At 60.6% G+C, this 113934-nt stretch carries 103 protein-coding genes and 1 tRNA gene (1 of these 104 cut by a window edge); 71 read left to right on the top strand and 33 right to left on the bottom strand.

Annotated elements, in window-relative coordinates:
• Positions 1–8 precede the first annotated feature (8 nt).
• The 6 genes from NAT49_RS07050 to NAT49_RS07025 all read left to right on the top strand — a co-directional run bounded on the left by NAT49_RS07050 (position 9) and on the right by NAT49_RS07025 (position 7913).
• Positions 9–1481, top strand: coding sequence for a mannitol dehydrogenase family protein (locus NAT49_RS07050; RefSeq protein ID WP_251592604.1), 1473 nt, complete (start codon positions 9–11; stop codon positions 1479–1481).
• 14 nt (positions 1482–1495) lie between these two features.
• Positions 1496–2986 (top strand): xylulokinase, encoded by a 1491-nt coding sequence (gene xylB / locus NAT49_RS07045; RefSeq protein WP_251592603.1) that lies wholly within the window; start codon positions 1496–1498, stop codon positions 2984–2986.
• 105 nt (positions 2987–3091) lie between these two features.
• Positions 3092–4387 carry a solute carrier family 23 protein gene (locus tag NAT49_RS07040; RefSeq protein ID WP_251592599.1) on the top strand — a complete coding sequence of 432 codons (1296 nt, stop codon included), beginning with the start codon at positions 3092–3094 and terminating at the stop codon, positions 4385–4387.
• A 66-nt stretch (positions 4388–4453) separates the two neighbouring features.
• Positions 4454–5152, top strand: a complete 699-nt coding sequence (locus tag NAT49_RS07035; protein ID WP_251592597.1) for a gamma-glutamylcyclotransferase — start codon at positions 4454–4456, stop codon at positions 5150–5152.
• A gap of 156 nt (positions 5153–5308) precedes the next feature.
• A complete protein-coding gene (locus NAT49_RS07030) occupies positions 5309–6775 on the top strand; it encodes an NAD-dependent succinate-semialdehyde dehydrogenase (protein WP_251592589.1) in 1467 nt (488 codons plus the stop codon).
• Positions 6776–6971: 196 nt separating this feature from the next.
• Positions 6972–7913, top strand: coding sequence for an alpha/beta hydrolase (locus NAT49_RS07025; RefSeq protein WP_251592587.1), 942 nt, complete (start codon positions 6972–6974; stop codon positions 7911–7913).
• Between the two features lie 14 nt (positions 7914–7927).
• Here NAT49_RS07025 and NAT49_RS07020 read toward each other — a convergent pair whose 3' ends face one another.
• On the bottom strand, positions 7928–8347 hold the full coding sequence (locus NAT49_RS07020; RefSeq protein WP_251592585.1) for a nuclear transport factor 2 family protein: 420 nt from the start codon (positions 8345–8347) through the stop codon (positions 7928–7930).
• A 71-nt stretch (positions 8348–8418) separates the two neighbouring features.
• Here NAT49_RS07020 and NAT49_RS07015 point away from each other — a divergent pair, with 71 nt between their 5' ends.
• Both NAT49_RS07015 and NAT49_RS07010 read left to right on the top strand, forming a co-directional pair.
• Positions 8419–10680 (top strand): molybdopterin-dependent oxidoreductase, encoded by a 2262-nt coding sequence (locus NAT49_RS07015; protein WP_251592583.1) that lies wholly within the window; start codon positions 8419–8421, stop codon positions 10678–10680.
• 67 nt (positions 10681–10747) lie between these two features.
• Positions 10748–12211, top strand: coding sequence for an alanine/glycine:cation symporter family protein (locus NAT49_RS07010; protein ID WP_251592576.1), 1464 nt, complete (start codon positions 10748–10750; stop codon positions 12209–12211).
• Between the two features lie 72 nt (positions 12212–12283).
• Here NAT49_RS07010 and NAT49_RS07005 read toward each other — a convergent pair whose 3' ends face one another.
• Positions 12284–13006 carry a DUF2076 domain-containing protein gene (locus NAT49_RS07005; RefSeq protein WP_251592574.1) on the bottom strand — a complete coding sequence of 241 codons (723 nt, stop codon included), beginning with the start codon at positions 13004–13006 and terminating at the stop codon, positions 12284–12286.
• Between the two features lie 103 nt (positions 13007–13109).
• Positions 13110–13769: an HAD family hydrolase gene (locus tag NAT49_RS07000; RefSeq protein ID WP_251592572.1), complete on the bottom strand. Its 660-nt coding sequence runs from the start codon at positions 13767–13769 to the stop codon at positions 13110–13112.
• A 292-nt stretch (positions 13770–14061) separates the two neighbouring features.
• On the opposite strand from NAT49_RS07000, the gene msrP reads away from it, so the two are divergent.
• Positions 14062–15075 carry a protein-methionine-sulfoxide reductase catalytic subunit MsrP gene (msrP, locus tag NAT49_RS06995; protein ID WP_251592568.1) on the top strand — a complete coding sequence of 338 codons (1014 nt, stop codon included), beginning with the start codon at positions 14062–14064 and terminating at the stop codon, positions 15073–15075.
• Positions 15075–15698: a protein-methionine-sulfoxide reductase heme-binding subunit MsrQ gene (gene msrQ, locus NAT49_RS06990; protein WP_251592566.1), complete on the top strand. Its 624-nt coding sequence runs from the start codon at positions 15075–15077 to the stop codon at positions 15696–15698. The genes msrP and msrQ overlap by 1 nt, the downstream gene beginning before the upstream one ends.
• A 6-nt stretch (positions 15699–15704) precedes the next feature.
• On the opposite strand, the gene dinB is transcribed toward msrQ, so the two are convergent.
• The 7 genes from dinB to NAT49_RS06955 form a co-directional block, all read right to left on the bottom strand.
• Positions 15705–16745, bottom strand: a complete 1041-nt coding sequence (dinB, locus tag NAT49_RS06985) for a DNA polymerase IV (protein WP_309619113.1) — start codon at positions 16743–16745, stop codon at positions 15705–15707.
• A 3-nt stretch (positions 16746–16748) separates the two neighbouring features.
• Complete coding sequence (locus tag NAT49_RS06980) at positions 16749–16919, bottom strand: DUF1289 domain-containing protein (protein ID WP_251592564.1); 171 nt, start codon at positions 16917–16919, stop codon at positions 16749–16751.
• Positions 16920–16923: 4 nt separating this feature from the next.
• Complete coding sequence (locus NAT49_RS06975) at positions 16924–18039, bottom strand: pyridoxal phosphate-dependent aminotransferase (RefSeq protein ID WP_251592562.1); 1116 nt, start codon at positions 18037–18039, stop codon at positions 16924–16926.
• Positions 18040–18099: 60 nt separating this feature from the next.
• The gene (locus NAT49_RS06970) at positions 18100–18600 is read right to left on the bottom strand and encodes a hypothetical protein (RefSeq protein ID WP_251592554.1); all 501 of its coding nucleotides are present in this window, start codon (positions 18598–18600) and stop codon (positions 18100–18102) included.
• Positions 18597–19565 (bottom strand): alpha/beta hydrolase, encoded by a 969-nt coding sequence (locus NAT49_RS06965; protein ID WP_251592552.1) that lies wholly within the window; start codon positions 19563–19565, stop codon positions 18597–18599. Before NAT49_RS06965 ends, NAT49_RS06970 begins: the two co-directional genes overlap by 4 nt.
• Before the next feature lie 146 nt (positions 19566–19711).
• On the bottom strand, positions 19712–20218 hold the full coding sequence (locus tag NAT49_RS06960; RefSeq protein WP_251592551.1) for a DUF421 domain-containing protein: 507 nt from the start codon (positions 20216–20218) through the stop codon (positions 19712–19714).
• 88 nt (positions 20219–20306) lie between these two features.
• On the bottom strand, positions 20307–20693 hold the full coding sequence (locus tag NAT49_RS06955) for a DUF423 domain-containing protein (RefSeq protein ID WP_251592548.1): 387 nt from the start codon (positions 20691–20693) through the stop codon (positions 20307–20309).
• Between the two features lie 110 nt (positions 20694–20803).
• Here NAT49_RS06955 and NAT49_RS06950 point away from each other — a divergent pair, with 110 nt between their 5' ends.
• From NAT49_RS06950 to NAT49_RS06930, 5 genes are all read left to right on the top strand, one after another.
• Positions 20804–22261, top strand: a complete 1458-nt coding sequence (locus tag NAT49_RS06950; protein WP_251592547.1) for an alanine/glycine:cation symporter family protein — start codon at positions 20804–20806, stop codon at positions 22259–22261.
• Positions 22262–22366: 105 nt separating this feature from the next.
• Positions 22367–22567, top strand: a complete 201-nt coding sequence (gene thiS / locus NAT49_RS06945) for a sulfur carrier protein ThiS (RefSeq protein WP_251592545.1) — start codon at positions 22367–22369, stop codon at positions 22565–22567.
• Positions 22568–22615: 48 nt separating this feature from the next.
• Positions 22616–23416 carry a thiazole synthase gene (locus tag NAT49_RS06940; protein ID WP_285836056.1) on the top strand — a complete coding sequence of 267 codons (801 nt, stop codon included), beginning with the start codon at positions 22616–22618 and terminating at the stop codon, positions 23414–23416.
• A gap of 41 nt (positions 23417–23457) precedes the next feature.
• Positions 23458–24180, top strand: a complete 723-nt coding sequence (gene trmB, locus NAT49_RS06935; RefSeq protein ID WP_251592537.1) for a tRNA (guanosine(46)-N7)-methyltransferase TrmB — start codon at positions 23458–23460, stop codon at positions 24178–24180.
• A gap of 380 nt (positions 24181–24560) precedes the next feature.
• The gene (locus NAT49_RS06930; RefSeq protein ID WP_251592534.1) at positions 24561–25853 is read left to right on the top strand and encodes an Nramp family divalent metal transporter; all 1293 of its coding nucleotides are present in this window, start codon (positions 24561–24563) and stop codon (positions 25851–25853) included.
• A 128-nt stretch (positions 25854–25981) separates the two neighbouring features.
• Here NAT49_RS06930 and NAT49_RS06925 read toward each other — a convergent pair whose 3' ends face one another.
• A complete protein-coding gene (locus NAT49_RS06925) occupies positions 25982–26305 on the bottom strand; it encodes a hypothetical protein (RefSeq protein ID WP_251592533.1) in 324 nt (107 codons plus the stop codon).
• A 117-nt stretch (positions 26306–26422) separates the two neighbouring features.
• Here NAT49_RS06925 and NAT49_RS06920 point away from each other — a divergent pair, with 117 nt between their 5' ends.
• Positions 26423–26809, top strand: a complete 387-nt coding sequence (locus NAT49_RS06920; protein ID WP_251592532.1) for a hypothetical protein — start codon at positions 26423–26425, stop codon at positions 26807–26809.
• 18 nt (positions 26810–26827) lie between these two features.
• Here the strand turns inward: NAT49_RS06920 and NAT49_RS06915 are convergent, their stop codons facing one another.
• Positions 26828–27112, bottom strand: a complete 285-nt coding sequence (locus NAT49_RS06915; RefSeq protein WP_251592530.1) for a hypothetical protein — start codon at positions 27110–27112, stop codon at positions 26828–26830.
• Positions 27113–27384: 272 nt separating this feature from the next.
• Between NAT49_RS06915 and NAT49_RS06910 the strand changes: the two genes are divergently transcribed.
• On the top strand, positions 27385–29028 hold the full coding sequence (locus NAT49_RS06910) for a VRR-NUC domain-containing protein (protein WP_251592528.1): 1644 nt from the start codon (positions 27385–27387) through the stop codon (positions 29026–29028).
• A complete protein-coding gene (locus tag NAT49_RS06905) occupies positions 29025–31331 on the top strand; it encodes an ATP-dependent DNA helicase (RefSeq protein WP_251592527.1) in 2307 nt (768 codons plus the stop codon). Before NAT49_RS06910 ends, NAT49_RS06905 begins: the two co-directional genes overlap by 4 nt.
• A gap of 87 nt (positions 31332–31418) precedes the next feature.
• Here NAT49_RS06905 and NAT49_RS06900 read toward each other — a convergent pair whose 3' ends face one another.
• The 3 genes from NAT49_RS06900 to NAT49_RS06890 form a co-directional block, all read right to left on the bottom strand.
• A complete protein-coding gene (locus tag NAT49_RS06900; RefSeq protein ID WP_251592525.1) occupies positions 31419–33419 on the bottom strand; it encodes a methyl-accepting chemotaxis protein in 2001 nt (666 codons plus the stop codon).
• Positions 33420–33535: 116 nt separating this feature from the next.
• Positions 33536–34585 (bottom strand): nitrate- and nitrite sensing domain-containing protein, encoded by a 1050-nt coding sequence (locus NAT49_RS06895; RefSeq protein WP_251592523.1) that lies wholly within the window; start codon positions 34583–34585, stop codon positions 33536–33538.
• A gap of 84 nt (positions 34586–34669) precedes the next feature.
• Positions 34670–35476, bottom strand: a complete 807-nt coding sequence (locus NAT49_RS06890) for a DUF1206 domain-containing protein (RefSeq protein WP_251592521.1) — start codon at positions 35474–35476, stop codon at positions 34670–34672.
• 146 nt (positions 35477–35622) lie between these two features.
• Between NAT49_RS06890 and NAT49_RS06885 the strand changes: the two genes are divergently transcribed.
• Positions 35623–36807, top strand: coding sequence for an MFS transporter (locus NAT49_RS06885; RefSeq protein ID WP_251592519.1), 1185 nt, complete (start codon positions 35623–35625; stop codon positions 36805–36807).
• Between the two features lie 115 nt (positions 36808–36922).
• Here NAT49_RS06885 and NAT49_RS06880 read toward each other — a convergent pair whose 3' ends face one another.
• Entirely contained in the window at positions 36923–39151 is a 2229-nt protein-coding gene (locus tag NAT49_RS06880; RefSeq protein WP_251592516.1) for a FepA family TonB-dependent siderophore receptor, read from the bottom strand.
• Positions 39152–39400: 249 nt separating this feature from the next.
• Entirely contained in the window at positions 39401–41053 is a 1653-nt protein-coding gene (locus NAT49_RS06875; RefSeq protein ID WP_251592514.1) for a dihydroxyacetone kinase subunit DhaK, read from the bottom strand.
• Positions 41054–41253: 200 nt separating this feature from the next.
• On the opposite strand from NAT49_RS06875, the gene NAT49_RS06870 reads away from it, so the two are divergent.
• The 20 genes from NAT49_RS06870 to NAT49_RS06775 all read left to right on the top strand — a co-directional run bounded on the left by NAT49_RS06870 (position 41254) and on the right by NAT49_RS06775 (position 64951).
• On the top strand, positions 41254–42594 hold the full coding sequence (locus NAT49_RS06870) for a glucarate dehydratase family protein (RefSeq protein ID WP_251592512.1): 1341 nt from the start codon (positions 41254–41256) through the stop codon (positions 42592–42594).
• A 60-nt stretch (positions 42595–42654) separates the two neighbouring features.
• Positions 42655–43596, top strand: a complete 942-nt coding sequence (locus NAT49_RS06865) for a tripartite tricarboxylate transporter substrate binding protein (protein WP_251592510.1) — start codon at positions 42655–42657, stop codon at positions 43594–43596.
• A gap of 91 nt (positions 43597–43687) precedes the next feature.
• Positions 43688–44185: a tripartite tricarboxylate transporter TctB family protein gene (locus NAT49_RS06860; protein WP_251592508.1), complete on the top strand. Its 498-nt coding sequence runs from the start codon at positions 43688–43690 to the stop codon at positions 44183–44185.
• A gap of 34 nt (positions 44186–44219) precedes the next feature.
• Positions 44220–45710, top strand: a complete 1491-nt coding sequence (locus NAT49_RS06855) for a tripartite tricarboxylate transporter permease (RefSeq protein ID WP_251592507.1) — start codon at positions 44220–44222, stop codon at positions 45708–45710.
• A gap of 452 nt (positions 45711–46162) precedes the next feature.
• A complete protein-coding gene (locus tag NAT49_RS06850) occupies positions 46163–47827 on the top strand; it encodes a BCCT family transporter (protein WP_251592505.1) in 1665 nt (554 codons plus the stop codon).
• A gap of 279 nt (positions 47828–48106) precedes the next feature.
• Entirely contained in the window at positions 48107–49027 is a 921-nt protein-coding gene (gene kdgD, locus NAT49_RS06845; protein WP_251592503.1) for a 5-dehydro-4-deoxyglucarate dehydratase, read from the top strand.
• 59 nt (positions 49028–49086) lie between these two features.
• The gene (locus NAT49_RS06840; RefSeq protein ID WP_251592501.1) at positions 49087–50139 is read left to right on the top strand and encodes a type 2 periplasmic-binding domain-containing protein; all 1053 of its coding nucleotides are present in this window, start codon (positions 49087–49089) and stop codon (positions 50137–50139) included.
• A gap of 80 nt (positions 50140–50219) precedes the next feature.
• Positions 50220–50663, top strand: coding sequence for a tripartite tricarboxylate transporter TctB family protein (locus tag NAT49_RS06835; protein ID WP_251592499.1), 444 nt, complete (start codon positions 50220–50222; stop codon positions 50661–50663).
• A 12-nt stretch (positions 50664–50675) separates the two neighbouring features.
• Positions 50676–52184: a tripartite tricarboxylate transporter permease gene (locus NAT49_RS06830; protein WP_251592498.1), complete on the top strand. Its 1509-nt coding sequence runs from the start codon at positions 50676–50678 to the stop codon at positions 52182–52184.
• A complete protein-coding gene (gene garD, locus NAT49_RS06825) occupies positions 52181–53749 on the top strand; it encodes a galactarate dehydratase (protein ID WP_251592497.1) in 1569 nt (522 codons plus the stop codon). Before NAT49_RS06830 ends, garD begins: the two co-directional genes overlap by 4 nt.
• A gap of 93 nt (positions 53750–53842) precedes the next feature.
• Complete coding sequence (locus NAT49_RS06820) at positions 53843–54922, top strand: SMP-30/gluconolactonase/LRE family protein (protein WP_251592496.1); 1080 nt, start codon at positions 53843–53845, stop codon at positions 54920–54922.
• A gap of 120 nt (positions 54923–55042) precedes the next feature.
• Positions 55043–55954 (top strand): 5-dehydro-4-deoxyglucarate dehydratase, encoded by a 912-nt coding sequence (gene kdgD / locus NAT49_RS06815; RefSeq protein ID WP_251592495.1) that lies wholly within the window; start codon positions 55043–55045, stop codon positions 55952–55954.
• Positions 55955–55977: 23 nt separating this feature from the next.
• Positions 55978–57309, top strand: a complete 1332-nt coding sequence (locus tag NAT49_RS06810; RefSeq protein WP_251592494.1) for an enolase C-terminal domain-like protein — start codon at positions 55978–55980, stop codon at positions 57307–57309.
• A gap of 67 nt (positions 57310–57376) precedes the next feature.
• Positions 57377–58954, top strand: a complete 1578-nt coding sequence (locus NAT49_RS06805; protein ID WP_251592493.1) for an aldehyde dehydrogenase (NADP(+)) — start codon at positions 57377–57379, stop codon at positions 58952–58954.
• Between the two features lie 216 nt (positions 58955–59170).
• Positions 59171–60142 carry a Bug family tripartite tricarboxylate transporter substrate binding protein gene (locus NAT49_RS06800; protein ID WP_251593557.1) on the top strand — a complete coding sequence of 324 codons (972 nt, stop codon included), beginning with the start codon at positions 59171–59173 and terminating at the stop codon, positions 60140–60142.
• A gap of 10 nt (positions 60143–60152) precedes the next feature.
• Positions 60153–60629, top strand: a complete 477-nt coding sequence (locus NAT49_RS06795; RefSeq protein WP_251592492.1) for a tripartite tricarboxylate transporter TctB family protein — start codon at positions 60153–60155, stop codon at positions 60627–60629.
• 18 nt (positions 60630–60647) lie between these two features.
• Positions 60648–62129 carry a tripartite tricarboxylate transporter permease gene (locus NAT49_RS06790; RefSeq protein ID WP_251592491.1) on the top strand — a complete coding sequence of 494 codons (1482 nt, stop codon included), beginning with the start codon at positions 60648–60650 and terminating at the stop codon, positions 62127–62129.
• Positions 62130–62218: 89 nt separating this feature from the next.
• The gene (locus NAT49_RS06785; protein ID WP_251592489.1) at positions 62219–63178 is read left to right on the top strand and encodes a 2-hydroxyacid dehydrogenase; all 960 of its coding nucleotides are present in this window, start codon (positions 62219–62221) and stop codon (positions 63176–63178) included.
• A 139-nt stretch (positions 63179–63317) separates the two neighbouring features.
• Entirely contained in the window at positions 63318–64058 is a 741-nt protein-coding gene (locus tag NAT49_RS06780) for a FadR/GntR family transcriptional regulator (RefSeq protein WP_251592487.1), read from the top strand.
• An 11-nt stretch (positions 64059–64069) separates the two neighbouring features.
• Positions 64070–64951, top strand: a complete 882-nt coding sequence (locus tag NAT49_RS06775) for an oxygenase MpaB family protein (RefSeq protein WP_251592485.1) — start codon at positions 64070–64072, stop codon at positions 64949–64951.
• A 99-nt stretch (positions 64952–65050) separates the two neighbouring features.
• Here the strand turns inward: NAT49_RS06775 and NAT49_RS06770 are convergent, their stop codons facing one another.
• A complete protein-coding gene (locus tag NAT49_RS06770; protein WP_251592478.1) occupies positions 65051–66478 on the bottom strand; it encodes a sugar porter family MFS transporter in 1428 nt (475 codons plus the stop codon).
• A gap of 220 nt (positions 66479–66698) precedes the next feature.
• Positions 66699–67376 carry a DUF4396 domain-containing protein gene (locus NAT49_RS06765; RefSeq protein ID WP_251592476.1) on the bottom strand — a complete coding sequence of 226 codons (678 nt, stop codon included), beginning with the start codon at positions 67374–67376 and terminating at the stop codon, positions 66699–66701.
• 207 nt (positions 67377–67583) lie between these two features.
• Here NAT49_RS06765 and NAT49_RS06760 point away from each other — a divergent pair, with 207 nt between their 5' ends.
• Positions 67584–68273, top strand: a complete 690-nt coding sequence (locus NAT49_RS06760) for a type 1 glutamine amidotransferase domain-containing protein (protein WP_251592474.1) — start codon at positions 67584–67586, stop codon at positions 68271–68273.
• Positions 68274–68369: 96 nt separating this feature from the next.
• Positions 68370–68446: transfer RNA gene (locus NAT49_RS06755), tRNA-Arg, on the top strand.
• A 191-nt stretch (positions 68447–68637) separates the two neighbouring features.
• On the opposite strand, the gene NAT49_RS06750 is transcribed toward NAT49_RS06755, so the two are convergent.
• Positions 68638–69177, bottom strand: a complete 540-nt coding sequence (locus tag NAT49_RS06750) for a DUF3237 family protein (protein WP_251592472.1) — start codon at positions 69175–69177, stop codon at positions 68638–68640.
• A 203-nt stretch (positions 69178–69380) separates the two neighbouring features.
• On the opposite strand from NAT49_RS06750, the gene NAT49_RS06745 reads away from it, so the two are divergent.
• From NAT49_RS06745 to NAT49_RS06735, 3 genes are all read left to right on the top strand, one after another.
• The gene (locus NAT49_RS06745; protein ID WP_251592471.1) at positions 69381–69812 is read left to right on the top strand and encodes a carboxymuconolactone decarboxylase family protein; all 432 of its coding nucleotides are present in this window, start codon (positions 69381–69383) and stop codon (positions 69810–69812) included.
• A 436-nt stretch (positions 69813–70248) separates the two neighbouring features.
• Entirely contained in the window at positions 70249–71433 is a 1185-nt protein-coding gene (locus tag NAT49_RS06740; RefSeq protein WP_251592469.1) for an SIR2 family protein, read from the top strand.
• Positions 71430–73367, top strand: a complete 1938-nt coding sequence (locus NAT49_RS06735) for an ATP-binding protein (protein WP_251592467.1) — start codon at positions 71430–71432, stop codon at positions 73365–73367. The genes NAT49_RS06740 and NAT49_RS06735 overlap by 4 nt, the downstream gene beginning before the upstream one ends.
• Positions 73368–73631: 264 nt before the next feature.
• Here the strand turns inward: NAT49_RS06735 and NAT49_RS06730 are convergent, their stop codons facing one another.
• The 5 genes from NAT49_RS06730 to NAT49_RS06710 all read right to left on the bottom strand — a co-directional run bounded on the left by NAT49_RS06730 (position 73632) and on the right by NAT49_RS06710 (position 78724).
• Entirely contained in the window at positions 73632–74786 is a 1155-nt protein-coding gene (locus NAT49_RS06730; RefSeq protein ID WP_251592459.1) for a GGDEF domain-containing protein, read from the bottom strand.
• 205 nt (positions 74787–74991) lie between these two features.
• Entirely contained in the window at positions 74992–76515 is a 1524-nt protein-coding gene (locus tag NAT49_RS06725; RefSeq protein WP_251592457.1) for a mechanosensitive ion channel family protein, read from the bottom strand.
• Between the two features lie 153 nt (positions 76516–76668).
• Positions 76669–77127 carry a lysozyme inhibitor LprI family protein gene (locus NAT49_RS06720; RefSeq protein WP_251592455.1) on the bottom strand — a complete coding sequence of 153 codons (459 nt, stop codon included), beginning with the start codon at positions 77125–77127 and terminating at the stop codon, positions 76669–76671.
• Positions 77128–77282: 155 nt separating this feature from the next.
• The gene (locus tag NAT49_RS06715) at positions 77283–78095 is read right to left on the bottom strand and encodes an AraC family transcriptional regulator (protein ID WP_251592452.1); all 813 of its coding nucleotides are present in this window, start codon (positions 78093–78095) and stop codon (positions 77283–77285) included.
• A gap of 2 nt (positions 78096–78097) precedes the next feature.
• Positions 78098–78724: a LysE family translocator gene (locus tag NAT49_RS06710; protein WP_251592450.1), complete on the bottom strand. Its 627-nt coding sequence runs from the start codon at positions 78722–78724 to the stop codon at positions 78098–78100.
• A gap of 401 nt (positions 78725–79125) precedes the next feature.
• Here NAT49_RS06710 and NAT49_RS06705 point away from each other — a divergent pair, with 401 nt between their 5' ends.
• A complete protein-coding gene (locus tag NAT49_RS06705) occupies positions 79126–79698 on the top strand; it encodes a manganese efflux pump MntP (protein WP_251592441.1) in 573 nt (190 codons plus the stop codon).
• Between the two features lie 368 nt (positions 79699–80066).
• A complete protein-coding gene (locus NAT49_RS06700; protein WP_251592433.1) occupies positions 80067–80312 on the top strand; it encodes a hypothetical protein in 246 nt (81 codons plus the stop codon).
• 96 nt (positions 80313–80408) lie between these two features.
• Here NAT49_RS06700 and NAT49_RS06695 read toward each other — a convergent pair whose 3' ends face one another.
• A complete protein-coding gene (locus NAT49_RS06695) occupies positions 80409–82181 on the bottom strand; it encodes a PilZ domain-containing protein (protein WP_251592431.1) in 1773 nt (590 codons plus the stop codon).
• 155 nt (positions 82182–82336) lie between these two features.
• Between NAT49_RS06695 and NAT49_RS06690 the strand changes: the two genes are divergently transcribed.
• From NAT49_RS06690 to NAT49_RS06655, 8 genes are all read left to right on the top strand, one after another.
• Positions 82337–82765 (top strand): ArsR/SmtB family transcription factor, encoded by a 429-nt coding sequence (locus tag NAT49_RS06690; RefSeq protein ID WP_251592429.1) that lies wholly within the window; start codon positions 82337–82339, stop codon positions 82763–82765.
• Positions 82766–82768: 3 nt separating this feature from the next.
• Positions 82769–83179, top strand: coding sequence for an arsenate reductase (glutaredoxin) (gene arsC / locus NAT49_RS06685; protein ID WP_251592427.1), 411 nt, complete (start codon positions 82769–82771; stop codon positions 83177–83179).
• Positions 83176–83895: an arsenical resistance protein ArsH gene (arsH, locus tag NAT49_RS06680; RefSeq protein WP_251592419.1), complete on the top strand. Its 720-nt coding sequence runs from the start codon at positions 83176–83178 to the stop codon at positions 83893–83895. The genes arsC and arsH overlap by 4 nt, the downstream gene beginning before the upstream one ends.
• A gap of 79 nt (positions 83896–83974) precedes the next feature.
• Entirely contained in the window at positions 83975–85279 is a 1305-nt protein-coding gene (locus NAT49_RS06675; RefSeq protein ID WP_251592410.1) for an arsenic transporter, read from the top strand.
• Between the two features lie 90 nt (positions 85280–85369).
• The gene (locus NAT49_RS06670) at positions 85370–86035 is read left to right on the top strand and encodes a glutathione S-transferase (protein WP_251592408.1); all 666 of its coding nucleotides are present in this window, start codon (positions 85370–85372) and stop codon (positions 86033–86035) included.
• Between the two features lie 147 nt (positions 86036–86182).
• Positions 86183–86605 (top strand): GlcG/HbpS family heme-binding protein, encoded by a 423-nt coding sequence (locus NAT49_RS06665; protein ID WP_251592407.1) that lies wholly within the window; start codon positions 86183–86185, stop codon positions 86603–86605.
• A gap of 71 nt (positions 86606–86676) precedes the next feature.
• Positions 86677–87480, top strand: a complete 804-nt coding sequence (locus NAT49_RS06660; RefSeq protein ID WP_251592405.1) for a YrhK family protein — start codon at positions 86677–86679, stop codon at positions 87478–87480.
• Between the two features lie 137 nt (positions 87481–87617).
• Entirely contained in the window at positions 87618–87821 is a 204-nt protein-coding gene (locus NAT49_RS06655) for a hypothetical protein (protein ID WP_251592403.1), read from the top strand.
• Positions 87822–87900: 79 nt separating this feature from the next.
• On the opposite strand, the gene NAT49_RS06650 is transcribed toward NAT49_RS06655, so the two are convergent.
• Entirely contained in the window at positions 87901–88749 is an 849-nt protein-coding gene (locus NAT49_RS06650; RefSeq protein WP_309619114.1) for a mechanosensitive ion channel family protein, read from the bottom strand.
• Positions 88750–89018: 269 nt separating this feature from the next.
• Between NAT49_RS06650 and NAT49_RS06645 the strand changes: the two genes are divergently transcribed.
• The 4 genes from NAT49_RS06645 to NAT49_RS06630 all read left to right on the top strand — a co-directional run bounded on the left by NAT49_RS06645 (position 89019) and on the right by NAT49_RS06630 (position 93489).
• Positions 89019–89846, top strand: a complete 828-nt coding sequence (locus NAT49_RS06645) for an inositol monophosphatase family protein (RefSeq protein ID WP_251592401.1) — start codon at positions 89019–89021, stop codon at positions 89844–89846.
• 194 nt (positions 89847–90040) lie between these two features.
• On the top strand, positions 90041–90634 hold the full coding sequence (locus NAT49_RS06640; protein ID WP_251592399.1) for a Yip1 family protein: 594 nt from the start codon (positions 90041–90043) through the stop codon (positions 90632–90634).
• Positions 90635–91110: 476 nt separating this feature from the next.
• Complete coding sequence (locus NAT49_RS06635; RefSeq protein ID WP_251592398.1) at positions 91111–92610, top strand: SulP family inorganic anion transporter; 1500 nt, start codon at positions 91111–91113, stop codon at positions 92608–92610.
• A gap of 18 nt (positions 92611–92628) precedes the next feature.
• Entirely contained in the window at positions 92629–93489 is an 861-nt protein-coding gene (locus NAT49_RS06630) for a universal stress protein (protein WP_251592396.1), read from the top strand.
• Positions 93490–93551: 62 nt separating this feature from the next.
• On the opposite strand, the gene NAT49_RS06625 is transcribed toward NAT49_RS06630, so the two are convergent.
• Positions 93552–94529: an acrylyl-CoA reductase family protein gene (locus NAT49_RS06625; RefSeq protein ID WP_251592393.1), complete on the bottom strand. Its 978-nt coding sequence runs from the start codon at positions 94527–94529 to the stop codon at positions 93552–93554.
• Between the two features lie 133 nt (positions 94530–94662).
• Between NAT49_RS06625 and NAT49_RS06620 the strand changes: the two genes are divergently transcribed.
• The 4 genes from NAT49_RS06620 to glnE all read left to right on the top strand — a co-directional run bounded on the left by NAT49_RS06620 (position 94663) and on the right by glnE (position 99259).
• Positions 94663–95046, top strand: coding sequence for a diacylglycerol kinase (locus NAT49_RS06620; protein WP_309619115.1), 384 nt, complete (start codon positions 94663–94665; stop codon positions 95044–95046).
• Between the two features lie 160 nt (positions 95047–95206).
• Positions 95207–95707, top strand: coding sequence for a thiol peroxidase (tpx, locus tag NAT49_RS06615; protein ID WP_251592385.1), 501 nt, complete (start codon positions 95207–95209; stop codon positions 95705–95707).
• Positions 95708–95791: 84 nt separating this feature from the next.
• Positions 95792–96223, top strand: coding sequence for an OsmC family protein (locus tag NAT49_RS06610; protein ID WP_251592383.1), 432 nt, complete (start codon positions 95792–95794; stop codon positions 96221–96223).
• Positions 96224–96343: 120 nt separating this feature from the next.
• The gene (glnE, locus tag NAT49_RS06605) at positions 96344–99259 is read left to right on the top strand and encodes a bifunctional [glutamate--ammonia ligase]-adenylyl-L-tyrosine phosphorylase/[glutamate--ammonia-ligase] adenylyltransferase (protein WP_251592381.1); all 2916 of its coding nucleotides are present in this window, start codon (positions 96344–96346) and stop codon (positions 99257–99259) included.
• A gap of 55 nt (positions 99260–99314) precedes the next feature.
• On the opposite strand, the gene trhO is transcribed toward glnE, so the two are convergent.
• Positions 99315–100253: an oxygen-dependent tRNA uridine(34) hydroxylase TrhO gene (trhO, locus tag NAT49_RS06600; protein ID WP_251592379.1), complete on the bottom strand. Its 939-nt coding sequence runs from the start codon at positions 100251–100253 to the stop codon at positions 99315–99317.
• A gap of 220 nt (positions 100254–100473) precedes the next feature.
• On the opposite strand from trhO, the gene NAT49_RS06595 reads away from it, so the two are divergent.
• The 4 genes from NAT49_RS06595 (at position 100474) to NAT49_RS06580 (ending at position 103656) form a co-directional block, all read left to right on the top strand.
• Complete coding sequence (locus tag NAT49_RS06595) at positions 100474–100623, top strand: hypothetical protein (RefSeq protein WP_251592377.1); 150 nt, start codon at positions 100474–100476, stop codon at positions 100621–100623.
• A gap of 170 nt (positions 100624–100793) precedes the next feature.
• The gene (gene dgcN / locus NAT49_RS06590) at positions 100794–101792 is read left to right on the top strand and encodes an N-acetyltransferase DgcN (protein ID WP_251592375.1); all 999 of its coding nucleotides are present in this window, start codon (positions 100794–100796) and stop codon (positions 101790–101792) included.
• Positions 101789–102778: an N-acetyl-D-Glu racemase DgcA gene (dgcA, locus tag NAT49_RS06585; RefSeq protein WP_251592373.1), complete on the top strand. Its 990-nt coding sequence runs from the start codon at positions 101789–101791 to the stop codon at positions 102776–102778. Before dgcN ends, dgcA begins: the two co-directional genes overlap by 4 nt.
• Positions 102779–102798: 20 nt before the next feature.
• A complete protein-coding gene (locus NAT49_RS06580; protein WP_251592371.1) occupies positions 102799–103656 on the top strand; it encodes a D-amino-acid transaminase in 858 nt (285 codons plus the stop codon).
• A gap of 95 nt (positions 103657–103751) precedes the next feature.
• Here NAT49_RS06580 and NAT49_RS06575 read toward each other — a convergent pair whose 3' ends face one another.
• Entirely contained in the window at positions 103752–104255 is a 504-nt protein-coding gene (locus tag NAT49_RS06575) for a hypothetical protein (protein ID WP_251592361.1), read from the bottom strand.
• Positions 104256–104548: 293 nt separating this feature from the next.
• Here NAT49_RS06575 and NAT49_RS06570 point away from each other — a divergent pair, with 293 nt between their 5' ends.
• The 3 genes from NAT49_RS06570 to NAT49_RS06560 all read left to right on the top strand — a co-directional run bounded on the left by NAT49_RS06570 (position 104549) and on the right by NAT49_RS06560 (position 108314).
• A complete protein-coding gene (locus tag NAT49_RS06570; protein ID WP_251592359.1) occupies positions 104549–105592 on the top strand; it encodes a TAXI family TRAP transporter solute-binding subunit in 1044 nt (347 codons plus the stop codon).
• Between the two features lie 70 nt (positions 105593–105662).
• The gene (locus NAT49_RS06565) at positions 105663–106118 is read left to right on the top strand and encodes a DUF1850 domain-containing protein (RefSeq protein WP_251592357.1); all 456 of its coding nucleotides are present in this window, start codon (positions 105663–105665) and stop codon (positions 106116–106118) included.
• Positions 106119–106130: 12 nt separating this feature from the next.
• Positions 106131–108314: a TRAP transporter permease gene (locus NAT49_RS06560; protein WP_251592355.1), complete on the top strand. Its 2184-nt coding sequence runs from the start codon at positions 106131–106133 to the stop codon at positions 108312–108314.
• On the opposite strand, the gene NAT49_RS06555 is transcribed toward NAT49_RS06560, so the two are convergent.
• The 3 genes from NAT49_RS06555 to NAT49_RS06540 form a co-directional block, all read right to left on the bottom strand.
• Complete coding sequence (locus tag NAT49_RS06555) at positions 108289–110100, bottom strand: EAL domain-containing protein (RefSeq protein ID WP_285836055.1); 1812 nt, start codon at positions 110098–110100, stop codon at positions 108289–108291. The genes NAT49_RS06560 and NAT49_RS06555 overlap by 26 nt on opposite strands.
• A gap of 205 nt (positions 110101–110305) precedes the next feature.
• Entirely contained in the window at positions 110306–111298 is a 993-nt protein-coding gene (locus NAT49_RS06545; protein ID WP_251592354.1) for an LLM class flavin-dependent oxidoreductase, read from the bottom strand.
• A 93-nt stretch (positions 111299–111391) separates the two neighbouring features.
• Positions 111392–111715: a hypothetical protein gene (locus NAT49_RS06540; RefSeq protein ID WP_251592352.1), complete on the bottom strand. Its 324-nt coding sequence runs from the start codon at positions 111713–111715 to the stop codon at positions 111392–111394.
• A gap of 111 nt (positions 111716–111826) precedes the next feature.
• On the opposite strand from NAT49_RS06540, the gene NAT49_RS06535 reads away from it, so the two are divergent.
• Together NAT49_RS06535 and tal are read left to right on the top strand one after the other, a co-directional pair.
• Positions 111827–112663, top strand: a complete 837-nt coding sequence (locus NAT49_RS06535; RefSeq protein WP_251592350.1) for an ion transporter — start codon at positions 111827–111829, stop codon at positions 112661–112663.
• Between the two features lie 361 nt (positions 112664–113024).
• On the top strand, positions 113025–113934 hold the 5' portion of the coding sequence (gene tal / locus NAT49_RS06530) for a transaldolase (RefSeq protein ID WP_251592349.1). It continues 41 nt past the right edge of the window; only the first 910 of its 951 coding nucleotides appear in the window; the start codon lies at positions 113025–113027; its stop codon lies off the right edge, out of view.

Raw genomic sequence — 113934 nt, 5'->3', positions numbered from 1 at the left:
GTACGATCATGTTCACTCTTTCCAACGCGCGCCTTGAGACACTCGAAGGCGTTGCTCGCCCAAGCTACGACCGCAGTCAGGTGTCGGTCGGCATCATGCACTTCGGGGTCGGCGGCTTTCACCGCGCCCACCAGGCCATGTACCTGGATCAACTGATGAACGAGGGGCGCGCGCTTGACTGGGGCATCTGTGGCGTTGGCGTCATGCCGGGCGATACCCGCATGAAAGAGGCGCTCGACGCTCAGGATGGCCTGTATACGCTGGTGGTCAAACACGCCGATGGAGGCTATGACGCCCGGGTAATCGGCTCGATCGTCGATTACATGTACGCACCGAGCGATCCCGAAGCGGTGATCGAACGCATGGCAAGCGAGGCCATTCGTATCGTGTCGCTGACAGTGACCGAAGGCGGCTACAACCTGCATCACGTGACCGGCGAGTTCAATACGGCTGCCCCGGACATACAGCACGACCTCGAGCCCGGCGCCACGCCCAAGACCACCTTTGGCCTGGTGTGCGAGGCGTTGAGGCGGCGCCTGGAACGGGGGCTTGCGCCCTTTACCGTGATGTCGTGTGACAACATCCAGGGCAACGGCGATGTGGCGCGCACGATGTTCACGGCGTTTGCCGAGCTCAAGGCGCCGGAGGTAGCACGCTGGATGAACGAGACCGTGTGCTTTCCCAACTCGATGGTCGATCGCATCACACCGGTTACTACCGATGAGGATCGTCAGGCGCTCGAACAGCGCTTTGGCATCACTGATCGCTGGCCGGTGGTGTGCGAGCCGTTCACGCAATGGGTGCTCGAGGACCACTTCAATCAAGGGCGCCCGCCGTTCGACGCCGTCGGCGTGCAGGTCGTCGATGACGTCATGCCGTACGAGCTGATGAAGCTGCGGCTTTTGAACGCAAGCCATCAGGCACTGACCTACTTCGGCTATCTGGCCGGCTACCGCTACGCTCACGAGGTCTGCCAAGACCCGCTCTTCGTCGAGTTCCTGCTCGATTACATGAACGAGGAAGCCACGCCGACGCTGTCGCCGGTGCCGGGGGTGGATCTCGAGGCCTACAAGCACACGCTGATCGAGCGTTTCGCCAATCCCGAAATTCGCGACACCCTGGCGCGGCTCTGCGCCGAGAGTTCGGATCGAATCCCCAAGTGGCTGTTGCCGGTCGTGCGCGAACAGCTCGAGTGTGATGGCGACATCGCGCGCTCGGCGGCAGTTGTTGCGAGCTGGGCCCGCTACGCCGAAGGCGTCGATGAAGCCGGCGCGCCGATCGATATCGTCGATCGGCTGAAAGACGACCTGATGGCCAGCGCCGCGAAAAACCGGGACGACGCGCTGTCGTTTCTCAGAAATCGCGACGTGTTCGGCGATCTGATCGATGAGCCGCGCTTTGTCGAGGCCTACCTCTGGGCGCTCGAGCGTCTGCATACCGACGGTGCACGGGCGACGCTCGACGCACTCCAGAAACGCTAGGCCGGGGAGGCAGCATGTATCTTGGCGTGGATTGCGGCACACAAAGCACCAAAGTCGTGGTGTTCGACTCAGGCGCCGGGCGCGTGATCGGTGAGGGCCGAGGTGCCCACCGCTTGATCAGCGAGGCGGGCGGTCGTCGCGAGCAGGACCCGGCCTGGTGGGTCGAGGCGTTCGAGCATGCGCTTGCCCAAGCGCTCTCAAACGCCAACATCGACGGCCGGGCGATTCGTGCCATGGGCGTCTCGGGCCAGCAGCACGGCATGGTCGCGCTCGATAAGGCGGGCGTGCCGGTCTATCCCGCCAAGCTCTGGAACGATACCGAGGCCTACCGGGAATGCGAGGCGCTGATCGAGCAGTTGGGCGGGGAGCAGGGGTGTCTCGACCGGCTGGGCATCATCCCCCAGCCGGGCTACACCGCGCCGAAGCTTGCCTGGCTCAGGGCGCACCACCCCGACGCCTATCGGCGCATCGACTGTGTGCTGCTGCCCCACGATTATCTTAATTTCTACCTGACCGGCGAGCGCACCGCCGAATTCGGTGACGCCTCGGGCACCGGCTACTTCGACACCCGAACGCGTGAGTGGGCAACGGACGTGTTCGAGCGCCTCGCCCCGGAGCTTGATGCTGGCCACGTGCTGCCGCGGCTGATTGAGGCGTGCTCGCCGGTGGGTCGTCTGCGTCCGGACCTTGCTGCGCGGCTCGGGCTCGAGCCGTCGGTGCTGGTTTCAAGCGGAGGCGGCGACAACATGATGGGCGCCATCGGCACGGGCAACATCACCCCCGGCGCGCTCACCATGAGCCTTGGTACCTCCGGCACTGTCTATGGCTGCTCGGACGCCCCCGTGATTACCGACAACGGTCTGGCGGCCAACTTCTGTTCGAGCCACGGCAACTGGCTGCCGCTGATCTGCACCATGAACGTGACCTCGGCCACCGAGCAGGTGCGCGCGCTTCTTGGGTGCTCGCTCGAGGACTTCGGCGCGGCGCTCGAGCGCAGCCCGATCGGCGCGCAGGGCGTACAGGTGCTGCCGTTTTTCAACGGCGAGCGCGTGCCGCGCCTGCCGGACGCCACCGCGAGTTTTCTTGGGCTCTCATCAAACAACACCACCGGTGACAACCTGTGCCGGGCGGTGATGGAAGGCGCGACCTTTGGGCTTCGCTACGGGCTTGACCTGCTCTCGGCGCAGGGGCTTGAGCCCAGCGGGATTCGACTCGTCGGCGGCGGCGCGAAAAGCCCGCAGTGGCGCCAGATGGTGGCCGACGTCATGAACGCGCCGGTGATCTGCCCACGCATCGGTGAAGCGGCCGCGTTCGGTGCGGCCCTTCAGGCGCAGTGGTGTCATCTGAACGACCAGGGGGAGCCTGTGGCGCTTTCAGACCTGTGCGCGAAGGCGGTGTCGCTTGATGAGGCGGCCTCGGCGGCGCCTGTGCGTGAGCGGGTCGAGGCCTATGAGGTGGCCTATCGCCGTTATCTGGCAACACTCCGGGCGCAGGGAATGATCTAGGCTCACTGGCGCGGCGCGTCTTTCGAAACGCGATGGTTGAGGTATCATGACGCCGCCTCGGCGCTCGTCGGCGGCCTTCCTGTTACCTTCATTCGGAGTTCTACCATGCCAGGGTCCTGGTTCCCTCACTGGACGAAAGTCGGCGCCTCGGAGACAACACTCGTCGCGCCGGATGAGCGTCTATCTGCCCCGCAAACACTGATCATGGGGCTTCAGCACACCGTGGCCATGTTCGGCTCGACGGTGCTTGCGCCGCTTCTGATGGGCTTCGACCCGAATCTGGCCGTGTTCATGTCCGGCATTGGAACGCTCTTGTTCTTCGTGCTGGTGGGTGGGCGTGTGCCGAGCTATCTCGGCTCGAGCTTCGCGTTTATTGGTGTGGTGATGGCCGCCACCGGCTATGGCGGTGAGGGGCTCAATCCGAACCTGGCGGTGGCGCTTGGAGGCATCGTTGCCTGTGGCGCGCTCTACGCTTTGATCGGGGCACTGGTGATGGCGACCGGTACCGGCTGGATCGAGCGGCTGATGCCGCCGGCGGTCACCGGTGCCGTGGTCATGATGATCGGGCTTAATCTGGCACCCGTGGCGGTCAAGAGTGTGGCTGGTTCACCGTTTGAAAGCTGGATGGCGCTGGCCACGGTACTGTGCATCGGCGGGTCGGCGGTGCTTACCCGTGGCGTGTTGCAGCGCACTCTGATCCTGGTCGGGCTGGTGGCGGCGTATCTGGTCTATCTGGTCGTTGCCAACGTAATTGGGCTGGGTAAACCGATTGATTTCAGTGCGGTGAGTGAGGCGCCCTGGTGGGGCATACCGCAGTTCACCGCGCCGGTGTTCGAGTGGCGGGCAATCGGGCTGATCGCCCCGGTTGCGGTCATTCTGGTGGCGGAAAACCTTGGGCACATCAAGGCCGTCGGTGCCATGACCGGGCGCAACCTGACGCCCTATACCGGCCGCGCCTTTGTCGGCGATGGCCTTGCGACCATGCTGTCCGGAAGCGTGGGCGGTACCGGTGTGACCACTTACGCCGAGAACATCGGTGTCATGGCCGTCACCCGGGTCTATTCGACGCTGATCTTCGTGGCAGCGGCGCTGATCGCGATCGTCATGGGCTTTTCGCCCAAGTTCGGCGCACTGATTCATACCATTCCAGGCCCGGTGATGGGCGGGGCATCGATCGTGGTGTTCGGGCTTATTGCGGTCGCGGGTGCGCGCATCTGGGTGCAGCATCAGGTCGATCTGAGCGACAACGCCAATCTGATCACGATTGCCGCGATCCTGGTGCTGGGGGCGGGCAACTTCTCACTGCATCTGGGCCAGTTCACCCTCGATGGCATCGGCACCGCCACCTTCGGCGGCATCGCGTTGCACGCGCTTTTGCGCCGTCAGCAACTCAAGACCTGACCCGGCTCAGTTGTTCGGACCGTGCGTTTGGGGCCACACTGAAAGAACGCACTGTCCGGAGGGCTCATGATCCGTTCTGAACGCAACGCCATTCCATCGCTTTCCATTACCCGGGACGTGCTCGAGCGAGACCAGCTCCGAGCACATTTCGCGCGCCACCACCCAGAGATCGAGACGTTGGACGATACCGCGCTCACCGCCTCGATTCGCACGCTGCTTGATCATAAGCCCGTTGATACTGACACCGACGGCGTATTCCTGTTTGCCTATGGCTCGTTGATCTGGAACCCGTGCGTTGCGGTCGGCGAGCGCCGGGCGGTGCGCCTTCATGACTATCACCGGGCCTTTTGCCTGCGTTTTGAGCACGGCCGCGGCTCGCTTGAGGCGCCTGGGTTGATGCTTGGTCTGGTCGACGGCGGTCACTGCCAGGGCATGGCGCTTGAAATTCCGGGCGATCAACTCGAGCACGAGCTTTTACTGGTCTGGCGCCGGGAAATGCTGACCGGGGCCTATGTGCCACGCTGGGTGCGTCTTGAGAGCGAGGCTGGGCTGTTTTCGGCCATCGCCTTTATCGCCAACTCAGACGATGACAGTTTCGTGGGCGAGCTCACCGATGAGGAAACCATCAAGATGCTGGCTCGTGGGGCGGGAACGCTTGGCACCTGCCGTGACTATCTGAGCAATACGGTCACCGACCTTCGTGCCCTCGGCATTCACGATGCTCAGCTCGAGGTGTTCGCGCACGCCCTCGGTGTGACGCCGTGAGCGGGCCTCAAGCGACTGACCGGTACCTCCGAAAAAATGCATAACATTCCTGCCCGTTTCGGAAAAAGTGTGTGGCAACGCGCCCGCGAACGGGAAAAGTCGCGTCCATCGATGCACTAGGGTGAGTGATATACGTCATTTATCCGGAGGTGTTGCATGGAATTGAATGATCCGCGCTTGTTTCGTGAACTGGCCTACATCGATGGGCAGTGGATGGCAGGCGATCAGGGCCGCGATCTGGCCGTGGACGATCCGGCCACTGGCGAAATCCTTGGGCATGTCGCGCTGCTTGAGCGCGAGCAGGTCAGCCACGCCGTGACTGCAGCCGAGCGCGCCTTTCCGGCGTGGCGGGCGCTCGGTGTCAACCGACGCGCCGAAATCTTGAGCGCGTGGTGTCGCCTGCTGCATGAGCACAAACGCGATCTGGCCAACATCATGACGCTCGAGCAGGGCAAACCTCTGAGCGACGCCCGGGGGGAGGTCGAGTACGGCGCGAGCTTTCTGCACTGGTTCGCCGAAGAGGGCAAGCGCGCCTACGGCGCCACGATTCCAAGCCATCTCGAGGACTCGATGCTCGGCACGATCAAGGAGCCGGTCGGCATTTCGGCCATGTTCACTCCGTGGAACTTTCCGTTGGCCATGATCACGCGCAAGGCCGGCGCGGCGCTCGCAGCCGGCTGCCCGGTAGTGGTCAAGCCGGCCGGCGAGACGCCGTTTTCCGCACTGGCGCTTGCAGAACTTGCCGAGCGGGCTGGAGTGCCTGGAGGCGTATTCAATGTCGTGATGGGCGAGCCGGAAGTGGTTTCCGAGGTGCTTTGCACCGATGCGCGGGTACGCTCGGTGTCGTTTACCGGCTCGACCCGGGTCGGCAAGTTGCTGCTTGAGCAAAGCGCGTCGAGCGTCAAGCGGGTGGCGCTCGAGCTTGGTGGCAACGCGCCGTTCATTGTCGGCCCGGACATGGACCCTGACGAGGCTGCCGCCGCCGCACTTGCCGCCAAGTTTCAGACCGCAGGCCAGGACTGTCTGGCCGCCAATCGAATCTTTGTACATTCAAGCCTTTATGAGCGGTTCATCGAGTGTTTTGCGGCCCGCATGAAGAAACTGAACGTGGGCAACGGTGTGATGGATGTCGACATCGGGCCATTGATTCATGCGCGTGCGGTCGATACCGCCAGGGCGCTGGTCGACGATGGCGTGGCCAAGGGGGCCCGGTTGATCGCGGGAGATCAGTCGATGGCGCCTGGCACCAATTTCTTCATGCCGACGCTTCTTGCCGACATCACGACCGACATGCGGGTCTTTCGCGAGGAAACGTTCTCGCCAGTGGCAGCGGTGTGCGCCTTCGATGACGACGATGAGGTGATTTCGCGTGCCAATGACACTGAATACGGGCTTGCCGCCTACGTTTATACCCACGACATTCGCCGCATCTATAAATACCTGCGCGGACTCGAGTACGGCATGGTCAGCGTCAATACGCTCAAGATGACCGGCGCGCCGGTGCCGTTCGGGGGCGTCAAACAGTCGGGGCTCGGGCGTGAAGGTGGGCACCTGGGGCTCGATGAGTATCTGGACACCAAGTACTTCTGCATGGGGGGCGTGCCAAGTGTGTCTGGAAGTTGAGTGGCAAGGCGGGACGCGGGCGGGCAGAGCGCGTCGTGCCGGTCCCTCTTGTTTATGCGTATTTTCTTAATTTTACTTAGCATTGTTACGGCCGTGATACCAAACCCCTGTGGTGTTTTTTTCCTCTCGAACTAGGGTGTTATAAATAAACGCTAAATGGGCTTGATCAACGAGCCCGATAAACCGAGGGGAATGTATGGGGCTTGATTCGCAATCTCGTCATGTGCTCGAACAGGACGCTCGGCTGGCACCGAAAGAGCCCAGTCTTCTGCCGGCCGATCTGCGGGCTCAAACGCGGGAACGATCCAAACGTTACGGCCTGGCGCCCGAAAAGGTGGGCCGGGTGGAAGAGTATGCGATTGCAGGCGAGGGTGGTGATATTGCGGTGCGCGCCTATCAGCCCGCCGAGACGCCGCCCGAGACCGGCTACCCCACGCTGATCTATTTTCACGGCGGTGGGTTTGTGGTGGGCGATCTTGATACGCATGACGGTCTTTGCCGCTTTTTGTGTCATCACGCGGAGGTTCAGGTAATTGCGGTGGATTATCGGTTGGCGCCGGAGGCAATCTTCCCGGCGGCGCACGATGACGCGCTGGCCGTGCTCGACGCCATCACGATGGCGCCGGTCGATCATCAGGTGGATCTGTCGCGATTGATCGTCGGGGGCGACAGCGCCGGGGGCAATATCGCCGTGACGCTCGCCCATCGAAGCATCGGTCGCGATGATGTGATGCTTGCCGGCCAACTGCTTCTGTACCCATGGTTGAAGCTCAGCCCGGCGCCGGATTCGCCCTCCAAGCGCCACTTCGGTGAGCGCAACGGTCTGGATCTCGCCTCGCTCAACCAGTTTGCCCTGATGTACGACCCGCGGCTCAACTGGGAGAACCCCAAGGCGTCGCCGTTTTTCCTGAGCGATCTGTGGGGGCTGCCGCCATCGTTTGTGGCCTCCATCGAGCACGATCCGCTCTGCGATGAAGCCGAAGTGTTTGCCATGCGGCTTGCCCAGCAGGGCATTGGTGTTACCTGGCGGCGTTATCTTGGCACGATCCACAGCTGTGCGGTCATGGCCGGCGCCATCGATCAGGGGCGGTATATGCTCGAAGACGCCGTTCAATGGCTTCGGGGCGCGTGCCACTAAGCCCCGTGAGCCGATCAGATCGGCTCGTCGGTCCAGTGGGGCGCCGCACTCTGGTGCTGGTGCCACCACTGCCGGTACGCCATGCATTCGCCTGCATCGTTGAACTGCGCCAGGAGCACGCCGTCCATATCGATGTGGGTCTCGTTGGGGTGCAATAGCAGGCTTGCCCGCCAGCGTGCATAGCCAAGTGCGTGCAGATCATTGCGCTCGAAGGTGATCGCCTGGGCATTGAACTGGGCCGAGGACGCCCGGCTCCAGACGGTATCCAGCCAGTAGCTCGTGACGTCTTCCCGCCCGATGAGCGGCGGGTCGAACGGTGTCAGATAGCAGTGAACATCCTCGCTGAATAGCGCCGCAAGCCCTGGCGAGTCCCCGTTGATCCAGTGGGTGGTGAAGGCGTCTAGCCAGGCCTGAAACTCAGTCATTGACGTCATCCGTGTCTTCCTCCTGCCCTGTAGTGTTGTAATGCGCCATGTCCTTGATCAAGCCTAGCACGCCCCTCGTCATGACCCACATGGGCACCCTTGCCGACATCGACCGCGGTCCAGAGCCTTACCCGTCTGATTCCAATCCCAATCCGCTCCCCGAGGCGATGCTCGCGCTTCAGGCGCATGGCGCTCGAGTGAGCTCGCCGATGGTGCGGGTCGGCTGGCGCGAAGGGGATCGCGGCGCTCGGCGCGGTGAGGACCGGTTCGAGCCGGTCAGCTGGGCGGCGGCGACGCGTCTGGTGCACGATGAGTTGACGCGGGTGTCAACGACGCACGGCAACGAGGCGATCTACGCAGGCAGTTACGGCTGGGGCAGCGCCGGGCGGTTTCATCACGCCCAGAGCCAGCTCAAGCGGCTTTTGAATCTGTACGGGGGCTTTACCGGCTCGAAACACACCTACAGCTACGGTGCCGGCGCCGTCATCGTGCCGCACGTACTGGGTCAGGAGTATGGCGGCACCAACGCCTGCGCCCCGGCGTGGGCGCACATCGAGCGTCACACGGATCTGATGGTGGCGTTCGGCGGCTTTCGCGCGGGCAACACCCGCTGCGACGCCGGCGGCGTACTGAGCCATGAGGCCAGAGATGCCCTGGCGCGGGCCTGCCGGCGCGGCATGACCTTGATCGTAATCTCGCCGGACGCTGCTGACGCGCCCGACTTTCCAAACGTTCACCATGTCCCGATTCGCCCGACCACCGATGCGGCGCTGTTGCTCGCACTGTGCACGTGGCTGATTGACCATGGCCGGGCTGATCGTGCGTTCGTGGACCGATTCTGTGTCGGAGGTGACGCGCTCGCCCGGTATCTTGAAGGCCGCGATGACGGTGTCCCCAAGACCGCAGCGTGGGCCGAGGCCATTACCGGCGTGCCCAGGGCGCGGATCGAGTGGCTGGCCGAGCGGCTTGCCCGTGCCACGCGCCCGCTGGTTGCGCTGTCCTGGTCGCTTCAGCGCACCCGCTTCGCCGAGCAGCCCTATTGGGCGGCCATCGCGCTGGCCTCGCACCTGGGGGCGATCGGCGTGCCCGGCGGTGGCGTGGCCTTCGGGCTGGGCTCGGTCAATTCGGTCGGTCTGGGCGGCCCGGCGATGGCCGCGCCGGGCGTACCGCAGGGCCATAACCCGGTCACGAAGGCGATACCGGTGGCCGCCCTTGGCGAGATGCTTGCCCGCCCCGGCGAGGCGCTTGTGTTCAACGGCGAGACGCAGCCCCTGCCCGAGATCAAGCTGGTCTACTGGGCGGGCGGCAATCCGTTTCACCATCATCAGGATCTGAACCGCCTTCATAGGCTCTGGCAGCGCCCGGAGACCGTGATCGTGCATGAGCCGGTCTGGAGCGCGACGGCAACGCGCGCCGACATCGTGCTGCCGGTTACGCTGCCTTCTGAGCGCGCCGACATCGCAGGCTCATCGTTCGATCGCCATCTGGTCTATTCGAGCGCGCTGCATGAACCCCGCGGGCAGGCGCGTACCGACCACGCCATCTGTACTGCCATCGCCGCGCACGGCGGCAAGGCAGCGGCCTTCACGGACGGCTTGACGGTCGAGGCCTGGCTCGAGCGGCTTTACGGCGGTTATCGGGCCCGCCACCCGGAGCTTCCCTCGTTCGAGACGTTCAAGGCACACGGCGCGGTGTCGCTGACAGCCGCCGAGCCCGAGCGTCTCACGGTGCCGCTCAAGGCGTTCATCGACGCGCCCGAGCGTGCGCCGCTCTCGACGCCGTCGGGCCGAATCGAACTATTCAGTCAGGCGATCGAGGGCTTTGGCTGCATCGACTGCGGCCCGCACCCGCGCTGGCAGGCGCCGGAGGAGTGGCTTGGTGGCGCGCTCGCCCGCCGCTTTCCACTGCATTTGCTGTCACCGCAGCCGCATCATCGGCTGCACAGTCAGGGGGATCCGGTCGGCGAGAGCGCGGCGCACAAGATCGAGGGGCGTGAGGCCGTGACCCTTTCATGTCATGATGCCGATGCGCGGGGCCTGCGCCCTGGCCAGACCGTCAAGCTCTTCAATGATCGCGGCGCGTGCCTGGCCGGGCTCTCGGTATCAGACACGCTCATGGCCGGGGTGGCCGTGCTTCCGACCGGGGCGTGGCTTGAATACGCCCCGGGCCTTTTTGCATCGAACGGTTCGCCGCTCGAGTGCGCCGGCAACCCCAACGTTCTGACCGCGGACCGCCCGAGCTCGACGCTCTCCTGGGGTTGTGGCGCCAACAGTTGCCTGATTGAGGTGGTCGCTGCCACCGCAAACGAGGGCGCTGCGCGCCCGGCGCGCCATATCGACTAGGCTGAATGAGGTTCGACCCACCGCGCAGGCGGTATCACAACAATAAGACAATGTAAGGAGCAGGTTCATGGAGTGGCTCTTTGACCTCGAGCGGGGCTTCAACGCACTGGCCGACCCGATCAGCAATTTCATCTGGTCATTCATTCTGGTGTATCTGCTGCTGGGCGTGGGGGTGCTGTTCACGCTCATGACCCGCGGCATGCAGTTTCGGCTTTTAACCCACATGGCGCGCGTGACCTTTACCCGACAAGGCAGCGGTGAGGGGGTGAGCGCGTTTCAGGCGTTTTCCACCTCGCTTGCCGGCCGTGTTGGTACCGGCAATCTGGCCGGCGTGGCGCTGGCGCTTTGGGTCGGTGGGCCCGGGGCAATTTTCTGGATGTGGGTGACGGCGCTCGTGGGGCTTGTCACGGCGTTCGTCGAATCGACGCTCGGTCAGGTGTACAAGTCCCGTCACCAGGACGGCGCCTTTCGCGGGGGCCCTGCCTACTACATCGAACGCGGGCTGGGGCAGCGCTGGCTTGGGTGTGTGTTTGCGGTCTTTTTGATCATCGCCTTTGGCCTTGCGTTTTGCGGGGCGCAGTCCAACACCATCGCTCGGGCGCTGGACAGCGCGTTTTCGATTCCCGACTGGGTGACCGGGCTTGTGCTGGTCGCCTTGACCGCACTGATCATTTACGGCGGCGTACGCTCGGTTGCGCGGGCGGCGGAGAAAATCGTGCCGTTGATGGCGGTGGCGTACCTGCTGGTGGCGCTTTATATCCTGGCCGTCAACGTCACCGAGGTGCCCGCGATGCTTGCGTTGATCGTCAAGAGCGCCTTTGGCTTCGGGCCGGCGGTTGGCGGCGCGGCGGGGTTTGCGATCAAGACCGCGATGGAAAATGGCGTCAAGCGCGGGCTTTTCTCCAACGAGGCCGGCATGGGCTCGGCCCCGAACGCGGCCGCAACCGCCTCGGTCAAGCACCCGGCGGCGCAGGGGTTGGTGCAGTCGTTTGGCGTGGTGTGCGATACCCTGATCATCTGCACGTGCACGGCGGTGGTGATCTTGCTGTCCGGGGTGTACCAGACGTTGATGGCAGGCTCGCCCGGGGCCGATATTCAGGGCATTCAGCTGACTCAGGACGCCATGAGCGATCACCTGGGAAGCTTTGGCACCTGGTTTATCGCGGTCGCGATCTTTCTGTTCGCGTTTACCTCGATCCTTGCCGATTACGCCTATTCCTCGATCAACATCGAGTACCTGTTTCCGAACCACAAACGCCTGGCCGATCAGATCCTTCGGGTGGTGGTGCTTTCAATGGTGATGGTCGGCGCGGTGGCCTCACTCGACTTCATCTGGCATTTCGCCGATCTGGCGATGGGGCTGATGGCGACCATCAACCTGATTGCGATCGTGCTGCTTGCGCCGACAGCGCTGAGAGTGCTTAACGATTACGAGCGCCAGCGCCGCGACGGGGTGCGTGAGCCCGTCTTTTCACCGACCGCACTCAAGCGTCAGGGGGGAATCGACAAGGACGTGTGGCCAGAGTCGTGACGACGCCGGCAGGATGAAAAACGCCGCCTCGATAGGTTCGAGGCGGCGTGATCGGTTTAGGGCCGGTTGCGTTTAAAGCTCGTCGAATCCGTCGCCGAAATCATCGAAGCCGCCGCCCATATCGCCGTCGTCGAAGCCGGTATCCTGCAAGCCGCCATCCTGACCTGGGTCCTTCATGTCACTGGTGTCCATGTCCGCAGGCGCCATGCCGCCATCGCCTGCGCCGCTGTCGGCGGCGTCCGGAGTGTCATCGATGGATTCGACGATCTCCTCGGGATGGTCCTGATCGAACATGTCCATCATCAGGTTGCCAAGCATGACACCACCGGCGACCCCGGCGGCGGTTTGAAGCGCGCCGCTCAGAAACCCGCTGCCGCCGCCTCGGCCCATGCGCGACCCCATCCCACCGGGCTGAGTGCCTTGCGCGCCCCAGCCGGGGGCGGACGACGGGCCACTCTGGCGAGCGCCTCGGTTTGAGGCGGGTCGTTGGGCGGCTTGAGCGCTATTGTCGCTGCCGCCTCCGAACAGGCCGGCAAGAAAGCCGCCGCTTGCCGGCGCGCTCTGACTCTGGCTCTGGTTCTTTTCGAGCTCGTCGACCCGCGCTTTCAGCCGCTTGAGGGTGGCCTCCTGCATTATGATGGTCTGGGCCATGTAGTAGGGCGCGGCCGGCTGGTTGGTGACGTGCTCGCGAATGCGGCTCTCTGCCGCCTGGTCGCGCTCGCCGCTTTGACGCTCGGCTTTTTCAAGACGTCCGAACATATCGTCGATCAATCGGTTGGCATCGTTTTCCATCATCTTTTCCCCTACGTGCTGAATGCGTGTGATGTTGATTCATTGACTCTGAGGCTTGGACGCGAAAACGGCGCCGGCGTTCATACGAAAATGCTTTCGCCAGTGGTCAGCGGCCTGCGGTCAGGCGCTCGATCGCCGCCGGCAGTTCGCGCATGTGCGTGATCGCCGTCGCGCCCTCGGGCGTGGTTTCGGTCTCGGGGAAGTGATTGATGTGGATGACCGGCATGCCGGCCATTAGCCCAGCGTCTACCCCGACCGCAGCGTCATCGATCACGATGGCGCGCTCGGGTGGAAATCCCATCGCCCTGGCGGCGTGCTGGTAAAGGCGAGGGTCGGGCTTGTGGTGGCCGACGTCGTAGGCCGAATAAAGGTGTTCGCCGAAGAAGTCGCCAAGCCCGGAGGCCGCCATCGAGCGCTGGATTTTTTCGAGCGGCCCATTGGAGACCACCGCCATCGGGTAGGGCAGTTGTTTGATGGCCTCGAAAATGCCGTCGATGCGAGGCACGCCCTCGTCCATCCGCGCGTAGAGCCGTTCACGCATGGCGGGCATGGCGGCGTCACGCCGTGGGTCGGAGAGCGTGCCGTGCTCGGCCTCAAGCGTTGCCAGAATGGTCGGGAAGGCGGTGCCCCGATAGCGCGTCATGTAGTCCTCGGGCACAAAGGGAAAGCCCAGCGCATTGAAGGTCTCCGTCAAGACCTCCGCCAGCAGCGGTTCGCTGTCGACCAGGGTGCCGTCGCAGTCAAAAAGCAAGCAGTAATCAGCCATGGGCCTCTCGCTCGGAATCGGTGTGTAAGGCGCTCAGTATGGCCGGGCCCGGGGGCAAGTGCCATGACACGGCGCACGTCTTCCAGGCGGCAGTGGGCGAGACGCGCGCGTTCGACCACACTGAAGGCCACAAGGGCACAGGCTTCATGAGTGTGGCAGGCGTTCATGCGGCCGGGCACAACCATGGCCAACCCATGAATAATGAAGGGCCCTGCGGGGAACCTTGTGCTTTTGTTTCTGTCTGTAACGAAAGGGCGCATCAACGCGTTCTGTTTTCAACAAGGAGTGCGCCATGCTGATTTATCGTCGCCGTCCTCACGATGTCTCGGAAGCGGACGTTACCCCGGAATCAATCTACCGAAGTCGTCGTGCGTTCATGGGAACGCTGGGCGGGCTGGGGCTTGCCGCCTCGTTTGCGCCGTCGGCGTGGGCCAAACCGCCCTACGAGGGCGTTGGCGAGGCCGATGCACCCAAGTGGTTCGCCGCCAAGAAAGCCGATGCCCGGTGGGACGCGGTGGTGCCCGCAGACCCCTCAAAAGACAAGACCACGCCGTTCGAGGACGCAACGCACTACAACAACTTCTTTGAGTTCGGCACCGACAAGGACGACCCGGCGGCCCGCGCCGGACAGCTCACGACAGCGCCCTGGAGTGTGACGGTCGATGGGCTCGTCAATGCGCCGGGGGCGATTGCGCTGGAAGATCTGATCGGCCCGAGTCAGCTCGAGGAGCGCATCTATCGGCTGCGCTGTGTCGAGGCCTGGTCGATGGTAATTCCCTGGCTCGGCATCCCGCTTGCGGACGTGATCAAACGCGCCGACCCGAAAAGCGAGGCCCGTTATGTGCGTTTCGAAACGCTGGTACGGCCCGAGGAAATGCCGGGTCAGCGCTCGCGCTTCGGTCTGATCGACTGGCCCTATGTCGAAGGGCTGCGACTCGATGAGGCGATGCATCCGCTGGCGTTTCTGGCGGTGGGCAATTACGGCCGAGTGCTGCCAAATCAGAACGGCGCGCCGCTCAGATTGGTGGTGCCGTGGAAGTACGGCTTCAAGAGCATCAAATCGATCGTTCGGATCTCGCTGGTCAAGGACGCGCCGATGAACTCATGGCAACAGATCGCGCCCAACGAGTATGGCTTTTACGCCAACGTCAATCCGGACGTGGATCACCCGCGCTGGAGCCAGTCCACCGAGCGGCGGCTGCCGAACTCGTTGTTCAGTCCCAACCGCATCGACACTCGTCTGTTCAATGGCTACGACGAGGTGGCGAACCTGTATGCGGGCATGGACCTTCGGAAGCACTTTTGATGCAGACTTCTCCCAGACTCATCCTCCTGTGGCGAGTGCTCGTGTTTTTCGCCGCGCTTTCACCACTAGGGTACTGGAGCGCGCAGGTGGCGCTCGGCCATGCAGGCCCGGAGCCCGGCCAGTACCTCCTGTTGAAGTTCGGCCTCTGTGCGCTGGTGCTGCTGCTCTTGACGCTTGCATTGACCCCCTTGACTCGGCTGACCGGCTGGCGCGGCTTTACCGCCATTCGGCGCCAGCTCGGGCTCTGGTGTTTCGCGTATGCGCTGCTGCATCTGACAAGCTATGTGCTGTTTATTCTGGGCCTCGATGTCTCACTGCTGTGGGACGACATTCAGCGCAGGCCCTACATCATCGTCGGAGCCCTGGCGCTTTTAGGACTTCTGGTGATGGCCGTGACCTCCAACCGCGTCTCGATGCGCCGGCTTGGCAAGCGCTGGAAGCGAGTGCATTCGCTGGTTTATGGGGTGCTCTTGCTGGTTCTTCTGCATTTTTTCTGGGTGGTGCGCGCCGACATGGCCGAGTGGGCCGGCTATGCACTTGCCGGGGCTGCGCTGCTGCTTTTGCGGCTTGACGCGCTTTCGCGGCGCCTGCCTGCGCTTGGCCGACGGTTGCGGCTTCGTTAGCCGAGTCTAGAACAGTCCGAGCTGCATCAGTTCCTGCGGCGGCACCAGCCTGACGCCGACGCCCAGCAACCGCACCGGGCGGGCCTTTCGCTGCCAGGCCTCGCCGAGCAGAGCCTCAAAGGTGGCAAGATCCGGCGCGTGGCCGCCGGTTTCAATCGTGGTGATGCTGAAGTCGTTGAAGCGCACCTTCACGAATACCTTGTTGGTGGCTGGTCGGTCGTGTCGGTCAAGGCGTTCGTCGAGCTTGTCGACCAGAGCGGGGAGCGCGCGGCGGCAGGCATCGATATCCGGCAGGTCGTGATCGAAGGTGGTTTCGACACTGACCGACTTGCGCTCGCGCTCGGTCTTGACCTCGCGGCGGTCGATGCCGCGAGCCAGCTCGTAAAGCCGGTGGCCGAACTTGCCGAACTGCTCGATGAGCGTTGGAAGCGCCAGTGCCTTGAGTTCCTGACAGGTGGTGATGCTTAGCCGCTCGAGCTTGGTCTGTGTGGCGGGGCCCACCCCGTGGAGCTTACTGACCGGCAGCCGTTCGATGAACGCCTCGGCCTCCTCGGGAGAAATGACGAACAGGCCGTCCGGTTTCTCCCAATCGCTTGCGATCTTTGCCAGAAACTTGTTGGGCGCCGCACCCACCGACACGGTGATGCCAGTGCGCGCGTTCGCCTCGCGCTTGAGCCACTGGGCCATCCAGGTTGCGCTGCCCTGAAAGCGGGGCGTGTCGGTGACGTCCAGGTACGCTTCATCGAGCGACAGCGGCTCGACCTTGTCGGTCAGCTCGAAAAAGAGCGCCTGAATCTGTTGGGAGACCTGGCGGTACTTGTCGAAATCGGGCTTTACAATCACAAGCTCCGGGCAGCGCTTGACCGCCTGCGCCATCGGCATTGCCGAATGAATCCCAAAGGTACGCGCCGGGTAGTTGCAGGTGGCCACCACGCCTCGGTGCTCGGGCCGTCCGCCCACGGCGAGCGGCCGCTCGAGCAGGTCAGGGTTGTCCCGCATTTCAACGGCGGCGTAAAAGCAGTCGCAATCGGCGTGCAAGATCTTCACGGGCTAGTGCTCTGGACGCTCGGCCTTGCGGCGGCGTATGCGCGCAAGTACGCAAGCCTTGTCCGCGTCGCTGAGCGAGCCCCAGGCGACGATCTCATCGATGTGGCGATAGCAGCCGGTGCAGAGCTGCTCGTCGTTCAGCTGGCAGTGGTTGCGACAGGGCGACTCGACCATGCGCTCAGCCTTCGGTCGCGCCGCGCCCGGGCGCGAGTACATCGAGCAGCGGGTCGAGCCGGCCCGGCATCAGCGCGTCCTCGACGGCACTGATGCGCAAAAGATGCCCAAGCGCTGGGTGAGGGGGCCGATGAACGATGACGCCGGCCTCCAGTAGCGCGTGCTGCCCGTCAGTGGCGGTCTCGGCATCGTCGGTCACGATCGTCACGAAGTTGGTCACGCTTGGCAGTACCGACACGCCGTGCGCTCGAAGATTCGCGCTCAGGCGCTCACGGCGAGCGATGACGTCCTGAATGTGGGTCTGCACTTCCTCGTCGTGATCGAGAAGCGTCGTGGCCGCATCGAGGGCAAGCGAGGAGACGGCGTAATGAATGCGCACCGCATTGAGCGCGCGCACGGTCTTGGGCTCGGCAAGGGCGTAGCCGATGCGAAGTCCGGCCAGACCGTGCGCCTTGGAGAAGGTGCGAAGGCGGATCACGCCCGGCAGGGGTCGGCTTTCGATCCGTTCGGCGCAGAAATCGAAGTAGGCCTCATCGAGCAGCAGCCAGCACTGCTCGGGTAGCCGTCGGGCCAGTTCTTCAATGCGCTCGACCTCGATCAGTGCGCCGGTCGGGTTGTCGGGGTTGGCCAGATAGACCAGCCGAGCGTTTGAGGCATTCGCGCGCGCGCACAAGGCGTCGATGTCCGGCATTAGAGCGCCGCCCTCGAGGCCATAGGGCACCTCCTCGAGCGCGCAGCCGTGGCCTCTGGCGAAATAGGCAAACGTCGGGTAGGTGCCAGCGCTTGTTACCACGGTATCGCCCGGGGCACAGCAGGCGCGAAGCGTAAGCGCCATCAGGCTGTCGGCGCCGGCATCGACCACCAGCGTCTCGAGGGCAACATCAAGGCGACCGGCCAGACGCGTTCGTAGCTCGAACGCCTCGGCGTCGCCGTAGGCCCGGGCCAGGTGCGCGGCGCGCTCGCCGAGCACGGCCGCGAGCGCGTTGTGGGGCATGTCGAGGCCTTCGTTGGAGCCAAGCTGGTGGGGCAGTGTACGCCCAAGCCGGCGCTCGAGTGCCTTCAGGCCGGGAAACGGGTTTTTGGGGTGCTCATCATCGAGCTGGGGCGCGAATCGGGACACGGTGCCTCCTGAGCGTGGAACGTGGGAAATGCGCGCGGTACCGCTGTCACCGTTTTGGGCTCAGTAGCGGCGGGTGGTATTCAGCGCCTGCTCGTCGAACGCGCCGCTCGAGCGGGTCTGCCAGACCGGGGCGTCCTGACCGCTTTGATAGAGCCGCATGGTGAGGGTGTAAGGGTAAAGCGTCCGGTCGGAAAGCGACAGGGGGGCGCGGGCTTCGAGCGAGGTTTCAAGCAGCCACTGATTGGCCTGGGTCGGCCTGGGCGCGGGGCCTGGCCAGGCGATGACCTGAAGCGTCTCGCTCTTGGCCAAAAGCGCCCGCGCCAGCGCGTCTCTGAAGTGGCCCACAGGCGTCGGGAAATGATGATCGATGGTGGTCGGGGGCACCACCAGTACCGGCTGTGCGGCGCCTTTTTGCCAAAGGGGCGTCCTTTCGAGCGTGAGCGCGGCCTGGCGACCGAGGCCGTTCAACGGGTCGCGTTCACGAAACGTCGGTGAAGACGAGAACAGCGAACAGCCACTGACAGTGAGCACGAGTACAAGAACCAGCCATCTCAGCCTCATGAGGCGGCTTCCTGCGCCGTGGGCGGTGCATCGATGAACCGCACCAGACGGTCGAACAGCGGCGTTCGGATGTCCGGCAGTTCATTGACCAGATGGTGGCGGGCGTGATCGTGGCAGACGGTCTGGGCGTTGGGGAATTTTCGCTCGAGCATCGGCAGGTTGTACTGCCAGTCCACGGTCAGGTCCTGCTTACCCTGAAGAATCAGGGTCGGCATGGGCGAGGGCGGCAGCGCTTTCAGATCCGCCATCCAAAGGCGCATCGCACTGACCCAGGAAACCGACAGGAACGCCGGCTGCAGCGGGTCGTCATGGTGGAGAAAACGGGCAAAGTGCTGGTCGTTGCTGTTGGCGCGAAACTTGCGCTTCAGTGTGCGGACAAACGGTTTCAGTGCCGAGTGCAGCCAGCGGGACTGATTCCAGCCAAGCGGTCTGACCAGCGGCGCCAGCAGGCACAGGGATTGCCAGGGCGTCTCCGGGTCGCTCAGCGCGTCGGTTGCAAGAATCGCGCTGCCGGTGCTTTGGCCGATGCCGCACCAGGGCCCGGGGGCGAGCCCCTGCTCATCGAGCGTCTGGCGTACCGTTCTGAGACAATCAACGTAGTCGTTAAAGGTATCGATGGAGGCGCGGTCACCGTTGGATAGCCCGTGACCGGGTAGATCCCAGAGCACGACCTGCCAGTTCGCGCGCAAAAGCGCCTCGAGCAGATGCCCGTAGAGGCCCAGATGATCGAAGTAGCCGTGCACCACGAACACGGTGCCCCGGGGCGCCGGCGGGCACCAGACCTGGGTCCAGAGCGCCCAGCTGCCGGCGTCGATCACGCCGCTGTAGACGGTTTCGGTCAGGGGAAGACGCCGGTCCAGGCGGTAATACGCCAGGTACTCGCCCAAAAGCCCGCTCGTGTCCGTGACCGGCGCGGGCGGGCCTGAGTGTGAAAGCAGGCTGAAGTCGGGCAGTGAGTGCGTCATGGGGACCTGGGGCTGCGTCTTGATCGAATGTCCATCCCCTTAGTGTAACGCCTTTGATGGGTTTTTGGACACTGTTCGATTTGCCGGCCGAAGGCGGGTGACCCATGAGCCGGCTTGGTGCATCCCCAGGGTGACGCTGGGCATCATCATGAGAGCGAACGGGCGTTTCGCGTCACACCATCGAGGGCGGAATTGCTGGTGCCGCGCTCGAGAATCACGCTGAAGCTGCCATCGGTTTCAAGCACAACGGCGTAGACCTGATCGATGTCGGCGACGCCCTTGGCGCGGATCGCGGCGCGCACCTCGGCTTCGGCTACCCGCTCGCGCTGAAGGGCGTTTTCGAGGTAGCGGCCTTCATGCAATAAAAGTGTCGGGGTGGATTTGATCAGGTTCTTGAAGCGCGTCGAGCGCACCGAGGTGAAGGTCATGGCGAACTGAAGCCCGATGATCACCAAAAACGCGGTGATGCCCTGAGTCAGCGAGACGTCGGCAGACGTCAGCGCGGTGGCAAGCGTCGACCCAAGCGCAATGGTTGCGACGAAATCGAAGGCGTTCCATTTAGACAGCGTGCGCTTTCCCGACACGCGCAGTAAAACCACGAGGGCGAGGTAGCTCGCGACGCCGACAACGATGGTGTTGAGCACAGAAGGCATGAGTAAACATCCAGGCAGATGGAACCAGGGAAGTTAAAGCCTAGATGCCACGCTCTGCATTGTCAGAGTTGAACATCGATCCACCGTGCTATGTGTTGCGGTCGGGTCTCAGCGTGGCGACGGCCATGATCAGCCAGCCCAGCAATAAAAGCGCGCCGCCAATGGGCGTGATTGGGCCGATCATGCGGGGGGCGCCGAGTGCGAGGGCGTAGAGCGAGCCTGAAAACAGGGCAATGCCGGCCAGCCAGCATCGAATGGCCGCTAGGGAGGCCCGCGTTGGTGTGGTCCTATACCGGATCAGCATGACCATGATCGCAAGTGTATGCCACATCTGGTAGTGAACGCCGGTTTCCCAGGCGTGAAGCAGACGGTTGCTGATTTGGCCTTCTAGGCCGTGAGTGCCGAACGCGCCCGCCGATACGGCAACGAAGCCGCTAATGTAGACTGCGAACTGTTCGAATTTTCCACGCATCATGTACACTTCTCCACCGCGCACTTTCAGTTACGCCCTACAAGATAGATAAAACCCGTTATTTACTCATTTTAAGAGTGAATGAAGCAGGTAAACACTGGAGCACCTCACTAATGGAATTCCTACAACAGATCGAGGCCGCGATCCATGTGGTCATGGACCCGATCAGCAATTTTATCTGGAGCTATATTCTGATCTACCTCCTGCTCGGCGCAGGACTGTTGTTTACGGTATTCACTCGGTTCATGCAATTCAGGTTGCTTGGGCACATGGGGCGTATCACGTTCTCAAGTCGCAGTAGCGGTGAAGGTATCAGCGCCTTTCAGGCCTTCGCGACCTCGCTTGCCTCTCGTGTAGGTACCGGCAATCTGGCCGGTGTTGCGATCGCGCTGTGGGTCGGTGGTCCGGGTGCGATCTTCTGGATGTGGATGACTGCGCTTGTCGGTCTTGCCACGGCGTTTATCGAGTCCACACTCGCTCAGGTCTACAAGGAACCTCATGAAGATGGGTCGTTCCGTGGTGGCCCGGCCTATTATATGGAGCGCGGACTCGGCAAGCGCTGGATGAGTGTCATCTTCGCGGTCTTTCTGTTGATTGCCTACGGTCTTGCCTTCAACGGCGCCCAGGCCAATACCATTGCCCAGAGCATGGAACAGGCCTTCAGCATTCCGACCTGGGCCACAGGCGTTGTGTTGGTGGTGCTGACCGCCCTGATCATCTTCGGTGGGGTTAAATCGGTTGCCCGTACTGCCGAGAAGATCGTACCGGTCATGGCGATCATTTACCTGCTGATCGCGCTGTTGATTCTTGCCATGAATATCAGCGAAGTGCCTGCGATGCTCGCGCTGATCGTCAAGAGTGCGTTCGGCTACGGCCCGGCGGTTGGCGGTGCGGTGGGCTACACCATCAAGATCGCGATGGAAAACGGCATCAAGCGCGGCCTGTTCTCCAACGAGGCCGGCATGGGCTCGGCCCCGAACGTTGCAGCCACGGCCACGGTCAAGCACCCGGCGGCGCAGGGTCTGGTTCAGTCGTTCGGTGTGTTCGTCGATACGCTGGTGATCTGCAGCTGCACGGCAGTCGTGATCCTGCTGTCCGGCGTCTATGGCGATCTGATCAGCGCCGGTGGCGGTCAGGACATCGAGGGCATCACGCTGACCCAGCAGGCGATGAGCGATCACCTGGGTGCCTTCGGTACCTACTTCATTGCCATCGCGATCCTCCTGTTCGCATTCACCTCGATCATCGGCAACTACGCCTATGGTGAAATCAACATCGGGTATCTGTTCAAGCGTAAGCCGAAGGCCGCGATCATGGCGCTTCGTGTCGCCGTACTTGGCATGGTCATGGCAGGTTCAGTCGCGAACCTCGATTTCGTCTGGAGCTTCGCTGACTTCGCGATGGGCCTGATGGCAACCACCAACCTGATTGCCATCATCCTGCTGGCGCCGGTGGCGTTTGCGGTGCTCAAGGATTACGAGCGTCAGCGCAAGGCCGGTACGGTCGAGCCGGTGTTCGATCCGACGACACTCGAGCAGCTGGCGGGTCACTACAAGAAAGACATCTGGTAAGCGCATTTTGCCACGATGTCGACAAGGGCGAGCACTGTGCTCGCCCTTGTTGTTTTCGTATACTTGGGCGCCCAATATCCGGGCCGGGACCTAACGGAGAGTGATATGCACGTGCTGCTCAATGGCGAGTCGCGCCAGTTCGATGACATCAATACGGTCGCCGAGCTGGTCGAACGGCTTGGTCTTGCCGGCAAGCGGATCGCGGTCGAGCACAATGAAACGATCGTGCCGCGCTCGCGTCACGCCGAAACCGAACTCAGTGACAACGATCGCGTCGAGATCGTGCACGCGATCGGCGGGGGTTGATGGCCGCATCTTCCGCGCTTTAGCTTCTATTCTCTGATGGAGACAGCAATGACAGACATGCAACGGATGGACGTTCCGCTTACCGTGGCTGGACGTACGTTCTCTTCCCGCCTGCTGGTCGGCACCGGCAAATACCGCGATTTCGACGAGGCCCGCGCGGCCATCGAGGAAAGTGGCGCCGACGTCGTCACGGTCGCCGTGCGTCGCTCCAATCTGGGCCAGGACCCGGACGCGCCGAATTTGCTCGATGTCATTTCGCCGTCACGCTACACGATCCTGCCCAACACCGCCGGCTGCTTCAACGCGCGGGATGCGGTGCGTACCTGTCAGCTCGCCCGGGAACTGCTCGATGGCCATAATCTGGTCAAGCTCGAGGTGCTCGGCGACCAGAAAACGCTGTATCCCAACGTGATGGAAACCCTGAGCGCGGCGCGCACGCTGATCGATGACGGCTTCGACGTCATGGTCTACACCAGCGACGACCCGATCGTTGCCCAGGAGCTTGAGTCGATGGGCGCCAGCGCCATCATGCCGCTTGGGTCGCTGATCGGCTCTGGTCAGGGGCTTTTGAACCCCGATACGCTCGCGCTCATTCTCGAGCACGCCCGCGTGCCGGTACTGGTCGACGCCGGCATCGGCACCGCCTCCGACGCCGCGCTTGCCATGGAGCTTGGTTGCGATGGCGTGCTTTTGAATTCCGCGATCGCCCACGCCAAACAGCCGGTACTGATGGCGCGTGCAATGAAGCGTGCGGTCGAGGCCGGCCGTGACGCCTATCTGGCCGAGCGGATGCCGCGGCGTCAGGAAGCCCGTGCATCATCGCCCACACGCGGCCTGATTACTGAATAAGCCGCTCGTCCAATACTCTTTTAACGTGCAATGAGCCAGACATGATCGATTCTACGGATTCCACCCCTTCGTCTTCCGAGCAGGGCGATGCCCCCCGTCGGGAAATCAAGAGCTATGTGCTTCGGGGCGGGCGCATGACCGCCGCTCAGGCTCGCGGATTCGAGGAGGTCTTTCCAAGACTTGGGCTGACGCTCGAGCACGGCCGGCTTGATCTAAACGCCGTGTTCGGCCGCGAGGCGCCGCGTGTGGTCGAGATCGGCTTTGGTATGGGCGGCTCGCTGCTCGAGCAGGCCATGGCCAACCCGAATACGGATTTCATTGGCATCGAAGTGCATCAGGCCGGTGTGGGCAAGCTGCTTGATGAAGCCGACAAGGCTGGACTTTCCAACCTGCGGGTCTACCGAGAAGACGCGCTTAAAGTGCTTGATGACGCCCTGCCGGAAAACAGCATCGATACGCTTCAGTTGTTCTTCCCAGACCCCTGGCCCAAGAAGAAACACCACAAGCGCCGCATCGTGCAGCCGGCGTTTCTTGAAAAGGTCGCGCGGGTGCTGAAATCCGGCGGCACCTTCCATATGGCAACCGACTGGGCGCCCTATGCCGAGCACATGGCCGAGGTCATGAGTGAGGCACCGGGCTTTGAAAACACCGCTGCACCCGGCGAGAGCTTCGTGCCGCGCCCGGCGTTTCGCCCGTTGACCAAGTTCGAGCAGCGCGGTGAACGGCTCGGGCATGGGGTGTTTGACCTGATCTTTAGGGTGTAATAGCCCCGGGGAGCGCGCGTAAGCGAGGCGTCACGCCACGCGGCGGGCGCTTTCCCGGTCGGACATCTTTGCAGCCCAACGTATAGGCATAAAAAAGCCGCCAGGGAAGGCGGCTAAAATGGTTGTGCAAAGAATGCGATGAGCGTGCATTACTCATCAAGTTCAGAATAACACGGTGTCTAGCTATAACTTGTAGCATTACGTGTCGTTGTGTTAGCGCCTGTCTCCATAAGCACCTTGATTTTTCGTCTCTTTCTCGGCGATTGAGCCGCATGGACGCTCAGACTTTTTTATTCCGAATGGGCGATGTTAGACTTGTTTTTTTAACCGTGGTTTAAACTATACACTCAGGTATAGATAGACAGAGGCACTCAGAAGTCATGCGTTCGGAGACATCCCTGCCCGATCGTCTGCCCGGAGAGGGCGCAGCGATCAGCGCAGCGCAGGCCGCACTTGATGGCAATCAGCGCGGTCTCAAGCGGTTGCTGCCGTTTTTGGGGCCGGCGTTCATCGCCTCGGTGGCCTACATCGACCCCGGCAATTTCGCGACCAACATTCAGGCCGGGTCATCCTATGGCTATCTGCTGCTGTGGGTGGTGTTGGCCTCGAATCTGATGGCGATCCTGATTCAATCGATGTCGGCCAAGCTCGGCATCGCCACCGGCAAGAACGTACCTGAAGTCTGTCGAGAGCGCTTTCCGCGCCTGGTCACGTTCGGGCTGTGGGTACAGGCCGAAATCATCGCCATCGCAACCGATCTGGCCGAGTTCATCGGCGGTGCGCTGGGGCTTCATCTGCTGTTTGGGATTCCCCTGTTTCCGGCCGCGGTCATTACCGGCATTTTTTCGTTCGGGCTACTTGAACTTCAGCGCCGCGGGTTCAGGCCGCTCGAGGCGGGCATCACGGCGCTGGTCGGCGTGGTGGTGGTGGCGTTTTCCTACGAGGTGGTCATCGCCCGACCGGACGGCGCAGCGCTTCTGGCAGGCCTTACGATCCCGCGCTTCGAGGACGGCAACAGCGTCATGCTGGCTGCCGGTATTCTTGGCGCCACGGTCATGCCGCATGTGATCTACCTGCATTCAGCGCTGACTCAGCGCCGCGTGGTCGGGCGCACCGAGTCCGAGCGTCGGCGCATCTTCCGTTTCGAGTTCGTGGATATTTTGATCGCGATGGGCATTGCAGGCTTCATCAATGGCGCGATGCTTGTGATGGCGGCGGGGCTCTTTTTCGGATCCGACATCACGGTCAGCACGCTTGAAGGCGCGTTCGAACAGCTTGACGTTCAGGTCGGAAGTCTTGCGGCCATTCTGTTTGGCGTCGGGTTACTGGCAAGCGGCTTTTCGAGCTCATCCGTTGGCACCATGAGCGGCCAGGTGGTCATGCAGGGCTTTCTCAAGCGTCAGATCCCGCTGTATCTTCGCCGGCTGATCACGATGGTGCCGGCGCTTGCGATTCTGGGGGCCGGGGTCGACCCGACCACCGCGCTGGTCATGAGCCAGGTGGTGCTGTCGTTCGGGATTCCATTCGCCCTGATTCCGCTTTTGATGTTCTGCTCGAACAGGGCCGTGATGGGCTCACTGGTCAATCACCGGGTGACCACGGTGCTTGCCTGGGCGATCGCGGCACTCATCATTGCCTTGAACGTGTTTTTACTGCAGCAGACGCTTTTTTGAAAAGAAGAGGGCTTGGCCTCAAGTTCCAGGCGGCAGTGCCGTTGAATCCAGTGTCATGTTTTATGTGCGTTACCCGCGGCCTCTGGCTGCGGGTTTTTTTATTCCTCAACGAATCTCAGGAACACGCCTCAGCGCGCCTCGTTCTGACGGTCTCTGAGCGTGTCACGTGAGCGCTCGAGCTGAATGCGATCGCGTTGTCGATTATCGCGGTCGATCACGTCGTGATGCATGGGGTTTCGCGCGCTTCGGCGCTGGTCGCGCTGAAGCTCCCGCGCCTGACGGTCGACCGTGCGGCGCTGCTCCTGAAGCTCACGCCGCGCCTGCGCCTTGTTGGTGTCGAATCGGTCGGCGCCGTTATCGCTCTGGTCATAGGCGGGGCTTGAGAGGCTCAGCAGCAAGCCTGCAAGACCTGCCATCACGAGCGAACCCGTTTTGACGTATCGAAAGATCATGGTGAACCTCCGTAATGTGTAGCGACACCATGGCGCGATCGAGACGCGCCGTCCAGTTTGGTGCCAGGTGTTCTACACTGGGCCCTGAACGTTCGCATTCTGGAAAAGGAGATTTCCATGGCAGACAATGACGGCATTCGCCCGACTCGAGATGACGACGCCTATACCGCGCCCGTCACCGCCTCCGACAATGAAACCGAGCGCTTCGAGGATGAGATCAGCCTCGAGCAAAATGGCACCGCCGACACCCAGGACGCCGAACAGCTTCCCCAGGAGTTCGAAGACGAGGCCGAGATTGCCGAGCAGGGCAACCGCGACCGCGATGAAGAGCGATTGCTCGAGAAGGAGCGCCAGCTCGAAAATGAGCTCGAGGTGACCGACGCCGACGAAGAAGGTCTGGAAGGCCACATCAAAGAGCTGGATTTCAGCGACGATGACGATCTAAGCGGCGTTGAGCCTGTGATCGAGGACGAGGACGACCTCGAGGATCAGCTGCCCCGATGACGCCATCCGACGCCCCGGTTACGGGGCGTCTTTATAGGAGGCGTCGTATTTATCCTGATACTGTTCGGCCATTTCCTGGCAGTTTTCCTCGGCCTTGGTACGATGCGCCGAATCCTCAAGCGTCTCGAGCCGCTCGAAGCAGCGAACGACGGTCTGACGTTCCTGGGCCTGGTTTTCGGGCGTCTGGTTGCTCTTGATCAGAAAGATCAAGATGGCGTAGATGATGGCGATGAAGGCGATGGCGCCAAGCATCAGCAGCAGGCAGCCGCGCTTTTGTCGCGGGGAGGAGGGTTGGTCGCTCACGGCGGTCATCCTGTTGATGAAACGGGTGGCTTAATGTATCAGATTCGCGCGCGCCGCGGCGACGATGGGGAGCGACCTAACGGCGCACTGTCATCGGGCAGGCACTCGTGCAGCGCCTTTACTTCCAGGGGCCTGATCTAATCCCGTACGACGCGTTCCCCGCCTGAGACGTTCCCGGCAACGAGTGCCCAAACTACAAGGCGGCCCAGCGCAACGCGTCCTAAACACAAAACGTCCTAATCACAGAAAACGTCCTGATCATAGAGAGTGTCATGGCCCGCGCGGTACTCGATGACCCCTTTTATTACCTTGCCAATTTCACCTTCGTGCTCGACTGGCTCAGCGCGCGCTACGACGATGTGCTGCGCCCGGACGAACGGGCGTTCATTCAGGACTTTGCGCACTGGCCGACGCCGTCGCAGGCGCTGTTCGTGCGCATGGCCATGCGAAAGGGCGACCATTTTCGCCTCGAAAAGCTTGCCTACGAGGAAATCGGCGACAGCCGCGCGGCACTCGCACCGCTTTTGGCATCGCCCTGGGTGACCGACGCCGCACCGCTCGATATTCGTGCCCTGGCGCGGCTTCTTTCGAAGGATGACGTGGCCGCTCTGGCCCGCCGCGCGGGCCTTCCCGTCAAGGCCAAGGCCCTCATGGTCGAGGCGCTTGCCGTGCATTACGAGGGCATCGAGCAGCCGATTCACGCCTGGCACGTCCTCGATGACGAGGTGATAAGCCTGACCTGTACGGCGCTTCTGGAGCGTTTTCGGCTGATGTTCTTCGGCAATCTGCGCCAAACCTGGTCGGAATTCGTATTGGCCGAGCTTGGGATCAATCAGTTCGAACCGGTCGAGCTTTCCGGCAGCGCACGCCCGTTTCAACAGGCCGAGGACATCGATCTTTACATGGCGCTGAGCGCGCTTCGTGACCGGCTCGAGGAGGGCGAGGCACCTCGAGATCTTCTGGCCGATGTGCCGGCGCTCCCTGAAAACAACGCCTGGCTCGAGGCCCGGCGCGACCGGTTACTGTACGCCCTTGGGCGCCAGGCCGAACGCGGGCGGGACACCGAAACCGCGCGTGTGGCGTTTAAACATAGCGGCGCGCTCGATGCCCGCATGCGCCGCATTCGCCTGCTCGAGAAATCACACCCGGAAGACGCCTGGGCGCTGTGCGAGGCGGCGCTTAAGGCGATCGAAAGCGAGGCCGAGGCGCAGCAGCTTGCCCGAGTGCGGCCGCGGCTTGCCCGAAAGCTTGGGTATGCGCCGGTTGAAGCCATTGCGGCCCCGACGGTTTCCTGGATCACGCTGTCGCTTGCGAAAACGAGCCAGGTCGAGCTCGGCGTGGCCGAGGCACTTGCCACGCCCACCGCGCCGGTGCATTACGTGGAAAACGCGCTGTTCACGACGCTCTTTGGTCTGCTGTGCTGGGAGGCGATCTTCGCGCCGGTACCGGGGGCCTTCTTTCACCCCTTTCATCGAGGCCCGGCTGATCTTTACCGCCCCGGGTTCGTCGCACGGCGGGCGCAGGTGTTCGAGCGGGCGCTGGCCCGGCTCGAGGACGGGACCTACCGTACGCACATCCTTGAGACGCTTAAGGCAAAAGCCGGGCGCCAGTCGCCGTTCGTGGTCTGGGGGCTTTCGCGCGATATTCTCGAGCAGGCGCTCGACTGCATTCCGGCGGCGCATCTGCGCGCGCTGTTCACGCGCCTTCTCAAGGATCTGAAGGCCAATCGCGCCGGGTTTCCCGATCTGATCCAGTTTGATCTTGAGCGTCAAAGTTATCGGCTGATCGAGGTCAAGGGCCCGGGGGACCGGCTTCAGGACAATCAAAAACGCTGGCTTGGGGAGTTCGAGCGCCACGCCATGCCGGTCGTGGCCTGTCAGGTTGTCTGGGACGACGCCTGTGAGGCGACGTCATGAGTGCCTCGGGCGGGCCTTCGTCGCTTCGTGTCGGGGTGCGAACGCTCTGTGCGTTCGGGGCACGCTCGGGCGACATTGACCTGCGGTTTACGCCCTCGCCCACGGCGCTCGAGGGGATACTCGGCCATCAGCGGGTGGCGGGCCGACGGCCTGACTCGTTCGAGGCGGAAGTCACGCTTCGGGCCGAGATCGACGGACTCGAAGTGGTCGGGCGCTGCGATGGCGTGGATATGCAGGGCGTTGACGGCCCCGAGGTGCAGGAAATCAAGACCCACCGCGGCCGGCTCGATCAGCAGCCGGCCAACCAGCGCGCGCTGCACTGGGCGCAGGCGCAAGTCTACGGCGCGCTGCTCTGCCGCGCGCGTGCACTTCCCCGCATCGTGCTGGCGCTGGTGTATGTCGACATCACCTCCGATGACGAGACCCGCCTATCTGAGACCGCCACCCGCGATGAACTCGAGACGTTTCTTACGGCGCTGTGCGGGCGCTATCTTGAGTGGGGACGTCGTGAGCAACAGCACCGCAAGCGGCGCGACGAGGCGTTATCAAGGCTTGCGTTCCCGTTTGACGAGTTTCGCCCGGCCCAGCGGCCACTGGCCGAATCGGTGTACAAGTCGGTCATGCTGTCGCGCCATGCGCTGCTCGAGGCGCCAACCGGACTCGGCAAGACGCTTGGCACGCTGTTTCCGATGCTGAAAGCGATGCCCAACCGGCCACTCGACCGGGTGTTCTTTCTGACCGCGCGCACCACCGGGCGCCAGCTTGCCCTGGACGGGCTCAAGGCGCTGGCCTCAAACACACAGCCACCGGTGCGAGTGCTCGAGCTGATCGCTCGAAGCAAGGCGTGCGAGCACCCGGACAAGGCGTGTCATGGTGAGTCATGCCCATTGGCCCGCGGGTTCTACGATCGCCTTCCGGCAGCGCGCGAGGCGGCGGCAGACATGGGCTGGCTCGATGGCCCCTCGCTTCGCGCCCTGGCGGGTTCGCACGAGGTGTGCCCGTATTATCTGGGCCAGGAGATGGCGCGCTGGAGCGATGTCATCGTGGGGGACGTCAGCTACTACTTCGATTTCAGCGCGATGCTGTTCGCGCTCGCCTGCGAGCAGAAATGGCAGGTCGGGGTGTTGGTGGATGAGGCGCACAACCTGATCGAGCGGGCTCGCGGCATGTACAGCGCCGAGCTCGATCAAACCCGACTTCGCTCGGTTCGACGCGAAGCGCCCAAGCCGGTTCAGCGCGGACTGGATCGGGTTCAGCGGGCGTGGCGAGCGCTCAATGCCGAGCGTTTTGATGATGCCTCAAGCAAGGCCCCGGTTACGCTTGAGGCCGTGCCGGAACCGCTTGAAGGGGCACTCAAGCGGTTCGTATCGATCATGAGCGAGACGCTTGGCGAGGCGCCGATACCGATTCAAAGCGCGCTACTGGACTGCTATTTCGAGGTACTGCATTTTTTGAGGGTGCTCGAGGTCAGTGACGAAGCGCATTTTCTGCTTGATGTACGGCCGGGTGCCCGCCGAAGACAGGGCGTCGACAGCCGGTTGGCGCTTCGAAATGTGGTGCCGGCGCCGATGCTTGCGCCCCGGTTCGCAAGCGCGGCGTCCACTGTGCTGTTTTCTGCAACGCTCAGCCCATCAACCTATTATCGTCGGCTGCTTGGCCTTGAGCGCGACGCCGCCTATCAGCGCCTGCCTTCGCCGTTTTCGAGTGAGCAGCTCGAGGTCGTTATTCACCGTCGCCTCTCGACGCGCTACCGCGACCGGGCTGCGGCCCTGCCTGACATCGCCCTACTGATGCGCGATCAATACCGCGCTCGCCCCGGTAACTATCTGGCCTTTTTCAGCAGCTACGCCTTTTTGGAGCAGGCGCGGGCGGCGCTTACGTCACTCGACCCCGAGCTCGAGGTATGGGCGCAGGATACCGGCATGAGCGAGGCGGCGCGAACCGAGTTTCTGGCCCGGTTCGAATCAGGCGGGCAGGGCATCGGTTTTGCGGTGCTGGGGGGCGCCTTTGCCGAAGGCGTCGATCTGCCGGGGGACCGGCTGATCGGGGCGTTCATTGCAACGCTTGGACTGCCCCAGTTCGACGCCGTCAATGAGCGCATGCGTGAGCGGATCAGTCAGACGGGTGGTCAGGGCTATGAGGACGTCTACCTCTATCCCGGGCTTACCCGGGTCGTGCAGGCCGCAGGCCGCGTCATTCGAGGCCCTCTGGATACCGGCGTGGTTCATCTAATGGACGACCGGTTTGCTCGGCCCGACGTGCAGGCGCTGCTGCCCGAGTGGTGGTCGGTGTCGTTTTCGTGAGTATGTCGCGATAAAAAAGGCGCCGCGAGCGGCGCCGTGTCGAGGTTGAACCCGGCCGAGGCCGGCGTGGTGTGTTATCTCTTGTGGTCAGGCCATGTCCGTGTGACGGGCGGCAGTCGAGGCCTTTCTGGCCGGTGCGAACGCGTCGGAGCGAGGCTCGTGCGCGGCGTCCTGTGCGAGGGTGTCGCTTACGGTGTAGTGCGCAATCAGCTCATTCATTTCGACGGCCTGATCGTCGAGCAGCTTGCTGGCCGCAGCGATTTCCTCGACCAGTGCTGCATTACGCTGGGTTGTGTCATCAAGCTGTGAAATGGCCTGGTGGATCTGGCCGACGCCGTCGGACTGCTCGGAGGCGGCGGTCGAAATTTCGGCCACAAGCACCGCCACTTCCTTGATGCGGGCGCGGATGTCGGTCAGTGCCTTGTGGGTTGAGGTGACGCGCTGGTTGCCTTCCTCGATGGTTTCGGTGCTTTGCTTGATCAGGGTGCGTACTCGGCTCGCTTCCTCGGCACTGCGGCTTGCAAGCTGCCGGACTTCGGCGGCGACGACCGCGAAACCTCGACCCTGTTCGCCGGCGCGCGAGGCTTCGACCGAGGCGTTCAGCGCAAGCAGGTTGGTCTGAAAGGCAATGCTGTCGATGGCGCTGACCACGGCGGCCACCTGCTGGTTGGCGTCCTGGATGCGGCCCATGGCTTCGCGGGTGCTTTCGGCGCTATCAAAGGCGGCGGCCGATTCCCGCTCGGCCTGCTCGGAGAGCTTTTTGGCCTGCGCCGCATTGTCTGCAGTATGACGCACGGTTTCGGTGATCTCGGTCATGCTGGCCGCGGTTTCTTCAAGCGAGGCCGACTGCTCCTCGGTGCGGCTTGCAAGATTGGCGTTGCCCTGGGCGATTTCATGGCTGGCGTCACTGACGGTATGGGCGTTGTATTTGATGCTGCCGACCAGTCGCTCGGTTTCCTCGCTTGCGGTGTTGAAGCTCGAGTACAGCCGTGAAAGCTCATCGCTTCCAGGCACGGCAAGGCGCTGGGTGAGGTCATCGCCTCGATGCTTGATGATCTTGAGCGCGGCCAGAAGCGGGCGGTTGATGGCCTGTACGATGACCCAGGTCAAAGCGAGCGTGATCAAGAGAATGGCCGCTGTAAGAATGACGTAGGTCCACATGCTGGTGATCGAGGCCGAGCGCAGTGCTTCGACCTTGGTCATGATGTCGGCGACCGCCTGATTCTCGATGCGCTTCATGATGTCCATCTTGGTTGCCAGCAGACCAAACCAGGTATCGGGGGAGCGGTTGAAGCCGCCGACGTCGAGCTTGGACATGACGTCCTGACGGATCGTTCGGATGGTGGCAATGTCCGGAGCCGCCATGAGGTCGTTGTACTGCGCGACCACCGACGGGTTTGCCAGTGCCTTGAAGGTTTCAAGATAGGCCTGCTCCCGGCCAATCAATTGCATCCACATCTGCTGTTGGGGCAGTGGCATCTGATTCATGGCGAGCGCACCGGCCACAAGGCCACGTTCGGTGCCGGTCAGGTCCTTGGCGGCCAGAAAGCTGTAGTACGCCGAAATACGCCCGGCAATGTCGGCGTCTTTCGGCAGGTGCGCGACCTGGCCGATGATGGCGATCAGTCCGGTGGTTTCACGCGTGAAGGTATCGGCGGCCTGGGGCGGGCTGATGCGTCCGTCATCGACGTCACTTCGAAGTGTCCCAAGCTTGTTCAATGACGCCTTGGCGGCGTCGACAGGGCCGGCAATCGCCTGGTCTTCCGCGCCGGAAATCTCCCCAATGGCGTCTTTCCAGCGGGTGAGTTCGGCATCCACCTGCCGACGCTGCTGACCGAGTGCGTCGCCAAACTGCTGACGATTACTGGCCAGATACCCCGCCGACAGATTGCGTTCGCCTTGAAGTGCATGCACCAGATCACCGGTGCGCTCGGCAATGCGGGTTACGGTAACCAGATGGTCGGTTTCCTGAATGGTTGTCCAGCGGGCATGGATGCCACTGATCGAGAAAAAGGCCATGGCCAGAATGGGCAGGCCAAGGGCCAGTAGAAACTTGCTTATGATGGGAAGGCGATGCAGTAGGGGCATGGAAGGCGCTCGTCATTAAGTGAATCGAACAAACCGAAATGTAGTTAGGGAACTATCGGTTGGGCCGTCTCAATGCTTGACGATGAGTATCCTGATACTTTGGCAGGGTATAACCGTTACCGCCTCCCATGTGACAAGCTCAAGCGCGGCGCCTCGGTCAGGGCCTGGCGGCGTGCTCGGCGTACCAGGCGCAGTAAAAGTGCCCCCATGAATACAAGGCCTGCCGCCACGCCGAACGCGCAGCGATTCATAAGGTATCTGGCACGCGTGTTTCGCGCATCAATTAGCGCTTCAAGCTCTTCCACGACGACGGTCTCGAGACGCCCGAGGGCATCGACCCGCTGCGATATCAGCTCGAACCAGACGCGCGGGTCCCGGTTCAGGGCGTTGGGAAGCCCTGCGTTTTTCATCACCCAAAGCCGTTCTTTTTGAAGCGCATCAATCACCTGGCTTGATAACACGTTCTGGCTGTGCTCGAGCAGCCTGGGCGTGGCATTGGCGCGAAAGATATCGAGGTAGGCGTATTTCTGCTCGAGCACCTGCATGTAGCGTCGAAACATTAGCCCGGGCATGGTGTCGGCGGCGTAGGCGTGGGCCACAAGGGCGCGCTCGAGCCCGGCGAGGTCCTTCGCCATCACCAAGCTGTGCCAGCTCGTCAGACGTCGGACGGTTTTAGTGTGCGTCGACTCGGCGCTCAGACGGCTGATGTGGTTTAAAAGCGCGAGGTTCACGCCGGTGTAATGATCGAGGATCAGTCTCGCAGGCAGCAGGCGGTCGTCGATGTCACTTCGAATTTGCTCGAGGGAGCCCAGGTTATCCGCGGTGCGGTCGAGTTGAGGTGATTCGGCCAGAAACGGCGCAGCTTTCTTCAACCACTGCGCAATGCGTGCATCGGTGAGGGCGCGCTGGTGCTCGAGCGCGGTATCGAAGTGGCCATCGGTGCTTCCGGCACGGCCAAAGGACAGGCCGCGCTCGCGCTGAAGTGCATGCACCAGAGAGCTTCCGGCGCGGGCCACATCAATGTGTTCGAGTAAATGCTGTGTGGTGTCGCGTATCGCGCGTTGCTCGAGGGTGTAAACGCCAAGGGCCACGGTGGCAGCAGCGCCCATAAAAAGGCCCAGCAGGAGGGCGAGCACGGGCCTGGATATAACGGCGGGTCGATTCATGGGCGCGGCTCGAGTAAGTAATAAGGGGTACGTATGTCATTACTATCGAGCCGCGCTTCAGCTTCTTGAGCGAGAGCGGCGGGTTTAAGCCTGCGTGTCCCGGTAGCGGGCGTTGACGAAGCAGTAAAGGCCGTAGGCGAGAAGCCCAAGTGCCACCACGATCAGAAGCGCCGGGCCAAACGGTTGCTGGGCAAGCGTGACCAGTGCGCCGCCAAGTCCCTTGGCCTGATCGGGGTTGGCAGTCCAGGAGGCAATGCCCAGAAAGCCGCCGATGATGGCGAACACCACGCCCCGTGCGCACAGGCCCCAGCGGGCGACCGTATCGGCTATTGCCAGCTGGTGCTGCGGCATGCGGTGCGTGCGCCAGGATTTGCGGTAGTGCTGTTTGATCGCACGCTGGAACTGACGAAGGCCCACACAAAAGAACACCACCCCAACGAGTGCGACCGCAATCTGCCCGCCGGTATGGCTCATGAGCGTTGCGGTTCGAGACGAGGCCGTGGAGTTGCCGCCGCTGCCGCTCAACATCAAAAGCTCGATGCAGCGATACCCGAGCATGCCGTAGATCGAGCCGCTGATGACGTAGCCGATGCGCACACAGAGGCCCTTGAGAGAGTGGCCCTTGTCGTCGGCGTCAAACAGGGCCTGAATCCAGCGCCAAAGGGTGTAGCACAGAAGGCCGATGGTCAGGGCGATGAGCATGAGGCTGCCAAAGGGTTGACCGGCAAGCTGGGTCACGGCTTCCGAGGCGCCGCCGCGTTGACCGCCCAGATCGAAAGCGGCCATGGTGGCCAAACCGCCGATCAGGATATAGACCACACCTTTGGCGATGTAGCCCAGGCGGGCCGTCAGCGTGACCAGACGCTGGGTAATACCGGTCGGGTGTTTCACAAAACCTCCAGGACGTACATTGGTGTAAGCGTGTGTGAGTGTGCAAAGCGTAGGTGAATACGCCAGACAGTGCGTGCTCGATTGCGCCTTTATGACAATGCGCTACCCTTGACCTCTTTTTTTTTGACCCCTTGAGGACATGCCCCATGCATCAGACGCACGAGTCCCCTTTGAGCCGGGCGCTGGTCCTGCTGATGGCGATCACCACCGGGGTGGCGGTGGCCAGCAACTACTACGCCCAGCCGCTTCTGCACACGATCGCCGGAAAGCTTGGGCTCTCCTTCGCCGATGCCGGCGTCATCGTGACCGTGGCCCAGGCCGGCTACGCGGCGGGCCTTCTGTTTCTGGTGCCGTTGGGCGACCTGCTGGATCGGCGGCGAATGATCGGCGTAATGATGCTCCTGGCCGCCGGCGGGCTTTTCATCAGCGCAAGCGCCGTGAGTCTACCGATGCTGCTGGTGGGCACGGCGCTTACCGGCGTGTTTTCGGTGGTCGCTCAGGTGCTGGTGCCGTTTGCGGCAACGCTTGCTCGCCCGGAAGAGCGGGGCCAGGTGGTCGGGACCGTCATGAGCGGGCTGCTTCTCGGGATTCTGCTGGCGCGCACGGTTTCGGGGGCGCTCTCCTCGCTTGGCACCTGGCGCACCGTCTATTGGGTCGCGGGTGTCTTGATGCTGATCAACGCGGTGGCGCTTTACAGGGCGTTGCCGTCGTATAAAAGCGAGACCCGGATGTCCTACGCCACGCTTCTGGCCTCGATCGGTCATCTGTTCAGGGCGCATGCGCTGCTGCGGCGTCAGGCGCTGATCGGATTTCTGGTGTTTGCGATGTTCAGCGTGTTCTGGACCTCCATGGCCTTTTTGCTTTCAAGCCCCCCGTTTCAGTACAGCGACGCCGTGATCGGGCTGTTTGGCCTTGCCGGGGCGGTCGGGGCGCTTGCCGCTCGCCAGGCCGGGCGTCTGGTGGATCAGGGGCGCGGTCACCAGACCACGCTTGCCGGAGCGGTGATGCTTCTGATCGCCTGGGGGCTTTTGTGGTGGGTGCCCCATGAACTTGTGTGGCTGGTCGTTGCTATCGTGCTGCTGGATTTGGCGGTTCAGGCGATGCATATCACCAACATGAATCTGATCTATGCAATCGATCAGGCCGCGCGCAGTCGTCTGAATGCCGGCTACATGACCTGTTATTTTCTGGGCGGGGCGTTCGGGTCGCTGGCGTCTGCGTGGATGTATCAGCACTACGCCTGGAACGGTGTCGCGCTTTTGGGCGGCGCGATTGCGGTGGTGACCGCCGTGGTGGGTGTCGCCTCGCATGTCGGCCGGGCGCGCGCCTGACGTAGTTGGTTATCTCTTTCCGTCAGAACACCGCCCCGGCATTCACCGGGGCATTTGTGTGTGACAGGACGCGCCCCGGCATTCACCGGGGCGGCAGGGCCTAGAGCTTCCGTGCCTAGAAGCTCGCAGTGAGCGTGGTGTAGAACGAACGGCCGGCCTCGTTATAGGTGGCAGCGCCGGCCCCGCTCGAGTTGCCTTCCCGGTACAGGCGCTTGTCGAACAGGTTTCGAACGCCGATTCCGCCGCGAAGGTTGGGCGTGAACCGGTAGCCCGCGTTCCAGCTGACGATGCTGTAGGGCGAGCGGCTGTCATCATTGATGCCGGTGCGTTCCTGAAGTGCGATGGTGGCGTTCGAAGGCGCCTCCTGCTTGCCGTACCAGGTGAGGTAGAGCTGGGTGTCGATCCGCTCGTTGACGGTCCAGTCCAGTGAAGAATTCAACGTGTACTCAGGAATCACCGAGAGCGGGTTGCCGGTGTCGCGGTTTTCGTTTTCAAGCATCCACGTCAAATTGTTGACCCACAGAAGCGACTCGGTCAGCGGAATCTGGAGCGTGCCCTCCACGCCCTGGATGACCGCATTATTGGCGTTCTCCCACCGAAGGATCGCCCGGTCGTCGACCGCGGTGCGCCCGAGCACGTCGGTGCCCGAGACGATCTTGTTCTTGTAGTCGTTACGGAAATACGTAAGGCCTGCCACCCACTGATCGTTTCGATACTGAAGCCCGAGTTCCTTGTTGATGCTGGTCTCGGCGTCGAGATCCTCATTGCCGAGCAGACTGCAGGGACCATCGACGCCGAGCGGACAGCCGTTACCGCGGGTGACCAGCAGATAGTCGCCGTTGCTCTGATAGAGGTTTGGCGCCTTGAACGCGCGCGCCACGCCCGCTTTCAGGGTGAGGTGCTCGCTGAGCGCCTGCGACAGGTTGAGGCTCGGGCTCCACTCGGTGCCGAAGGTGGAGTGGTGGTCGACGCGAAGCCCTGGAGTGATCACGGTGCCTTTCCACGGCTCGATGTTGTCCTCGATGTACACGCCCGCCTGCTCGGCGCTCGTATCGCCGCGTGCGCTGTTGCTGTAGCCGGGAATCGGGTCGTTCGAGGTCTGGGCCATCGAGGCCGGATCGTCGAGCGTATCGCGATTCCACTCCGCGCCTATCGTGATGACCTGATCGAGCGCGGTGTGGGCGTAGTAGTCGGCCTCGGCGCTGAGGCGGTAGCTGTCGAGCTCGCTTTCGCTGAAGTTCAGTTCATCGCCGCCCCCGCCGATGGCGCCCTCATAACGTCCGGCGAGTCCTTCCTCGAGCCGAACGTTACGGGTGTTTTCGTACTGCGCGCTAACGCGGGTATCCCAGTCGTTCCATTGGCCCTTATGGGTGATTCGGAAGTCCTGTCGGTACATCCGGTTGGTCTCGGCGCCGTCGTCGGCAAGCGCGGATGTGGTGTCGGTGCCCATGCTGTTCTGGGTGTCACCGGTGTAGATGTTGCCCTGGCGGGAGTACCCGGCGCTGAGCTCGAGCGTCTGTGCCTCGGTCATCGCCCAGGCCACCAGTGCGTTGATGTCCTTGTTGCGAACGCCCTCGTTGCCGGCGGGGTCGCTGTCGGAGACGCCATCATTGATGTTCGGGTGGTCGGCCTCGGTCTTGTTGATGCTGCCGTAGAGCCGAAAGGTGAGGTGCTCGGCCAGCGGGCCGCTCAGGCTGAAATCGGCGCGTTTGGTGGCGCCTTCATCGCTCGATTCGGGCAGGTTGGTATAGACGCTGAACGAGCCCTGATAAGTATCAGTGGGGGGCTTTGTAATGATGTTGACCACGCCGCCCATGGCGCCAGAGCCGTAGCGGGCCGCGGCCGGGCCACGAAGCACCTCGATACGCTCAACCTGCTCGGGCGGTACCCAGTTGGTGTCGCCTCTTGTGTCGCGCTCGCCGCGCCAGCCGTAGCGCACGGAATTACGCGAGCTGACCGGCTCGCCGTCGATCAGGATCAACGTGTTTTCAGGACCCATGCCGCGAATGTCGATCTGGCGGTTGTTGCCGCGTTGGCCCGAGGCACTGTTGCCGGTGAGGTTAACCCCCGGCATGCGGCGAATGATGTCGGACAGATCATTGACCGGCGGCCGCTTTTTGATGTCTTCCGCGGTAATGATGGACACCCCCGGGGCCTGCTTCAGTGTCTCGAGCGCGGTGGAGAGCACCACGACCTTGTCGCCGTCATTCGTCGACGCGGCTGGCGCCTGGCTCGATGCGCCCACGCCGCCTTCATTGGTCGCGGCGTGGGCGGAAGACAGCACGAACGCAGAGCCGAGTGCGATGGCAAGCGCCGTGAGTCCGGTATTTTTTTGATCGGTCATTCCCTGGTGTTCCCTGCAAGGCGTTGAATGCGGGTCACGGTGTCATGGTGTTATAAGAATTTTTGTGAATGATATAGATTTGTATTTAGATTTGTAAGGCGGTTACTGAAATTTAAGGGGAGTAAATATTTGAGCTGTAGAGGCGCGTGGGAGGCGATGAGGGTGTGGAATGCGATGAGGGCGAAACACGTAGGGCGGTGAAGGCCCGCCCGGCCAGGGTGGCCGGACGGGGCGCTTGAAGGATTCTGTCTATGTCGCCAGCGCGTTGATCGCGCGCGCAACGGCTTCGGCGCCGGGGTCGGTCACGCCGTCAAGCTTCTCGCCCGGAATGTAGGACGCGCGCCCGGCGCGGGCTTCCTTCATCTCGGCGGTGGCGTTGGCGCCCTGGCGCGCAGCATCTGCCATGGCCTTGAGATCGCCGCCGTCGCGGACAGCATCGATGGCCGGAATCAATGCGTCGAGCATGGTGCGATCGCCCTTGTGTGCCCCGCCGTAGGTTTGCATCCGCTCGACCCCCTGAGCGAGCGCGTGGGCCCAGTCGCCGTCGGATTCCTCGAGCGCGGCGCTGGTGGTGGTAAACAGAATCGAAAGCAGCACGCCGCTCGAGCCGCCCATGTCCCGCGCCAGAAGTTCGCCGATGCCCTTGAGTGCGGGCACCCAGCGCTCGGTCGGAAGGCGCGCGTCGTCGAGGGCCTGCTCGATGGCCCTGGCCCCTTGCTCGAAACTGGCGCCGGCGTCGCCGTCGCCGCTTTTGGCGTCAAGTGCATCGAGTTCTTCACGGGCATCGATCAGCGACGCCGTTACCTGCCTGAGTGCCGTGGCGATGCGTTCTTCCTGGGGGGCGTTGTCGGTCAATACCGAGTTCTGATCAGACACATCAGGCTCGAAGCGGTCCGGCGTGGTGACGTGGCGGATCCCCGGCCAGCCCGGCGCAGTGGCGGGCGCGCTGAGGGCGGTCTCAAGGTCGGACTCGAACGGCAATAGCGTGATCGAAAAGCCGTGCATGTCGAGCGATGTCATCATCGGCGCCGGGCCGATCAGCATCGGCAGTCGGTCAGGGCCAAGTGATTCGAGCAAGGCGTGGGTGAGCACCATCATCTCCTGCGAGGTGCAGCGCCCGAGATTATTGAGCAGCGCAATGACCTGTACCTTCGGGCCGTGGCGCGACTGCATGGCCTCCATCAGCGGCTCGAGCACCAGCTTCAATGCCTCGCGGGCGCTTTTGGGCGAGACGTCCTTGGCGCCGGTCTCGTTGTGAATGCCAAGCCCAAGCTCGGGGGAGCGCGGAGAGGGCTCCTGGCCCGGAAGCGTTGCGCCGTCGAGCGCCATGCCGAGCGAGGCCAGTCGCGAGGCGGCATCATCGATCAGCGGGCGCAGCTCATCGAGCGAGGTGCCCTGGGCGGCGTAGTAGCCCGCGATCTTGTGGATGGCGATGGTGCCGGCGATGCCGCGCGGTTGAGGGGCATCATCGAGGGCGATGTCATCCGAAACGATCACCATGTCGACCTTGAGCCCTTCGGCGCGCGCCCGCTCTGCGGCCAGCCCGAAATTGAGCCGGTCACCGGTGTAGTTCTTGACGATCATCAAGCAGCCCGCCTCGCCGCAGACCTCTCTGAGTCCGGCCATCACGGCGTCGACCGAGGGCGAGGCGAAGACGCTGCCGGAGACCGCGCACGTAAGCATCCCCTCGCCGACAAACCCCGCATGGGCAGGTTCGTGACCCGCGCCGCCGCCCGAGAGCAGGGCCACCTGCGTGCGGCCCTGGTCGTTCTTGTCCCAATCGTCTCGCACCAGAATGCGCATGCCGCTTTTTCGGCTCGATAAACGCACCGAGCGCAGATGGGCGTCGGCCTCGAGCACTTCGTCCACCACCTGCTCAGGTGCATTGTAAAAACGCTTCATCGATTTCTCGCCGTGATGAGTGTGCCTACAGCGTAGCGCGCATTCGACGCGTTGAGGATGGGGAAACGGCGTTCTTTGGTGGCAGGGCGTCGTACATGACCTTGGTCTGATACGCCAAGGTCTAATGGGGTATGAAGTATGATGTATGACAAATTGAGTGCGCCGTACCGTTCAGCCACTCACCCACCGGAGACCTTTTAATGGCCATGAGTTCAACGCCAACGATTACCGAGATGACGGTCATTCCGGTGGCGGGCCGCGACAGTATGCTGCTCAACATCGGCGGTGCCCACGCCCCGTATTTTACCCGCAATCTGGTGCTTTTGACCGACAGCGCCGGCAATGTCGGCGTCGGGGAGGCGCCCGGCGGCACCACGATCCAGACCTCGCTCGAGCAGGCGCGCCCGCTGATCGTTGGCCGGTCGCTTGGCAAGCTGCGCTCGATGGTTGCCTCGCTTAACGGGGTTGGCCAGCGCGCCGATTTCGAGGATTTCGGCAAGGGCTCCTGGACGTTCGAGCTTCGAATCAACGCCGTGGCGGCGATCGAGGCCGCGCTTTTGGACCTGATGGGCAAGTGTCTTGGCGTGCCGGTGTGTGAGCTTTTGGGCGAAGGGCGCCAGCGCGACAGCGTCGAGGTGCTTGGGTATCTGTTTTTCATCGCCGACGGTGAGGCCACACCGCTTGAGTACCGGCGCGGCACTGACGGCGGCGATCATGACTGGTACCGCCTGCGTGACCGGCCCGTGCTGACGCCCGAGCATCTGGTGGAACTCGCCGGCGCAGCGGAAGACCGTTACGGCTTCAGGGACTTCAAGCTCAAGGGCGGGGCGCTGGCCGGTGAGGCGGAAATCGAGGCGGTAACGGCGCTGCATAATGCCTTCCCCGAGGCGCGCGTCACCCTCGACCCCAACGGCGCCTGGTCGCTTGAGGAGGCCATAAGGCTCTGCAAGGACATGCACGGCGTGCTCGCCTACGCCGAAGACCCCTGCGGCGCCGAGCAGGGCTTTTCGGGCCGTGAGATTCTGGCCGAGTTCAAGCAGGCCACTGGCCTGCCGGTGGCAACCAACATGGTCGCGACCAACTGGCGTGAAATGGCCCACGCGCTGATGCTGCGCGCGGTCGACATTCCGCTGGCCGACCCGCACTTCTGGACCCTGTCCGGGGCAGTGCGTGTCTCGCAGCTCTGCAGGGACCACGGCATGACCTGGGGCTCGCACTCCAACAACCACTTCGACATCTCGCTTGCGATGTTCGCGCAGGTCGGGGCCGCCGCTTCCGGCCGAACGACCGCGCTCGATACCCACTGGATCTGGCAGGAAGGCGACGCCCGGCTGACCAGGAACCCGCCGCACATCGTCGATGGCCGGGTCGAGGTCACCGACGCGCCCGGCCTTGGCATCGAGATCGACCGTGCCCAGATCGATGCGGCGCACGCGCTGTACAAGCGCCTGCCGGATACCGGCCGCAACGACGCCATGGCAATGCAGTACCTGATCAAGGATTGGGCGTTCGATCCCAAACGCCCGGCGCTGATGCGCTGACGTGCTTTTCGCAGTTCATCGGCCACGCTCACCCGACCACGCTCAAGAAGGAAGACAACAATGAAAAAACTCCTCGGAACGCTCACGCTCGCGGCAGCCGTTGTCGCGGCGCCGGCCCTCGCTGCCGACTACCCGACCAAGAAAATCGACATGATCGTGCCGTTTTCCGCAGGCGGCGGTAACGACACCTTTATTCGCGCCCTGCAGCCGCTGCTTGAAAAGCGCTTGGGGGAGGATCTGGTGATTCGAAACATTCCAGGCGGGGGCGGGGCGGTCGGCATGTCACGCGCGGTCAGCTCCCGGGCCGATGGTTACACCCTGCTGGCGGCCAGTAACGCCATGCTGACGCTCGAGGCGATGGGCAACGTGGCATTTACCCATGACGACTTCGATTTCATCGCCAAGGTGGTCGAAGAGCCGTACGTGATCGCGGTCAACAGTGACGGCAAGTACAAGGATCTTAAGTCACTGGTGAGCGGGGCAACTTCAGACACGCCCATTCGCATCGGCTCCTCGGGCGTAGGCTCCTCGGCCTACATCACCGCCAGGGCGGTGGCCGACATCACCGGCGCCAATTTCAATCTGATTCCCTATCCGGGGGGCTCTGAAGCCATTTCGGCGGCGATGGGCAATCACGTCGATGCGGTGGTGCTTGGCGGCTCCGAGCTTCGCTCGGCGCTGAAATCCGGCCGGCTCAAGGGCGTGGCGATGAGCTACGCCGAACGAAGCGATTCGCTGCCGGATGTACCGACCTTTCAGGAGCAGGGCTATGACCTGACGCTTACGGTCTGGCGGGGTATCGCCGCGCCCAAGGGCACGCCCGAGGCGGTCGAGCAGAAGTGGGTCGAAGCCATCAAGCAGATCGTTGCTGAAGGCGCCTACGACAAGACCGCACGCAACCTCGGTACGGAAGTGTCTCCGCTTTATGGCGAGAAACTCGATGAGTTCATCGATCATTCCGCCGAGGTCATGAGCGCGGCGGCCGGGGACCTTGCCAAGTAACCGGGCTTGAAAACGGCCGCTTGAACACGGCCTTTGGGCCCGGCAATTGGCCGGGCCTGCCTGATTCATCACGTCGTTGGAGGGATGCGTCATGGAACGCGATCTCGGAAAGCCGCTGTTCGATCTGGTGCTGCTGATTGCCTCGGCGGCGGCCTTTGTCCATGCCTCGGCCCTGCCGAACATCGACATCGTGGGGGATCTGTCGCCGGCGTTCTTTCCACAGCTGATCTCGGCCGCCGTCTTTGTGCTGGCGACCCCCTGCTTCATCAATGACCTGCGCGAATGGCGCAGTACCGCACGCGGTGATCACCCCGTCGGCCATCGCCGCGCGGTCGCGCAGTGGCTTCTGGTGGTGGCGCTGACGCTTGGCTACACCCTGGTGTTTGAGCGACTTGGGTATATCCCGAGCACGGCGGTGTTCACGTTTTGCTGTGTGGTCGGGTTTACCGTGACCAGCGGCGGCCTGAGTGCGCTGTCGATGGGTGGAAAGGTCAAGGCGCTGGCGGCGGCGGCGCTGTTCGCCGTGGTGCTCGCCTCATCGGTGTATTACGTCTTCACTGAACTGTTCGACATTCCGCTGCCGGGCTGAGCGGCCTCGTGCACCGGTGCATTGGGAGAGTGACATGATTTCCGGATATCTGGATGGGCTTGAGATGGTGCTGCAGCTCGGCACGCTTCTGGCCATCGCAGGCGGCACGCTGCTTGGCATCATCATGGGGGCGCTGCCGGGCCTGACCTCGGCCATGGCCATCGCGCTGCTGCTGCCGGTCACCTTCGGCATGCCGCCGGTCATGGGCATTGGCATGCTTTTGGGAGCGCTGTGCGGCGCCGGGGCCAGCGGGTCGATCCCGGCCATCCTCTTGAATATCCCCGGTACGCCGTCTTCGGTTGCAACGACCTTTGACGGCTTTCCGATGGCGCAAAAGGGGGAGGCCGGCCGTGCGCTGGGGCTGTCCATCGTGGCGTCGTTTTTCGGCGGCGTCGCCAGCATGGTGATCCTGAGTCTCTTGGCCCCGCCCATCGCCGAGTTCGCGCTGCGCTTCGGGGCGGCCGAGTATTTCTCGTTGAGTATCTTCGGGCTGGTGATCATTGCCTCCGTTGCGGGCAAGTCCCTGATGAAGGGCTTGATTGCCGGGCTTCTGGGCTTTTTTGCCTCGACCATCGGCACCGACCCGATCACGGGCGTCGGCCGATTCACCTTCGATCAGCTGTCGCTGCTGACCGGCATCAACCTGCTGCCGGCGTTGATTGGGCTGTTTGCGGTGTCGCAGGTGTTAAAGGACGCCTTCGAGTACGACCCCAGTGCGCGCCTCAAGGCGAGCGAGCACCGGGTGGACATTGCCCGGCCGCGCTTTCTCGAGACGCTCAAGCATTGGCGGGCGCTGATGGCGGGGATTCTGTCAGGCTCCATCGTCGGGCCGGTGCCCGGGGCGGGCGGCAGTATCGCCTCGCTTGTGGCCTACGATCAGGCCCGGCGCTTTTCGAAATCGCCCGACAAGTTCGGCACCGGTCACGCGCCCGGCATTGTCTCGGTCGAAAGCGCCAACAACGCGCTGTTGGGTGGGGCACTTATTCCAACGCTTGCGCTTGGTATTCCGGGCGAGGCGGCCACCGCCGTGTTGCTCGGCGGGCTGATGATCCAGGGCATTACGCCGGGGCCGATGCTGTTCGATAACCACGATGGCACGGTGTATGGCATCTTTCTGGCGTATCTGGTGGCCAACGCGTTCATGCTGTTGATCATGTGTCTCGGGATCAAGGTGTTCATTCGGGTTCTGATGGTGCCGCGCAAGCAGCTTCTGGCCTCGATTCTGGTGTTCTGCTTCATTGGTGTGTATGGCGTGGATGGCGATACGTTCAATCTGTACCTGATGCTCGGCTTCGGGGTGCTGGGGTATTTCCTCAACCGCTATAACTTCGGCACGGCGCCGGTCATCCTCGGGCTCATTCTCGGCCCGATCGCCGAGTCCAATCTTCGGCGCGGTCTTCAGGCGTTTCAGGGGGATTGGACGCCGTTTTTCACCCGTCCGATCAGCCTGACCTTTCTGATCATCGCGCTTTTACTGCTGGTGATTACCATCTTGCAGAATTACCGAGCTCGGCGGCCCGCCTGACCGGGTCGATTCATCTCCCTTTTCTGTTGTTGTCTTTCTCCTGTTGCTGCCCTTCGCCCGTTGTTGTCCTGCCCGTTCGTCGTTTCGAGTGCCTGGGCTCGAAGCGACGACATCTGCCCAGAGCGCGCCCTCTGGCGCCAAGAACGGGCTTGCCTGGTTTGCGATTACAGGCGAGGCCTTTATCATGGCGCGCCCGGCTTGAGCCCGTGCCGCACACACGGCGCAAGCCCTCGGTTAAAAGGCGTGCCGGCCAGCGAGTATGCGCGCCGTTGGGCCGATTTCCTCGTCCTAAACGGCACTTGCATTATGTGAATCGGGACACAGCGTCTACTCTCCTGACCGACGCCACCAAAAATGCTGGAGCAATCCGGTTTTAGATGTATTGAACCGACCGCATCGACAGATGAGGGTCGGTCGCGACTACGGAGCATGACAAACGATGGAGAAGGACATTGTCGAAAGAACCGGATAACGAAAAAAAGGATGAGCCCGCCGATACCGGGGAGGGCATTCCGGCGCCGACGGGCGACTCGAACGTCATCGATACCGATTACGTCATCGGGCAGGACAATTTTCAGGGGCGCATGCTGTTCAATGTGGACCTGCACGGCAAGGTGTTCGGCATATCGTCATTGTTGATCGTGGTGTTTGTCATCCTGACGTTGACGCTTCAAACGCAGATGGAGCCGTTCTTTAACGGCATTCGGGACTGGTTGACCGCCAACCTGTCCTGGTTCTTCATGCTGTCCACCGCGATTTTCGTGATTCTTGCCATCGGTCTGATCTTCAGTCCGCTGGGCAGGGTGCGACTCGGCGGGGCCGAGGCCAAGCCCGATCACAACTACGTCAGCTGGTTCGCGATGCTGTTCGCGGCCGGTATGGGCATCGGGCTGATGTTCTACGGTGTGTCCGAGCCGATCTCGCACTATACGGCGTCGATGGATGGGGTGTCGGTCGAGAACGGCGTGCGAACCGACAGCGCACCGCTGGGCGGCGCCGAAGGCAATGAAACCGCCGCGCGCCAGCTCGGCATGGCTTCCACCATGCTGCACTGGGGCCTCCACCCGTGGGCGATCTACGCGATGGTGGCGTTGTCGCTGGCGCTGTTCTCCTTTAACAAGGGGCTGCCGCTGACCATGCGCTCGATCTTCTACCCGGTCCTGGGGGAGCGCGTATGGGGCTGGCCTGGCCACGTCGTCGATATTCTGGCGGTATTTTCAACCCTGTTCGGGCTTGCAACGTCGTTGGGGCTGGGCGCTCAGCAGGCGGCGGCCGGGCTGAACTTCCTGTTCGATGTGCCGGACACCGACACCACGCGGGTGCTTTTGATCGTCGCGATCACGACCATCACGCTGTGTTCGGTGGCTGCAGGCGTCAACGCAGGGCTCAAGCATCTGTCCGAGCTGAACATGGCTCTGGCGTTTGCATTGATGTTGTTCATTCTGTTTACCGGGCCGACGATGGATCTGGTGGTTGGCTTTTTCAACAACATCTGGGCCTACGTGACCTATCTGCCGGAACTCTCGATGCCCTTTGGCCGAGAGGACGTCAACTACAGTCAGTCGTGGTCTGCGTTCTATTGGGCGTGGTGGATCAGCTGGTCTCCGTTCGTCGGCATGTTCATCGCACGCGTCAGTCGCGGGCGTACCGTGCGTGAGTTTTTGATCGCGGTGCTTCTGGTGCCGACCATCGTCTGCATCTTGTGGATGACGATCTTCGGCGGTGCGGCCATCTTCCAGGTCGATTCAGGCTATACCGAGGTGGCCAATGCCGCGCTCGAGCTCAAGCTGTTCGCGATGCTCGGCAATCTGCCGTGGTCGACGATCACGTCGCTGATCGGGGTCCTGCTGATCATGGTGTTCTTCATTACCTCGGCCGACTCCGGCTCGCTGGTCATCGACACCATCACCGCCGGCGGCAAGATCGACGCTCCGACCACTCAGCGTGTGTTCTGGGCGCTGATCAGCGGTGTGATCGCGATTGCCCTGATGCTCGGTGGCGGTCTCGGTGCGCTTCAGGCCATGGTCATCTCGACCGGTCTGCCGTTTGCGGTCGTGCTTCTGATCGGCTGCTTTGGCGTGATCAAGGGCTTGATGTCCGAGCCGCGTGCAAAGTAATGGCGTGATCTCGTGAGTGCGGCGCGCAACGTGCGCGCCCAATGTGAAAAAGGCGGCCTTCGGGCCGCCTTTTTTGTGCTGCGGTCTCGGGGGGCTACCGCGGGAGACCCATCGACCCCTTTTTGTTCGTTTTCAGGCAGTTGATAGACAGGGCAGGCTTACTCAGTGCGCGGGACCTTGGTCTTATAAGCCATCGTCTAATGGGATTAAACGTATGATGTATGACAAATTACTTTCATCAACATCGCATGTTCCATGAATTATCCAATGAGGCGAGCCATGGCGTTTTCCAGACAGGCGGTTACCGACGCGGTTGGCGACGGACTGCTCTCTTTTCCTGTCACCGACTTCGATGCACACGGCAACTTCGACGCGGCGTCCTACCGCGCGCGCATCGAATGGCTGCTCGAGTATGAAATTTCCACCCTGTTCGTGGCGGGCGGCACCGGCGAGTTCTTCAACCTGTCACTTGATGAGTTCAAGGAGATCGTAACGATTGCGGTCGAGGCCACCAACGGCAAGGTGCCGGTCATCGCAAGCGCCGGCATGAACGCGCATCTGGCCCGCCAGTACGCGCGCATCGCTGAAGAGGCGGGCGCCGATGGCATTCTTTTGATGCCGCCGTATCTGACCGAGTGCCCGCAGTCCGGTCTTTTCGAGTACGCCAAGTCAGTGTGCGACTCGACCGACATCAACGTGATCTATTACAACCGCGCCAACGGCCTGATGAACGCCGAAACCGTCAAGGCGCTGGCCGATGCCTGCCCGAATCTGATCGGCTTCAAGGACGGCAAGGGCGACATTCAGGCGCTCAACACGATCATCAAGACCGTCGGTGATCGTCTGGTCTACGTCGGCGGCGTGCCGACTGCCGAAATCTTTGCAGAAGCCTATCTTTCCATCGGGGTGAACACCTATTCCTCGGCGGTGTTCAACTTCGTGCCCGAGATGGCGGTGTCGTTCTACAAGGCGCTGCGCGCTGGCGATTCCGAGACGGTTGCGCGTCTGACCCGCGAGTTCTTCATCCCGTTCGTGCAGCTGCGTGACACCTGCCCGGGTTACGCGGTCAGCCTGGTCAAGGCCGGGGCGTCACTGGTCGGTCATCCGGGCGGCAACGTGCGTTCCCCGCTGATCATGCCCTCCGAGGATGAAACCCGGGTGCTCAAGCAGTTGATCGACGGTGTCGAGAACGCGTCCTGACGCGGGCGAGCGCACTGAAAAATAGACACCCACACAATGACAGTAATTGAGGTGACTCCATGAAAACGTCGAAGTTAACGCTTGGTCTGGTCGGCTCTGCCTTTATGGCATCCCTGGCGTTTGCGCCCATTGCGGCGGCAGCCGATGGCCCGCTTAGAGGCAATGTTCGTGTCGTTATAGGATCGACTTCCACAGGCGGCGATACGTATCAAAACGCCAGTATCGTAGTCGATGCGCTTTCCAAGAAGCTGGACTTGAATATGAAGGTGGATGCTGTCGGCTTCAGTTCTGCCTATCGCGCTCTCGACCGTGACCCTCGCGGCAACACGTTGATGATTTTCCATGACCAGTCCTATCTGGGTCACCTTTACGGGGTGGAAGGCTATAAGGATCCGTTCACGAACTACACCGTGGGGCCAACCATTGCCATAAACCCCGGAAACGCCTACCTGGTGCCCAAGGACTCTCCCTACCAATCGCTTGATGACATCATCAAGGCGGCGGGAGAGGGCAAGACCATTCGCGTTGCCATTCAGCCGGGCGGGGTGTCTGAAATCGGGTATACCGCCCTCAAGAACGCGATTCGCATCGAGCATCCGGGCGCGGAAGACAATCTTGTAGCGGTAAATACCGGCTCGCAGTCTGACAAGAACCAGCTGCTGTTCGATGGTCAGGCGGATTTGATCAATGGATCAGTGCAGGCCAATGAGCAGTATACGCGGCTGCCTGAAAGCGATCAGAAGGCCATGCGCTTTATCTGGCTTACGGCCACAAGTGAAACGTTGCAGCAGGCGCCGGAAAACGGTCTGGGGCAAACGGATCGATCGACTCTGCTTGAGTACGCAGAACCCAACGTCAAGGTGACGATGGGTGGGGATAAGAACTTCGCCTTCGATAAGGAATTCTTTTTCCTTTACAACAAGAAAATGAACCCCGCAATCATCAAGCAGATCGATGACACGCTGGAAGAAATCTACGCCGAAGGCACTATCCAGAAGGTTCAGAAGAAGTCGTTTTTCATTCCCGATTTCAAACCCTCGTCAAAAGCTCAGTCCCACTTGAAGGAAAAGGCGGATCGCTACGAAACAATCATAGAAAGCATCAATAAATAGCGTTGGGCCGGCATATGCGTATGCCGGCTTTTTAGTGTTATCTGCGCTTCCCGATTATTTGAGTTCTTTACGGAGTCGATATGGAATCCGGGACTACAAGCCCACTGAGTGTTTCGATTGATTTTCAAACATCTCATTTGTTTTTTCCCCATATCATCAATTGGACGATAGGCCTCCTGTTTGTCCTGGTGCTTGTTTTTAGAGTTGTTCCCTTCCTTAAAAAGGTGAAGCGAGGCGAGAGCGCGTTGCCCTTTATCGGAGAATCGATGGATGGCTTTCGGTTCGTGGGCACACTGGTATTACTTGTCGCGTATTTTTATCTGATGTCGGTGGTTGGTGATTATTTCCCCTATACGGGCTATGGCTTCCTGTTTACCTCAATTGGCTTTCTGTTTCTTATGTCGCTGCTTTATATGCATACGCGCACAAAGCGAAAGATCATTGTTGCAGGTATCAATGCCTTACTTGCGCCCGCCCTCGCTTGGGTCGTTTTTGCCAAGCTGTTTTACATCACCTTGCCCTAGCGGAGTGCTCTCATGATGGATGTTCTGTCATCGCTTGATATCACCTTCTTTTTACTGACAGCGCTGGGTGCACTGGTCGGCATTATATTCGGGGCCATCCCTGGCATGACGGCCACCATGGCGGTCGCTGTCTGTCTTCCCCTCACGTATGCCCTCGGTCTGGAACATGGGCTTGCGCTTTTGCTGGGCCTTTATGTCGGTGGGATTTCCGGCGGAATGGTACCGGCGGTCTTGTTGAATATTCCGGGCACCCCGTCCTCGATCACGACCACGTTTGATGGGTACCCCATGGCCCAGCGGGGCGAGGGTGAGCGGGCGCTTCGTATTTGTATTGTCGCCTCGCTGGTGGGCGGTCTGATAAGTGCGGTCGTGCTGTTCTGGTTTGCGCCAATGCTTGCGGAGTTTTCGATCAAGTTTTCCTACGTGGAAAAGTTTCTGATCATCCTGCTGGCGTTGTCGGTGATCGCGTCGATGTCCAGCAATATGCTGGTGGGGCTGTTTAGTGGTGCAATCGGTATCTGGTTGAGCCTGATCGGCACGTATAGCCTTTCCGATGGCGGCAATGGAAAAACCCGCCTCATGTTCGACGTTATGGAACCCTACTTGTTCGAAGGCTTTTCCCTGTTGCCGGTGTTGATTGGCATCTTCGGAATTTCGACCGTGCTTATCGAGGCCGAGCGTGGCATCAGCGGAGGGCTCAAGGGCACGAATGTTGAAGTGAGCAAGGAGAAGCGTTTTTCGCTGTCCGTGTTCAAGGGCGGCATAACCAACCTGGTTCGGTCTTCGTTTATCGGAACGTTTGTAGGCATGTTGCCCGGGGTAGGCGGCAGCGCGGCTTCCGTACTGGCCTATACGCAGGAAAAGAACCTGTCTCGCGATTCCAGTCAGATGGGTAAGGGGGCGCCGCAGGGGCTCATTGCGTCGGAGTCGTCCAATAATGCGCTGACTGGGGGCGCCCTGATCCCGCTTCTCTCCCTTGGTATTCCGGGAGACTCGACAACCGCTGTCTTGATCGGTGCCTTTACACTGCAGGGCATTCAGGTCGGCCCGTTGTTCATTCCTGAAAATCAGGACACCTGGTACGTCATGATGGCGGCGCTGGTCTTTGCCAACTTCGTCATGTTCTTTCTGATGTTTTATGCCATCAAGCATATCGCCAAGGTGGTGCTGGTTCCCAAGTACATTCTGTTTCCCATCATCGTAATGATGTGCGTCATCGGCGCCTACGCGATCAATTACGGCATCATGTTCGATGTGTGGACGCTGCTTATCTTTGGAATCATCGGCTACATCATCCAGAAGATCGGCCTTGAGGTCGCCCCTTTGATCATCGGCTTCATTCTGGGTGGGTCTGCCGAGGTTTACTTCGTCAAATCCCTCGAATCCTTCGGGACGTATTCGATCTTCTTCACCAAAAGCCCGATCGCAGTTGTGCTTTGGGGACTGATTGCAGCGTCCATCGCCCTGTCAGCGTTCATCGGCTTCAAATCCCGCAAACGCGGCATGAGGAACGTATCATGACCAATGCGCTGGAACAGCCTCGCATCATTTGCATTCACCCAAGCGATAACGTGGCCATTGTCGTGACCTCAGGGGGGCTTCGTGCGGGAACCCGGTTGCCGGATGGGCTTGAGCTGGTCGTGGATGTGCCTCAGGGGCACAAGGTTGCCCTGAGCGATATCGCGCAGGGCAAGAACATCATTCGCTATGGCGAGGTCATCGGGACGGCGGTATCGGATATTGCCAGGGGCGAGCACGTCAACGAATCGAACGTGCAGCTGCCCACCCCCCCGGCGCTTGATAACCTTCCGATGGCCTCACGGCCAAGCCCTGCGCTCGAGCCTCTTGAGGGGTATACCTTCGAAGGCTATCGCAACGTCGATGGCTCGGTGGGTACCAAGAACGTGCTTGGGATCACGACCAGCGTTCAATGCGTTGCGGGCACCCTCGAGCACGTCGTCGAGAGGATCAAGAAAGAGCTTTTGCCCCGGTTTCCAAACGTCGATGACGTGGTCGGGCTCAATCACAGCTATGGGTGTGGCGTCGCCATCGGCGCGCCTGCGGCCATCATTCCCATTCGAACCCTGACAAACCTTGCGCGAAACCCGAATTTTGGCTGTGAAATCATGGTTTTGGGGCTTGGGTGTGAAAAGCTTCAGCCTTCGACCCTGGTCGAGGATCAGCCGGTAAAACTGTTCAATCATTCCGATGAGGCTGAAACCAGCGCCAGCACGGTCAGCCTCCAGGATGAGTCCTTTTCCGGTTTCAGCGAGATGATCGACGGCATCATGCGTGTCGCTGAGCGCCATCTGCAACGACTTGACCAGCGCCAGCGTGAAACCTGCCCGGTCTCTGATCTGGTGGTTGGAATGCAGTGCGGGGGGAGCGACGCCTTTTCCGGCGTAACGGCCAACCCGGCGGTGGGGCATGCAACGGATCTTCTCGTGCGTGCCGGTGCAAGCGTCATGTTTTCAGAGGTGACCGAGGTCCGCGACGCGATCCACCTGCTGACGCCGCGTGCGGTCTCACCAGAGGTGGCGCAGATGCTGATCGATCAAATGGCCTGGTACGACGACTATTTGACGCTTGGGCATGCCGACCGCAGCGCCAACCCCTCTCCGGGCAACAAGAAAGGGGGGCTCAGCAATGTGGTTGAAAAGGCCCTTGGCTCGGTCATCAAGTCCGGAAATTCCCCGATCGTTGATGTAATCGGCCCCGGTGAGCGGCTTAGAACGCGCGGGCTCACGTTTGCAGCCACGCCTGCCAGCGACTTTATCTGTGGCACCCTGCAAGCCGCAGCCGGCATGAACCTTCAGGTGTTTACCACCGGTCGAGGCACACCCTACAACCTGGCCATGACGCCGGTCATCAAGGTCTCCAGCAATACCACGCTCAGCCAGCGCTGGCATGATCTGATCGATCTCGATGCCGGCCGAATCGCGACCGGCGAGGCCACCATCGAAGAGACAGGCCGGGCACTTTTTGACTTGATTTTGGAGGTGGCCAGCGGCCGGACCACCGTTGCGGCAGAAAAACTGGGGCTCTACAACGATTTGGTGTTGTTCAATCCGGCGCCGGTAACCTGAGGCGAGGGTGGGCAGCGTGTGCCTGTCGGTGGGCGGATGTCGTGTCGGTGGGCAAATGTCGTGCCGACATACTGATGATGAACAGGAGGTTCCATGGATCAATCAAGCAGTAAAGACGGTGCAACCAGGCGCGGGTTCGTGAAACAGGCCATGGCGCTTTCTGCAGGTGCCGTAACCATGAGTTATCTCGGGCGGGCCAGCGCGGAGCCTCTTGGCCTTCGCTACCCCGATGCCGCCGTCGAGGTGCTGGACGACTCATTCTTGAAATACCGGCTATTCAACGCAAGTGTTGAAAAACTGGCAACGGGAATGCGCTGGGCCGAGGGGCCTGTCTGGGTCGCCGACGGGCGCTATCTGCTGGTCAGCGATATCCCCAATAACCGCATCATGCGGTGGGATGAAATCACCGGTGCGTTTTCGCCCTATCGTCAGCCGTCCAACTTTTCCAATGGCATGTGCCGCGACCTTCAGGGGCGCTTGATTGTCTGCGAGGGGTCTACCACTGACGGTCTGGGCCGGCGTGTCACGCGGACCGAGCACAACGGCAAGATAACGGTGCTTGCAGATCAGTATCAGGGCAAGCGGTTCAACTCGCCCAACGATGTCGTGGTGCGAAGCGACGGCTCCATCTGGTTTACCGACCCGCCGTTTCAGACAGGCAATGACTACGAAGGCCACCGAATCGATACCGAGCTGCCTCATGGGGTGTATCGCATCGATGGTGAGAGTGGCGAAGTGCGCCAGGTCATCAAGGATGTCGCAGGCCCCAATGGGCTTTGTTTCTCACCGGATGAAACCACCCTGTACCTGGTCGAGGGGCGGGCCAAGCCGAACCGGCTGGTGTGGGCCTATTCGGTGAACGACGACGGAACGCTCGGTGCCAGACGCCAGCACATCAAGGCGGAGGGGTATGGCGCACTGGACGGCATCAAGTGTGACGAGGATGGCAATCTTTGGTGTGGCTGGGGCAGCTCCGGTGACCCCAGGGGCCGTCCCGAAGACCTCGATGGCGTCATGGTCTTCAACCCCGAGGGCAAGGCGATCGGGCATATCAGGCTACCGGAGCGGTGCGCGAACCTGTGCTTTGGTGGCCGTGAGGGCAACCGAGTGTTCATGGCCGGCAGCCACTCCGTCTACGCACTTTATGTGAATACCCGCAGCGCACTGAATTGATGATTCTCTGACGCATTAGACTTTTTTTGTGTAGTCGATCACACATGTAGTTTGTATGATGTATTACCTTTAAGGGGCTTGAACAAGTAGCCCGGCAACGCGATTACAAGGAATATCTTGATGACACACACTGTTGACCAGATTCGCCAAGCCCTGAGTGATGGCCTGCTGTCGTTTCCGATCACCGATCTGACGCCTGAAGGTCGGTTCGATGTCGATAGCTACCGTGACCGAATCGAATGGTTTGTCGACCAGGGCGTCTCGAGTATTTTCGTGGCAGGAGGTACCGGCGAATTCTTCTCCCTGTCGATGGATGAGTACGCACAGATATGCAAGGCCGCGGTGGACGTCGTTGCCGGGCGTATTCCTGTTATCGCCAGTGCCGGGAAAAGCATTCCCGATGCCCAGGCCTACTGCCGCATGGCCGAAGAGGCCGGGGTGGATGGCATTCTCCTGATGCCGCCCTACCTGACCGAATGCCCGGCGGATGGCGTGATCAAGTACGCCGAAGCCGTCATCAACAGTACTTCGCTGCAGGTGATCTACTACAACCGCGCCAACGGTGTGCTGGATGCGGAGAGCGTCAAGTCTCTGGCCGGCGCCTGTCCGAATCTGATCGGGCTCAAGGATGGGGTCGGTAACATCGCGGCGTTGAACGACACCATCAAGACCGTTGGAGACCGTCTGGTTTATATCGGTGGCGTGCCGACGGCAGAAATTTTCGCCGAAGCCTATCTTTCGATTGGCGTAAACACGTATTCCTCGGCGGTGTTCAACTTCATGCCGGAAATGACCATGGCGTTCTACAAGGCCTTGAGGCAGGGCGATCAGGCGGCCGTTACCCGAATCATTCAGGACTTCTTCATCCCGTTTTGCCGTTTGCGCGACCGCAAGAAAGGGTACGCCGTCAGCCTGATCAAGGCCGGTGCAGATTTGATCGGTCGTCCTGCAGGCGACGTGCGTGCGCCTCTGACCATGCCGACCGAGGCCGAGAAAGCCGAGCTTTCCGAACTTATCAAGGCCAGCCGCTGACTTTTCAATAAATAGGTAGTGTCATGTTCCCGACTCTGAAACGTATAACCATCACGCCCGTGGCCGGCTACGACAGCTTTCTTTTGAACCTGAGCGGCGGTCACGCCCCCTGGTTCATTCGCTGCGTGCTGATGATCGAGGACAGCGCCGGCAACACCGGCGTGGGCGAGATTCCGTCAAGCGAGGGCATTCTAGCCGGGCTCGAGCAGTGCCGAGACCTGATCGAGGGCCAGAGCCTGCGCGATTTCCGTCAGGTGCTGACGCAGTGCAAGGCCCGCCTCGAAGGCAACGGCCCGGAAGAACGTGGCCAGCAGACGTTCGATCTGCGGGTGGCGGTGCATGTGCTTACCGCCATTGAATCGGCGCTGTTCGATCTCTACGGCCAGCACGTCGAGCTGCCGGTGGCGGATCTGCTCGGCCGGCTCGGCCGCCAGCGCGACGAAGTCGAGGCGCTTGGGTATCTGTTCCTTCTGGGCGACCCGGACAAGACGGATCTGCCGTATCCGAAGCCGCCCGAGTCACCGCGCGACGACTGGGAGGTGGTGCGCTGTCAGGAAGCGCTGACGCCGGAGGCGGTGGTGCGGCTTGCGAAAGCGGCGCACGCCCGGTACGGCTTCAAGGACTTCAAGCTCAAGGGCGGCGTACTGAGCCCTGAGGCCGAGGCCGATTGCATTCGCGCGCTTTACGAGGCGTTTCCCGATGCGCGGCTCACGCTTGATCCCAACGGCGCCTGGACGCTCGATCAGGCCGTGAAGGCCCTGACGCCGATCCGGCACATGCTGAGCTACGCCGAAGACCCCTGCGGCCAGGAAGGCGGGTATTCCGGCCGGGAGACCATGGCGGAGTTCAAGCGCCGTACGGGGCTGCCCACCGCCACCAACATGATCGCGACCGACTTCAAGCAGCTCCAGTTCGCGGTCGCCCTCAATTCGGTCGACATTCCGCTGGCCGACTGCCATTTCTGGACCATGCAGGGTGCCGTCATGGTCGGTGAACTCTGTAACGAATGGGGCATGACCTGGGGCTCGCACTCCAATAACCACTTCGACATCTCGCTTGCGATGATGACCCACGTGGCGGCGGCGTGCCCGGGCGAGATCACCGCGATCGACACCCACTGGATCTGGCAGGACGGTCAGCGTCTGACCACCGAGCCGTTCCAGATCAGGGACGGCAGGATCTCGGTGCCCAAGACCCCCGGGCTTGGCATCACGATCGACAAGGCGCAGCTCGAGGCTGCGAACCGACTTTATCAGTCGCTGGAGGTTCGCCAGCGCGATGACGCCATGGCCATGCAATATCTGATTGATGGCTGGCAGTTCGATCCCAAGCGTCCGACGCTTGTTCGGGATTGAGACTTCATGGAGAGACGTCCATGCACACCTTTCATGGAAAAGATCCATGCACACTAGCGGAGGCAGTATGCAACTGACTGGGGAACTACTCATCGGCCAGACGGCGGTCAAAGGCAGCCAAAAGACGGTGAAGGCCATCAACCCGGCCACGGGCGAGTCGCTCGAGCCTGGCTATCCCGGCGGAACACGGGCCGAGGTCGATCGCGCCTGTGAGCTGGCCTGGGCCGCATTCGATACGTTCCGCGAAACCTCGCTTGAAGACCGGGCGCGCTTTCTTGAAACCGTCGCCGATGAAATCGAGGCGGTCGGCGATCAGATCACCGAGCGCGGCGTTCAGGAAACCGGCCTGCCGGAAGCGCGGTTGAACGGTGAGCGCGGACGTACCTGCAACCAGCTTCGCCTGTTTGCCCGCGTAGTGCGCGACGGCGAGTGGCTCGATGTGCGCGTCGACCCGGCCAAGCCCGACCGGGCACCGATGCCGCGGGCCGATCTGCGTCAGCGCCACATCGCGCTCGGCCCGGTCGCCGTGTTCGGTGCCAGCAACTTCCCGCTGGCGTTCTCGGTGGCCGGTGGTGACACGGCCTCTGCGCTGGCGGCGGGCTGCCCGGTGATCGTGAAGGCCCACGGCGCACATCCGGGCGTGTCCGAGCTGGTCGGCCGTGCGATTCAGAGCGCGGTGGCCAAGTGCAACCTGCCGGAAGGCGTGTTCTCACTGCTCTACGGCTCCGGCCGCGACATCGGCACCGCCCTGGTGACGGATTCCCGCATCAAGGCAGCCGGCTTTACCGGTTCTCGTCAGGGCGGCCTGGCGCTTTGGAAGGCCGCGCAGGAGCGCGCCGAGCCGATCCCGTTCTACGCCGAGATGAGCAGCATCAATCCAGTGTTCCTGATGGCCGACAAGCTCGAACGCGAGGCGCAGGCGCTCGGTGAGGCGTTCATTGGCTCACTGAACATGAACGCCGGTCAGTTCTGCACCAATCCGGGGCTGGTGGTGGCGGTCAAGGGCGAAGCGCTCGAGACCTTCAAGCGCTCGGCCGTGGCCGCGCTTGATAACGCCGCCGCCAACACCATGCTGACGCCGGGCATTCATGACGCCTACGTCGAGGCGGTCAAGGCACTGGACGCCTCCAGCACCGCCGAACGGCTCGGTCAGGGACCCGCGGGCGAGGGTGAAAACGCCTGTCAGGCGGGGCTATTTGCGACGAGTGCGCAGCACTTCATCAACGATGAAGCGCTGTCTCAGGAAGTGTTCGGTTCGACGTCGCTGATCATCGAGTGCGACTCGCTCGACGAGGTCAAACAGGTGGCCGAGCATCTGGAAGGTCAGCTCACCGCGACCCTTCAGATGAGCGACAACGACCACGCCGACGTCAAGGCGCTTCTGCCGACGCTCGAGCGCAAGGCGGGCCGTATTCTGGTCAACGGCTGGCCGACCGGTGTGGAAGTCTGTGACGCCATGGTGCACGGCGGGCCGTTCCCGGCAACGTCTGACACCCGCACGACCTCGGTCGGCACGGCGGCGATTCATCGCTTCCTGCGCCCGGTCTGCTATCAGAGCCTGCCGGATGCACTGCTGCCGGACGCGCTCAAGGAAAGTAACCCGCTGGGTGTGCGTCGCCTGGTGGATGGCTCGCGCGAGCACTGAGACCGTTCGTGGTACCTCGTCTCGGGTGGCCTGTCAGGGTGACCCGAGACGCCAAGTACGGCCAAGAGCCTGCCTTCGGGCGGGCTTTTTCAGTGGTCAAGGAAACCAGTCTTTCTACTTTAGTAGTTTAGTAAACTAAAGACGCACTGATAAATCGCGTTAGCCGAGTATTCTGATAGTTGTATGATGTATTACTAAAAAGGATACTGAAACGTGATGATGATCAAAGCGCTTGGAAAACACCCTCTAATCAATGCCTTGTCGCTCGGGCTTGCGCTCGCGGTGACTCCGGCACATGCCGCTGACTTCCCCGATGACGACATCAAGTTCATTTCGCCTGCCGCGCCCGGTGGCGGTTCCGATTACCTGATCCGCTCGCTGCAGCCGAGTCTCGAAAAGCAGTTTGGCGTCAACATCATCCCTCAGTATCTTTCCGGCGGTGGTGGGGCGATCGGCTTCATGCAGTCGTTGAACGCGCGACCGAACGGTCTGACCGTAGTGGCGATCGACAACAAGGTCTTTACCCAGCAGGGCATGGGCAACGTCAACTTCACCTACGATGACTTCGATTATCTGGGCAGCCTCTACTCGGTGCCCTATGTGCTTGCGTTCAACAGCGACCTTGGCATCGGCTCTCTCGAGAGCATCCTTCCCGGTGGCGAGCACCACCGAAAACTCAAGATCGGCTTCGCCGGCATCGGGTCATCCACCCACATCATGAGCGAGCTGCTCGCCCGCCGGTTGGACGTCAATTTCGATCTGGTCTCCTACCAGGGCGCGCCGGGGCTGATCGCGGCCGTGATGGGCGGTCACATCGATGGCGTGGTACTGGACCCGATGGATCTTCGAAGCGCGCTTGAATCCGGCAAGATGACGGCCATTGCGGTGACCAGCGGCGAACGCAGTGACGGTCTGCCCGATGTCCCGACGCTCAAGGAAAAGGGCTACGACATCAACATCTCCAACTGGCGAGGGGTCGCTGCGCCGCAGGGGCTTGATGAAGACGTTCGCTCGCGCTGGGTGGCTGCACTCAAGCAGGCGTCGGAAGACCCGGCGTTTCAAAAGCGCATCGAGCAGCTCGGCATCGATGTCGACTTCCGCTCCGGCCCCGAATTTCAGGACTACGTCGAATCGCTTTCGAGTCAGCTGATTCCGGTGGCGCAAGCGGTTGCCAGCGAGAACCGCTAAGGAGACCCGCATGAACGCGTCTATCCAGGAAACGTGTCTGAGCCTGTTGCTGGCGGCGGTTGCCGCCGGCCTTGCGGTCACGGCGATGGGCATTCCAGGCAGCGCCCATGGCTCGATCGCGCCCTCGACCTTTCCAACGGTGATTGCCTGGCTGATTGCGGCGCTGTCGGTATTGAACGCTCTCGTGACCCTGCGGCGCGCCTCGGGCGAGGGGCAGATGAAGGCCATGTCCGCGCGCGGGGTGGGCAACATCGTCGCCTTTCTGGCGGTCAGCACCGCGTACGTCTGGTTGATCGGGCAGGCGGGGTTCGTGGTGGCAACGCTTGCCTACCTGCTGATCATGCCGGTGTTCGTCTGCGTGGTGTCGCCCCGTCATCGCGTTCGTCTGTCACGTGTGAGTTTCTGGGCAACGCTTGTCGTGTTTGCCGCAATTGCCACCGGGGCAATCTACGGCGTGTTTGTCGAATTACTCAACGTACGATTTTGAGCCTTGAGCGGAGCGCATATGCAGACGCTGGTAGAAACCTTCAACCTGTTTAGTCCCGTGGCCCTTCTGGCCATTCTTGCGGGCACCTTTCTGGGCATTCTTCTAGGCGCCTTGCCGGGACTGTCCGCGGCCATGGCCGTGGCGCTGCTGTTGCCGATTACCTATGGCCTCGACCCCATCTCCGGCATCGGATTACTGCTCGGTGCGTTCTGTGGCGCGGTGGCCGGTGGATCGGTGCCGGCCATCCTGCTCAACATGCCGGGCACGCCCGGTTCGATCGCGACCACGTTTGATGCCTACCCGATGGCGACCAACGGCCGCGCCGGCAAGGCACTGGGGCTTTCGGTGGCGTCGTCGTTCGTGGGCGGGATGATCAGTGCGGCCATCCTGATTCTGGTGTCACCGCTGATTGCCGCCATCGCCCTTAAATTCGGTGCGGCCGAGTATTTCTCGCTGAGCATTCTCGGGCTGATGATCATCGTGTCACTGGCGGGGGCCTCGTTGATCAAGGGGCTGATCGCGGGGCTTGTCGGGATGCTTTTATCGACCGTGGGCGCCGATCAGGTCACTGGCGCGCTGCGGCTGACCTTCGATCAGATGTCGCTTTTGATGGGGGTGAGCCTGCTTGCCGTGATTGTCGGGCTGTTCGCGGTCTCGCAGCTTCTGACCGATCTGGAGAAACTGCATGAGCCGCGCACCTCGATGAAGGTCGACAACGCCCTCGACGGAGCGTTCCCGCGGCTTCGTGAAGTGTTAAGAAACTGGAAGCTGACGCTGATGACCTCGTTGGTCGGCACCGGGGTGGGTGCGGTACCGGGCGCCGGGGGGAGCATCGCCTCCATCATGGCGTATGACCAGGCCAAGCGCGTTTCGCGCACGCCAGAAGCCTTTGGCAAGGGCGCACCGGAGGGCGTGATTGCCTCGGAATCGTCCAATAACGCCATGGTCGGCGGGGCGTTGATTCCGATGCTGACACTGGGTATTCCGGGCGAGGGCGCGACCGCCGTGTTGATTGGCGGGTTGATGATTCAGGGCATTCAGCCGGGGCCGACGCTCTTCGACACCCAGTCAGGGCTTGTCTACGGCATTTTCGTGGCCTTTCTTCTGGCCAACATCATGATGCTGTTCGTGCAGTGGTGGGGCATTCGCTTGTTCGTGCGTCTGCTTCGGGTGCCACAGCATTTTCTGCTGCCGTTGATCTTCATCTTCTGCGCAGTGGGGGTCTTCAGCATCAACAGCGATTTCTTCGATGTCTATCTGATGATCGCCCTCGGCGTGCTGGGCTTTTTGCTGGCCCGGTTCGGCTTCGGTGTGGCGCCCGTGGTGATCGGGTTGATTCTCGGCGGTGTGGCCGAAACCAACCTGCGCCGTGGTCTTCAGACCTTCGATGGCAGTTGGATGCCGTTTCTGACCCGACCGATCAGCCTGGCCTTTCTGGTGCTGGCCCTGGTGTTTCTTTTGATGTCACTGCGCCGCAATTATCAAACCGCCAAGGCGTGAGCCCCGGCAGGGCGCAAGTAAATGTTTAATTAATAATATATTAATGAATGTCGTTTTTAGAACAAAACAATCCTTTCAGGAGATAGTCGATGAAACCCAATGTCGTCATTGTGCATGAACTCTACCCAGAGCTTCTCAAGACGCTTGAGCAGCAGTACAACGTCGTGCACTTCACACGGCTGAACAGCGACGCCGACCGGGCCGATTTCAACGCGGCCATGGCCGAGGCGGATGCCTTTCTTGGCTCGAACGTGAAGTTCGACGAGGCGCTGATCGAGCGTTCACCGCGGCTCAAGGTGATCGCAAGTGTCTCGGTCGGCGTTGATGCCTACCCGCGCGAGGCGCTCAAGGCGCGGGGCATTGTCCTGACCAACACCCCGGAGGTGTTGACCGATGCCACCGCCGACACCGGCTTTGTCCTTTTGATGATGGCCGCCCGGCGCGCCGGCGAGATGGAGCGCAAGGTGCGTTCAGGGAACTGGTCGACCTCGCTCATGAGCCAGGATTTCGGGGTCGACGTGACCGGCAAGACGCTCGGCATCGTCGGAATGGGGCGCATCGGGCAGGCGGTCGCCAAGCGCGGGCATTTCGGCTTCGACATGCCGGTCATCTTTCAGAACCGAAGCTCCAAACCCGAGGTCGAAGCGGCACTCGATGCCCGCCAGGTCGACCTTGATACCCTGTTCGAGACCGCTGATTTCATCGTGGTGACCGCCGCGCTCAGCGATGAAACGCGCGGCATGATCGGCCGGGCACAGCTCGAACGAACGCGAGAGAAGACCATCCTGATCAACATTTCACGCGGGCCGGTGGTGCGCGAGCAGGAATTGATCGAGTGTCTCCAGGAAGGCGTGCTGTATTATGCGGGGCTTGATGTTTACGAACGTGAGCCGCTTGATCCGTCGTCGCCGCTTATTGGCCTCGACAACGTCGTGCTGCTGCCGCACATTGGGTCATCGACCGTGGAAACGCGCGGCGCGATGTGCGATCTGGCCGCGGATAACTTGAACCGGGTGCTGGCCGGTACCTCGCCGTTGACGCCTGCCTAGGCAACATCCCGCGCGAGGGGATGCGTTTAGACGGTGTGTCCGTGTCAGCTAGTGTGCGTCGACGAGCCCGCCTCCAGCCATTGTTATAGTGGGGGCGGCCGCCGACGCGTTTTCCTTTGAGCCGAGCATATAGAGACCGATGACCGAGAAGACGAAAGCTCTGAACCTTGAACGCATCAATCAGCAGGGCAGTCTGTCCAGTCAGATCGCGCGTCAGCTCGAGGCGCTGATCAACAGCGGGCAGATCGAGGTCGGCGAGAAACTGCCGACCGAAAGCAAGCTGTGCGACCTGTTCGGGGTTAGCCGTACGGCGGTGCGTGAGGCCATCGCGCACCTTCGCTCCATGGGCCTGATCGAGACGCGGCGCGGCGTGGGAACCCGGGTACTTCGCACCGAACCCGAGCGGGTGTGGCCTGCACAGGACATCAGTGCGACCACGGTCGAGGACATCCTGTTCGTGCTGGAGCTTCGGGTGACGGTCGAGCCGCGCGCGGCGGAACTCGCCGCGAGCCGCCATACCGACGAGGACGCCCGGGCACTTCAGGCCGCCCATGATGCGTTCGTCGGGGCGTGTCATCACAAGACGCTCGGGCGCGGGGAAGACTACGCGTTTCACCACGCCATCATTCAGGCCACCCACAACCCCTGTTTCCTGGCGTTCTATGACCCGCTGCACAAGGGGGCGATCCCCCGGGCGCAGCTCCTGAACGCCGAGCTTGATACCGAGGCCGCGCACACCTACCTCGAGCACGTCGCTGTCGAGCACAAGCGCATTCTCGATGCGATTCTCGCCCGCGACCCGGAGGGCGCGTTTCAGGCGATGGAGCAGCACCTTCTGCGCGCGACCCAGACCTACCGCACCTACCTGCCCAGTGACTGAGGCGCGTCCCGATGCTGCGTAACGCGATCGAGCGCCGTATTCACGGTATTTCCGGGTTGGCGCTCGGCGGCATCGACTACAGCCAGCCTCCGGGTGACCCGGGGCTTTTTGGCCCGGGCTCGATGGTCTGGCGCGTGCACGGCGATTTCACGTCCATGCTCTGCGGCGGCGTGTCGGCGCTTTTACTCCAGATGATGCATCCGCTGGCCCTTGCAGGCGTCTGGGATCACTCCAACTTCCGAGACGACATGCTCGGCCGGCTCCGGCGCACCAGCCAGTTCGTGGCGGCGACCTCGTTCGGGCCGACCGCGGACGCCGAGCGGCTGATCGAGCGGGTCATCAGTATTCACAGGCACGTAACAGGCACCTACACCGATGGCCGCGCCTACCGCGCCGATGACCCGGAGCTTCTGACCTGGGTGCATGTGAGTGAGGCTCGAAGCTTTCTCGCCGGGTGTCTGCGCTACTACCAGACAGAGCTCTCCATTGATGAGCAGGACCGCTACTACCGGGAAAGCGCGCTGACCGCCTACCGGCTCGGCGCGACCCGGGTGCCGGAGACCGTCGATGAGGTGGAAGCCTACCTCGAGCGGATGCGGCCCGAGCTTATCGTGGACGCGCGCACCCGCGAGGTGGTGCGGCTTCTGTGGGCGGGCAGCCCCCAGTTCAGGCAGGTGCGGCTGTTTTACCGCCTGTTTCTTCGCGGCGGCGCGGATCTGTTGCCTGACTGGGCGCAGGACGCGCTCGAGCTCAGGGCCTCGCCGGTCGGGCGCCGGGCAACGCGGGCAAGCGTCAATACCCTGGCCCCGGTGCTGCGCTGGGCAGTGCGCGATGGTGTCCGCGCCCGTGCAACCGCCCGCATGAGCGCAGCCGCCGCCCCTGAGTCTCAATAAAAAGGCCCTCTTTAAAAAGAGCGCCGCGATAAAAAGAGCACCCATAAAAAAACAGCGCCCGAAGGCGCTGTTTTATCGAGGGGCGCGTAGGCCGTTCAATTACGAGGTCGACACGGCAGCCTCGCCTGACGACGCGCTCTTGCGGCGGTCTTTTGGGAAGAACGTGCCGGCCTTGAGGTCGGCCTCGATCTGCTCGAGCGAGCGGCCATTGGTTTCCGGGATGTAGCGAATCACGAACACCAGCGCCAGCGTCGAGATCAGCGCATAGAGCCAGAACGTGCCGGAGGTGCCGAGCGCGTTGATCAGCGTAAGCGTTGTGAGCGTGACGATCAGGTTGAAGATCCAGTGGCTGAAGGCCCCGACGCTTGCGCCCTTGCCGCGCACGAACAGCGGATAGACCTCTGCGTTGATCAGCCACAGGCAGACCCCGAAGCTGCAGTTGAACGCCATGTAAAGCGCCAGACACGCCACCAGTGTCCACTGGCCGGCCGCGGACGTCGGTGCGCCGCCCATGAACAGAATGCCCATCACGATCAGCGCGACGATGGAGCCCGGCACCATCCAGATCAAAAAGCGCTTGCGGCCGATCTTGTCGACCATCAGCACGCCGAATACGGTCGCGATGTTAAGAAGCACTGCGCCCCCGATGGAGGCGAGGATAGACGCGTTTTCATCAAAGCCCGCGTTACTGAGAATGGTCGGGGCGTAATAGATGATGGCGTTGTTGCCGGTGATCTGGGAGAACATCGCGATGCCGAACCCCGCGATCAGCGCCGGGCGCACCCAATCACTGAAGAGATCCCGCCAGGTGCCTTCGGGGCGGGCGGAAATTTCCTTGATTTCATCGAGTTCCTGACGAGCACCCTGACGGCTTTCACGCACGCGCTCGAGAATGCCGAGCGCCTCTTCTTCACGGCCCTGACCCAAAAGCCAGCGCGGGCTTTCAGGCAACACGATCATGCCAAGCATCAGGACCACCGCCGGAATGGTGCCGAGCGCGAACATCCAGCGCCACGCATCGCCGAGGGCGAAGCCTGTGAGGTAGGCCACCAGAATGCCGAACACCACCATCAGCTGGAACATGACAACCAGCTTGCCGCGGTGCTTGGGCGGGGTTACTTCGGCGATGTAGACCGGAATGATCTGAGTGGCGCTACCGGCGGAGAGGCCGAGCAGAAAGCGCGCCAGAATCAGCACTTCAACGCTTTGCGCCACGGCCGAGAGCACCGAGCCGATCACGAACACCAGCCCGAGCAATACGATGGAACGGCGTCGGCCCAGACGGTCGGACAGTGGCCCGGTGCCAAGGCAGCCGAAAATGGCGCCGAAGATGATCGCGCCGGTCACGATCTGCTTCATGGTGTCGTCCATCACGAACTGCTTCGAAAGCCCGAGCAGGGCCACACCGATGATGCCGGTGTCATAGCCGAACAGCAGCCCGCCAAGGGCGGCCACGATGGAGACCAGGATGACGAGCGTCTTTCCGCTCGGGCCCCGATGCGAGGGGGCGTCACTGGCGTGTGTCATTGGGAGGTTCTCCGGTTGGCTGAAACGATTCAGCAAAAAGAGCGCATAAATGCGCGTTTCATGATGGATTCAGGGTAATTAAAGCTTGGGTAAATCACTAGGCGAGTTAGACCATAGTGGTATCAAGGGATCTGAAACTACATATATCGACGCGATGGCGCTTCATTTATGTAGTTTCAGTGATATCGAGCGGGTGCCGTCGCGGCTTGGGCGTCTCGAGCTACATCGCGTGCTTGATGCCGCGCTTGATCAGAACCCAGTTGGCGGGGTAGGAGGTGATGAATCCGACCAGCATCGCGATCTGCATCATGAACCAGAATTCAGGCGTGAACGCGTTCATCTCCCCAAGCCACATCGACGCGGCGATGATCATCCACACATACATGCCGATTTGAAACGCGATCAGCGAAAGCGTATCGGCCTTGATCGCGTCTTTCAGCGCCGCCGCCGGGCCGCTGTCGCTCATCTCGCGAATGGGCAGGTACTGAAACAGCACGCCGAAGGCGTAGGCGAATACGAACGCCAGCAGAAAATGCCCGGCGATTGCCGAGCCGAACACCGAAAATGCCGTAAGCGTGGCGATGGGGGAGGCCACCACATCGCCCAGGGTGCAGCCGCCGCCGCAGTGGGTGGCCGAAACGAATACGCCCTGCCATTTGGGTGTGTCACTGCCGTGATGATGGTGGGCGTGGTCGTGATGCGCGCCGGACTTCGGCGCGCGACCCATCGTCGCATACGCCCACCACCCGATGATCGGCATGTAAAGCCCGGTAATCGGCCAGGTGACGTTCATGATCGCCATGTGCTGTGGACGTTTTTTAACATCCCAGGCGATGGCGAGGGCGGTAAGCACGCCGAGTGCGAGGGCGACCCAGGCCCAGAGGGTCAGCATGGTCATTCTCCCTATCCTTTCTGATGTTGCCGCCGTTGTCGTGATCGACGGTGTGCGTGGGAAGGTCTAGCCGGGCAGCGCGCGCTGCGCAAGCCTTGCCCTGCACCCAGGTTGGACTAGGGTGAAAGCATCACCGCGCGGCTGTCTATCTTATTAGCCTGCTAATTATGTTATGCTGTGCGCCGATTTCAATCACGGATCAGGAGGCCTCCAATGAGCCAGCCCAAACTACTGATGGTACTGACCTCGCACGACCAGCTCGGCGACACCGGCCACAAGACCGGCGTCTGGGCCGAAGAGTTCGCTGCGCCGTACTACGCCTTTCTGGACGCCGGCTGCGACGTCACGCTCGCCTCGCCCAAGGGCGGCGCTACACCGATCGACCCCAACAGCGAAGGCGAGGATGCCCAGACCGACGACACCCGCCGTTTCTACGCCGATGAAGCCGCGCAGCAGGTCATCCGCGAGACCAAGGTGCTCTCAGGCGTTGATGCCTCCGAGTTTGACGCCGTGTTCTACCCCGGCGGCCACGGCCCGCTGTATGACCTGGCCGGTGACGAGGATTCCATCGCGCTGATCAAGGCCTTCCTCGAGCAGGGCAAGCCGGTTTCTGCCGTGTGCCACGCCCCGGCGGTCTTCTTGAACGTGAAGGACGCCCACGGCGAGTACATCATCAAGGGCAAGCGCCTGACCGGGTTCACCAATGAAGAAGAAGCGGCGGTGGGGCTTACTGAAGTGGTGCCGTATCTGCTTGAAGACGAGCTTGGCAATCGCGGCGCCGACGTCAAAAAGGTCGCGGCGTTTTCGCCGTTCGCCATCGAGGATGGCCTGTTTATCACCGGCCAGAACCCGGCAAGCTCCCGCGCCGTGGCTGATGCGCTGCTGGCGCGCTTCAACCGCTGAGCCGGCGCTAAGTGACTCTTTGCGCTAAGTAATTCATCGGGGTATGCAAGGTTCGGCTTTACGAAGCCGAACCTTTCCCGGTAGACTGTGCCCCGTGCCCGAATAGCTCAATTGGATAGAGTACCGGCCTTCGAAGCCGTGGGTTGCAGGTTCGAGTCCTGCTTCGGGCGCCACCCCCTCCCTGCATTTCCCGTACGTTCTCACACGTCTCACATCGCTTTCGCAGAACCCGCTTACGTATAAACCGCGCAGGTATAAACCACGTGCGTACGAACTGTATGTGCACGAACGGGCGCCATCGTGTCTTGCGCAGCCATGCCGCGTTACCCAGCCCGGCGCCGTTGGGTGTCATGACAACAGTTGCTTACAGCACTTCCCACACGCGAATGATGACGGACGGATCGGTCTTGAAGTTCGGCCCACGCTCGACCGTGCCCAGGAAGATCGACTTGTTCATCCATTCATAGGGGCTGCCGATCGGCGCTTCGAAGCTCAACACGCTTCGCACGTAGTCGTAATCCGGGTTCTTTTCCGTCGGGCGGTGATCGATGAGGGCGTTGTTGGTCACCACGATGGTATGGCCGTCGTCGGTCTTGATCGCGTAACGCGCGGTTAGATCGAGCACGCCATCCGGGCGGCCGAGCTGCCAATCGCCGCCGCCGGGCATCACGCTGCCCTTGATTTTCGGGCCCTTCACATCGCCGCCGGTGATCCAGACGATGCCACGCTCGCCGTACTTGCTCTGGCCGACCGTCGCGCGGTTTTTATCGATGCTCACGTGAGATTCGTACACGAACCGGGTCTCGAGCCGGTTATCGCGGTTCGGGTCCTTCTCGGCGCTGAGCGCATTCATACTCGTCATTGCAAGCACCATCGTCATTAAAAGAAGCGTCAGTCTCTTCATGGGGCATAGCCTCTGCGGTGTTGTTGTTGGTGATGTCGCCGTGGCGATGCTCATGGCACTGCCACGCATTGAACCTACCGCAGTTACCCGGTGCGCAAGTATCCAGTATTGGCAAACCCGTACTTGCGTACGCCCCGGCATATGCGCTTAAGCTTTACGGCGTTCTTCTTATTCAATCGATTCTTCACTGAAGGAGCCTTGCCATGTCTACCCCGCGCCTGCCGTACGCCTCGCTCTCCCCGGATGCCTACAAGGGCCTCAGCGCCACCAAGAAAGCCCTCGATGACAGCAGCCTCGGCAAGGAACTGATCGAGCTTGTGTACCTGCGCGTCTCGCAGATCAACGGCTGCGCCTTCTGCCTTGAAATGCACGCAGAGACCCTTCGAGCCAAAAACGTGCCCGAGGCCAAGCTCGATAGCCTCGCCGGCTGGCGCGTCAGCGCCCGGTTCAGTGAGCGCGAACGCGCCGCGCTCGGCTGGGCCGAATCGCTTGTGAACATCGCTGGCTCCCACGCCGCCGACAAGGATTTCGAGCCGCTGAAGGCCTACTTTTCCGACGCCGAGATCAGTGACCTTACCTTCGCCGTGTCTCTGATGAGCGCCTACAACCGCCTCGCCATTGGCATGCGGCAGTAGGGCGGGTGGTTACTTCGTCCTCAAGCCGTCACCCCAAGCGCTGCGCCCTCACTGGCAAAGACATCTAACCCCAATTCTCCGACCTTCTATCCCACCGCCGCGCCTATGCGCGGCGTTTTTGTGAGTGGCCCGCCTGCGGCAATGCACCACCGCCAAAAATCAGTTAATCGCCCTTTGTGTAATTGAGTGTAATTTTTTAAAGGGGTAGCTTAAGTATGAGACACCGCTCACCGATGGCGTTAGGTGCGTATATGTGATGGGGCGAGCATGGTCGATGATTTTATGCGGCCTTAGTGTGGTGCTGCAGCCCGGAGGCTAGAGGATGAGAAAGAGCGAGGGAACTGGTCCATTTAGTGCTTAGGCGGGGCGAGGAGTCGACAGCGCGTTTTGAGTAGCCACTAGCAAAATAGCTATTAAAACAGGGAGTTTAGGGCAAATGGCCTTTTATCTAAAACAAGGCAAGAGAAACCTGCTTGAAGATATAAAAGGGGATGAAACCGAGCTTAATAAGTTACAAGATTTTTTAAGTAATCTATGTAACACAAAGCATATTAACTTTTTACTAGGTTCTGGAGCTAGCTCTACTTCTATACCAACCATGCTAAAAATGGCAGAGAAGGTTGAAGACATATTAGATGAAGCAGAGAGTAAGGTTGAAGGAGTAAAGCCATTATATGAAAGCCTGAAGTATAAATATAATGGGAATTTGGAAGAAATTTTAGGGATTCTTTACTCTAAGCAGATTTACGATAACGGTGTGGGTTCTAATGATCCAAAAGTTTCCACCCTGGCGAGTGAGATTGAAGAGGTTATTTATAGAGAGATTAATGTTGATATTTATTCTGAGGATCATAGTCTGACTGTTGATCTTTATAAGCTTCTATACGATAAAATGTCTAAAAGAAGTCGCGATCTTCCTAGGCTGAATGTGTTCACTACCAATAATGACTTGTTTAATGAAGCGGCCTTGGATTTGCTCGGGATTGATTATAATAACGGTTTTGGTGGTGGGTTAAAGAAGTTATTTAACCCTTCGAGGTTTAATTATTCTTACTCCAAGGCTAGTGAAACCCTGCCTGATAGATATGAAGCTATCAATAATATGGTCTATCTTTATAAGCTTCACGGCTCCATCAACTGGCGCGAATTTGATTCAGGATCATATTTTCTAAATATTGAAGAGTTCGAGGTAGAGCCCGGAACATCTAATAACGAGGTGGCCCTGATTTATCCGACACCTTTAAAACAAAATAAAAGTTTAGGTACTCCCTATGCTGATATAATGAGAGAGTTCAAGGCTAAGATATCTATTCCAAATAGTGTTCTTTTTGTTATAGGGTATAGTTTTAGTGATGAGCATGTAAATAATTTTATTTATTACGCTTTGAGCTCAAATTCTTCGTTGAGTGTTGTTTTGTTTGGAGATTTTGAGGATAAGCCTATTTACGAAGTAGGTGACAACAGGGTTTTTAGTATATATGGAAAACATGAGGATGGTGAAAAAGTCCATTATTTTAAGTCGGTGGTTGAAAGATTGCTTCCTGATTTAGATGCAGATAAGAAAAAGGATTTTCTTAAAGAATTTTCTGAAAAGCTTAATGATTTAGTGAGGCAGCAATGAAAATCGGTAAGCTTGTTTCTATAGATTATAATCTTTTTAAAGCTCAGGTTTTGCCTTCGGTTAAAGGCAATTCTTTGAATGTCGGCGGTGATGTATACTATTTTGGGAATATTGGTAGCTACTTGGGTGTATACAATAGTCTCGGCGAAAAGTTATTGTGTGAAGTTGTTTCGATATATGACAAAGATGTGAGTGAAGACTTAAGTTTAAGTCACGCTTATGGATCAAGAGAATTATCCTTAAAGCCAATAGGCTCTATAAGTAAGAGGGAATTGTTCTCCTTAGGTGTGGGGATATTTCCAGCTATTTACTCAGATGTTGAAATTATTACACGCGAAGACATGGAGCTTGTTTTAGGTAAGTCAAATTTCACTAGTGAGCCGGGTGTTCACACAAGTATTTATGTTGGAACAAGCAAGAGTCTTATCGGCTATCCTATAGAGTTAAATATAGATAGGTTTTTTAATATCCATACTGCTGTTCTTGGAAATAGTGGTAGTGGCAAGTCGAATACAATATCGCATCTTTTGCAAGAAGTGGCGAAAAAAAATAATTATACGGCTCTAGGGGCTAGAATAGTCATATTTGACGTTAATGGCGAGTATAAAAACTCCTTCCCTGTAATAAATGGAAATGGGGGGCAGTTTATAAATAATAGACATTATAAGCCAGCGGGTAATTCAGGTTTAGATGAGGGTGAAATTAACTTTAAACTCCCGCACTATCTTATAAGCTTAGACGAGTGGTGTTCATTTTTATTGGCTACTGATGCCACTCAAAGACCTTTTTTAGATAGAGTTCTTCAAGAGTGTTATAGATTCTATAAAATAAGTTCTGAAGATAAAAGGAAAGATATTGCTAATTATATTAGGTGTAAAATTTGCTTAATTTTGAAAGATATTAATGGCCAAGGGGAGTCAGATACCACCAGGATTACGGCTGCTGCTAGCTTAATTAGTAGGGTGGTTAACTCTTTGCTTGCACATGAATCTATATCAAACGCATGCGATCAGGAAAATATTTTTGAAGATCTAAATGCTTTGGCCGAAAGTTGTAGCATAAAATTTGGAACTAACGATAGTAAACTTAAAGATAAAATCGAAGAGATATTGGAGCAAGTAGATTTTGAATTATATTTAAGTGTTTCTTCTGACAGGTTAAGAGAAGGAGAATACTACGATTACAGATTTCTAAGGCTTGCGGCTGAATTAGTTCTGCTAGAAGAAGATGCAAGAGGTAATAAAAGGATAAAAGAATACACATCAACTCTCATGACGCGATTGGATTTTTTCTTAGAAAATCCTGAGTGTGAGTTTATGAGGTGTGATTCATCAGAGTTGGATAGCGCTGAGAAATATATGCAGTATATATGGGGTGACGATGACAAGAGCTATCAAATAGTTAATTTAGATGTAAGTGAGCTGAATCCAACTTCGTTAGAGGTGGTGACTTCAGTTCTTACTAGGTTTTTGTTTTCAGAGCGTAAAAGTAAAAGAGGAGTTTTTAGAAGACAGGGCCCTATACATTTGGTACTTGATGAGGCCCACAGGTATATACACAAGGCTGGTGAGTATTATTTAAAAGAAAATATATTTGAAAAGGTTGCTAGAGAAGGAAGAAAGTTTTCATTTTATCTAATAGTATCTTCTCAAAGGCCTTCTGAGCTCTCAGAAACAGTCTTATCTCAATGCGGTAATTATATAATACATAGGATACAAAATGATATTGATATGAAATATATTTATTCTGTTTTACCTTTTTTTTCAGGTGACTTTGTGAATAAAATAAAACAATCAGTGCCGGGCGAAGCTCTGATCTTTGGTAATTGTGTTCCTATGCCTTTACATGTGGCGATCAAACAAGCTAGGCCTGAGCCTAATAGTGCCAATTGTATTGTTTCTAAAGAGTGGTTTTTGCAAAAGTATGATGTTTAAGGAAATATGCTGAATGGTATAAGTTAAGGGGCGCGTTATTATTTTAACGTTTTTATGTGTTTATACCATTTTTATAGTGTTTTCTTTCCCTATGTCCAAAACTCAAAAACACTAGCTCACTTTTACTTCGCCCCGTTAGTGCCTTTTGACTGAGCAAACCATCTCGTTACTACGCCTTGCGGGTGGATGGGCTGCATTCCGCCGTAAAATCGTTTCAGTGCGGATTTTAGAACGGCATTAAAACGCAGGGGATAGACAGCGCTTTCAAGCCTGTTTAGCCAAGCCCTGATACGACAAATACACCACCTGATTTCGCCCGTTGGCCTTGGCTTGATACAGCGCTTCGTCCGCCCGCTTGAGCAGTCGTTTTGAGTCGTCGGTGTGGGGGCGTAGGTCGGCGTGTTCCGTGCTTGCGACCCCGATGCTTACGGTCACCACGGCGTGTTCACCCATGCCCCTGTTGGGAATGCGCAAGCGCTCGATGGCGCTGCGTAGCCGCTCGCACAGAATGCGGGCTTGCTGTGCATCCGTGCCCGGCAGCACCAGCGCGAATTCTTCCCCGCCGTAGCGCACCGCGAGAGCCGGCGGCTGGGAGAGCATGCCCCTGAGCACGTCTGCAATCTGCTGGAGGCAGCGGTCGCCGCCGTCGTGGCCGTGGTGGTCATTGAAGCGTTTGAAGTGATCCACATCGCACATCACGGTCGTGAGTACGCCTGACTGCCGGGCAAGCCGAGCCCACTCCCGGTTGAGCGCCTCGCCCAGCGCCCGCCGGTTGCCAAGCCCGGTCAGGGGGTCGGTGTTGCTCAGGTCTTCAAGGTAGCGGTTGTTGAACGTCAGCTCCTTCTCGGCCCGGTCAATGGCCCGGTGAAATAGATGCAGCAATACCCCCGAGAGCGTGAGCACGCCCGCTACGCTGCCGGCGTACATGGCCTCAAGCCACGGCGAGGGCACCGGCGTGCGCGCCGCCTCCGCCGGAAAAAGGAACTGCGCCATCAGGTACAAAAGGCCGATGGCGGCCAGGAGGGCCACATAGGTTCGCCGTCGAAGGTTCTGGTAAAGAAAGATAATCACGAAGGCAAAGGTGAAGTAGAACAGGCTGACGCCGGCCCCGGTGCCGATGAAGAAGGTCACCACAAAGAGCTGGATGCAGCTATTAAGCACCAGAGTCGTGCTGGCAGTGGTGTGCCAGCGCAGGTGGTTGAGCGGCAGTACCGATAGATAGACCGTAATAAATACGAGATTGAACAGAAATACGCCGCGGTATGCAGCGAAATCATAGAAGTAATAGAAAAGCTGGTAGGGCGTGGTGGCGGCCGTACAGAAAAGCCCCAACTGGTTGCAGAGTTCGATCTGTCGGCGCAGTGCCCCCTGGGTGCCTTTCGTCCCCGGAGACCAGCATGTCTTGATCACCTCGATCATCGATTCACCCTGTAAAGCGCGCTGGAGGCCGTGATGGGCTTCCCTACTAATGACTGGCGATTGGCCGTCGTGTCTGCGCGCGACAGGCGACCGAACCCTCACTGTTGCCCTGTTGGCGTCAGCATTTTTACCTTATCGGCGAGTGGGTTGGTTACATTAGCCCGCCCAAGGATAGGGTTCGGAAGTGCGGGGGAGTGGTGTTTTGTTATTGGTTGCTCTGCCGTTTCTGGCTCAGCAGGTCGGTCTCGTCACTGCCTCGGGCAATTTCCTCCTCGACCTTTTCCTTCAGTTTCTCATCCGGGCGGGCATCGAACAGGGCATCGGCGGTGGGGTCTTTAAGAATACTTTCGGCCCGCGCTTTCGCGGGGTGGGCGGGGCTGCCTTCGGCCTGTGCCGACGGGGCGTCGTGTGCGTGTTCGGTGTCGCTTTTTGAATGGGCGGGAAGTGCGCCCTGAAGTCGTTCCAGCGCCTGCTCGAGGGAGGCGTTGAAGCGCAGGCGGTAGATGGGTTCGGGCAGGCTGAAGCCGGTGCGCTCGAGGGCGTGCTTGGTCTCGCGAATGGCGATGCTGCGGGCCTTGGCGAAATCGGTGTTGGATTGGTTCACCCACACCTGAAACTCGAGCACGATGTTCGAATCGCCCACGTGAGTGATCAGCGCAGCGGCCCTGGGCTCTGTGAGCACGAACGCGAGCTGGTTGACGGCGTCGAGCCCGACCTTGATGGCGGCGAGCGGGTCGTCGTCGGCGTCCACCCCCAGTTCGAACGTGAAGCGCCGCTCGGGGTTCTGGGTGTAATTGAGGATGGTGCCCTTGAACACCTCGGCATTGGGGATGCGCAGCTGGTTTCCATCAAGCGTCATCAGAATCGTCGCGCGGGAGGTCAGGCGCACCACGATGCCTTCCTGGCCGTTGATCACGACCTGATCGCGGGCGCGGAAGGGCTGGCGAATGCTCAGCATGAGCGAGGCAATGTAGTTCTCGATGGTGTCCTTGACCGCGAAGCCCACCGCAATACCGATCACACCGGCGCCGCCTAAAAGCGTGCCGATGATGGTCTCGGCGCCCATCAGGCTCAGCGCCAGAATCAGGGCGAACACGATGAACACCACTTTGACGGTCTGCGAGAGCAGTTCGGCAACGAATGGGTTGGGCGTGAGCCGTTGCCACAGGCGCTTGCGCCGTGAGAGCCACGCGCCGAACCACGCCACCACACCAAACACCACGATACCGACGCCCAAAAGCGGCAGCGCCTTGACCAGGTTTCTGGCCTGGGCGGCGAGGCCGTGGGCGGCGGTCGCGACGTTATCCTGCACATCAAGCGTGCGGGTGATGGTGTCATTGACGGCGACCACGTCGGTCAGCCGGTTGGCAAGGCCGAGCGCCTGCTGGGCTTTTCGGTCGTTGGCGGTCTCGCCTTCAAGCGTGACCACGCCCTGCGTCACGGTGACCGTGACGGCCTCCAGCCCCTCGAGCTCTGAAAAGATGCCCTCGATGCGCGCTTGAATCGCCCGGTCCTGCTCGGGGGTGGGGGCGGTTTCAATGCCGCTCCCGGTCTCGGATGCTGCGCTCGAGCCGGCCAGCGCCCCGGCGGCGCTTGAAAGCTCGTCGGCGGCATAACTCGGGGCTGTGATCAGCGTGCCCAGCATCAGGGCGAGTGCGAGATACAGGCGGCGGGCGCGGGGTTTTGAAGTCGAGCGTGTCGCGGGTGAGCGCGTGAATGAGGCGGCCATGGCGTTCCTGTCGGTCGGGCGAGGGTCAATCGGTTGGGTCAGCGTCAGTGCAGGGCGCGAGGCCGTGAAAGAGTGAGCGCGTTTCGAGTCACTCTAGTCGAGGTCTCCGATGTGCGGCCATTTTTTCGACGCAGGGAGCTCGAGCCGCAGCAGTCAGGGCGTCTCGAGCCGGGGGTGCGGGCAGCTGACGTCGCCTTCCTCGCACTGGCTGTAGCCCTTGAGCGTTTGTTGACGCGCATCAGATAGCGCGGTCTTGCACTGCGCGACCACCAGCGTGTGGATGGAGCCGCCGGCCGAAGGCGCACCCTGAAACTGGCATTCGGCGTCGCGGTAGGCCGTCCAGCGGCGCTGGGCGGTTTCAAGCGCTGCGCGCTCGGCGGCCGAGCCCAGTGCGTCCTTGAGGCTCTGATAGGTGGTAGTCAGCCGGTGCTCGGCGTTCTGAAGCGCCTCGGCCGCGCACTGGTTCATTGCCGTCTGGGTTTGGGCATCGTGGCACTCGGTTTGGGCGGGCGTAGAGGGAGTCTGAGAGGGCGCGGCGTAGGTGGTCGTTGCGTGCATCCAAATAGCGAAGGTAAGCGCCATCACGGCCGTGCCCTGCAGAAAATGCGTCATGGGGAGTGCTCCGAGGTCGGCATTGGTTAAGCGAAAAAGAGAAACGGCAAGGTGGTTTTAGTGTAGCGCACGCGCTGCCCGGCTATCTCTGAATGCACGCGTGGTCAGCGGAGGGTGATGGTTAGTGGGGGGTGATGGTTAGCGGAGGGCGATGGCTAGCGGGGCGCAGTGGTGAGGGCGCGCCAGCGGGCGGGGGTGACGCCGTAGGCGCGCTTGAACGCTCGGCTCATGTGGCTTTGGTCGGCGAAGCCACTGGTGAGTGCGGCGTCGGTGAGCGAGGCGCCGCCGGCGATGCGGTGCTTGGTGTCATCGAGGCGTCGAAGGGTGAGGTAGCGGTAGGGGCTGGTGCCGTAGAGCGCGCGAAAATCCCGCGAGAGCGACCAGCGCTCCCGCCCGGTGATCATTTCCAGCGTCTCGAGGGTGGCGCCGTGAAGGAGATTGTCGTCCAGGTACTGTCGGGCGCGTTCGGCGGCGAGGTGGTCAAGCGCATGGCGGCCTTTCATGGGGCCTGCGTCACTGTTTTCGGCAAGTGCCATCGTTAAATCAAACAGGCCATCGGTTTCTTCGAGCGCGCCGGGGGCGTGGTCCATGTCGAGCAGAAGCGTTCGTACGGTGCGCACGAGCCGGGCGTCGGTCGAAAGGCCGCCGGTCAGAAACGGCAGGGGCCGGCCCTTAAGCATCGCCTGCATCAGCGCGGGCTTTACGTAAAGCATGCGGTAGAGAAAGCCCCCGGGACAGCCGGCGTGGCCGTCGTGGAGTTCGTCGGGGTGCAGCACGATCACGGTGCCGGGCAGGCTGTGGCGGTGGCTTCTGCGGTAATGAAAGCTTTGCACACCCTCAAGCGTAATGCCGATCGCGTAGGTGTCGTGGCGGTGTGGGCTGAAGGCGTGGCCCTGAAACCGGGCCTCGAGCCGCTCGAGGCGTTCGGTCGGGGCCAGGCGAAACCAGTCTGCGCTCATTGGGGCCATGCTCAGTGCGCCTCGACAATCGGCATCAAAGTGTATTCCAGCAGCATCGTGGCCGCCACCAGCACCAAAAGCGCGGCCATTACGCGGTTGAGCACGCGGTAATAGCGCGCGTTGCCAAGCCACTGGGCAAGCCCCTTGCCGGCGGCGCAGTAAAGCGCAGGCGCCCCGGCACCGCCCAGGGCAATGCCCGCTGACCACAGAATCAGCGCCGTATCGGCAATGCCCCGGCCGGGAAACAGGATGGTGGTGATCGGCACAACTAGAAGCGTGTTCTTGGGGTTTAAAAGCTGCATCAAAAATCCGTCACGAAAGCGCAGCCGGCCGTGATCCACCGGGGTCGACTCGGCGGTTGAAGAGGCAGGCGACGGCGGCGCGGCCCGGTAGAGGCTGTAGGCCAGATACAGGATGTAGGCGCTGCCAAGCGCTGCGAGGTAGGGCAGGGCCGCGGCAACCACCAGGCGCTGCCCGGCGTAGCCGATCACGAGAAACCAGAGAAAGATCGCAAGGCCCACGCCGCCGAAAAAGCCCAGCGAGCGGTATACGGGCCGTTGAAGGCCGGCGTTGAGCCCAAGCAGATTGACCGGGCCGGGGGTGTACATGACGGTCAGGGCGAACAGCACGATGTTCATGAGGGCCTCGTTCGGTATGGAAAAGCCCGAGACTAGGCCAGCTCAAGCGGCGGGTCTTGAACGATCGTGCATCGAGTGCGAGGCGAACGGCGGCGTTTAAAGAGTGGGCTTTCGTCGAATCGACGATTTATCTAGAGCCGCATCCTGCACGCTGAGGTGCCGTTCATACGTCACGTTGTGGCGTTGTCTGTCTAATACAGGGTGCGATGTTATCGGCTGCAGCGCCCGTGAACGCTGGGTTTTTAACGCGTGTTAACAGTGTGTCGTGGGGGTAGGTAGTGCACCCGGGGTCAACGGGTGTACCTATCGTCAACTTAGGTTCCGATGAGAAAGAGTGTTATTCGTTGATTTTCAGGCAGTTGACGCCGTAGCGTGGTCGAAAACATCAATTGGCAACCCTCATGCGCATCTATTCACTCTTCTTTCTCGCCCTCGCCATGTCGACGGACGCCTTTGCCGCGTCTCTGGCCAAGGGTGCCGACAGCGCCGAGCGTGTTTCCTGGTGGCGGGCGCTTCGTATCGGCGCGCTGTTTGGCACCATTGAAGGGCTGACGCCGCTACTTGGCTGGGCGTTGGGGTCGATGGCAAGCGTCTACGTGGCCCAGTGGGATCATTGGATCGCGTTTGTGCTGCTGGTGGGGCTTGGCGGCAAGATGGTGGTCGATACCCAGCGCCGCCAGGTGCCGTGTGAGGATTGCAGCTGCAAATTGTCGAAGCGCTGGTGGACATTGCCGCTGCTGGCGTTGGCAACGAGCCTGGACGCGCTGATCGTGGGCGTCAGCCTGAGCTTTGCAGGCGTCAACATCGGCTATGCGGCGCTGGCCATCGGTTTGACCACGGCGGTGATGGTCACGTTCGGTGTGGTGCTGGGCGGTATGGCCGGGCGGTTCATCGGCAAGAAGGCGGAGCTTTTTGGTGGGTTGATGCTGATCGCGATCGGCACCAGCATTCTGTATCAGCACCTTTCTCAGTAGGTTTCTCAGTAGGTTTCCCGGCAGTTTCCCAGTAGTTTTTTTAATTGAACAGTTGTACGAAAAAAATTGTTCAATTCTTGTTGAAAAACAGCACATCCACAGGCTTCTCATGAAAAGCATAACATAGGTTAAGTTTCTGCTTTGAAACGAGAAATAGGGTGAATTTTTCCTTGCACATGACTTATACAAAATCCATAGTGTCCGGGCTGCGCCAGATAGGGAATTGGCGAACCGGGAACACAGGGAAGTGACGGAGTTCACTCGGTCATCAGAAATGATGATGTTCGTCAGGGAAGACGACCCGGTGGAAAGGTTGGTAAGGATGCCCGGCACCAAAAGAGACCATGACGAGACAAGGAGTGTTTCAGATGGATTACGAACTCTATTGCCACCAGTGCGGTAGCGAAGCCGTCGGGAATACGACGGACTTGATGGCCGACCAGACCGTCGACTGCACCAGGTGCAACACGTTCCTGAGCACCATCGCCGATCTCGAGAACCGGCCGATGGGCGTCGACGAGGCGCAACCCAGGGATCTTTCAAGCAAGCTTTCGCGCCAGATGGCGTGCGAAGCGGCCCATATTCGAAAGCATTTGAGCCAGCCCGTGAGCTAGACTCGAACCGAGACAGTCAAGCGTTAGACGATGATCGGCCGTCAGGGAAACCTGACGGCCGATCGTGTATCAAGCCCTGACCCTGGCAGGAAGCGCTCACGAAGGGTCGAGCCCGTAATCACGCGGGCGGATCGAGCAGGCAATTTCCCCCATCTGATCGAAATCCACGCGGGAGAGCACGGTGCTCAGCGACCCTATGGAGTCGTTCATGTTCTTGATGACATGCACCTTGGTCGGCTCGCCCCGGGCATCCACGCTCATCACCCAGGCCAGAAACCCGCGCGAAAAGTAGATCAGACTGCCGATGGGGTAGATGCCCTGGCGTTGCACGTAACGGATGACGCAGTCCGGGTCGTAGATCTCGGCCTGACGATAGATGGTCTTGTAGGCTTCGAGTGGCGTCAGGTTGGCCTGTTCGAGAGTGTAGGGCCTCAGCAGAACCGTGATGCGTTTGATGACGTTGAACAGCTTGAGAATCTGTCGGAGCTGGTCGTTGTCTTCCGGGGTGTCTTCGAGTCTGCCATCGGGGTTGTGCGCGCCGACGGCAATCATCCGGCGTATTAGCGTCAGGTCGAGCCAGTCCTCATGCTCGAGTCGGGCCAGTAGCGTTTCCCGGTGATGCGTGAGGTAGTCGCTTTGCTCGGGCGTTAACGGCTCATGCAGGGTTGGCAAGGTTTCGCCGATCATCAGGGACTTGCCGAGGTTGTGAAGCAGGGCACCAAGAATGGCGTGACGGGCATGCTCGACCAGTGTCGGCTCTCGCAGGATCAGATCGCCCAGCTGAACGGCGCAGCGTATGGCCTGCTGCAACAGGGGCGGCTCGTCGCTCAGGCAGCACGCGGCGTACATGCAGCGATGAGGTTTCCGTTCGAGCATGTGAATGATGGTGTCGGCGCAGTCGATCAGTGAGGCGCGCGCCAGCGTTTCCTCGTTTCGAAGCGCGATCAACGCGCTGTGCAGCCGCCGGGCCACTTCTCGCATGGCGTACATCAGGGGGAGCGTATCGCGCTCGTCCTTGGGCTCGGTGAGTGTGAGCCGGCCCGCCTCCCCGGGACCCTTGAACAACGGCGAACTGTGTGCGGTTTTCGAGTGCATGCCGAGCCGATACGCCAGCTCGCTCTCCATCTCGTTTAAAAAGTAGGTAAGGCGTTGAACGGCTTGGGGAGACGGGGCGTCGAACTCGAGCCCGAGACTTGCGAAATGCGTCCGCGCAGCCTGCCTCAAGTGGATGACCCGAGCCGTGAGCGTGACACGCTCGCCATTGGGAAACTCGAGTGTGATGTCCGGCAGTGTCATGTCGAGCCGTATGTCAGAACACTCGTTCAACGGCGCCTCGACCATGCAGCCGCCGATCGACAGGTTGCACAGTTCCGCAGTGAACGCGGTCGCCTCCGGATAGGCGGTGATCATGGCCTTGGCCTGCAACCCCTGAATCAAGGGCACGCGCATTTCGCCGCGCTTGGTCGAGCTGAAAAACGAATGGGGCAGGGTGCACAAAAGCACACTTCGATGAGGGTCGCGATGAAGCCCGAGGCTTTGGACTTCATCGAAGCGCAGGTGTTCGGTGCTGCTCTGCCTTGTGGGTGGCAGGCGAACCTCGAGTGTCAGGCTGCCTCTGGCCAGAGCGGTGTCCTCGGGCGGGCGCTCTAGGTCGATCAGTTCGATTGATAGCGTGCCCTGGGCGCCGTCCACGGCCGTGATCCGCCCGACCAGGGGGAGCTTTGCGCCCTCGGTCAGGATGGAAATGTCGCGCTTTTCATGCGCCAGAAGGGCCAGCCGTCGGGCGATGCGCTGAACGTTGGTATCCGTCTCGGCCGGCGTGGTGGGTTGGCGTGTGTCATCACTGGGTTGGGTCAGCAATTTATGCATCGGATTCCCTTGGGTCACCCGGGCGGCCATTTCGGAACCGTTGCCGGAGCATCAAACGATAAGACCATTAGTAGATTAACGGCGTGTTTAGGGTTTCCTTTAACAGAGTGATTTGATGTTGTTCGGCGGGCTTGCAGGGAAGTTTTTATTTTCATATGTTTGGAATTATGGAAATAAATGATGCGACAGCGATCTTTGGGGCGCTTGCCCAGCCCACACGGCTCAACATTGTGCGGCTGTTGATTCGCCGCGAACCAGAGGGCGCTGCGGCCGGCGACATTGCCCGCGCGCTCGAGGTGCCGAACGCGACGCTTTCAGCGCACCTCAAGGTACTGACGCAGGCCGGGCTGGTCGCGCCGCGCCGCGAGAGCCGCTCGATCATCTACCGGGCGGAGCTTTCAGCGATCGAGGCGCTGATCGGGTTCTTGCTGCGCGACTGCTGCGCGGGTGACCCGAGCATTTGCGGCCCGCTGATGGCCTCGCTGAGCGAGACAGCGCCCGAGTGCGCCTCATCCGACACGCCGTCTTGCAATTCCGCGTCGTCAAATCCCTCGTCTTCCAAGCCGACCCCCACGGAGACCTGACCCATGCTGTGTGTGATCTACCACAACCCCGACTGCGGCACCTCGCGCAATACGCTCGCGATGCTGCGTGACTCAGGCATCGAGCCCCACGTCATCGAGTATCTGAAAACGCCGCCGAGCCGCGAGATGCTGGTGTCGCTGCTTGCACAGATGAAGCTCACCCCCCGTGAGCTGCTGCGCCAGAAGGGCACGCCCTACGACACCCTCGGCCTTGCCGATGAATCCATCACCGACGATGCCCTGATCGATGCCATGGTCGAGCACCCGCTGCTGATCAACCGCCCGGTCGTGGTGACGGAAAACGGCGCGCGTCTGTGCCGGCCATCGGAGACCGTATTCGAGCTGCTGCCGACCCCGGTTGCGAGCTTCACCAAGGAAGACGGCGAGACGGTGCGCCCGGGTGGCGGTGCATGAGCCTCGATACGTCAAAGCTTCCGGCCATTGATGCCGACGAGCTTCACCCGATCGATGTCAGGGCGCTGGCCGGCCCCGATGACCCGGGCCATCCGCCGCGGATTCTGGTGCTCTATGGGTCGCTCCGCGAACGTTCCTACTCCCGCTTTCTTGCCGAAGAGGCCGGGCGGCTTCTAGAGGCGCTGGGCTGTGAGGTGCGCACCTTCGATCCCACTGACCTGCCGCTGCCCGATGAGGCCAACGCCGAGCACCCGAAGGTAGTGATGCTTCGCGAGCTTGCGATGTGGAGCGAGGGCATGGTGTGGGTCAGCCCCGAGCGCCACGGCGCGATGACGGCGGTCATGAAGGCGCAGATCGACTGGCTGCCGCTCGCGCTGGGCGGGGTGCGCCCGACCCAGGGCAAGACGCTTGCCGTGATGGAGGTCTCCGGGGGCAGTCAGAGCTTCAACGCGGTCAATCAGCTTCGCATTCTCGGACGCTGGATGCGGATGGTGACCATCCCCAATCAGTCGTCGGTGCCGAAGGCGTTCAACGAGTTCGATGACACGGGCCGCATGCGCGCGTCACCGCTTTATCAGCGGGTGGTCGATGTCTGTGAGGAACTCACGAAATTCACCCTGATGGTGCGCGGGCGAAGTGAGTATCTGACCGCGCGCTATTCCGAACGGGTGGAAAGCGCCGAGGCGCTTTCAGCGCGGGTCAACCAATCGACGTAATGCGTGAGTGACGCTCCGGCATATCAGGGGCATTTTGCGTGACGCCCCGGCATACCGGGGCCTTTCAGGAGCAGAGCACATGCTTGCCTTCGCACTTTTTCTGATCACGCTGGTATTGGTGATCTGGCAGCCCAGGGGGCTTGGCATCGGCTGGAGCGCGCTGGGCGGGGCGGTGCTTGCCCTGGCAACCGGCGTGGTCGACTGGGGCGATGTGGCCTACGTCTGGCACATCGTCTGGGACGCAACGCTTACGTTCGTTGCCTTGATCATCATTTCGCTGATTCTCGATGAGGCCGGCTTTTTTGCCTGGGCGGCGCTTCATATCGCCCGCTGGGGCGGCGGCAGCGGCCGACGGCTCTTTCCCCTGATCGTGGTGCTTGGCGCCGTGATTGCGGCGCTGTTTGCCAACGACGGGGCGGCGCTCCTGCTTACCCCGATCGTGATCGCGATTCTGGCGCGTCTTCAGGTGCCACCGCCGGCGGCGCTTGCGTTCATTATCGCCACCGGCTTCGTTGCCGACACCACCAGCCTTCCGCTGGTGATCTCGAACCTGGTCAACATCGTTAGCGCCAACTACTTCGAGCTGGGGTTTGCCGAGTACGCGCAGGTGATGGTGCCGGTCGACCTGGTCGCGCTTGCGGCCACACTTCTCGTGCTGTGGCTCTATTTCCGCCGGGTGATTCCGGCCCGCTACGACCAGACGCGCCTGGAATCGCCGCGGGCCGCGATCAAGGACATGCGAGTATTCCGGGCGGCGTTTCCGCTGATCGGGGTGCTGTTGGTGGCGCTCTTTGTCACTGCGCGCTGGGACGTGCCGTTTTCGCTGATCATGGGGCTCGGGGCGCTTTGCCTGATCACGATTGCGGCCCGGGTCGGGTCTCGCGAGGCGCGGGTGATTCCTCTCGGTGAGGTCATGCGCGGCGCGCCATGGCAGATTGTTCTGTTCTCGCTCGGCATGTATCTGGTGGTCTACGGGCTTGGCAATGCTTGGCTGACCGACGCGGCCGCCTCGGTCATGACCTGGCTGGGCGGGCAGGGGCTGGTGATCGCAACCCTTGGCACCGGTGTGCTCTCGGCGGTGCTGGCATCAGTCATGAACAACATGCCGTCAACGCTTGTCGGGGCACTTGCGATCGATCACGCCCAGGTTGCGCCGCTCGTTCGCGAGCTGATGGTCTACGCCAACGTCATCGGCAATGACCTGGGGCCGAAGTTCACCCCAATCGGGAGCCTTGCAACGCTTTTGTGGCTGCATGTGCTGGCGGGCAAGGGCCATCGGATCAGCTGGGGGCAGTACATGAAGGTCGGTTTGATCATCACGCCGCCGGTGCTTCTGGCAACGCTTTTGGCGCTGTCACTGTGGGCGCCGGTGGTGCTCAGGTAGACCAGCGCTTGGCGTGGCGGCGAGTCTGAGCCATGGTGAGAGACCGGCCCGGTGGTGTGGCCGGTCTTTTACGCTCATTCAGGAGGCTCCATGATCAAGGTGCATCACCTCGACCAGTCGCGCTCTCAGCGCATTCTCTGGCTGCTCGAGGAACTCGGGCTCGAGTACGAGCTTGTCTGTCACTCCCGCAACCCCGTCACGATGCGCGCGCCGGACTCCCTCAAGGCGGTGCATCCGCTCGGCAAGGCGCCGGTGATCGAGCATGACGGCGTCGTGGTCAGTGAATCCGGCTACATCATCGAGTACCTGTGCAGCCGCTTCGACCCCGATCACCAGCTGATGCCGCGTGCGGGAACGCCGGCGTTCGAGCAGTGCCGCTATTGGCTGCATTACGCCGAGGGCTCGGCCATGCCGCCGCTTGTGATGTCGTTGATCTTCTCGAAGCTCGGCAAGCCGCCGGTGCCGTGGTTTCTGCGCCTGCCCGGGCGGCTGCTGGGCGAGGGCGTGCGGCAAAAGCACCTCACCCCCGAGATCAAGACCCACATCGCCTACTGGGATAAAACGCTCACACACACAGGCTGGTTTGCCGGCAACGCACTGAGCGCGGCCGATGTTCAAATGAGCTTTCCGGTAATGGCCGCCGCGTCGCGCGCGGGGATCGAGGGGGCCCCGGCAGTGGCAGACTGGCTCGAGCGCGTGCGCGCGCGGCCGGGCTGGAAGCGGGCGATTGAGCGTGGCGGCCCCTTCGCCTATTGATCGCGGCGGGTCGGCCGGGGACTGGAGATGCGCCAATCCAAACGTTCGTTTGGTCTAACGGTTTGATTTCATGGAAAATTGAGCAAGATGAACTAGTCTGAACCCGTCAATAAGTCACGTGCTATCGCGTTCACGGAGGAACGGATCATGTCAGACCAGGTGGTTCAGACGTACCCCACCATCAGCTTGAGTGCGGCCGAGGCGGTGCTCGATGCCGCAACGGATGCTGCCGACGAGCAGAACGTGCATGTCTCGATTGCGGTCGTCGACCGAGGCGGGCATCTGGTGGCGTTTCGGCGCATGGATGGCGGCGTCAGCGGCGGCGTCGACGGGGCGCTCGGCAAGGCGGTCTCGTGCAGCAAGTTCGAAAGCTCGATGGTCGAATTTTCCGAAAAGGCCCGCGAGCAGAGCTGGATCGGTGATCTGCCGGGCATGATTCCGCTCGGTGGTGCCGAGCCCCTGAAGCTTGAAGACGAGCTGGTGGGCGCGGTCGCGGTCAGCGGCGCCGACGAGCCCGAGGAGCAGGTGGTCGCCGAGGCGGCCGTTCAGGCATTCCACGCACAGGGGTGAGGGCGCTTTTTTTGTCGGAGTGCCCGACTATTTGCCATGCTTGGCGTACTTATTGACCATGGACCATTTCGATGCCTCACCTCTTTACCAATCGCCCCCGGCTCGCTTCGGTCGGCTCGACCAAGCGTCAACGTTCGATCGACGTGCGATGGGAGTTCGCCAATGCGCTGTTGTACGAGCTGGGCGGGGTGCTGTTCATGGTGGGCAGCGTGTTCTTCTTTCCCTCCCTCGAGCATTTGAAGGACATCGGGGCGTGGCTGTTTTTCGTGGGGTCGCTGGTGTATCTGATCGTGCTTTTGCACGACATGGTGGAGGTCCACCGGTTCTGGCCCAAGCAGAAGCTGTCGCCGAGCCGGACGCTCGAGGTGGTGGCAATCTGGGCGTATTTGCTCGGAACGATTCTGTTCACGGTGGGTAGCCTTTTGTTTCTGTCGTGGATCGATTGGGTCAAGATCGGTGCCTGGACCTTTGTGGTCGGCTCGGCGCTGTTCGTGATCGGGGCAAGCGTCAACGTCATGATGGTGATCAGAGCCTCTTCCTTGATGACGCTTCAGCTGATGAACCTGACTGCGGTGATGTTCGTGGTGGGCTCGGGGCTCTTTGTGGTGGCGTCCATTCCGTATCTATGGGAGTTCGAAAGCCCGGCAGCGAAAGCCCAGACGCTTGCGTTTCTGGCCTGGCTGTTTTTGATCGGCAGCGGGTTTTTTCTGGTCGGTGGGCTGTTCAATCATCAGCGTTCGCGGCTGGTCATCCGTTACCGGCTCGATGCGATCGCCAAGGACGAACAGGCCGATGAGCGTCTGCTTGCGTTTTTGCGCGGGGAAATCAGCGAGATCGATTACCGCTCCTCTCACCCGCTGCCAAATGGGTCATAGCGGCGCGTGAGCCTTTAAAAAAGCTGAAGGCGTACCCGTGCGCTCGGGTATAAGGTCGCAGGGCGTCGAAGTCGAAGCGGGGCTGATTTAGACTGCGCCTTTCCGGATGGTATTTGCGAGTCAATCAGGAGCGAGTGATGAACCATAACGACGCGGTTGCCAATTACGACACCTACCACTGGTTCCTGCAGGGCGGGCTGGTGTTCGCCTACATCCTGCTTTTTTCGGCCATCGCTGGCACGTTGTATCTGGTGTTTCGCAACAAGAAGAAAAACAAGCGCCAACGCGAGCAACAGATGCAGCAGTCCAACCGCGGCGAACCCCAGAAACAGAACCGATAAGCGCGTGTGTTTCTGCTGAAAACCGGCCCCGTTGGGCCGGTTTTTTTATGGCGTGGCTGTCGCCCGGCGCACGAGTCGCTCAGGGCGTGGTGGTCGAGTCGGCCGGCCGATCGTGGTGGTAGAGGTGGACGTCGCGCTGAGGGAAGGGGATGGTGATGCCTTCGGCGTCGAAGCGGCGCTTGATCGCCTCGGTCATTTCCCAGTACACGCTCCAGTAATCGCCTGCCTTGACCCACGGGCGCACGATCCAGTCGACGGTCGAGTCGTTCAGGGCGTTCATGCGAATGTTGGTGGCAGGCTCTGGAAGCACGCGCGGGTCGGCGGCGACCACCTCTTCGAGCAGCCGGCGCACGGTGTCGATGTCGTCGTCGTAGCTGACGCTTGCGACCAGATCGACCCGGCGGGTCTCGAACGCCGAGACGTTGGTGATCGCGCCGCTGGTCATCTTGCTGTTGGGCACGATGATCTTGCGGTTGTCACCGGTCTTGAGCTCGGTGGTGAAGATCTGCACGTCGATGACGGTGCCGGCAACGCCGCCACCCTCGATGTAATCGCCAATCTTGTAGGGGCGAAAGATGATGACCAGCACGCCGGCGGCGAAATTCGAAAGCGAGCCCTGAAGCGCAAGGCCAATGGCAAGCCCCGCCGCACCGATGACCGCAACGAACGAGGTGGTTTGAATGCCGAGCTTGCCGATGGCGGCGAGTGCCACGAACACCACAAGCGCGGCGTAGGCGACGTTGGTGCCGAACTTGACCAGAAGCGGGTCGGCGTTGGCGCGCGTCAGGGCCTTGGTGATCAGGCTTCTGAGCCATTTGGCAAGCCACAGCCCCACGACCAGAATGATCAGCGCGTAGGCAAGGTTAAGGGCGATCACGCTGCCCTTGTACTGCACAAGCTCCCACAGCGCATCGATGTTCATATCCATAGTAAACGACTCTCCAGCGGTTACGGTGAAAACAGGACCAGCGTACGTCACGGCCAACGATGGGCAGCAACTCATACGTTCGACGGATACCGGACGAGAGAATAGTGGGTTTCACCGGTCGATCATAGGGATGCGCCGTGGGCGCTGTCAGGGCACGGCGGTCGATGGTCACGCCGGGCGGGCCTTTTATCCGGGTGGGCCTGTTATAGTGGCGGGGCGTGTCCGGTGAGGCGTTTCCGGGCCGGTAGACTCATTTCAGGGAGAGGTGCATGACGTTCGACACGACAGACATACGCGCGGTGGGTGCAATCCTCAAGCGTGCGGCGACGGAAGAGATCATGCCGCGTTTTCGAAGCCTCAAGGCCGATCAGATCAGAGAGAAAAGCTCACTGTTCGATCTGGTGACCGAAGGCGACGAGGCGGCCGAGCGGATGATCACCAGCGAGGTGCGCGCGCGCTTTCCTGAGGCCATCGTGATTGGGGAAGAGGCCACCGCGAAGGATGAAACCCTGCTCGAGCGCATCGATGAGGCGGCGCTTGCGGTGATTGTCGACCCGATCGATGGCACCAAGAATTTCGCCTCCGACCTGCCGTTGTTCGGGGTCATGGCGGCGGTCACGCAGTTCGGGGAAGTGGTGGCAAGCGCGATCCTTGACCCGATCTGCAACGACATCGCCTACGCCGTGAAGGGCGAGGGCGCGTGGCTCGAGTACCAGGACGGCAGTACGCGAGCGCTTAAGGTGGCCGAGCCTGGGCCGGTCGATCAGATGGTGGGCTTTCTCTCGACCGGCTCGCTTTCGGAGCCGCAGCGCAGCCAGGTCAACGGCCGGTTCTCAAGGTTCGGTATGGTTCAGCTGCTTCGCTGCGCCGCGCACGACTATCGCCAGGCCGCGCAGGGGTTCAGCCATGTGCTGTTCTACAACAAGCTGATGCCCTGGGATCACGCTGCGGGCTGGCTGTTGCACCAGGAAGCGGGCGGCTTTAGTGCGCACCTGGATGGCACGCCGTACCGGCCATCCCAGCGCACCGGAGGGCTCTTGTGCGCGCCGGACCAGGCAAGCTGGGAGGCGGCGCGCCGGGCGCTATTTGAGGACTGATTCGAACGCGGGTGTCCGTCTGTGGCACCCGATCTTCAGCTCTCAGCCCTTTGCTAATACGCAAGTTTGAGACATTCACTGCTGACAACGGCCTGCGTGTTTCTATACTTCGAGGTGAAGGTCGCGAAGGATGAAGTGAAGACCATCGCTGGATTCTGCCGATGTGCGACCGTCGGCTTCCTAGGAGGTGTCTCATGATTCATCACGTATGGGGGCTGTTGGCCCATCCGAACCGAGAGTGGCGCCAGATCGAGCATGAGGGCGAATCGGTGGTAGAGCTCTACGCCCACCACGTTCTGCTCCTGGCGCTGGTGCCGGTGGTGTGCGCGTTCATTGGCACGACCACCTTCGGGTGGCATTTTGGCGAGGGACGCTATGTTCCGCTTGAATTCACGACGGCGCTAACGCTTGCCATCGTGTTCTATCTGGCCATTCTGGGCGCTGTCGCCCTGGTGGGGACGGTGCTTCACTGGAGCGCCCGCCGCTTTCCAAGCCGCCCCAGCCGTAACCGGTGTATCACGTTCGCGGGCTACGTCGGCACGCCAATGTTTCTAAGCGGCATCGTGGCGCTGTATCCGCTGGTCTGGCTCTGCTCGCTGGCGATCGTCGTCGGGCTTTGCTACACCGCCTATCTTCTTTACGTCGGGTTACCGGCGTTTTTCAACATTACCCGCAAGGAAAGCATGCTGGTATTCAGTACCACCATGGCGATTGGTGTGCTGGTGCTCGAGGCGCTGCTTGCCATTACGGTGGTGCTGTGGGGCTATGGTGCCATGATCGTTGGGTAAGTGACGCGAGACTCTCCAGGGCTTATCAGTACATGCATGTGATGTTCATCGATGATAAACGCGCCTGCCGGGCGCGTTTTTTTCAGGCCTGGATTCTGAGACCGGGCCGGTCGTGATGGCATCGAAAGCCGGTGAGTGACGTTAAAACACGCTCGGAAGTGCACTCGCGGGATGAGATTGTTAGACTTGGCCTCGTTTCGAAAGCCGAGCTTTCTCTTGTCCGACGACCGAAAGGCAGACTTCGATGCTCTCGACATCTTCCAGTAAAGCGACAGGGCAGATCGTGCCGCCCTAGTATCGCGTCCCACCCCCCGGGATAAGCGCGCCTGCGCTTGTCACTCCTGGCGCCCGCCCATGAGTGACGTAACCGATTATGCATAAAACGACAATGTTGCTCTGACAGGCTGAACCGGCTCGCTGGTGACGCGCGCGTCAGACACGTGTCGACCTCAACTATAAAGACGTGGAAAGAACGAATGATTGGCTCATTAAGGCAGCACTGGTTTTCCAATGTGCGCAACGATGTCCTCTCCGGACTGGTCGTGGCGCTTGCACTGATTCCCGAAGCGATCGCATTTTCGATCATCGCGGGGGTCGATCCGGCCGTGGGGCTTTATGCCTCGTTCTCGATGGCGTTCGTCATTTCGCTGGCCGGCGGCCGGCCGGCCATGATCTCCGCCGCAACCGGTGCCATGGCGCTGGTCATCACCAGCCTGGTCAAGGACCACGGCCTGGATTACCTGTTGGCGGCAACGATCCTGACCGGTCTGATCCAGATCGTGTTCGGGTACATGAAGCTCGGACGCTGGATGCGTTTCGTGCCGCGCTCGGTAGTGACCGGGTTTGTTAACGCGCTCGCCATCATGATCTTCATGGCGCAGTTGCCGGAGCTTTTCGGTCAGCCCGATGCGGTCTGGTGGATCTGTGCCGGTGGCCTTGCGATCATCTACCTCTTCCCCTATGTGCCGGTCATCGGCAAGGCCATTCCCTCGCCGATGGTGTGCATTGTGGTGATGACGGCGGTGGCACTGATGTTCGGAATAGAGGCCAACGAGAGCTTTCGAACGGTCGGGCGGCTGGGCGAGTTGCCCGACAGCCTGCCGACCTTTCTGATGCCGGACGTGCCGTTCACGCTCGAGACGCTCATGATCATCCTGCCATACTCGCTCTCGCTTGCGGTGGTGGGCCTGATGGAATCGATGATGACGGCCACCATCGTTGATGATCTGACCGATACCGGCAGCGACAAGAACAAGGAGTGCCGTGGACAGGGTATCGCCAACGTCGCCACTGGCTTCATCGGCGGCATGGCCGGGTGCGGCATGATCGGCCAGACAGTGATCAATGTGAAATCCGGTGGGCGTACTCGGCTGTCGACCATGGTGGCCGGTGTCGGGCTTTTGATCATGGTGGTCTTTCTCGGCGACTGGGTGGCGCTCATTCCGATGTCGGCGCTGGCCGCGGTCATGATCATGGTCTCGATCGGTACCTTTGACTGGGGTTCGATCCGGGAGCTGCCCAAGAAACCGATGACCACCAACATCGTCATGCTCGCAACTGTTGCGGTCGTGCTCTATACCCACAATCTCGCCATCGGTGTGGTGACCGGTACGCTGATCGCGGCGATTTTCTTCGCCAACAAGATCGCGCACTACCTGCGCATCACCTCGACCCTTGATGAGGACGGCGAAACACGGCGCTACGACGTGCGCGGCCAGGTTTTCTTTGCCTCGACTGAAGCGTTTACCAATGCGTTCGACTTTAAGGAATCGCTGGCCCATGTTCATATTGACGTAAGCCATGCGCATTTCTGGGACATCACGGCCGTGGATGCGCTCGACCGCGTCGTCATCAAGTTCCGGCGAGAAGGCTGCGAGGTTGAGGTGCATGGCCTCAACGAGGCCAGCCAGACCCTGGTCGACCGCCATGGGGTGCATGACAAGCCCGATGCGCTCGATAAGCCGATTGAACACTGAAGTGGGGGAGAACAAGCGATGAGTGAACGTATTCTGGCCTGTATCGATGCGTCCCGGTTCGGCGAGCTGGTCTGTGACTACGCCAGCTGGGCAAGTCTCACACTCGGCGCGCCGTTGACCTTTCTCCACGTGCTGGATCGAAAGCTCTACCCGGAAGAAGCCGACCGCTCCGGCAACATCGGCCTTGGCACCCGCGAGCACATGCTCGAAAGCATGGTGTCGCTCGATCAGGAGCGGGCCCGCATCGCGCGGGAAAATGGCAAGCTGATGCTCAAGGCCGCGTCTGCGCGGGCGTCCGAGGATGGTGTTGATACCGCTGAATCGCTGCAGCGCCATGGCGATCTGGTTTCGACCCTTGAAGACCTCGAGGGCAGCGTTCGGCTGTTCGTGGTCGGCAAGCGCGGCGAAACTGCCCACGGCGCCAGCGGCCACCTGGGCTCGAACCTTGAGCGGGTGCTGCGATCGGTGCACAAGCCTGTATTGATTGCCGCCGGTGAGGCATTCAAGGCGCCTGAGCGGGTGTTGTTCGCCTTCGATAACAGCGCCTCGACCCGCAAGGGCATTGAGCGCCTGGCGGCCAGCCCGCTGTTTCGTGGCACCACGGTGCACGCAGTGGCGGTCGGCAGCGACTCAGATGCCTCGCGCAAGGGCCTGCCCTGGGTGGAAGGTGTGTTGAGTGACGCAGGCATTGACGCGGTCTGCGCGGTGCGCGACGGCGACGATGTGGAAAGCGTGCTGTATGACTACATCGAGGAAAACGACATCGATATGACGATCATGGGGGCGTATGGGCACTCGCGCATTCGTCATCTGCTGGTCGGCAGCACCACCACCGCGATGATTCAGCGCACCAAGATTCCGCTACTGGTGCTTCGCTGAGCCCCGCGAACGTGTGAAACAAAAACGCGCGCCAACTCGGCGCGCGTTTTTTTATGCATGGCTTATTTCGCAGGGTCGACCAGATAGCGCCCGGCGGTGGTGCCGTCGATCATTGATCTGGCCGTGGTTTCGAGCGACTCGAACCCGATGACACCGGAAAGCAGCGGCGCTGTCGCCCCGGCGCCAAGCCCTGCAAGGCGCTGCCACGCCTCCTGTCGCTGCTCAAAAGGGGCGCGGACGCTTTCTATGCCAAGAAGCGAGACGCCCCGGAGGATAAACGGCGCCACCGAGGTGTGGAGGTCCATGCCGCCGGCGAGCCCGACCGCGGCCACGTTGCCGTAATCGAAGGTGCGAGACAAAAGCGCGGCCAGAACAGCGCTTCCGACCGTATCCACGCCGCCGGCGTAGCAGGCCTTGTCGAGCGGGCGAACGTTTTCCGTGAAGGCGTGGCGGTCAACGATCTCGTGGGCGCCGAGTGTCTTGAGGTGCTCGGCCTGATCGGGTTTGCCGGTCAGCGCGTGCACCTCGAAGCCCGCTGCCGACAGAAGCGTCACGGCCCATTGGCCCACCCCGCCGGTCGCGCCAGTTACCAGCAGCGGCCCGGCGGCGGGGCTTTGTTGAAGGGTTTCAAGCTTCATCAGCGCAAGCATGGCGGTCAATCCGGCGGTGCCGGCGATCATGGCGTCCTTCGCGGCCAGATTGTCCGGGCAGAGCACGAGGGTATCAGCGTCAAAGCATTGGCGAGTGGTAAAGCCGCCGTCGGTGCGCTCGCCCACGCCCCAACCTGTCATGATCACGCGATCGCCTGCGCGGTAGCGCTCATCCCGGGAATCTGCCACGACGCCCGCGGCGTCCACGCCCGGCGTCAGGGGGTAGGCTCTGATGATCTTGCCCCGGCCGGTCAGCGCGAGCGCGTCCTTGTAGTTCAGCGCGGAATACTCGATGTCGACAACGACCTGACCCTGGCCGGGCACCGGGTCATCCATGTGCTCGAGCCGGACCCGAGGCTCGGTCTCGAACACTCTCACTGCGTGTGCCATGACACCTCCTGCGTGGATAGCTGTGTCAACGACCATAGTCTATTGCTGTGAGGCTCTGCTAGGATTACTCACAGCGAGTAGCCGTCGCTCGGGCAGCTACAGCGTTTTCTCCTTGATTTCGATGATTCCTGCTATGCCTTCGATGAAACCCCAGCACACCGGGTTCAGCCGGTTGTTGCATTCGACACGCTACTCCCTTCAGGGCCTTCTGGCCGGCTGGCGGCATGAGGCGGCTCTGCGCCTTGAACTGGTGCTTTTGGTCGTGTTGTTTCCGATAAGCTTCTGGCTTGCCGACACCATGATGCAGTGGATGATGCTGATGATGAGCGCACTGTTCGTGATTTCGGTGGAGCTTTTGAATTCGGCCATCGAGGCGGTGGTGGACCGCATCGGGCTTGAAAAGAACGAGCTTTCAGGCCGGGCCAAGGACTTCGGTTCCGCCGCTGTGCTGACCGCCTCGCTCATGGCGGCAACCGTCTGGGGCGGGCTGTTTCTGATGCGCTTTGGCGTGCTTTGACCCGTGCTTTGGGCGCTTTTGGACTCGCACCCTGGCCGTTTATGGCAAGCGCCATAAAACATTAACCGGCGCAGGCGGCTTGAGACTTTCGTGATCATCCCCATACTCTGATCAGGCGATGCCCGCTCGGGCCGCCATGGTTTGTTTAAAGGAGGATGTCATGAGTGAAGTCAAGCTGGGCGATACCCCGGTCACGGTCGAGGGTCAGTTTCCGCAAAAGGGCGACAAGGCCGCGGCATTCACGCTGACCGGTCAGAACCTTGAAGATATAACTCTTGAGTCGTTCAAGGGCCAGCGCAAGGTCATTTCCATCATCCCAAGCGTGGATACCGGCGTCTGCGCGACATCCACCCGCCAGTTCAATCAGCAGGCCTCGAGCCTTGAAAACACCGTGGTGCTGGTGGTGTCCGCCGATCTTCCCTTTGCGGCGGCGCGCTTTTGCGGGGCCGAAGGGCTTGAAAACGTCAAGACGCTGTCCACGTTTCGCCATCCTGAATTCCAGGCCGATTACGGCGTTCTGATCAAGGACAGCCCGATGAAGGGGCTGTGCGCCCGCGCCGTTGTGGTGCTCGATGAAAACGATCAGGTGCTTTACAGCGAGCTGTGCCCGCAGATCAAGGCCGAACCCAACTACGATGCCGCGCTTTCCGCGCTCGCCTGACCGGCTCGAACCGATCCGCTGGCAAAGGCGGTGTGATCGGCTACCCTTACGTCACAGTCGAACCCATTTGTTCATGGAGGAAGTATGAGTATCAAGAAGTACGGTACCGCACATTGGGAAGGCAGCCTGAAACAGGGCAAGGGCGTTGTATCCACTGAAAGTGGTGCCCTCAAGGAAAACCCCTACGGATTCAACACCCGCTTTGAAGACCAGCCGGGCACCAATCCGGAAGAGCTGATTGGCGCGGCACACGCAAGCTGCTATTCCATGGCGCTTTCGATGATTCTGGGAGAAGCCTCGCTCGAACCCAAGCGCATCGACACCAAGGCAACCGTGACGCTTGAGCAGGACGACAGCGGCTTCACGGTCACCGCGATCCACCTGGAGACCGAAGCCGAGGTTCCGGGCGCCAGCCAGTCCGATTTCGACGATGCCACGCAAAAGGCCAAGGAAGGGTGCCCGATTTCCAAGCTCTTCAACGCAAAGATCACGCTGGACGCCAAACTGGCCTCCTGATCCTTGCAGCCTTTAAAAACGCCTCGCTCCTGCGGGGCGTTTTTTTATTCAGATACCGCCTCTTGCGTGATAAAAAAGAGTCCGTTCGGTCACTTCATCATCTAAAGAGGACGAAAGCCCATGATGTCTACCCCCGTCGAGCTTCGCCAGCAACTCGAGCACGCCGTTGACGAAATCATCGCTGGGCTGCCGTCCAAAGTGGACAGTTGGCTCGAGCCCGAGCGGCGAAAGCAGCTCAAGACGGTCGTGTTGGCGTCGCCGTTCGTGGGCCAGCTGATCGTTCGTGATGTCGAGATACTCACTCGGCTTTCCGAGCACGATGAATGGGCGGTCGAACCTTCCCGCGAGTACCTGAAGACACTGCTCGAGACGGCGCTCGACGCCGCCGAGGATGAAGTGTCGTTTTATGCAGCCCTTCGACGGTTCAGGCGCACCCGCATGGCAGGCATCATCTGGCGTGACCTCACCGGCCAGGCCGATGCCTGGGCCACCGCACGCGCCGTAACGCTACTTGCCGAACTGTGTCTTGACGGTGCCCTGGCTTGGCTTGAAAACCACTACGCGCAACGGTGGGGTCGGCCTGCGCTGATGGAAAACGGGGAGCGCACCCGGCTTGTGGTGCTCGGGATGGGCAAGTTTGGTGCCGGTGAGCTTAACCTCTCCTCCGACATCGATCTGATTTTCGCGTTCGAGCGCCGGGGCGTGACCGAGGGCGGGCGCCGGTCGCTCGATCATCAGGAGTATTTCACGCGCATCGGTCAGAAGTTGATCGCTGCGCTCGATCAGATTACCGCCGACGGTTTTGTATTTCGGGTCGACATGCGGCTGCGCCCGCTCGGGGACGGCGGGCCGCTGGTCAATCCGTTCTCCACCACCACCAGTTATTATCAGGACCAGGGGCGCGAGTGGGAGCGCTTCGCGCTTTTGAAGGCGCGCCCCGTGGCCGGTGATCGCGCCGCCGGGGCGCGACTGCTCGATGAGCTCAAGCCCTTCATGTACCGCAAGTACATCGATTTCGGCGCCATTGAATCGCTTCGCGAGATGAAGGGATTGATCAACCGGGAAGTGCGCCGACGCGACATCGAGGACAACATCAAGCTCGGGCGGGGCGGCATCCGCGAAGTCGAATTCGTGGTTCAGGCCTTTCAGCTGATCCGGGGCGGGCGCGACCGCGAGCTGCAAACACCGTCGCTCAAACAGGCGCTCGATGTTTTAAAACCGCTCGAGCTGCTGCCGGAAAGCGCCGTCGATGAGCTGCACGACGACTACGTCTTTCTGCGTGATCTCGAGCACGCGATTCAGGCCCAGTACGACCGCCAGACTCAGGCGCTACCGGACGACGAGCTCGATCGTCTGCGGCTGGCGTACGCCCTGGGCGAGTCGAGCTGGGCGGCGTTGTTTGATCGGCTCGAACAGACCCGTGCCCGCGTTCGCACCCATTTCGACGCCATCGTGGCCGCGCCCGATGAGGACGCCGACGCGCGAAGCGCCCTCGACCCGGCGCTTGAGCAGTGGCGCTCAGTGTGGGAGCAGAGCCTGTCGGAAACCGAGGCGCTCGCCCTCATGACGCGCCACGGCTTTGATGATGCCGAGCGCAGTCTGAACCGGCTGTATCGACTCAAGCACGGCAAATCGGTGATCAACATGCAGCGGGTCGGGTTCGAGCGCCTCGACGCGCTGATGCCGATGTTGATCGCCGAAGTGGCCGCCACCGAGGCGCCCACGCGCACCCTTGAGCGGGTGCTGCCCTTGATCGAGGCCGTGCTCAGGCGTACTGCCTATCTGTCGCTCTTGCGCGAAAATCCCGATGCCCTGCGTCAGTTCGTTCGTCTTTGTGGCGCAAGCGCCTGGATCGCGGAGCAGATTGCGCGCTACCCGATGCTGCTTGATGAAATGCTGTCGCCGGCGCTTCTTGGCGTCAGCCCCAGCCGTGAAACACTGACCCATGAGCTTCGACAGGCGCTGGCGCGGATTCCCGACGACGATGACGAGGCGCTGATCGAGGCGCTCAGGCATTTCCGGCATGCCAAGGTGTTGCATGTGGCCGCCGGTGAAGTGGCCGGTGTGCACGACATCATGACCATCAGTGACAGCCTGACCATGATCGCCGAGGTGGTGCTCGAGGCAGTGCTCGGTATGGCCTGGCGCAGCCTGACGCACAAGCATGGCGTGCCTGAGGGGCATGAGCGCGGCCCGAAATTCTCCATTATCGGCTATGGCAAGCTGGGGGGCATCGAGCTCGGTTACGGCTCCGATCTGGATCTGGTGTTTCTGTTCGAGCCTTCGACCGCGTCACAGACGCCGGGTCCGCGTGCGATCGATGCGCCGGTGTTCTTCACCCGCCTCGGGCAGCGCATCATTCATCTTTTGACGGCCGTGACGCCCGCCGGCGTGCTCTATGAGGTGGACATGCGCCTGCGGCCCTCGGGCAATGCAGGGCTTCTGGTGTCGACGCTTGATGCCTTTGCCGATTATCAGCATCACCACGCCTGGACCTGGGAGCATCAGGCCCTGGTGCGCGCCCGGCCCGTGGCCGGAAATCAGGCGCTGGCCGAGCGCTTCGAAACGCTTCGCCGGGATGTGCTTTCAAAGGCGCGTGACGAGGCGCGCCTCAAGCAGGAGGTGGTGGAAATGCGCGACAAGATGCGTGCGCATCTGGGCAGTGACGCGCAGGCGAGGGCATCGAGCCGCTTCCACCTGAAGCAGGACCCGGGTGGGCTGGTGGATATCGAATTTCTCAATCAGTACATGGTGCTGGCCCACTCCCATGAAACCAGCGCGCTACTGGCCTTTACCGATAACATCCGGCTGATCGAGACGCTTGAATCCAGCGGCCAGATGGCGCTTGCCGATGCCGACATGCTTCGAAACGCCTATCTCGCCTATCGGCGCGAAACGCACCGCATGGCCCTCAACAATGAGAAAAGCCTGACGGAGGCGTCGATGTTCGACGCTGAGCGCGCAGGCGTCATGGCGGTATGGGCACATTGGATGGGGCAGGACCTGGCCGCGTCCGGCAGTGACACGCCAACCTAAGCCCTCTGCACAAAAAAGGCGCCTGACGGCGCCTTTTTTGTAGGTCTCGAAGCGGTCACTCCTGCTTGAGCTGGCGCTGATCGAAGCCGATGGGGTGCGGCTGATTGCGCTTCTTGGCAAGCTCGATCTGTTTCTGACGTTCGATGGCGCGTTCGCGTGTTTTCTCCGGCAGCGCTTCCCAGCAGTGCGGGCAGCTGATGCCGGGCAGGTAGCGGTTGCTTTGCATGTCTTCTGCGGAAACCGGGTGACGGCAGGCGTGGCACTGTTCGAACTCGCCTTCGCTGAGGTCGTGCTTGACCGTGACGCGGTTGTCGAACACGAAACAATCGCCGTGCCACTTGGACTCTTCGCTCGGCACTTCCTCCAGGTACTTCAGGATGCCGCCTTTCAGGTGGTACACCTCTTCAAAGCCCTGGCTCAGCATGTAGCTCGAGGCCTTTTCACAGCGAATCCCCCCCGTGCAGAACATCGCGACCTTCTTGTGCTTTTCCGGGTCATAGTGATTTTTCACGTACTCGGGAAATTCACGGAACGTCTTGGTCTTGGGGTCGACAGCGCCGTCGAAGGAGCCGATGGCCACTTCGTAGTCGTTGCGGGTGTCGATCACCAGCACCTCGGGGTCGCTGATCACGTCGTTCCATTCCTTGGGGTCGACGTAGGTGCCGACCTGACGGTTGGGATCGATCTGCGGCACGCCCATGGTCACGATCTCTTTTTTGAGCTTGACCTTGGTGCGGTAGAACGGCTGCTCGTCGGCGGGCGATTCCTTGTGCTCGAGATCGCCAAGGCGCTCGTCGCGTTTCAACCAGGCAAGCAACGCGTCGATGCCCTCGCGCGTGCCGGAAATGGTGCCGTTGATGCCTTCCTCGGCAAGCAACAGCGTGCCCTTGATGTCGTTTTCTGTCATGACCTCAAGCAGCGGGGCGCGAAGGTCCTGGTAATCGGGCAGCGCAACGAACTTGTAAAGCGCTGCCACCACGATAGGTGCATTCATGGAACTCTCCAGTAGGTCATCCTCGCAAAGGATGGACCGGATACGTTGATGCGCGGGGCACGCGATGCCACGCGCGGTTAGTCGGGGCGCTAGTTTAGCGATCGTGGCGGTTCAGGCAAGAGCGGCGGTGCTGCATTGTGTCGCGGGGGCGCTATTGAACCTTTTTGGAAAGCTGGTGTAGGTTTAAAGGAAAAGCATACTAATTTCAAAGGGTTAAGTTATGTCATTTTTTGAAGCCATTGGCATTGTCCTTGTGACCATTGTTGGTATTTTCGGCGCGCTGGGTTTGTTCATGGCGCTGGTGTCGGCCCGACCCGGTGCCCGCGCCCAGTCCGTGCTCAAGCGCGTTCAGCGCCGGTTCATTAAATAGGGTCCCGATTTCAAGGGCAGTCGATGTGGGCGGAGCAGCCACGGCGCGCCGTTTTTGAACGTGGTCGTTTATTCACCGTCTCAGGCGCGTTATGTTGAGGTCTCGTCGTGTCATCGGTCGTGCAATCACACCGACGACGCGAGTGTCACTTGCCACCGGGAGGCCTTTTCATGTTGAACACGCCGTATCTACTTTTCCTGGGCGATGCCCCTGATCCGTTGGCCGCAAAGGTCGCGCAGGGCATTCGGGATTGGCGGCCAGACCACGCGCTTGGCCAGTTTCGGCTGGACGGTTGCCAGGCGGACATGAAGCTGCCTGACCTGAATATCGATGAGGCCGTCGAGCAGGGTGCGAAGACGCTGGTGATCGGCGTAGCCAATCGAGGCGGCGTCATTTCCGAGCGCTGGCTCGAGGTGCTCGAGGAGGCGCTTTCCAAGGGGCTTGATATTGCCTCCGGCCTTCACAACCTTTTGACGGACGAGCCCCGACTGACCAGGGCCGCTGAGACACACGGCCGGTTCTTGTTCGATGTGCGCGTGCCCCAGCAGAGCTACCCCATTGGCGATGGCAAGACGCGTGCCGGCAAGCGGTGCCTGCCAGTGGGCACCGATTGTTCCGTCGGCAAGATGTACACCGCACTTGCCCTGGATGCGGCCCTCAAGGCGCGCGGGGTGCCTTCCGATTTCAGGGCGACCGGGCAGACCGGCATCCTGATCACGGGTGAGGGGGTGCCGCTTGATGCGGTGGTCGCCGATTTCATGGCCGGCGCGGTCGAATGGCTATCGCCGGCCAACGCCGAAGATCACTGGGACATCATCGAGGGGCAGGGCAGCCTGTACCACCCTTCGTTTTCCGGGGTGACAATGGCATTGATTCACGGGGGACAGCCCGATGCGCTGGTGCTCTGCCACGAGCCGACCCGAACCCACATGCGCGGGCTCCCTCACTACGAACTTCCAACCCTCGAGCAGCTTCGAGACACGGCTTTGCCGCTGGCGCAGATCGTCAATCCGGCCTGCCGGGTCATCGGCGTGTCGGTCAATACCGCCGCGTTTGATGACGATGAGGCGCGCTCTTATCTTGATGAACTTGAGCAGCGGCTGGGACTGCCATGCGTCGACCCATTTCGGCATGGCGCCGACCGATTGGCGGAGGCGCTTCTGTCATGAAACTCGAGGTCGAGGAAACGGTCTTTGCACTCGCCGACGCGTTTACCATTTCCAGAGGTTCTCGAACACAGGCACGTACCGTCACGGTCACGCTTCACGATGAGGCCGGCCATCGCGGGCAGGGCGAGTGCGTGCCGTATATGCGCTACGGCGAAACCGTTGAAAGCGTGATGGCAACGATCAAGAGCTTGCGTGACCGGCTGGCGGCCGGCATGACCCGAGAGGAGCTTCAAACGGTGCTTCAGGCCGGGGCGGCCCGAAATGCCCTTGATTGCGCGCTGTGGGATCTCGAGGCCAAGCGTGCAGGAACCCCTGTCTGGGCACTGGCCGGGCTGAGTTCACCACCGGAGCCGGTGGTGTCGGCCTATACCCTGTCGCTCGATGCGCCCAGCGCGATGCACGATAAAGCCGTACGCCACGCTCATCGGCCGCTGCTCAAGTTAAAGCTCGGCGGTGAAGGGGATGAGGACATCGCACGCCTTCGTGCCGTGCGGGCGGGCGCGCCCGACGCGCGCATCATCATCGATGCCAATGAAGGGTGGCGGCTCGAGGACTATCGGCTTCTGGCTCCGGTGATGGTGGCGCTTGGGGTCGAAATGGTCGAGCAGCCGCTGCCGGTCGATCAGGACGCCGCGCTTGAAACACTGACGCGTGACCTGCCTGTGTGCGCCGATGAGAGCTGCCATGACCGCTCGACGCTTGAAACGCTTCGTGGTCGTTATGACATGATCAACATCAAGCTCGACAAGACCGGGGGCTTGACCGAGGCCCTTGCGCTCAAACGAGCGGCCGAGGCGCTCGGGTTTCGCGTGATGGTCGGATGCATGGTGGGTTCGTCGCTTTCCATGGCACCGGCGCTTCTGGTCGCGCAGGGGGTTGATGTCGTCGATCTCGACGCGCCCTTGCTTCTGGCCGAGGACCGGGCGCTGCCCATGCAATTTGACGACGCGGGCATTCATCCGGCATCGCCGGCACTTTGGGGCTAGTACAGCGAGGCGAGAAAACGATGACGCGTACGGTATACATCAACGGGCAGTACCTGCCCGAAGCGCAGGCCACGGTTTCCGTGTTCGATCGCGGGTTTCTGATGGCTGACGCCATCTACGAAGTCTGTGCAGTGCTGGAGGGCAAGTTGATCGATTGTCAGGGCCACTTTACCCGACTCAGGCGGTCGATGGCCGAGCTTTCCATGAACCTTGAACTAAGTGATGACGCGCTGCTTGAGATGCACCGCACGCTCATCGAGAAAAACGCGCTTGACGAGGGGCTGGTCTACCTGCAGCTGACGCGGGGCGTGGTCGACCGCGACTTCGCCTATCCGCCTGAAGACACACCGCCGACGCTTGTGGCGTTCACCCAGGACAAGGCCATTGTCGAGAGCGCGCTTGCAAAGCGCGGCGCTCGGGTCGCGACACAGCCCGATCTGCGCTGGCATCGTCGTGACATAAAGACCACCCAGCTTCTGTATCCCTCCATGGCCAAGATGGCAGCGAAAGCCGCCGGCGCCGACGACGCCTGGCTGGTCGAAGAGGGGTACGTGACCGAAGGCTCCTCGAGCAACGCCTTTATCCTGACTCAGGACAACGTGCTGGTGACGCGGGAACTATCGACGGATTTACTGCACGGCATCACGCGCGCTGCGGTGATCTCGCTTGCCGAGGACGAGGGCCTTGCGATCGAGCTTCGTGCCTTTACGCCGGATGAGGCCAAATCGGCTCGGGAGGCGTTCATGACCTCGGCCACCTCGATGGTGACCAGTGTCATAAGCGTTGATGGTCATTTGATCGGAAGCGGCGCCCCCGGCCCTGTGGCGGATAAGCTTCGGGCGCACTATCTCGAGCACAGTCGGGCGCATGCGATGTAGTCAGGCTCTCTCATGGGGATAAAAACGCGTGATTATAAAAACGCCCGGAGAGTGATCTCCGGGCGTTTTAATGTGCACGAAGGCCCGACTTAGGCTTAGCGGTGCGTGTTGCTTGCCAGTTCCTGGTGGGTGTCTGGCTGGGTCAGGATCTGATTCATGGGTGTGATGGTGTATTTGGCCTTCAACTCCTTCAAGGCCTTGGCGTAGTCCTTTTCAGAGAGCTTTCCGGTGGCACGTCTGGTTTTCAGACGGGCTTCTTCCTTGCGCTGCTGCTCCTGCAGGTAGGACCGGGTGGCCAGGTAATTGGCAGACGTTGCGGCGTTATAGCCGTTGGCCGGATCCCACAACATCGACAGGGGCCACAGCGCGGTGTTCAGGGCGGCTACGCCGTAATTGCCGGTGTACCAGGAACCGCCGCCAGGGAGCATGCCGAGAATGGCGCTCGAGTCCGGGTCCTTGACCACCTGGACCTGGCCGCGTTCCTTATACATGGCGTATTCCTGTTGCTGTTGGGCGTTGAGGCCCGAGGCGCAGCCGGTCAGCGCCAGTGCAAGCAGGATGAGGGGGTAGCGTGCCCACCGTGAAATCGACTTCATCATGGCAAGTGTCTCAAAGCATCGTCGGGTCGAAGAGAAATGAAAGCGCAGACGCATTCGAACGGGCGTATCAAATAAGGTGTTCATCTTAAGAGCTAAGCGGTCAGGGTGCCAGTCATGGGATGATGTGTTCAGTTAAACGTATTTGCCGGGCTGTGAATGGTTCGAAATGGCGCATCGAACGGCGTTAGTTCACAAAGATTATACTAAAGTCGACATCATGCCCAATGGCCGATATAAGCCCCCACCCTGTAGGCTGACTTGCGGCTTACCAACAACACACAAGGGAACAAACGATGCCTTCAATAACAATGAAGCTGAGTGGGATCGCGCTGCTGAGTGCACTGGCACTGGCGGGGTGTGGCGATGGCGGTGACGACAAGACGTCGTCGCAGGCCTCGACCCAGAGCAAGCAACAGGGCGGCAATGACGGCACGTCGACGGCGGCCGAGACGGTCAACCTCATCTTCGGAACCGGCGGCACCTCCGGCAGCTACTACCCCATCGGCGGCGCGCTCAAGACCGTCTTCGAGCAGAGTGATCTGGTCGATAACGTACAGGTTGTCTCGACCGGCGCCTCGGTTCAGAACATCAACAACATCAGCGATGGGCTCAACCAGATTGCGATTGTAATGAGCGATGTAGCCTTTGATGCGCTTAACGGTCAGGGTCAATTCGAAGGCCAGCCGGCGAAAATCAGCGCACTTGCCGGCCTCTATCCCAATGTCGTTCAGGTGGTGGCGACCGAGGAGAGTGGCATTTCATCGATCAAGGATCTGGCCGGCAAGCGCGTAGGCGTGGGCAAGGTTGGCTCGGGGGTCGAGCAAAGTGCGCTCAAGGTCCTTGAAGCCGCCGGGCTTTCCACTGAGGATCTCGGGCGGGTGAGCCATACGGGCTACGCCGACAGCGTCACCGAAATGAGCAACGGCAATCTCGATGCCGCCTTTTTCACCTCTGGCGTGCCCAACAGCAGTATTACCGGCTTGATGCAGTCTAACGACATCACGTTCGTGCCGGTCGAGGGTGATACCGCCAAGAGCCTGCTCGAGAAGTATCCGTACTACGAAACCTTCACACTGCCAGCCAAGGCCCCGGAGCGCTACAACCTCGATCAGGCGGTCGAGACAGTGGCCATCCGCAATCTGCTGATCGTGCCTGACAGCATGAACGACGATGTGGCCAAGGATCTGGCCAAGCGCTTCTACGAGTATCTCGGCACCGACAAGGTCTCGGTCGGGGCGCTCAAGCGTGTCGAGCGCGACACCATGAACCAGAATCTGGTTCTGCCGGTGCATCCGGGCGCGAAAGCGTTCTACGAAACCCTCTCTACGTCAAAGTGACCAAATGAGGCGTGTTGCAGTGTCGGCTCTGGTTGTCAGCGCGTTGTCGCTGGCGGCCGGAGCCGTGCCCTTGCCGCTTCTGGTCGTTAACCACGACAACCTCCCTTACTACGCCTTCGTGATGCCGGAGCAGACAACGTTTCAGATGCGCTGGCGTCATTCGGTCGAAAAAGAGGTTTGGTATGAAACCTATCGGCGCGAGCACGCAGCACTCATGCTCGACCAGACCCGTTTCAAGACCTTTGGTGCCGGGGTGCCGTCGCAGGGAGGAGCCCGTACCGAGCTGGTCGATGGGTTTGTCGTGATGCGTGGATTCTCGCGTCGTGTTGATCCGCTCTGGATACAGGTTGCGCCTGATGAAACCTATGCCCTCGGGTGGGGCGGGGCGTGGTTTCCGTTTTATTTTCCAGAGCGTGCCTCCCTTGTGCATATCACAGCAACCCGCGGCACCCTGATTCACTTCGCACCCTCCCTGGTGCGTCCCTGGCTTCTAAAAATAAACAAAGCGCTGAACGTGTTTTCCTAGGAGATTTCTCTCATGTCGTCGCCGTCCCCCACCTCCGATCAGGACAGCGTGCAACAAACCCTCGAACAGCTCGACCGGGAAAGTGCCATCCGGCACACCCTGCCACGAGCCATTCGTACGTTTGTCATCTACGCAAGTATTGCACTGGCGCTGTTTCATCTTTATACAGCGTTTTCCGGCCCGCTGGTCGATGTCGCCCAGCGAAGCATTCATCTCTATACCCTTTTGGGGCTTGCGTTCGTGCTGTATCCGGCGACCCGCAAGGGCGCCAAGGACCGTCTGCCCTGGATCGACGCATTGCTTGCGCTGGCCGCGTTCGGGGTCGGTATCTACATGCTGTTGGCGGCCGATCGGGTCATCGCCTCCGCCGGGCGTATTACCCCAACGGACATGTGGGTGGGCGTTATAGCCTTGCTCCTTGTCCTGGACGCCGCCCGCCGCGTGACCGGCTGGGGATTGACGATTCTGGCCGTTCTTTTTCTGGCCTACGGGGTCTACGCCAAGCTGTCGTTTTATCCGGCGCTCAACGAAAACATTGTCATGGCCGTTGGTCGTCAGGTGATTTCACATCTGGTCTTCATCACTGAAGGCGTCCTGGGTACGGCAGTGGCGGTATCGGCAAGTTACATCATTTTGTTCATTCTGTTCGGCGCCTTCCTGGGCAAATCCGGGCTTGGTCAGCTCTTCAATGATCTGGCACTGGCAGTGGCGGGCCACACCCGAGGCGGGCCTGCAAAAGTGGCGGTGCTTGCCAGCGGTTTTCTGGGGTCGATCAACGGCTCGGCCATTGCCAACGTCGTCACTACCGGCGCCTTCACGATCCCCTTGATGAAAAAGACCGGGTATCGCGCCAACTTCGCCGGCGCCGTCGAGGCGTCGGCAAGCGTTGGCGGGCAGATTCTTCCTCCGATCATGGGTGCGGCGGCGTTCATCATGGCCGAAGTTCTGTCGGTGCCGTACACCCAGGTCATTCTTGCAGGCATCATTCCGGCGCTTCTTTATTACGCGGGCGTGCTATTTCAGGTCCATCTCAGGGCCTCTCGCAATGGGCTTGAGGGCATACCGCGCAGCGAGCTGACACCGGTCAAGCAAGTGCTTGTGGCGCGCGGCCATCTATTGGTGCCGATGGCGGTGCTGCTCTGGCTGCTGTTTGAAGGGCGGGCGCCATTTTTTGCAGCCTTCTGGTCGATCGCGGCGACGGTTCTGATCTGCGCGACGCCGCGCGTGCTTATCGGTGCAAGCCTTATTCTGACCGCACTGATTCTCGAGCCGCTCTGGCGGGCAGCGTTGGCCGGGCAGGCATTGCCGTCACTGCCGTCAAGCCGCTGGTGGCTCTTTGGCATCATCTTCGTGCCGGCCGTGATCAATCTGGTGCGGGCACGACTGGGGCTTGTGGCCGAGACCATGGACTTGCCTGCCTGCAAGGACGCCATGACCGATGGCGTGCGTAACGCCATTCCGGTGGCGATCGCCTGTGGCGCGGTCGGCATCGTGGTCGGGGTTGCAACGCTCACTGGCATCGCGCTCGAGGCCGCGGATGCGGTTGTGCAGCTGGGAAGCCAGATTCAATGGCCGATGCTCCAGCTTCTGGTCACGCTCATGCTGACCATGATTGCCTCGATCGTACTTGGTATGGGGCTTCCGAGCATTCCGACCTACATCATTACCAGCACCATGGCCGCGCCGATTCTTCTGAATCTGCCGCTGTTTACCTCGCTTGCCGGCAGCAGCGATACCGCGATGTTCGTGGCGCACATGTTTGTGTTCTATTTCGGAATCTTTGCCAACCTGACGCCGCCGGTCGCGCTGGCGGCCTACGCAGGCGCCGGTATCAGCGGTGGCTCGCCGAATGCGACCGGTGTTCAGGCGATGAAACTTGCGATTGCCGGGTTCGTAGTGCCGTACATGTTCGTGTTTGCGCACAGCATGCTGATGATCGACGTCAACGTACTGGACGTCGTGTGGGTCGTTGCCACAGGCCTTGCGGGGGTATTGATGCTGGCAATTGCCGTCGAGGGGTATTTCCGACGGCCTATCAATATGGTGCTGCGTGGGGTGGCGCTTGTCGGGGCGCTTGCGTTGATGTATCCCGGCGCGATCAGTGACGCGGCCGGGATCGTGATCCTGGGGATGCTCTACCTGGCCGGGCGGCGCACCCCAGGGTCTGAGGCTACGTCACCCGAACGAGATCGATAGCGTCGTCAAATGACAGGGCCGGGGCGAACACGTCGCCCTGGCCTTCGTCACAGCCGAGTTCGAGCAGCTGAGCCTTTTGGGTGTCGTTGTCGATGCCTGGCGCCACGACGCGCCACTGTGCGCTGTGCGCAAGCGCCAGGGTACTTGAGATCGCGGCCTGCGTTTCCTGAAGCTTGTCTGCCCACTGCCGCGGCAGTTGCACGGATGAAATGGGCAGTGTCAGCAGTTCAAACAGCGGTGCGTGGCTAAGGCCAAAGTCACTCAAGCTAAACCGCACGCCGATCGTTGCCAGTGAACGGATATGGCGCTTCAACTGAGTGTCGGTGTGGGCCAGGATGTTCTCGGGCAGGTTGATGATCAATGTGTTTGGCGAAATTCCATGTCTGTTCAGTAGGTTGACGACCGAATCACTGAAGTCGGCTTGAATGCACCAGGCTCGACTGACGTTGAATGCAATGGACGGGCAGGGCGTCTTTTTGCGCTGACACGCAGCGATTCGGCCCGCGATGGCAGTAAGCACCCACCGATCCATGGCTTCGGTCAGGTTGAGCCGCTCGCACGCGTCCACGATTTCTTCCCGCGTTACCTCACCAAGTTCGGTGTCATACCACCCGATTCGAGCCTCAAGACTTGAAACCGAGTTATCGCCGAGTGCGTAGACCGGCTGATAGGCCAGGGCAATGCGCTCTTCCCGGAACGCTTGGGGAAGAAGACGTGTAATCGTTGCGCTTCGTACAAGATCCTGTCGATGGTGTTCGGCATCGATTTGATGAAAGGCGGGGATGGCGACGCTGTCGTGCTCGAGCGTGTACTGCATGTGAGAGATGATATGGCTTGCACGTTCAAACAATCGGCAATCGCTTAACCAGTTAAGTCTGGGGGCGCAGCCGAAGGGGTCTTCAGGATGATCGTAGGCGCCATGCAGGGCATCCGCTGCCCGCTCGACCAGCTGTTCGCGCCCGGCAGGCGTTGCGGCTTCGAACAGGACCGCCATAACGGTGTTGCCCAGCCGCCCGAAGAGCAGCCCGTGGCCTCGAAAGGATTGCCTGAGTCGGCGCGAGGCCTCGATGGTGACCTTGGTGGCCTGATCGATGCCATAGCGGGCGCGCACCTGCTCGAGGTTGGGCAGATCCACCATGACCAGCGAATAGTGGCTGTCAGCATGGACTTCGTCGTTCAGAAACTCGTCAATGCGTTCCATGAAGCGACCGGGGTAGAGGTAGTGCGTCAATGGGTCGAGCGAGTTTCGAAGCTTGGCGTCGTTGCGTTCGTTGTTAAGCGTCAGGTCATTGGTAAGTTCATGGGACAGAAAGGTCGCGAACTCATGGAGCAGTTCACGCTTGTGCGGACTCAAGCGGCGTGGAATATCATCGATCAGGCACAGCGTGCCAAGCGGCAGCCCGTTGGACGCTCGAATCAGCGCACCGGCGTAGAACCGAATATGGGGTGGCCCGGTCACAAGCGGATTGGATACAAACCGAGGGTCCTGAAGCGCATCCTCGATGATCAGGTCTTCCTGCTCATTAAGCGCGTGTGCGCAAAAGGAGAGGTCACGGTGCGTCTCGCGGGCGGTCAGGCCGACGCGCGACTTGAACCACTGGCGGTACTCATCGACCAGTGAGATCAAAACGATCGGCACGTCAAACGTTCGGCTGACCAGGCGGGTCAACCGGTCGAAGCGCTGTTCCGGGGCGGTGTCGAGAATGGAAAGATGCCTGAGCTCGTTGAGCCGCCGGGTTTCCTGGGGATGAGGATCCGCTGGAACAGCGCCGTTATCGAGTCGCATGTATAGCTCCTTGCTGAAGGAGGATTCGCACGTATCGGATAGTGTCATCAGGCTTCGCTCCCTGAACCCTGTTAAATGGACTATCGGCAGAATATCTTTTTATTAGATATAGTTTATAAAATAAACGCATGCTGCCAAGTACCCCATGAATACCATCAGACCACATCGGCGTGCGGGCGCCTCTCCCTCGTGTGCCGACAGGGCGTTATTCTCTTAGTTTTGCAAGAAGACGGTAGCTGTTCAATCGATCGTTCATGTCGAAGGCGTCGGTATTGATCATCAATTCATTGATTTGCGTACGTTCGATCAGCTGCTTGAGCTGGGCGCGTGCGGTTTCAGGGGACCCGACAATGGAAGCCCCCAGGTGCCGCTCGACGGCGATGCGCTCATGGGGCAACCAGTCAAGTGTGTCTACCGGTGGCTGGAGGCGCGTGGTTTGACCTCGGATCAGGTTGAGAAATTTCTGTTGTTGCGTAGTGGCAAGCCACTGGGCGCGTTCATCGGTTTCAGCAACGATCATCGGGATGCCGAGCATGGCGTATGGCGCCGAAAGAACATGTGAAGGCCTGAAATTGGTTCGATAAAGGTCAAGCGCCTCGTACATGTAGCCCGGCGCGAATTGCCCCGCGAAGGCGAACGGCAGGCCGAGCCGCCCGGCAAGTTGAGCGCTGTAACCGCTCGAACCCAGTAGCCAGACGGGCACATGCGTGTCCTGACCTGGTATGGCCTGAACGCGCTGACCCGGTTCGGGGGTGCCCAGATAACGCTGAAGCTCGGCAAGCTGGTCGGGAAAGTCATCCACGCCGGCCTGCGGTGCACGCCTCATCGCGTGCATGGTCGCGCCATCGCTTCCGGGGGCTCGGCCCAGGCCCAGATCGATTCGATCGGGATACAGGGTGGCAAGCGTTCCGAATTGCTCGGCGATCACCAGCGGCGGATGGTTTGGAAGCATGATGCCGCCTGATCCAATGCGCATGTGCGTCGTTTGTTGCGCGATATGCCCAATTAGAACCGAGGTGGCGGCGCTGGCGATGCCCGAAATATTGTGGTGTTCAGCCAGCCAGTAGCGGTTGAAGCCGAGGGCTTCGGTTTCCTGGGCAAGGTGCACCGAATTTCTGAAGGTTTCGGCAGCACTGCCGCCTGCGCGAATGGGCGCAAGGTCGAGCACTGATAGTGGAAGTGTTGAAAGTGATGACATGATCCCCCCGTCCTGCAATAAACGTTAGCGTGCTTACAATGTAGGGCAGGATGGGGGGCTTGGCCGAGTTTTACAACCGTTTGATCGCTGTGATCAGCGCTTGGTCTCGAACTCGCCGTCGATGACATTGAGCGACGGGTCAGTGTGTGCGGCGTGTGTGCGCTCGGTCCGACCTTCGAAGGTATGTCCGCCCTGTTGGGCTTTTTGCATCCGGCGTTTCAGGAAGGGCGCGGTCAATGTGCCGAGCACGATCACGAAGGCCGCGACCAGAAGCCCGAATATGACAAAAGCGGCCACACCCAAGAGCATCAAGGCGCGCTTGAGCGGATTGGTGCCCGAGCGCTGCGCCTTTTGATGAAGGTGGCTTTTAAAGTCCAGCGTACGCTGCCAGGTGTTCTGTGAGCGAAATGCGGTCATGGAGCCTCACTGAGTCGTGATGTGATGTATGGTAGGACTATGCCACAGGTTGTGCGTTCCATGGTTCGCCATGCCTTCAGCCTAAACCAAGATTGAGCCGAAGATGGCGAGGTGCTCGAATTGCCGGGTCAAGAACGTCTTTCCCCGTTTCAGATTTTTCTATTGTTCCTATCGTTTTATGTCCTGATCGCCATCGGGGCTCAAACGTTTTTCCAACTCCCCCGTGAACTTCAGCGACTCTTTCGCTACCTCGATTACATTGTCTGCGGGTTCTTTTTCATCGATTTCTGCCTGAGGTTCAAGCGCGCCGACAGCAAGCTTGGTTATATGAAATGGGGGTGGATCGACCTGCTTGCGTGTGTTCCGCTGATGAGCCAGTTCCAGGCCGCGCGTCTTTTCAGGGTCGTTTTGATCTTCAGGCTGGTTCGCGCGCTGCGCTCGATCAAGTCCCTGGTCGACGTGGTGTTTCGAAACCGCGCCGAAGGCGTGTTCGTCACGGCGGCTTCGGCCACGATGCTGTTGGTCGCATTCGGTGCGATCGCGATGCTCTTGATCGAGGGGCCTGTCCCGGAAAGCCAGATCAATACGGCAGAGGAGGCGCTCTGGTGGGCGTTTGTCACGGTGACCACTGTCGGTTACGGCGACTATTACCCGGTGACACTGGGCGGACGGCTGGTTGCAGTCGTGGTCATGATCGGAGGCGTGGGCATGTTCGGAAGCTTTGCCGCGTACGTCGGTTCCCTGTTCGTCGCGGATGAAAACGACGATGCCGACCGCCAGCATCGAGCAAACCGGGAGATGATGCGTCATTTGAATCGTCAGATCGATGGGTTGGGCAAGGAGGTGGCGCTTTTGAGAGAGGAGCTTGCCGAGGCTCGAGCGTCCAGGCGCAGCGAGGAGGAGGGCGCTGAAAAAGTGGCCGGGTCGGACGCACCGGGGCGTCACTAAAATCGAGTTAGAGAGCCATCCTTGGCGGTGTTTCTTCCTTGCTGCTTGCTTCACCCTGAAGCGTGATCCTTCCTGGGATGCCACAGCACAACAGGCCGGACCTTGGTTGCCGAATCATTAAATATTAGAGGGTTCTAAAAGTAAATCGCCTGTTGGAATAAATTCAATTTTTCTTAATCTCGTGTTTTCCATGGCCCGTGTCTAGCCTCCGTAACGCATTGATTACGTGGATAAGAGACAATCGGCCGTGCCCACTATCTCGACCGCGCCCAAAACAGCTATGCTGTAGAGGAACTTCTGACACGTTTAATCGAGTGCCAGTCATCAACAAGGTCGAATCCTGAATCTCTGGAGGAACGTTATGACAACGCAGCTGGAAGCGTTGAAAGAGCTGTCTCATGTGGTTGCCGACACAGGCGACCTCGATGCGATCCGCAAGTATCAGCCGATGGATGCAACCACCAACCCATCCTTGATTCTCAAGGCCTTCGATCTTGAAAGCTACCAGGACCTGATCAAGAACGTCATCTCTCAGGTCAAGGAAGAATCGAATGACAAGGATGAGCAGGTTGCCTCTGCGGTAGACCACCTGGCGGTCGCCATCGGTACCGAGATTGCGGGCATCGTACCTGGTCGAGTTTCGACAGAAGTGTCCGCCAAGCTCTCGTTCGACAAGGACGCAAGCATCGAGAAGGCGCATCACCTGATCGATCTGTATGAGAAAAAGGGCATCACGCGTGATCGCGTTCTGATCAAGCTGGCATCCACCTGGGAAGGCATCTGCGCCGCCGAGCAGCTCGAGAAGGAAGGCATCAACTGCAACCTGACGCTTCTGTTCTCAGATGCTCAGGCTCGCGCCTGCTTTGAAGCCGGAGTCTTTCTGATCTCGCCGTTCGTTGGTCGCGTGACCGACTGGTACAAGAAGGAAACCGGCAAGGACTACAGCGCCGAGGAAGATCCGGGCGTTCAGTTCGTACGCGGCGTCTGTAAGTACGCAAGCGACTACGGCTACGAAACGGTCGTGATGGGGGCAAGCTTCCGCAATACCGGTCAGATCCTGGCGCTTGCCGGCTGCAACCGCCTGACTATTTCGCCGCAGCTGCTCGAAGAGCTTAATGGCAGCGAAGGCTCGGTCGAGCGCAAGGTCAGCGACACCGGCGCCGGCGACAAGACGTTGCCGCGCATGACCGAAAGCGAGTTCCGTTTTCAGCACAACGAAGACGCCATGGCCAATGACAAGCTGGCCGAAGGCATTCGCAAGTTTGCTGAAG

The organism is Larsenimonas suaedae (assembly GCF_023712105.1).
GTDB lineage: Bacteria > Pseudomonadota > Gammaproteobacteria > Pseudomonadales > Halomonadaceae > Larsenimonas > Larsenimonas suaedae.
This window is presented reverse-complemented; position numbering and strand designations above follow the sequence as displayed.

Bases quoted from the DNA above. Each gene is read 5' to 3' on its own strand.
- NAT49_RS07050 (WP_251592604.1), top strand. From the start codon at position 9: ATGTTCACTCTTTCCAACGCGCGCCTTGAGACACTCGAAGGCGTTGCT.
- xylB (WP_251592603.1), top strand. From the start codon at position 1,496: ATGTATCTTGGCGTGGATTGCGGCACACAAAGCACCAAAGTCGTGGTG.
- NAT49_RS07040 (WP_251592599.1), top strand. From the start codon at position 3,092: ATGCCAGGGTCCTGGTTCCCTCACTGGACGAAAGTCGGCGCCTCGGAG.
- NAT49_RS07035 (WP_251592597.1), top strand. From the start codon at position 4,454: ATGATCCGTTCTGAACGCAACGCCATTCCATCGCTTTCCATTACCCGG.
- NAT49_RS07030 (WP_251592589.1), top strand. From the start codon at position 5,309: ATGGAATTGAATGATCCGCGCTTGTTTCGTGAACTGGCCTACATCGAT.
- NAT49_RS07025 (WP_251592587.1), top strand. From the start codon at position 6,972: ATGGGGCTTGATTCGCAATCTCGTCATGTGCTCGAACAGGACGCTCGG.
- NAT49_RS07020 (WP_251592585.1), bottom strand. From the start codon at position 8,347: ATGACGTCAATGACTGAGTTTCAGGCCTGGCTAGACGCCTTCACCACC.
- NAT49_RS07015 (WP_251592583.1), top strand. From the start codon at position 8,419: ATGACCCACATGGGCACCCTTGCCGACATCGACCGCGGTCCAGAGCCT.
- NAT49_RS07010 (WP_251592576.1), top strand. From the start codon at position 10,748: ATGGAGTGGCTCTTTGACCTCGAGCGGGGCTTCAACGCACTGGCCGAC.
- NAT49_RS07005 (WP_251592574.1), bottom strand. From the start codon at position 13,006: ATGATGGAAAACGATGCCAACCGATTGATCGACGATATGTTCGGACGT.
- NAT49_RS07000 (WP_251592572.1), bottom strand. From the start codon at position 13,769: ATGGCTGATTACTGCTTGCTTTTTGACTGCGACGGCACCCTGGTCGAC.
- msrP (WP_251592568.1), top strand. From the start codon at position 14,062: ATGCTGATTTATCGTCGCCGTCCTCACGATGTCTCGGAAGCGGACGTT.
- msrQ (WP_251592566.1), top strand. From the start codon at position 15,075: ATGCAGACTTCTCCCAGACTCATCCTCCTGTGGCGAGTGCTCGTGTTT.
- NAT49_RS06980 (WP_251592564.1), bottom strand. From the start codon at position 16,919: ATGGTCGAGTCGCCCTGTCGCAACCACTGCCAGCTGAACGACGAGCAG.
- NAT49_RS06970 (WP_251592554.1), bottom strand. From the start codon at position 18,600: ATGAGGCTGAGATGGCTGGTTCTTGTACTCGTGCTCACTGTCAGTGGC.
- NAT49_RS06965 (WP_251592552.1), bottom strand. From the start codon at position 19,565: ATGACGCACTCACTGCCCGACTTCAGCCTGCTTTCACACTCAGGCCCG.
- NAT49_RS06960 (WP_251592551.1), bottom strand. From the start codon at position 20,218: ATGCCTTCTGTGCTCAACACCATCGTTGTCGGCGTCGCGAGCTACCTC.
- NAT49_RS06955 (WP_251592548.1), bottom strand. From the start codon at position 20,693: ATGATGCGTGGAAAATTCGAACAGTTCGCAGTCTACATTAGCGGCTTC.
- NAT49_RS06950 (WP_251592547.1), top strand. From the start codon at position 20,804: ATGGAATTCCTACAACAGATCGAGGCCGCGATCCATGTGGTCATGGAC.
- thiS (WP_251592545.1), top strand. From the start codon at position 22,367: ATGCACGTGCTGCTCAATGGCGAGTCGCGCCAGTTCGATGACATCAAT.
- NAT49_RS06940 (WP_285836056.1), top strand. From the start codon at position 22,616: ATGACAGACATGCAACGGATGGACGTTCCGCTTACCGTGGCTGGACGT.
- trmB (WP_251592537.1), top strand. From the start codon at position 23,458: ATGATCGATTCTACGGATTCCACCCCTTCGTCTTCCGAGCAGGGCGAT.
- NAT49_RS06930 (WP_251592534.1), top strand. From the start codon at position 24,561: ATGCGTTCGGAGACATCCCTGCCCGATCGTCTGCCCGGAGAGGGCGCA.
- NAT49_RS06925 (WP_251592533.1), bottom strand. From the start codon at position 26,305: ATGATCTTTCGATACGTCAAAACGGGTTCGCTCGTGATGGCAGGTCTT.
- NAT49_RS06920 (WP_251592532.1), top strand. From the start codon at position 26,423: ATGGCAGACAATGACGGCATTCGCCCGACTCGAGATGACGACGCCTAT.
- NAT49_RS06910 (WP_251592528.1), top strand. From the start codon at position 27,385: ATGGCCCGCGCGGTACTCGATGACCCCTTTTATTACCTTGCCAATTTC.
- NAT49_RS06905 (WP_251592527.1), top strand. From the start codon at position 29,025: ATGAGTGCCTCGGGCGGGCCTTCGTCGCTTCGTGTCGGGGTGCGAACG.
- NAT49_RS06900 (WP_251592525.1), bottom strand. From the start codon at position 33,419: ATGCCCCTACTGCATCGCCTTCCCATCATAAGCAAGTTTCTACTGGCC.
- NAT49_RS06895 (WP_251592523.1), bottom strand. From the start codon at position 34,585: ATGAATCGACCCGCCGTTATATCCAGGCCCGTGCTCGCCCTCCTGCTG.
- NAT49_RS06885 (WP_251592519.1), top strand. From the start codon at position 35,623: ATGCATCAGACGCACGAGTCCCCTTTGAGCCGGGCGCTGGTCCTGCTG.
- NAT49_RS06880 (WP_251592516.1), bottom strand. From the start codon at position 39,151: ATGACCGATCAAAAAAATACCGGACTCACGGCGCTTGCCATCGCACTC.
- NAT49_RS06875 (WP_251592514.1), bottom strand. From the start codon at position 41,053: ATGAAGCGTTTTTACAATGCACCTGAGCAGGTGGTGGACGAAGTGCTC.
- NAT49_RS06870 (WP_251592512.1), top strand. From the start codon at position 41,254: ATGGCCATGAGTTCAACGCCAACGATTACCGAGATGACGGTCATTCCG.
- NAT49_RS06865 (WP_251592510.1), top strand. From the start codon at position 42,655: ATGAAAAAACTCCTCGGAACGCTCACGCTCGCGGCAGCCGTTGTCGCG.
- NAT49_RS06860 (WP_251592508.1), top strand. From the start codon at position 43,688: ATGGAACGCGATCTCGGAAAGCCGCTGTTCGATCTGGTGCTGCTGATT.
- NAT49_RS06855 (WP_251592507.1), top strand. From the start codon at position 44,220: ATGATTTCCGGATATCTGGATGGGCTTGAGATGGTGCTGCAGCTCGGC.
- kdgD (WP_251592503.1), top strand. From the start codon at position 48,107: ATGGCGTTTTCCAGACAGGCGGTTACCGACGCGGTTGGCGACGGACTG.
- NAT49_RS06840 (WP_251592501.1), top strand. From the start codon at position 49,087: ATGAAAACGTCGAAGTTAACGCTTGGTCTGGTCGGCTCTGCCTTTATG.
- NAT49_RS06835 (WP_251592499.1), top strand. From the start codon at position 50,220: ATGGAATCCGGGACTACAAGCCCACTGAGTGTTTCGATTGATTTTCAA.
- NAT49_RS06830 (WP_251592498.1), top strand. From the start codon at position 50,676: ATGATGGATGTTCTGTCATCGCTTGATATCACCTTCTTTTTACTGACA.
- garD (WP_251592497.1), top strand. From the start codon at position 52,181: ATGACCAATGCGCTGGAACAGCCTCGCATCATTTGCATTCACCCAAGC.
- NAT49_RS06820 (WP_251592496.1), top strand. From the start codon at position 53,843: ATGGATCAATCAAGCAGTAAAGACGGTGCAACCAGGCGCGGGTTCGTG.
- kdgD (WP_251592495.1), top strand. From the start codon at position 55,043: ATGACACACACTGTTGACCAGATTCGCCAAGCCCTGAGTGATGGCCTG.
- NAT49_RS06810 (WP_251592494.1), top strand. From the start codon at position 55,978: ATGTTCCCGACTCTGAAACGTATAACCATCACGCCCGTGGCCGGCTAC.
- NAT49_RS06805 (WP_251592493.1), top strand. From the start codon at position 57,377: ATGCAACTGACTGGGGAACTACTCATCGGCCAGACGGCGGTCAAAGGC.
- NAT49_RS06800 (WP_251593557.1), top strand. From the start codon at position 59,171: ATGATGATCAAAGCGCTTGGAAAACACCCTCTAATCAATGCCTTGTCG.
- NAT49_RS06795 (WP_251592492.1), top strand. From the start codon at position 60,153: ATGAACGCGTCTATCCAGGAAACGTGTCTGAGCCTGTTGCTGGCGGCG.
- NAT49_RS06790 (WP_251592491.1), top strand. From the start codon at position 60,648: ATGCAGACGCTGGTAGAAACCTTCAACCTGTTTAGTCCCGTGGCCCTT.
- NAT49_RS06785 (WP_251592489.1), top strand. From the start codon at position 62,219: ATGAAACCCAATGTCGTCATTGTGCATGAACTCTACCCAGAGCTTCTC.
- NAT49_RS06780 (WP_251592487.1), top strand. From the start codon at position 63,318: ATGACCGAGAAGACGAAAGCTCTGAACCTTGAACGCATCAATCAGCAG.
- NAT49_RS06775 (WP_251592485.1), top strand. From the start codon at position 64,070: ATGCTGCGTAACGCGATCGAGCGCCGTATTCACGGTATTTCCGGGTTG.
- NAT49_RS06770 (WP_251592478.1), bottom strand. From the start codon at position 66,478: ATGACACACGCCAGTGACGCCCCCTCGCATCGGGGCCCGAGCGGAAAG.
- NAT49_RS06765 (WP_251592476.1), bottom strand. From the start codon at position 67,376: ATGACCATGCTGACCCTCTGGGCCTGGGTCGCCCTCGCACTCGGCGTG.
- NAT49_RS06760 (WP_251592474.1), top strand. From the start codon at position 67,584: ATGAGCCAGCCCAAACTACTGATGGTACTGACCTCGCACGACCAGCTC.
- NAT49_RS06750 (WP_251592472.1), bottom strand. From the start codon at position 69,177: ATGAAGAGACTGACGCTTCTTTTAATGACGATGGTGCTTGCAATGACG.
- NAT49_RS06745 (WP_251592471.1), top strand. From the start codon at position 69,381: ATGTCTACCCCGCGCCTGCCGTACGCCTCGCTCTCCCCGGATGCCTAC.
- NAT49_RS06740 (WP_251592469.1), top strand. From the start codon at position 70,249: ATGGCCTTTTATCTAAAACAAGGCAAGAGAAACCTGCTTGAAGATATA.
- NAT49_RS06735 (WP_251592467.1), top strand. From the start codon at position 71,430: ATGAAAATCGGTAAGCTTGTTTCTATAGATTATAATCTTTTTAAAGCT.
- NAT49_RS06730 (WP_251592459.1), bottom strand. From the start codon at position 74,786: ATGATCGAGGTGATCAAGACATGCTGGTCTCCGGGGACGAAAGGCACC.
- NAT49_RS06725 (WP_251592457.1), bottom strand. From the start codon at position 76,515: ATGGCCGCCTCATTCACGCGCTCACCCGCGACACGCTCGACTTCAAAA.
- NAT49_RS06720 (WP_251592455.1), bottom strand. From the start codon at position 77,127: ATGACGCATTTTCTGCAGGGCACGGCCGTGATGGCGCTTACCTTCGCT.
- NAT49_RS06715 (WP_251592452.1), bottom strand. From the start codon at position 78,095: ATGGCCCCAATGAGCGCAGACTGGTTTCGCCTGGCCCCGACCGAACGC.
- NAT49_RS06710 (WP_251592450.1), bottom strand. From the start codon at position 78,724: ATGAACATCGTGCTGTTCGCCCTGACCGTCATGTACACCCCCGGCCCG.
- NAT49_RS06705 (WP_251592441.1), top strand. From the start codon at position 79,126: ATGCGCATCTATTCACTCTTCTTTCTCGCCCTCGCCATGTCGACGGAC.
- NAT49_RS06700 (WP_251592433.1), top strand. From the start codon at position 80,067: ATGGATTACGAACTCTATTGCCACCAGTGCGGTAGCGAAGCCGTCGGG.
- NAT49_RS06695 (WP_251592431.1), bottom strand. From the start codon at position 82,181: ATGCATAAATTGCTGACCCAACCCAGTGATGACACACGCCAACCCACC.
- NAT49_RS06690 (WP_251592429.1), top strand. From the start codon at position 82,337: ATGTTTGGAATTATGGAAATAAATGATGCGACAGCGATCTTTGGGGCG.
- arsC (WP_251592427.1), top strand. From the start codon at position 82,769: ATGCTGTGTGTGATCTACCACAACCCCGACTGCGGCACCTCGCGCAAT.
- arsH (WP_251592419.1), top strand. From the start codon at position 83,176: ATGAGCCTCGATACGTCAAAGCTTCCGGCCATTGATGCCGACGAGCTT.
- NAT49_RS06675 (WP_251592410.1), top strand. From the start codon at position 83,975: ATGCTTGCCTTCGCACTTTTTCTGATCACGCTGGTATTGGTGATCTGG.
- NAT49_RS06670 (WP_251592408.1), top strand. From the start codon at position 85,370: ATGATCAAGGTGCATCACCTCGACCAGTCGCGCTCTCAGCGCATTCTC.
- NAT49_RS06665 (WP_251592407.1), top strand. From the start codon at position 86,183: ATGTCAGACCAGGTGGTTCAGACGTACCCCACCATCAGCTTGAGTGCG.
- NAT49_RS06660 (WP_251592405.1), top strand. From the start codon at position 86,677: ATGCCTCACCTCTTTACCAATCGCCCCCGGCTCGCTTCGGTCGGCTCG.
- NAT49_RS06655 (WP_251592403.1), top strand. From the start codon at position 87,618: ATGAACCATAACGACGCGGTTGCCAATTACGACACCTACCACTGGTTC.
- NAT49_RS06650 (WP_309619114.1), bottom strand. From the start codon at position 88,749: ATGGATATGAACATCGATGCGCTGTGGGAGCTTGTGCAGTACAAGGGC.
- NAT49_RS06645 (WP_251592401.1), top strand. From the start codon at position 89,019: ATGACGTTCGACACGACAGACATACGCGCGGTGGGTGCAATCCTCAAG.
- NAT49_RS06640 (WP_251592399.1), top strand. From the start codon at position 90,041: ATGATTCATCACGTATGGGGGCTGTTGGCCCATCCGAACCGAGAGTGG.
- NAT49_RS06635 (WP_251592398.1), top strand. From the start codon at position 91,111: ATGATTGGCTCATTAAGGCAGCACTGGTTTTCCAATGTGCGCAACGAT.
- NAT49_RS06630 (WP_251592396.1), top strand. From the start codon at position 92,629: ATGAGTGAACGTATTCTGGCCTGTATCGATGCGTCCCGGTTCGGCGAG.
- NAT49_RS06625 (WP_251592393.1), bottom strand. From the start codon at position 94,529: ATGGCACACGCAGTGAGAGTGTTCGAGACCGAGCCTCGGGTCCGGCTC.
- NAT49_RS06620 (WP_309619115.1), top strand. From the start codon at position 94,663: ATGCCTTCGATGAAACCCCAGCACACCGGGTTCAGCCGGTTGTTGCAT.
- tpx (WP_251592385.1), top strand. From the start codon at position 95,207: ATGAGTGAAGTCAAGCTGGGCGATACCCCGGTCACGGTCGAGGGTCAG.
- NAT49_RS06610 (WP_251592383.1), top strand. From the start codon at position 95,792: ATGAGTATCAAGAAGTACGGTACCGCACATTGGGAAGGCAGCCTGAAA.
- glnE (WP_251592381.1), top strand. From the start codon at position 96,344: ATGATGTCTACCCCCGTCGAGCTTCGCCAGCAACTCGAGCACGCCGTT.
- trhO (WP_251592379.1), bottom strand. From the start codon at position 100,253: ATGAATGCACCTATCGTGGTGGCAGCGCTTTACAAGTTCGTTGCGCTG.
- NAT49_RS06595 (WP_251592377.1), top strand. From the start codon at position 100,474: ATGTCATTTTTTGAAGCCATTGGCATTGTCCTTGTGACCATTGTTGGT.
- dgcN (WP_251592375.1), top strand. From the start codon at position 100,794: ATGTTGAACACGCCGTATCTACTTTTCCTGGGCGATGCCCCTGATCCG.
- dgcA (WP_251592373.1), top strand. From the start codon at position 101,789: ATGAAACTCGAGGTCGAGGAAACGGTCTTTGCACTCGCCGACGCGTTT.
- NAT49_RS06580 (WP_251592371.1), top strand. From the start codon at position 102,799: ATGACGCGTACGGTATACATCAACGGGCAGTACCTGCCCGAAGCGCAG.
- NAT49_RS06575 (WP_251592361.1), bottom strand. From the start codon at position 104,255: ATGATGAAGTCGATTTCACGGTGGGCACGCTACCCCCTCATCCTGCTT.
- NAT49_RS06570 (WP_251592359.1), top strand. From the start codon at position 104,549: ATGCCTTCAATAACAATGAAGCTGAGTGGGATCGCGCTGCTGAGTGCA.
- NAT49_RS06560 (WP_251592355.1), top strand. From the start codon at position 106,131: ATGTCGTCGCCGTCCCCCACCTCCGATCAGGACAGCGTGCAACAAACC.
- NAT49_RS06555 (WP_285836055.1), bottom strand. From the start codon at position 110,100: ATGCGACTCGATAACGGCGCTGTTCCAGCGGATCCTCATCCCCAGGAA.
- NAT49_RS06545 (WP_251592354.1), bottom strand. From the start codon at position 111,298: ATGTCATCACTTTCAACACTTCCACTATCAGTGCTCGACCTTGCGCCC.
- NAT49_RS06540 (WP_251592352.1), bottom strand. From the start codon at position 111,715: ATGACCGCATTTCGCTCACAGAACACCTGGCAGCGTACGCTGGACTTT.